Origin of the sequence: Moraxella canis (genome assembly GCF_002014965.1) — a bacterium.
Taxonomy (GTDB): Bacteria; Pseudomonadota; Gammaproteobacteria; order Pseudomonadales; family Moraxellaceae; genus Moraxella; species Moraxella canis.
In genome coordinates this window covers 87,018-202,360 of record NZ_MUXT01000008.1, presented here as the reverse complement: position 1 = coordinate 202,360, position 115,343 = coordinate 87,018, and the positions used below count along the sequence as shown (strand labels likewise).

The 115,343-nt window shown below is 43.9% G+C and carries 103 protein-coding genes and 1 other RNA gene (2 of these 104 cut by a window edge); 45 read left to right on the top strand and 59 right to left on the bottom strand.

Features of this window, described 5'->3' with window-relative positions:
• From B0180_RS07055 to B0180_RS06960, 20 genes are all read right to left on the bottom strand, one after another.
• On the bottom strand, positions 1-68 hold the 5' end (the start) of the coding sequence (locus B0180_RS07055) for an ABC transporter permease (protein ID WP_078256289.1). The gene continues 1,042 nt to the left of window position 1, outside the view; 68 of the gene's 1,110 nt are visible here — the first part of the coding sequence; its start codon is at positions 66-68; its stop codon lies beyond the left edge, outside the window.
• Entirely contained in the window at positions 68-1,249 is a 1,182-nt protein-coding gene (locus tag B0180_RS07050; RefSeq protein ID WP_078256288.1) for an ABC transporter permease, read from the bottom strand. The genes B0180_RS07055 and B0180_RS07050 overlap by 1 nt, the downstream gene beginning before the upstream one ends.
• Before the next feature lie 23 nt (positions 1,250-1,272).
• Positions 1,273-2,430 carry an HlyD family secretion protein gene (locus tag B0180_RS07045; RefSeq protein ID WP_078256287.1) on the bottom strand — a complete coding sequence of 386 codons (1,158 nt, stop codon included), beginning with the start codon at positions 2,428-2,430 and terminating at the stop codon, positions 1,273-1,275.
• A gap of 68 nt (positions 2,431-2,498) precedes the next feature.
• On the bottom strand, positions 2,499-3,908 hold the full coding sequence (locus B0180_RS07040; RefSeq protein WP_078256286.1) for a TolC family protein: 1,410 nt from the start codon (positions 3,906-3,908) through the stop codon (positions 2,499-2,501).
• Between the two features lie 401 nt (positions 3,909-4,309).
• Positions 4,310-4,705 (bottom strand): acetyl-CoA carboxylase biotin carboxyl carrier protein, encoded by a 396-nt coding sequence (locus B0180_RS07035; protein WP_078256285.1) that lies wholly within the window; start codon positions 4,703-4,705, stop codon positions 4,310-4,312.
• Positions 4,706-4,720: 15 nt separating this feature from the next.
• Positions 4,721-5,911 carry an NRAMP family divalent metal transporter gene (locus tag B0180_RS07030; RefSeq protein ID WP_078256284.1) on the bottom strand — a complete coding sequence of 397 codons (1,191 nt, stop codon included), beginning with the start codon at positions 5,909-5,911 and terminating at the stop codon, positions 4,721-4,723.
• Between the two features lie 66 nt (positions 5,912-5,977).
• Positions 5,978-6,709 (bottom strand): 5-oxoprolinase subunit PxpA, encoded by a 732-nt coding sequence (gene pxpA / locus B0180_RS07025; RefSeq protein ID WP_078256283.1) that lies wholly within the window; start codon positions 6,707-6,709, stop codon positions 5,978-5,980.
• Between the two features lie 33 nt (positions 6,710-6,742).
• The gene (locus B0180_RS07020) at positions 6,743-7,666 is read right to left on the bottom strand and encodes a 5-oxoprolinase subunit C family protein (RefSeq protein WP_078256282.1); all 924 of its coding nucleotides are present in this window, start codon (positions 7,664-7,666) and stop codon (positions 6,743-6,745) included.
• A gap of 10 nt (positions 7,667-7,676) precedes the next feature.
• Positions 7,677-8,366 (bottom strand): 5-oxoprolinase subunit PxpB, encoded by a 690-nt coding sequence (pxpB, locus tag B0180_RS07015; RefSeq protein WP_078256281.1) that lies wholly within the window; start codon positions 8,364-8,366, stop codon positions 7,677-7,679.
• An 8-nt stretch (positions 8,367-8,374) separates the two neighbouring features.
• Positions 8,375-9,748, bottom strand: a complete 1,374-nt coding sequence (accC, locus tag B0180_RS07010; RefSeq protein WP_078256280.1) for an acetyl-CoA carboxylase biotin carboxylase subunit — start codon at positions 9,746-9,748, stop codon at positions 8,375-8,377.
• Between the two features lie 166 nt (positions 9,749-9,914).
• A complete protein-coding gene (accB, locus tag B0180_RS07005; protein ID WP_078256279.1) occupies positions 9,915-10,406 on the bottom strand; it encodes an acetyl-CoA carboxylase biotin carboxyl carrier protein in 492 nt (163 codons plus the stop codon).
• Between the two features lie 1,284 nt (positions 10,407-11,690).
• The gene (locus B0180_RS07000) at positions 11,691-12,773 is read right to left on the bottom strand and encodes a 4-oxalomesaconate tautomerase (protein ID WP_078256278.1); all 1,083 of its coding nucleotides are present in this window, start codon (positions 12,771-12,773) and stop codon (positions 11,691-11,693) included.
• A 150-nt stretch (positions 12,774-12,923) separates the two neighbouring features.
• On the bottom strand, positions 12,924-13,874 hold the full coding sequence (locus tag B0180_RS06995; RefSeq protein WP_208609391.1) for a Gfo/Idh/MocA family oxidoreductase: 951 nt from the start codon (positions 13,872-13,874) through the stop codon (positions 12,924-12,926).
• 59 nt (positions 13,875-13,933) lie between these two features.
• Positions 13,934-14,797 carry a class III extradiol dioxygenase subunit beta gene (locus tag B0180_RS06990; protein ID WP_078256276.1) on the bottom strand — a complete coding sequence of 288 codons (864 nt, stop codon included), beginning with the start codon at positions 14,795-14,797 and terminating at the stop codon, positions 13,934-13,936.
• An 18-nt stretch (positions 14,798-14,815) separates the two neighbouring features.
• Positions 14,816-15,208, bottom strand: a complete 393-nt coding sequence (gene ligA / locus B0180_RS06985; RefSeq protein WP_078256275.1) for a protocatechuate 4,5-dioxygenase subunit alpha — start codon at positions 15,206-15,208, stop codon at positions 14,816-14,818.
• A 43-nt stretch (positions 15,209-15,251) separates the two neighbouring features.
• Positions 15,252-16,169: an amidohydrolase family protein gene (locus B0180_RS06980; protein WP_078256274.1), complete on the bottom strand. Its 918-nt coding sequence runs from the start codon at positions 16,167-16,169 to the stop codon at positions 15,252-15,254.
• 33 nt (positions 16,170-16,202) lie between these two features.
• On the bottom strand, positions 16,203-17,384 hold the full coding sequence (pobA, locus tag B0180_RS06975) for a 4-hydroxybenzoate 3-monooxygenase (protein ID WP_078256273.1): 1,182 nt from the start codon (positions 17,382-17,384) through the stop codon (positions 16,203-16,205).
• Between the two features lie 31 nt (positions 17,385-17,415).
• Positions 17,416-18,747 (bottom strand): MFS transporter, encoded by a 1,332-nt coding sequence (locus tag B0180_RS06970; protein WP_078256272.1) that lies wholly within the window; start codon positions 18,745-18,747, stop codon positions 17,416-17,418.
• A gap of 85 nt (positions 18,748-18,832) precedes the next feature.
• A complete protein-coding gene (ligK, locus tag B0180_RS06965; RefSeq protein ID WP_064609730.1) occupies positions 18,833-19,519 on the bottom strand; it encodes a 4-carboxy-4-hydroxy-2-oxoadipate aldolase/oxaloacetate decarboxylase in 687 nt (228 codons plus the stop codon).
• Between the two features lie 12 nt (positions 19,520-19,531).
• Complete coding sequence (locus B0180_RS06960; protein ID WP_078256271.1) at positions 19,532-20,557, bottom strand: amidohydrolase family protein; 1,026 nt, start codon at positions 20,555-20,557, stop codon at positions 19,532-19,534.
• Between the two features lie 141 nt (positions 20,558-20,698).
• On the opposite strand from B0180_RS06960, the gene B0180_RS06955 reads away from it, so the two are divergent.
• Together B0180_RS06955 and B0180_RS06950 are read left to right on the top strand one after the other, a co-directional pair.
• Positions 20,699-21,919: a LysR family transcriptional regulator gene (locus B0180_RS06955; RefSeq protein WP_167366933.1), complete on the top strand. Its 1,221-nt coding sequence runs from the start codon at positions 20,699-20,701 to the stop codon at positions 21,917-21,919.
• Between the two features lie 325 nt (positions 21,920-22,244).
• A protein-coding gene (locus B0180_RS06950; RefSeq protein WP_420866059.1) for an IS1 family transposase occupies positions 22,245-22,947 on the top strand; the annotation gives its coding sequence in 2 pieces (ribosomal slippage) (positions 22,245-22,358 and positions 22,360-22,947; 702 coding nt in all).
• A gap of 1,279 nt (positions 22,948-24,226) precedes the next feature.
• Here B0180_RS06950 and B0180_RS10080 read toward each other — a convergent pair.
• The gene (locus B0180_RS10080) at positions 24,227-24,424 is read right to left on the bottom strand and encodes a hypothetical protein (protein ID WP_143821293.1); all 198 of its coding nucleotides are present in this window, start codon (positions 24,422-24,424) and stop codon (positions 24,227-24,229) included.
• A 413-nt stretch (positions 24,425-24,837) separates the two neighbouring features.
• The gene (gene hrpA / locus B0180_RS06940) at positions 24,838-29,010 is read right to left on the bottom strand and encodes an ATP-dependent RNA helicase HrpA (RefSeq protein WP_078256268.1); all 4,173 of its coding nucleotides are present in this window, start codon (positions 29,008-29,010) and stop codon (positions 24,838-24,840) included.
• A 271-nt stretch (positions 29,011-29,281) separates the two neighbouring features.
• On the opposite strand from hrpA, the gene tolQ reads away from it, so the two are divergent.
• The 5 genes from tolQ to B0180_RS06915 are packed head-to-tail and all read left to right on the top strand — an operon-like array spanning position 29,282 to position 32,773.
• Entirely contained in the window at positions 29,282-29,965 is a 684-nt protein-coding gene (gene tolQ, locus B0180_RS06935; RefSeq protein ID WP_078256267.1) for a protein TolQ, read from the top strand.
• A gap of 8 nt (positions 29,966-29,973) precedes the next feature.
• The gene (gene tolR / locus B0180_RS06930) at positions 29,974-30,408 is read left to right on the top strand and encodes a protein TolR (protein WP_078256266.1); all 435 of its coding nucleotides are present in this window, start codon (positions 29,974-29,976) and stop codon (positions 30,406-30,408) included.
• Positions 30,409-30,438: 30 nt separating this feature from the next.
• A complete protein-coding gene (locus B0180_RS06925) occupies positions 30,439-31,221 on the top strand; it encodes a cell envelope integrity TolA family protein (protein ID WP_078256265.1) in 783 nt (260 codons plus the stop codon).
• 26 nt (positions 31,222-31,247) lie between these two features.
• Positions 31,248-32,504 carry a PD40 domain-containing protein gene (locus B0180_RS06920; protein ID WP_078256264.1) on the top strand — a complete coding sequence of 419 codons (1,257 nt, stop codon included), beginning with the start codon at positions 31,248-31,250 and terminating at the stop codon, positions 32,502-32,504.
• A gap of 23 nt (positions 32,505-32,527) precedes the next feature.
• Positions 32,528-32,773, top strand: a complete 246-nt coding sequence (locus tag B0180_RS06915) for a hypothetical protein (protein WP_233424950.1) — start codon at positions 32,528-32,530, stop codon at positions 32,771-32,773.
• On the opposite strand, the gene mfd is transcribed toward B0180_RS06915, so the two are convergent.
• From mfd to B0180_RS06880, 7 genes are all read right to left on the bottom strand, one after another.
• Positions 32,770-36,321 carry a transcription-repair coupling factor gene (mfd, locus tag B0180_RS06910; RefSeq protein WP_078256263.1) on the bottom strand — a complete coding sequence of 1,184 codons (3,552 nt, stop codon included), beginning with the start codon at positions 36,319-36,321 and terminating at the stop codon, positions 32,770-32,772. The two genes, B0180_RS06915 and mfd, sit on opposite strands and share 4 nt — an antisense overlap.
• A 4-nt stretch (positions 36,322-36,325) precedes the next feature.
• Entirely contained in the window at positions 36,326-36,988 is a 663-nt protein-coding gene (locus B0180_RS06905) for a thiamine phosphate synthase (RefSeq protein ID WP_078256262.1), read from the bottom strand.
• Positions 36,989-37,398: 410 nt separating this feature from the next.
• Complete coding sequence (locus B0180_RS06900) at positions 37,399-38,100, bottom strand: D-alanyl-D-alanine carboxypeptidase family protein (RefSeq protein ID WP_078256261.1); 702 nt, start codon at positions 38,098-38,100, stop codon at positions 37,399-37,401.
• A 104-nt stretch (positions 38,101-38,204) separates the two neighbouring features.
• The gene (locus tag B0180_RS06895; RefSeq protein WP_143821292.1) at positions 38,205-38,615 is read right to left on the bottom strand and encodes a hypothetical protein; all 411 of its coding nucleotides are present in this window, start codon (positions 38,613-38,615) and stop codon (positions 38,205-38,207) included.
• A 204-nt stretch (positions 38,616-38,819) separates the two neighbouring features.
• Positions 38,820-39,161: a 2Fe-2S iron-sulfur cluster-binding protein gene (locus tag B0180_RS06890; protein ID WP_233424949.1), complete on the bottom strand. Its 342-nt coding sequence runs from the start codon at positions 39,159-39,161 to the stop codon at positions 38,820-38,822.
• Between the two features lie 74 nt (positions 39,162-39,235).
• Positions 39,236-40,366 (bottom strand): class Ia ribonucleoside-diphosphate reductase subunit beta, encoded by a 1,131-nt coding sequence (nrdB, locus tag B0180_RS06885; RefSeq protein WP_078256259.1) that lies wholly within the window; start codon positions 40,364-40,366, stop codon positions 39,236-39,238.
• Positions 40,367-40,600: 234 nt separating this feature from the next.
• The gene (locus tag B0180_RS06880; protein ID WP_078256258.1) at positions 40,601-41,836 is read right to left on the bottom strand and encodes an O-succinylhomoserine sulfhydrylase; all 1,236 of its coding nucleotides are present in this window, start codon (positions 41,834-41,836) and stop codon (positions 40,601-40,603) included.
• 204 nt (positions 41,837-42,040) lie between these two features.
• Here B0180_RS06880 and B0180_RS06875 point away from each other — a divergent pair, with 204 nt between their 5' ends.
• Complete coding sequence (locus B0180_RS06875; protein WP_078256465.1) at positions 42,041-43,126, top strand: sulfate ABC transporter substrate-binding protein; 1,086 nt, start codon at positions 42,041-42,043, stop codon at positions 43,124-43,126.
• 190 nt (positions 43,127-43,316) lie between these two features.
• Positions 43,317-44,348, top strand: coding sequence for a sulfate ABC transporter substrate-binding protein (locus B0180_RS06870; RefSeq protein ID WP_078256257.1), 1,032 nt, complete (start codon positions 43,317-43,319; stop codon positions 44,346-44,348).
• Between the two features lie 36 nt (positions 44,349-44,384).
• Here B0180_RS06870 and B0180_RS06865 read toward each other — a convergent pair whose 3' ends face one another.
• The 9 genes from B0180_RS06865 to pheA form a co-directional block, all read right to left on the bottom strand.
• On the bottom strand, positions 44,385-48,494 hold the full coding sequence (locus B0180_RS06865) for an exodeoxyribonuclease V subunit gamma (RefSeq protein ID WP_078256256.1): 4,110 nt from the start codon (positions 48,492-48,494) through the stop codon (positions 44,385-44,387).
• Positions 48,495-48,512: 18 nt separating this feature from the next.
• On the bottom strand, positions 48,513-49,319 hold the full coding sequence (gene yghU, locus B0180_RS06860) for a glutathione-dependent disulfide-bond oxidoreductase (RefSeq protein ID WP_078256255.1): 807 nt from the start codon (positions 49,317-49,319) through the stop codon (positions 48,513-48,515).
• Positions 49,320-49,640: 321 nt separating this feature from the next.
• Positions 49,641-51,314 carry a 2-oxo acid dehydrogenase subunit E2 gene (locus B0180_RS06855; protein WP_078256254.1) on the bottom strand — a complete coding sequence of 558 codons (1,674 nt, stop codon included), beginning with the start codon at positions 51,312-51,314 and terminating at the stop codon, positions 49,641-49,643.
• Positions 51,315-51,341: 27 nt separating this feature from the next.
• Positions 51,342-54,089 carry a pyruvate dehydrogenase (acetyl-transferring), homodimeric type gene (gene aceE, locus B0180_RS06850; protein ID WP_078256253.1) on the bottom strand — a complete coding sequence of 916 codons (2,748 nt, stop codon included), beginning with the start codon at positions 54,087-54,089 and terminating at the stop codon, positions 51,342-51,344.
• 481 nt (positions 54,090-54,570) lie between these two features.
• Positions 54,571-55,002, bottom strand: coding sequence for a 2-amino-4-hydroxy-6-hydroxymethyldihydropteridine diphosphokinase (locus B0180_RS06845; protein WP_078256252.1), 432 nt, complete (start codon positions 55,000-55,002; stop codon positions 54,571-54,573).
• A complete protein-coding gene (folB, locus tag B0180_RS06840; protein WP_078256251.1) occupies positions 54,999-55,358 on the bottom strand; it encodes a dihydroneopterin aldolase in 360 nt (119 codons plus the stop codon). Before folB ends, B0180_RS06845 begins: the two co-directional genes overlap by 4 nt.
• A complete protein-coding gene (gene rarD, locus B0180_RS06835) occupies positions 55,359-56,246 on the bottom strand; it encodes an EamA family transporter RarD (protein WP_078256250.1) in 888 nt (295 codons plus the stop codon).
• Positions 56,247-56,280: 34 nt separating this feature from the next.
• Positions 56,281-58,584 carry a bifunctional prephenate dehydrogenase/3-phosphoshikimate 1-carboxyvinyltransferase gene (locus tag B0180_RS06830; protein ID WP_078256249.1) on the bottom strand — a complete coding sequence of 768 codons (2,304 nt, stop codon included), beginning with the start codon at positions 58,582-58,584 and terminating at the stop codon, positions 56,281-56,283.
• A 30-nt stretch (positions 58,585-58,614) separates the two neighbouring features.
• The gene (gene pheA / locus B0180_RS06825; protein ID WP_078256248.1) at positions 58,615-59,727 is read right to left on the bottom strand and encodes a prephenate dehydratase; all 1,113 of its coding nucleotides are present in this window, start codon (positions 59,725-59,727) and stop codon (positions 58,615-58,617) included.
• 203 nt (positions 59,728-59,930) lie between these two features.
• Between pheA and B0180_RS06820 the strand changes: the two genes are divergently transcribed.
• From B0180_RS06820 to B0180_RS06795, 6 genes are all read left to right on the top strand, one after another.
• Entirely contained in the window at positions 59,931-60,845 is a 915-nt protein-coding gene (locus B0180_RS06820; RefSeq protein WP_078256247.1) for a transaldolase, read from the top strand.
• 203 nt (positions 60,846-61,048) lie between these two features.
• Positions 61,049-61,213, top strand: coding sequence for a rubredoxin (gene rd, locus B0180_RS06815; RefSeq protein WP_003658257.1), 165 nt, complete (start codon positions 61,049-61,051; stop codon positions 61,211-61,213).
• Positions 61,214-61,219: 6 nt separating this feature from the next.
• Entirely contained in the window at positions 61,220-62,209 is a 990-nt protein-coding gene (locus tag B0180_RS06810) for an alpha/beta fold hydrolase (protein ID WP_078256246.1), read from the top strand.
• 107 nt (positions 62,210-62,316) lie between these two features.
• Entirely contained in the window at positions 62,317-62,949 is a 633-nt protein-coding gene (locus tag B0180_RS06805) for a fumarylacetoacetate hydrolase family protein (protein WP_078256245.1), read from the top strand.
• Positions 62,950-63,056: 107 nt separating this feature from the next.
• Entirely contained in the window at positions 63,057-64,328 is a 1,272-nt protein-coding gene (gene purD / locus B0180_RS06800; RefSeq protein WP_078256244.1) for a phosphoribosylamine--glycine ligase, read from the top strand.
• Positions 64,329-64,465: 137 nt separating this feature from the next.
• Positions 64,466-65,833 (top strand): ABC1 kinase family protein, encoded by a 1,368-nt coding sequence (locus B0180_RS06795; protein ID WP_078256243.1) that lies wholly within the window; start codon positions 64,466-64,468, stop codon positions 65,831-65,833.
• Positions 65,834-65,879: 46 nt separating this feature from the next.
• On the opposite strand, the gene B0180_RS06790 is transcribed toward B0180_RS06795, so the two are convergent.
• Together B0180_RS06790 and B0180_RS06785 are read right to left on the bottom strand one after the other, a co-directional pair.
• A complete protein-coding gene (locus B0180_RS06790; protein WP_078256242.1) occupies positions 65,880-67,085 on the bottom strand; it encodes a TIGR03862 family flavoprotein in 1,206 nt (401 codons plus the stop codon).
• Complete coding sequence (locus B0180_RS06785) at positions 67,082-67,762, bottom strand: class I SAM-dependent methyltransferase (protein WP_078256241.1); 681 nt, start codon at positions 67,760-67,762, stop codon at positions 67,082-67,084. The genes B0180_RS06790 and B0180_RS06785 overlap by 4 nt, the downstream gene beginning before the upstream one ends.
• 144 nt (positions 67,763-67,906) lie before the next feature.
• Here B0180_RS06785 and dnaQ point away from each other — a divergent pair, with 144 nt between their 5' ends.
• From dnaQ to mnmC2, 6 genes are read left to right on the top strand one after another with little or no spacing between them, the layout of a single operon-like run.
• Positions 67,907-69,934, top strand: a complete 2,028-nt coding sequence (gene dnaQ / locus B0180_RS10390) for a DNA polymerase III subunit epsilon (protein ID WP_233424948.1) — start codon at positions 67,907-67,909, stop codon at positions 69,932-69,934.
• Complete coding sequence (nudC, locus tag B0180_RS06770) at positions 69,931-70,782, top strand: NAD(+) diphosphatase (protein ID WP_078256240.1); 852 nt, start codon at positions 69,931-69,933, stop codon at positions 70,780-70,782. The genes dnaQ and nudC overlap by 4 nt, the downstream gene beginning before the upstream one ends.
• Positions 70,783-70,795: 13 nt before the next feature.
• Positions 70,796-71,650 (top strand): RnfABCDGE type electron transport complex subunit B, encoded by an 855-nt coding sequence (locus tag B0180_RS06765; RefSeq protein ID WP_078256239.1) that lies wholly within the window; start codon positions 70,796-70,798, stop codon positions 71,648-71,650.
• Entirely contained in the window at positions 71,647-72,915 is a 1,269-nt protein-coding gene (locus tag B0180_RS06760) for a DUF2868 domain-containing protein (protein ID WP_078256238.1), read from the top strand. Before B0180_RS06765 ends, B0180_RS06760 begins: the two co-directional genes overlap by 4 nt.
• Before the next feature lie 21 nt (positions 72,916-72,936).
• Positions 72,937-73,233 carry a YciI family protein gene (locus tag B0180_RS06755; RefSeq protein ID WP_078256237.1) on the top strand — a complete coding sequence of 99 codons (297 nt, stop codon included), beginning with the start codon at positions 72,937-72,939 and terminating at the stop codon, positions 73,231-73,233.
• A gap of 11 nt (positions 73,234-73,244) precedes the next feature.
• Positions 73,245-75,191, top strand: a complete 1,947-nt coding sequence (gene mnmC2, locus B0180_RS06750; RefSeq protein WP_078256236.1) for a tRNA (5-methylaminomethyl-2-thiouridine)(34)-methyltransferase MnmC2 — start codon at positions 73,245-73,247, stop codon at positions 75,189-75,191.
• Between the two features lie 30 nt (positions 75,192-75,221).
• Here mnmC2 and B0180_RS06745 read toward each other — a convergent pair whose 3' ends face one another.
• The gene (locus B0180_RS06745) at positions 75,222-75,869 is read right to left on the bottom strand and encodes a MarC family protein (protein ID WP_078256235.1); all 648 of its coding nucleotides are present in this window, start codon (positions 75,867-75,869) and stop codon (positions 75,222-75,224) included.
• 159 nt (positions 75,870-76,028) lie between these two features.
• Between B0180_RS06745 and queC the strand changes: the two genes are divergently transcribed.
• Positions 76,029-76,727, top strand: a complete 699-nt coding sequence (gene queC, locus B0180_RS06740; protein WP_078256234.1) for a 7-cyano-7-deazaguanine synthase QueC — start codon at positions 76,029-76,031, stop codon at positions 76,725-76,727.
• 73 nt (positions 76,728-76,800) lie between these two features.
• Here the strand turns inward: queC and pyrF are convergent, their stop codons facing one another.
• The 10 genes from pyrF to B0180_RS06690 form a co-directional block, all read right to left on the bottom strand.
• Complete coding sequence (pyrF, locus tag B0180_RS06735; RefSeq protein ID WP_078256233.1) at positions 76,801-77,493, bottom strand: orotidine-5'-phosphate decarboxylase; 693 nt, start codon at positions 77,491-77,493, stop codon at positions 76,801-76,803.
• A 127-nt stretch (positions 77,494-77,620) separates the two neighbouring features.
• Entirely contained in the window at positions 77,621-78,022 is a 402-nt protein-coding gene (locus B0180_RS06730; protein ID WP_078256232.1) for a lipopolysaccharide assembly protein LapA domain-containing protein, read from the bottom strand.
• A gap of 19 nt (positions 78,023-78,041) precedes the next feature.
• On the bottom strand, positions 78,042-78,341 hold the full coding sequence (locus B0180_RS06725; RefSeq protein ID WP_064609950.1) for an HU family DNA-binding protein: 300 nt from the start codon (positions 78,339-78,341) through the stop codon (positions 78,042-78,044).
• Positions 78,342-78,548: 207 nt separating this feature from the next.
• A complete protein-coding gene (rpsA, locus tag B0180_RS06720) occupies positions 78,549-80,225 on the bottom strand; it encodes a 30S ribosomal protein S1 (protein ID WP_049235946.1) in 1,677 nt (558 codons plus the stop codon).
• A gap of 214 nt (positions 80,226-80,439) precedes the next feature.
• On the bottom strand, positions 80,440-81,153 hold the full coding sequence (gene cmk / locus B0180_RS06715; protein WP_078256231.1) for a (d)CMP kinase: 714 nt from the start codon (positions 81,151-81,153) through the stop codon (positions 80,440-80,442).
• Entirely contained in the window at positions 81,125-81,673 is a 549-nt protein-coding gene (gene tadA / locus B0180_RS06710; protein ID WP_420866061.1) for a tRNA adenosine(34) deaminase TadA, read from the bottom strand. Before tadA ends, cmk begins: the two co-directional genes overlap by 29 nt.
• A 78-nt stretch (positions 81,674-81,751) precedes the next feature.
• Positions 81,752-82,459, bottom strand: a complete 708-nt coding sequence (ung, locus tag B0180_RS06705) for a uracil-DNA glycosylase (protein ID WP_078256229.1) — start codon at positions 82,457-82,459, stop codon at positions 81,752-81,754.
• Between the two features lie 7 nt (positions 82,460-82,466).
• A complete protein-coding gene (locus tag B0180_RS06700) occupies positions 82,467-83,420 on the bottom strand; it encodes an RDD family protein (RefSeq protein WP_078256228.1) in 954 nt (317 codons plus the stop codon).
• A 152-nt stretch (positions 83,421-83,572) separates the two neighbouring features.
• On the bottom strand, positions 83,573-84,139 hold the full coding sequence (locus tag B0180_RS06695; RefSeq protein WP_078256227.1) for a flavodoxin family protein: 567 nt from the start codon (positions 84,137-84,139) through the stop codon (positions 83,573-83,575).
• 204 nt (positions 84,140-84,343) lie between these two features.
• Complete coding sequence (locus tag B0180_RS06690) at positions 84,344-85,489, bottom strand: beta-ketoacyl-ACP synthase III (protein ID WP_078256226.1); 1,146 nt, start codon at positions 85,487-85,489, stop codon at positions 84,344-84,346.
• 309 nt (positions 85,490-85,798) lie between these two features.
• Between B0180_RS06690 and argF the strand changes: the two genes are divergently transcribed.
• From argF to B0180_RS06675, 3 genes are all read left to right on the top strand, one after another.
• Positions 85,799-86,722 (top strand): ornithine carbamoyltransferase, encoded by a 924-nt coding sequence (gene argF, locus B0180_RS06685; RefSeq protein ID WP_078256225.1) that lies wholly within the window; start codon positions 85,799-85,801, stop codon positions 86,720-86,722.
• Positions 86,723-86,946: 224 nt separating this feature from the next.
• Positions 86,947-87,648 (top strand): SIMPL domain-containing protein, encoded by a 702-nt coding sequence (locus tag B0180_RS06680; RefSeq protein WP_078256224.1) that lies wholly within the window; start codon positions 86,947-86,949, stop codon positions 87,646-87,648.
• 104 nt (positions 87,649-87,752) lie between these two features.
• The gene (locus tag B0180_RS06675) at positions 87,753-88,814 is read left to right on the top strand and encodes a L,D-transpeptidase family protein (protein ID WP_078256223.1); all 1,062 of its coding nucleotides are present in this window, start codon (positions 87,753-87,755) and stop codon (positions 88,812-88,814) included.
• Positions 88,815-88,919: 105 nt separating this feature from the next.
• Here B0180_RS06675 and B0180_RS06670 read toward each other — a convergent pair whose 3' ends face one another.
• Positions 88,920-90,401 (bottom strand): outer membrane protein transport protein, encoded by a 1,482-nt coding sequence (locus tag B0180_RS06670; protein ID WP_078256222.1) that lies wholly within the window; start codon positions 90,399-90,401, stop codon positions 88,920-88,922.
• A 199-nt stretch (positions 90,402-90,600) separates the two neighbouring features.
• Positions 90,601-90,822, bottom strand: coding sequence for a SlyX family protein (locus tag B0180_RS06665; RefSeq protein WP_078256221.1), 222 nt, complete (start codon positions 90,820-90,822; stop codon positions 90,601-90,603).
• Positions 90,823-90,942: 120 nt separating this feature from the next.
• Between B0180_RS06665 and B0180_RS06660 the strand changes: the two genes are divergently transcribed.
• The 19 genes from B0180_RS06660 to ybeY all read left to right on the top strand — a co-directional run bounded on the left by B0180_RS06660 (position 90,943) and on the right by ybeY (position 110,503).
• A complete protein-coding gene (locus B0180_RS06660; RefSeq protein WP_078256220.1) occupies positions 90,943-92,889 on the top strand; it encodes an ATP-binding cassette domain-containing protein in 1,947 nt (648 codons plus the stop codon).
• A gap of 26 nt (positions 92,890-92,915) precedes the next feature.
• Positions 92,916-93,920: an LpxL/LpxP family acyltransferase gene (locus B0180_RS06655; RefSeq protein WP_338065587.1), complete on the top strand. Its 1,005-nt coding sequence runs from the start codon at positions 92,916-92,918 to the stop codon at positions 93,918-93,920.
• A gap of 23 nt (positions 93,921-93,943) precedes the next feature.
• On the top strand, positions 93,944-94,327 hold the full coding sequence (gene panD / locus B0180_RS06650; RefSeq protein WP_049235926.1) for an aspartate 1-decarboxylase: 384 nt from the start codon (positions 93,944-93,946) through the stop codon (positions 94,325-94,327).
• Between the two features lie 357 nt (positions 94,328-94,684).
• The gene (locus B0180_RS06645) at positions 94,685-95,308 is read left to right on the top strand and encodes an anthranilate synthase component II (RefSeq protein WP_078256217.1); all 624 of its coding nucleotides are present in this window, start codon (positions 94,685-94,687) and stop codon (positions 95,306-95,308) included.
• A gap of 42 nt (positions 95,309-95,350) precedes the next feature.
• Positions 95,351-96,442: an anthranilate phosphoribosyltransferase gene (gene trpD / locus B0180_RS06640; RefSeq protein WP_078256216.1), complete on the top strand. Its 1,092-nt coding sequence runs from the start codon at positions 95,351-95,353 to the stop codon at positions 96,440-96,442.
• Between the two features lie 4 nt (positions 96,443-96,446).
• Positions 96,447-97,274 (top strand): indole-3-glycerol phosphate synthase TrpC, encoded by an 828-nt coding sequence (gene trpC, locus B0180_RS06635; protein WP_078256464.1) that lies wholly within the window; start codon positions 96,447-96,449, stop codon positions 97,272-97,274.
• Positions 97,275-97,324: 50 nt separating this feature from the next.
• A complete protein-coding gene (gene trpS / locus B0180_RS06630; RefSeq protein ID WP_078256215.1) occupies positions 97,325-98,383 on the top strand; it encodes a tryptophan--tRNA ligase in 1,059 nt (352 codons plus the stop codon).
• Positions 98,380-99,255, top strand: coding sequence for a segregation and condensation protein A (locus B0180_RS06625; protein ID WP_078256214.1), 876 nt, complete (start codon positions 98,380-98,382; stop codon positions 99,253-99,255). Before trpS ends, B0180_RS06625 begins: the two co-directional genes overlap by 4 nt.
• Before the next feature lie 26 nt (positions 99,256-99,281).
• A complete protein-coding gene (gene scpB / locus B0180_RS06620) occupies positions 99,282-99,848 on the top strand; it encodes an SMC-Scp complex subunit ScpB (protein WP_078256213.1) in 567 nt (188 codons plus the stop codon).
• Between the two features lie 178 nt (positions 99,849-100,026).
• The gene (gene rluB / locus B0180_RS06615; protein WP_078256212.1) at positions 100,027-100,980 is read left to right on the top strand and encodes a 23S rRNA pseudouridine(2605) synthase RluB; all 954 of its coding nucleotides are present in this window, start codon (positions 100,027-100,029) and stop codon (positions 100,978-100,980) included.
• A gap of 463 nt (positions 100,981-101,443) precedes the next feature.
• The gene (gene nrdA / locus B0180_RS06605; RefSeq protein ID WP_078256210.1) at positions 101,444-103,720 is read left to right on the top strand and encodes a class 1a ribonucleoside-diphosphate reductase subunit alpha; all 2,277 of its coding nucleotides are present in this window, start codon (positions 101,444-101,446) and stop codon (positions 103,718-103,720) included.
• 160 nt (positions 103,721-103,880) lie between these two features.
• The gene (locus tag B0180_RS06600) at positions 103,881-104,213 is read left to right on the top strand and encodes a YbaB/EbfC family nucleoid-associated protein (RefSeq protein WP_049235918.1); all 333 of its coding nucleotides are present in this window, start codon (positions 103,881-103,883) and stop codon (positions 104,211-104,213) included.
• On the top strand, positions 104,214-104,807 hold the full coding sequence (gene recR, locus B0180_RS06595) for a recombination mediator RecR (protein ID WP_078256209.1): 594 nt from the start codon (positions 104,214-104,216) through the stop codon (positions 104,805-104,807). It begins immediately after the preceding gene.
• A gap of 8 nt (positions 104,808-104,815) precedes the next feature.
• On the top strand, positions 104,816-106,039 hold the full coding sequence (locus B0180_RS06590; protein WP_078256208.1) for a ribonuclease D: 1,224 nt from the start codon (positions 104,816-104,818) through the stop codon (positions 106,037-106,039).
• A gap of 8 nt (positions 106,040-106,047) precedes the next feature.
• Positions 106,048-106,683: an LOG family protein gene (locus tag B0180_RS06585; protein WP_078256207.1), complete on the top strand. Its 636-nt coding sequence runs from the start codon at positions 106,048-106,050 to the stop codon at positions 106,681-106,683.
• 192 nt (positions 106,684-106,875) lie between these two features.
• Positions 106,876-107,301 carry an acetyl-CoA carboxylase biotin carboxyl carrier protein gene (gene accB / locus B0180_RS06580; RefSeq protein WP_078256205.1) on the top strand — a complete coding sequence of 142 codons (426 nt, stop codon included), beginning with the start codon at positions 106,876-106,878 and terminating at the stop codon, positions 107,299-107,301.
• A gap of 12 nt (positions 107,302-107,313) precedes the next feature.
• Positions 107,314-108,657, top strand: coding sequence for an acetyl-CoA carboxylase biotin carboxylase subunit (gene accC / locus B0180_RS06575; RefSeq protein WP_078256204.1), 1,344 nt, complete (start codon positions 107,314-107,316; stop codon positions 108,655-108,657).
• Between the two features lie 240 nt (positions 108,658-108,897).
• Positions 108,898-109,971: a PhoH family protein gene (locus B0180_RS06570; protein ID WP_078256463.1), complete on the top strand. Its 1,074-nt coding sequence runs from the start codon at positions 108,898-108,900 to the stop codon at positions 109,969-109,971.
• The gene (gene ybeY, locus B0180_RS06565; RefSeq protein WP_078256203.1) at positions 109,961-110,503 is read left to right on the top strand and encodes an rRNA maturation RNase YbeY; all 543 of its coding nucleotides are present in this window, start codon (positions 109,961-109,963) and stop codon (positions 110,501-110,503) included. The genes B0180_RS06570 and ybeY overlap by 11 nt, the downstream gene beginning before the upstream one ends.
• 89 nt (positions 110,504-110,592) lie before the next feature.
• Here the strand turns inward: ybeY and ffs are convergent.
• The 6 genes from ffs to B0180_RS06535 all read right to left on the bottom strand — a co-directional run bounded on the left by ffs (position 110,593) and on the right by B0180_RS06535 (position 115,041).
• Positions 110,593-110,689, bottom strand: an RNA gene (gene ffs / locus B0180_RS06560) — signal recognition particle sRNA small type.
• 66 nt (positions 110,690-110,755) lie between these two features.
• The gene (sixA, locus tag B0180_RS06555) at positions 110,756-111,253 is read right to left on the bottom strand and encodes a phosphohistidine phosphatase SixA (protein ID WP_078256202.1); all 498 of its coding nucleotides are present in this window, start codon (positions 111,251-111,253) and stop codon (positions 110,756-110,758) included.
• A gap of 33 nt (positions 111,254-111,286) precedes the next feature.
• Positions 111,287-112,615: an NAD(P)H-dependent glycerol-3-phosphate dehydrogenase gene (locus B0180_RS06550; RefSeq protein WP_078256201.1), complete on the bottom strand. Its 1,329-nt coding sequence runs from the start codon at positions 112,613-112,615 to the stop codon at positions 111,287-111,289.
• A gap of 38 nt (positions 112,616-112,653) precedes the next feature.
• Complete coding sequence (locus B0180_RS06545) at positions 112,654-113,229, bottom strand: nitroreductase family protein (protein ID WP_078256200.1); 576 nt, start codon at positions 113,227-113,229, stop codon at positions 112,654-112,656.
• Positions 113,230-113,270: 41 nt separating this feature from the next.
• Positions 113,271-114,371 (bottom strand): cell division protein ZapE, encoded by a 1,101-nt coding sequence (gene zapE, locus B0180_RS06540; protein WP_078256199.1) that lies wholly within the window; start codon positions 114,369-114,371, stop codon positions 113,271-113,273.
• 25 nt (positions 114,372-114,396) lie between these two features.
• Positions 114,397-115,041, bottom strand: a complete 645-nt coding sequence (locus B0180_RS06535) for an alpha/beta hydrolase (protein ID WP_078256198.1) — start codon at positions 115,039-115,041, stop codon at positions 114,397-114,399.
• 179 nt (positions 115,042-115,220) lie between these two features.
• Here B0180_RS06535 and B0180_RS06530 point away from each other — a divergent pair, with 179 nt between their 5' ends.
• Positions 115,221-115,343, top strand: the start of a protein-coding gene (locus B0180_RS06530) for a hypothetical protein (RefSeq protein ID WP_078256197.1). The gene runs 231 nt beyond the window's last position; 123 of the gene's 354 nt are visible here — the first part of the coding sequence; the start codon lies at positions 115,221-115,223; the stop codon falls past the right edge of the window.

The window sequence follows — 115,343 nt, the reverse complement described above, 5'->3', positions numbered from 1 at the left end:
AAAAAAATGGATCGGTCTTTGACAATGTCTAGCCAAATGCTGGCATACTTTTTGATAAAGCGCATCATCACTCCTTGTCCAAACCCAGTGGTCGGCTTGCTAATAAATGGTGGCGGTGCATAATAAAGACACTGATCGCACCAAAAATCAGCACAAATATCAGCAGGGATTTAAGGTTTGGTAGGCTGATGCCCACTGGACTGCCAATCACCCACTGCTCGACCTGCAAACGCGCAAAGGACGTAAAAGGGATGATTTCTGACCAAAACTGGGTAAATCCAGGGGCATTGTTCAATGGCAGCGTCACACCTGCAAAACTCATCGATGAACCGCCATAGACGGCTAAAACGCCATAGCTTTTATTGACATCTTGGGTTCTTAGCACGACCATCGCACCAAATAGGGCATAAGCAATATAAAACAGCAGCTGACCAATGATAAGCACAAATAGCGAACCTGCCACAAACCAACCGCGCACGCCCACCAGCCACGCCTGCCACAGCCAATGCCAAAGGCTGATAATCAGCACATAAACCCACAGCTTGCCAAACAAGGCGCCCACAGGTGATTTTTGTAGCCATTCGTGTGTTGTTCGCTCGCGAAATTCTTGACCAATGGCATTTGCCACCAAGCAGCACAGCAGCAAATGCAGCACCGCTGGCACCAAAAACGGCTCCAAGAAAAATTCATAACTTAAATTGGGATTAAATAGCACAGATACTTTGATGTGCGGCACATCGACAGGCGGGTGGGGTAATACGCCGTTCAGATGCTCGGTTTTGACAAATTCAGCGACAGCCCCTTTGGTGCTACTCGATAAAGCCGATGACACAGCACTGCCAATGCTAAAAAAAGACTGGTTATAAGCGATGTGGATGCCAGTGTTCTCACCGCGTACCAGTCGGCTCTGAGCACCGCTCGGAATATGAATATATCCCCCAACTTCCAAGCGATTGATGGCATGGTGCGCATCTTGTATTTCGGTTGAGTTAAGCGCAATATGCACAGCTTCATTATGGCTGATACGATGATGGATCAAACTGCTCAAGGTGCTATGATCTTCATCAATCAACGCCACAGGCAGATGATGCGCCTTCCCATGATAAAACATCGCCCCAAACAGCACAATGATCATCAAAGGCATTGCCATCACCATCACCAAATCAAATCGGCTGCGTGATAAGCGGTCAAGCTCACGCCCAAACGCATGACAAAAAGCATGGATAAAGCGAGTAGGATCGATTGCCATGACAAATACCCTGATCTGATAATTTAAGGTGTCACAGTAATGTCAAATACCACGCTCATACCCACTTTTAAGCCTTCAATGGGTGCGATTGGCTCAAGTTTGGCTTTAAAGCTATGTATATCATAGCCGCCGCTTTGTCTGGTATTTTTGATGGTGGCAAATTCGCCTTCGGCATCAGTATGCACGATTTTGAAATCGGCGCTTTTATTAAGCGCAGGGATAAAGCCAGTCAACTTGGGCAAGGCTTGCACATGGCTGTATTGATCTTCTTGGATATTGATGCTAATGGTAGGGTGATTGTCAAGCAGGCTCATCACAGGCACCGCCGGCATGATCAGCTCGGTGGTTTGGGCATAGATTTTTGAGACCGTACCATCAATGGGCGCATAAAGCATGGTTTCGGCCTCCAAAGCATTGGCTTCGGCAACCGCCGCTCGCGCGATTTGGACTTGGGCGTCGGCAGACGATTTTAATTCATCGGTGCGACCACGCTCAGCTTTTAAGTATTGCTGATGCGCTGCATGGGCGATTTGAGCAGATGACTGATGCGCAGCTTGCATTTCATCGCGGCGCTGACGCGAGATGACGCCTTCTTGATACAGATAATCGCTGCGACGGAAAGTATCGGCTGCCAGAGCCGCCTGAGCTTCTGCACTTTGCCAGTTGGCGTACAGCGTATCCACATTTTCTTGTCTTGTACCACGATCAGTTGAAGCCTGGAAGGCAAGGGCGGACTGTAGCATGGCGGCAGCTTGCTGTTTTTTGGCTTCGATTTCAGGGCTGCTTAGCTCAACCAAAGGATCGCCTGCTTTGACTGTTTGACCTTCTTTGACATAGATGGTATCGATGCGGCTTGGCAGTTTGGTGCTGATATTTACCGTTTCGCCCTCGACGCGTCCTTGGATGCTAAATGTGGTCGGCTTGGCAATTTTTTGTCTGACGCTGCCGATTAAGCCTGATTTTGAGTCATCGGTATTCAGCTGATTATTACCTGCAGGCGTACTATGCTTGGTATCATAGCTTTGCATCAGCCCAAAAATGATCACGCCCAATACCGCACCAATCAGCACTAATAGCAGCTTGGCAGCGATACGCTTGCGCTGATCTGCGGTCAGAGTAGATTTCTTTTTTGGGTAGCCAGTCTCAGCACTTTGCTTTTCGTCATCAGTGTTATCAGTCATAGATGTTGTCTGTGGTTAATGTGTTAAATTGTCTCATGATTTGGTTTATAAACTACTGATTTAATCAATCACAGTCGATGCGCATCAGGCAAATACAGATGGCTATAAAATTCATCAATCGATCCCGTATGGTGCAGCAGTGTCGCCAATGCCAAGATATATCGATACGCGTTGAGTGCCGTTTCACTTTCGATCTGCGATAAAGCAGTCTGCGCATCGACCACATTGGTCACTGTCCCAAATCCTTCTTGAAAAGACAAAGTTTGGATGCGCAAGTTTTCTTCGGCAGCTTGACGATTTTGCTGAAGTAGGGCGTGTGTGCTTTGTGCAAGTGCCATCTCACCATAGGCGGTATGCATGGTGGTTGTAATATGCTGATTCACACGATCGCGACCTGATTGAGCTGCTTGTTTTTGTAGATGCGCCGCTTGGACTTGTTTATCGCGATCGATCCCTGAGAACAAATTATACTGAACTGTCACCCCGGCAAACCAGTCCGGCTCATCATCCAAAGTATAACGAGCGACTGCAGCGACCTTGGGTTTTTTGGTGGATTGTCTGAGCGCGATATTAGCATCAGCAAGACGAATATCGGCTTCAAGTTTTTGATTTAATGGCGCATTTTGGGAAGCGCTGACTAAGGCTTGCCAATCAGGGCGCTCTTTGGTGTTGATAAATAGCGGCGTACTAAGCCTATCAAGCCGAGACAAGCCAAGCAATGACTCAAGCTCATAAATGCTGTTTTGATGCTGATTTTGGGCGGCTTGATGCAGCCTTTGAACTTGGTTACGCGCCACTTCAAACTGCATACGCTGCCCACGACTGATAAAGCCTTGTTGCTCTAGTTTATAAGCGTTATTCACATGCAGCTGCATGGCGTTGAGCATTTTTTGTTGGGAGGTGGTCAGCTGCTCTTGCAGCTTTACATTAAAATAGTGGCGGATTAAGTTAAGTTTCGCCAAAGAAGTTTGATCTTGTAGCCCAAATTCGCCGCGCTCTGCTTGTAGGTTGGCAATATTTTTGGCGCTGCTGATCAATCCGCCTGTATAAATTGGCATAATGGCAGAGATACTCGGCGTGACGCCATCATGGCGCAGCCTGACATCTTGATGACTGGGCAGGCGATCAAGGGCGCTTTGGGTGCCAGCATGCAAGGTGTCTAGTAAGCTTGATGGCGCATTATCAAAGCGATGGTCAAAATGCGCGTTGATGTGCTCGGCAGTCTGCTCTTTGATATTATCTAAAGGAATGCTGCTATTTTGGTGCAGCGTAAAGGCGTGTACATTGAGCGACACCCTAGGATAGTGTAATTTTTGTAGTGATTCTGCTTGCAAGACATCGGCTTGATACAAAGCATTGCTTGCTTGAATGGTGGGGCTATTGCTCATGAGCTGTTTTTGGGCGTCAAGCAAGCTATAGTCGGCATAAGCCTGCTGGCTCAATACTAAGCCCAAAAGTAGTAAATAAGGCATTTTCATAATAAAAGCAAACAAAGTAAAGCACGTGAAATATGATGAGCCGATGGTGTGTAGAATATTAATTTTTATTAAAAATTTGATTAATAATTCTTGACCAATGACAGGCAGTGAATATATCCATGCTGTATGATAACAAGCGATGATGGTATTTTCAATAGCGACTGGTCGGCATTTGATAACCCTAAGGTATTCATTTTAAGTTGATTTTTGGGATGAATTGTGGTTTATGTGGTTTGTGAGCTATGAGTTCAAATTGATTATAACAATGCTATATTCTCATGTATGAAAAATTCTAAATCCAAACAGCTCTTAGATTGTTTTCATCGTTGACTATCTCATCTTTTACCGCTTAGTTAGAAAAAATCGGACGCATCTCCGTCCGATTTTTATTTTATGCTACATTAAGACAGTGCTATAAGTGTCGTGCCATACTCCACTTTATCTCCATCACCTAAAAACACTTCGCTTACTACGCCTGCTTTGTCAGCAGTAATCGGTGATAGCACCCCAAGCGCTTCCACACTTGCTACCATATCGCCGACATTAATGGTATCGCCGAGTTTGGCAATAGGCACAAATCGCCCCACGCTTGTCGCGATAATGGTTTGACTGTCATCAGTGTGACTATTTGCCATATCGGCGGGCAGGGCAGGCGCTTGAGTATTGACATTTACTTGATTTGCCGAAGTGCCATTGACCACTTTGATGCGCTTGTCACCATCGGTGATTTCAATTTCATAAAGCCCGCTTTGGCTTGCCAGATCGACCACTTTTTGAATCTTTTCAAAATCAATCATTTTTCAACCTATCTTTTATCCCGCTAAGTATTTAGAAATGGTAATGATGCTCAAAATTGACATGGCAACCGCCACAATCCAGCCAAATACTGCCATCCATACAGGATGCTTATAATCGCCGATGATTTTTTTGCGATAAGCGGCAAGCAAGATAACCACAAGAGCAATGGGTAATACCAAGCCATTTAATGTTCCCACAAGTACAAGCACCTGAGCGGGTCTGCCAATGGTTGCAAAGACAAGTGTTGAGATGGCGATAAAACCAATGATAAAGTAACGGCTATATTTGGCAATGACAGGATGAAAATTGGTCATAAATGATACAGATGTATAAGCACAGCCAATCACAGATGTGATAGATGCTGCCCAAATGACCACACCAAAGATAATCCGACCTGTGTCACCAAGTCCGTGCATGAATGGCGTGAGAGCAGGGTTATCTGCCATCATTGCCACGCCGGACGAAACCACACCAAGACAAGCCAAGAATAAGAATACGCGAATGACGGACGCCGCCAAAATGCCTTGAATGGAGCTTTTGGAGACCTCAGGTAAGTTTTCTTTACCTGTTATGCCTGCGTCTAGTAGTCGGTGAGCTCCAGAAAATGTAATGTATCCGCCCACCGTACCACCCACCAGTGTAACAATTGCCATGGCATCAATTTTTTCAGGGGTGATGGTGCGTGCAATGGCTTCACCAAAGGGCGGATTGGTGCTAAATACCACATAGATAATCAGTGCAATCAGCACAAAACCCATCATCTGAGCAAATTTATCTACCAAAGACCCTGCTTCTTTACTCAAAAATATCCCAACGGCAATCACACCTGACACTAATGCTCCAATAACAGGATCGATGCCAAATACTGACTGCACGCCAAGCCCCGCGCCACCGATATTACCGATATTAAAGGCAAGCCCACCCATGATGATGAGGGCGGCAAGCACATAGCCCATCCCGGGTAACACAAGATTGGCAATCTCTTGGGCTTTCATTTTTGAAATGGCAATCACGCGCCAAACGTTCAATTGCACACCAATATCCATGATGATAGACATCAAGATAACAAAGCCAAAACTTGCCCCCAATTTTTCGGTGAACGTGGCAGTTTGGGTCAAAAATCCTGGTCCTACTGCGGATGTCGCCATTAAAAATGCCGCTCCCAAAATGGCGGAGCGGTTAACAGAGTTATTGGTATTTTTCATAAATTTCCTTATTACCAAAAGCAACAATGATGTTGATTAACATAATCCTGGTGGTTAAATCAAAACCTAACCAATTGTAATACCTCGAGCCAATAAATTTTCTTTGATTTTCTTGGCAAAACCAAGGGCATGTTCGCCATCGCCGTGCAAGCAAATACTGTCCACATCAAGAGCAATGACTGTACCGTCCTCAGCGACAACTTCGCCTTTTTCTACCATGCGGACAACTTGGCTGATCGCTTCATTTTCATCATGGATAAGAGCATTTGGCAGGGTGCGTGAAACAAGCGTGCCATCAGCATTATAATGCCTGTCAGCAAAAGCTTCAGAGATGGTTGTCAGCCCAAGCTTTTTGCCTGCACGAATTAGCTCGCTACCTGATAGCCCCATGAGTGCAAAGCTTGGGTTAAAGTCATGTACTGCCTGCGCGATGGCTTGAGCAAGATCAGGGTCTGTGCCGGCTTGATTGTACAGTGCGCCGTGTGGTTTGACATAGCTTGGTGTTAGTCCCATCGTGTTGCACACCGCACATACCGCACCCATTTGATAAAATAATAATGCACGCACGTCCTCATGTCCAAGGCGATGATTGGTACGCCCAAAATTTTCACGGTCATCATAGCTTGGGTGTATGCCGATTTTTACGCCGTTTTCTTTGGCATAGCTCAAAGTTTTGACCATATCCGCGACACCGCCTGCGTGCAGCCCAGCACAGATGTTAGCTGATCTAACAATAGTCATAAGCTCTTTATCAAAAGCAAAACCTTCGGCAACATCGGCATTTAAATCAATATTCATGTTTTATCCTTGTTTTAAAAGTTAAAAGGCGACCTAGAACCGCTTTGCCATATAAGCCACCTGGCGAATATGGGCATTTTGTTTGATAAGGCTATCAATGGCAAAGTCCATATCCACCCACTTAAATTGTACTTGCCCGCCAAATCGCAACTGGGCAAGTCGCCCCAAATCCGCCTCAATCACCGCTCCAATCTTAGGATAACCACCTGTAGTCTGTGCGTCCGCCATGAGTACAATGGGCTTGCCATCTGGCGGCACTTGTATCATACCAAAATCCACACCGTGCGATTTCATCTCAATGGCATCAAAGACAAGGGGCGCACCTTCTAGGCGATAGCCCATGCGGTTGGAATTGGGGGATAGGGTGTAGGTTTGTGCACTAAAGTTATCTTGCTCTTTGATAATTTTGTCATATTCACTGCTTTTAATGACGTGAATGGTGGTGAATTGATCAAAGTCATAATGACCTGGCGCACCCATTTCGCTCATCTGTGTGCCTGCTTGGTAAGGCAGCTCGTCGCCTGATTGCACCGCTCGCCCAACGCCCCCCAAGCCTGTTTTGACATCGGTACTTGCTGAGCCTAGCTCAGATGCGACATCAAATCCGCTTTGCACGCACAAATATGCGTGCATTCCCTTGATGATGCGTTTAATAGTGAGCGTTTGCCCAGCTTTGGCAAAATAACGGTAGCCTGTGATGACAACTGTATCGTCAAGTGTCGCCTCAACATATGCCCCCATCAGACAAAACGTTGTATCTTGGCTGAATGTCGCTGTCAAACCGCCAAGAGTCACTTCAAGGGCGGGTGCATTGTCATTGTTACCAAGTAGGGCATTACCAAGGCGTAAAGATAAGCTATCCATTGCTCCACATTTGCCAATGCCAAGTCCCAAATACCCCACACGCCCCAAATCTTGAATACTGGCAATGGCTGTTAAAGTGTTAATTTTCAACATATAATAACCCTTATTTCAAAATATCTTGTACGACAAATTGTAGCGTATCGCCTGCCTGCAAGAGAGTCGGAGGCGTATTTGCTTTGTCAAATAAGGGTAACTGTGTCCGCCCAAGCAGCTGCCAACCGCCAGGCGATGCAAAAGGATATATGCCTGTTTGAGCACCGCCAATGCCCACCGAACCTGCTGGTACATTGGTGCGTGGCTTGGTATGACGTGGCAGGTGCAGCTCATCAGGCAGACCGCCAAGGTAGGGAAAGCCTGCTTGAAAGCCAATAAAATATACGGTATAAATCGGTGCAGAGTGTCGCTCTACAAGCTCAATCACGCTCATACCAAGACGCTTGGCACTATCCGTCAAATCCATCCCAAACTCTCCGCCATAGATGACAGGGATTTTGACGTGCTTGCCACTACTTTGGGTATTGCTTACTGGATTAAAATTGGCAACAAATTCATCAGTCAAAGCTTGCAAAATCTCCCTTTGGGTATTCAGGCATTTGGCGGATTTTATCGTGCTTATGTCTAAATATAAGGTCAAAGCATTCATGCCCACGACCGTTTCAACGACAATGGGGTTTTCTTTTAAATACTCAGCAAGTGACCAACATAATTTTTGCTTATCAAGACTAATCTCGCCATCCAAAAACAGTACAAGAGTCCGCTCTGATGAAAACTGCCAAATGGCTTGGACTTCCATATTTTCCCTTACTTGTGATTCGGTTGATTGTTGGTATAATTTTCAAGCCAGTGGGTCAAATAATGAATACTTACGCCACCTTTGCTAAACGATTTGTCATCAAACATCGCTTGGTGTAGAGCCTTGTTGGTTTGAATACCTTGGATATCAAGTTCGCTTAATGCCGATTTCATCTTTTGCATGGCAAGCTTACGGGTCGGTGCATGAACGCAGATTTTGCCAATCAAGCTGTCATAATAAGCAGGGATTTTATAGCCTGTATAAATATGGCTATCCACTCGCATACCATAGCCTGCAGGCAAATGACAGTAGCTGATGACGCCGGCTGATGGCATGAGTGTGAAAGGGTGCTCGGCATTGATACGGCATTCAAAGGCATGCCCTGTCAGCGTAATGTTGTCTTGGGTGAACTGTAAGGGCGCACCTTCAGCGACACGGATTTGCTCGGATATTAGGTTTACGCCTGTTACAAGTTCGGTCACAGGGTGTTCGACTTGAATGCGAGTGTTCATCTCAATAAAGAAAAATTCGCCATTTTCATACAAAAATTCAAATGTGCCCACCCCACGATAACCCATATCACGACAGGCTTTGACACACGCATCACCGATTTTTTGGCGTGCAGTTTCATCAATAAATGGAGCCGGAGCTTCCTCAATGATTTTTTGATGTCTGCGCTGCATAGAGCAGTCTCTCTCACCGAGATGAATGGCGTTACCATGCGTGTCGGCGATAACTTGAATTTCAATGTGGCGTGGGTTTTTAAGATAGCGCTCCATATAGACCACAGGATTGCCAAAGGCACTCATGGCTTCTTTTTTGGTCATAGTAACAGCAGACAGCAGCTCATCCATCGTCTCAACGACTCGCATACCTCGCCCACCGCCACCACCTGCAGCTTTGATGATGACGGGCAAACCGACCTTTTCGGCAATCGCGATAATCTCATGATCATCATCAGGCAAAGCGCCGTCAGATCCTGGCACACATGGCACGCCTGACGCTATCATAGTGTCTTTGGCGGCCACTTTATCACCCATCATGCGAATATTTGTGGCGGTAGGACCAATAAAGGTAAAGCCTTGATTTTCAACAAATTCGGCAAAATCGGCATTTTCTGACAAAAAACCATAGCCAGGATGGATCGCATCCACACCCATCAGTTCGGCAGCAGCGATAATAGCACGTTGGTTCAGATAGCTGTCTTTTGGTAAATGACTGCCAATACACACCGTCTCATCAGCAAGACGGACAGGCAGGCTGTCTTTGTCAGCAGTAGAATAGACAAGTACTGATTTAATACCAAGTTCACGACACGCACGGATAATGCGTAGGGCAATCTCGCCACGATTGGCGATCAAAATTTTATTAAATTTAGCCATGTCATTTCCTTTTAATATTTATAGTATTAGAATTTCTGCAAAACTTTATTGTTAAGAAAACTGTTCGTGCCAAACCTGTCAGAGCATAACACTTCCCGCTGACCCTTAGAAGCAGCTTAGGATCAGCGGATAACTTAGTTTCATAGTGAATCCATGATAACTTAAATCATTCAATCACAAATAGCGGCGCATCATATTCCACCATATCGCCATCTTCCACAAGAATTTCACGCACCACGCCATCTTTTTCCGTTTTTACTTCGTGCATGATTTTCATGGCTTCTATAATGCACAGCTTGTCGCCTTGTTTGACTGCATCGCCCACATTGACAAAATTGGGCATCTCAGGGCTAGATTTACGATAAAACGTCCCAAGCATGGGCGATAAGATGGTATGGTGAGTTTGGTTGGGCTCTGCGTTTGTACTTGTGCTTGATTGTTGGCTTATTTGGCTGTTAGTTTGCTCAGTTTGTGTGGTTGGTGATTGTGATGATTGCAAATTAAGGTTAGTATGGTGGGTTGTTTGTGGGGCATGAGTGCTATCTGCGTATTTTTTGATATGAATTTTTTGCTGACCATCTTGCACTTCCAAGGCGTGAATGTTAGCAAGTTCGACGAGATTAATGATTTTTGCAAGTTGTTCAAAATTAATATCCATCAGCTTTCCTTTTGACCCTATGTTAAATATCAGCGAAGTATAAGATAGGCTTGGATAAAAATCAATGGGCAATCATTATAAAATCCGTAAGAAAAACTGGCAGCTTTACCTTGGTTAATCAAGAGATTAACTAAAATATTTCATGCTGACCGATCGTTATCAAACATGGCAATCAATCTAAATTGAAATAAAATTTAGTAAATTATAATTTTTACTTTATAATAAAAAGATCGGGTTTATGGTATTGTTTTAATAATCCAATCGCCAGGATATTATGATTATCCTAGAGTAGGGTAAAGTGTTTACTTCATTGTGGAATAAATTTTTTAATACAGACTTTATTTCTTATCAATTTTAAGTAGCATAAAATTTTAGAGGTTGTACTAGATAAACCCCTAAATCCTACACCATTTTCTTAACAATCTTAATTGATTCAAACAACCGCTCATCAAATCATTGCGTCATAGATACCACTATATGAATCTTACCGCCACAATTATCATTTAGCCATGTAGCCGGCAAGATGGGAATGGAGTTGTGAAATCGATAATTTAGTATTTAGAAGTTTTTACTGATAGCGAGTCAAAAGGTCGGACACCAAATCACTGGAATCTTTAAACCTGATGCTAAATACCATGCAGTTATTAATTTTTTTAAAAATTAAGGTACTGATGTAGTTTAACCCTGCTTGGTCAGTGATGGTAGCGTGGGTGATGGATGTTTTATAGATTGGGTTGATTGTACCATAACCCTTACGTATGTAGTGTCAAGATTGGCACCATCTAAGATGAGACTGTCACTACTCATATCATCATCGTAGTTTGTGACGCTAACAGCGATTTGGGTGTTGGTAAGAGTGGCGGTTTTTTATTGGGTGGTCAAACAAGAGTGGAATGAGCAATCATTTGGAGTGTGGAATATGCGCTTGGCCGCTTATTTTGGGAATTTACTCGAACTCAAACACAGCATTTTACCACCTGCAACAAGACCACGCTTACCTTGACGAGTGCTGTCAAAGTAGCTTTCATCAGTTTCAATTCACCACCTAGCATTTCTAGGTGTCGGTTACGTTGATAGACGGGTAAGCATAAATGGCAGAAATAATAAGCAGCGGTTGTTTTGCTTTACATTAACCAATTAAGCTGCTGTTCTTGCAGATATTACTTCAAGAACAGCAGCTTAATTAATTTATTTTGCTGATGCTGACTTAGGCTAATTTCTCTCGTTTGTTTTTGACCTAAATAGAGTTTTAGATCATTATCAGGACAGCCTCAAAAATATTTATTACAAAGCTACAAAAACAGTCCCACTGAACAATTTGCGCGCAGTAGAAATAATTCCTGATTGTAGAATACCACCCATTCCATCCTGCTTAATTGTTACAGAGGTTTCACCACTCGGATGTTCAATAGTGTATAAATCGCCAATGTTAGCTTTGGTATTCACAACGCCATCCGCAACCGAACCAGGTATCGTACATGCTGTAGCAACGGATACTGCGCCAAAAACTCCAATTGCCTGATGACATTTATGCGGAATGAAAGTACGAGTATGAATCAAGCCGCCGTTAATAGCTTTAGATATAAGGGTAATTTTTGGTACAGATTTTTCAGTAACATTGCCTAGGTTCATTATTTCACCCGCAACAAGACGAATTTTTTCCAATTTGTCTTTTAGTGCGGTATTATTATCCAAATCCTCACAAGACTCATATCCAGAAACCCCTAAATCTTGAGCATTAATCAAGACTACAGGCATCCCATTATCGACACAGCTCACTTTCACTTCATTAATGACATCAATAATATTGCCAGTTGGGAGTAAAGAACCGCAGCTTGACCCAGCAATATCCGAAAAATAAATAGGAATGGCGGAAGCAGGTTTTGGTACACCATCTAAGAAAATTTCACCTCGGTAGCTTACTTTATTATTTGGAGTATGAACAACTGATGTTGCAATTTGACCCGTATTTCTCATAAAAATGCGAACGCTTGTACTCTCGCCGCGAATTGGCATAAGCCCTTGCTCAAGTGCAAATGGTGCAACTCCAGCCAAGATATTACCGCAATTTTGTGCATCTGTAACTATCGCTTTATCTACAAATACCTGCAAAAATAAATAATCAATATCTGCATCTGCATGGTTAGATTTTGAGATAATGGCTACTTTCGAGGTGAGTGGATTTGCTCCACCGATACCATCTATTTGACGAATATCAGGTGAGCCCATAACTGAAAGCAACAACTCATTACGAGTCTGAAGATCATCCGGCAGATCATCTGCTAAAAAATATACACCTTTTGATGTTCCACCTCGCATCATTGTACATGGGATACTCAATAGATCAGATTTCAAATCAATAAACATGATTCCACTCCTTGGTGATTGACATATGCTGTTTAAATTATCAATTCAAAGATTGTATAAACCATTATTTAAGTATGTTTTATTATTGAATTGATATTGTGCAAGGCTTAGTCATTGGAGGACAAGCCTTGAACTTTCGTAGTCTAAAAATCAAAGGAGTTGTTTTTCTAGCTCACCTAATACTTTGTAGCAATTGATGACACTCTCAACGCTTGAATTAGGTTGGCGACCCTCACGAATGGCTGCAAAAAATTCACGATCTTGCAACTCAATACCGTTCATAGATACATCAACATTGCTGACATCCACCACTTCTTCTTTACCAGTTACTAGATCATCGTAACGGGCAATATAAGTACCGTTATCACAAATATAACGGAAGAATGTTCCTAGTGGCCCATCATTGTTAAATGACAATGAGAGAGTGCAGATTGCTCCATTGGCTGCTTGAAGCTGAATCGACATATCCATAGCAATGCCTAGTACTGGATGAATTGGACCTTGAATTATATTGGCTTTCACTATAGAGCTTGCAGTTTGGTACTGAAATAAATCTACTGTATGTGCCGCATGGTGCCAAAGAAGATGGTCGGTCCATGACCGTGGTTCACCCAATGCGTTGGTATTCGTTCTTCGGAAAAAGTACGTTTGAACATCCATTTGCTGAATACTCAGATCCCCAGCATCAATTTTATTACGAATCCATTGATGGCTGGGATTAAAGCGACGAGTATGCCCCACCATTGCGACAAGCCCTGTCTCTTTTTGAACCTGCAACACCTCTTCGGCGTCACGCCATGAATCAGCCAATGGAATTTCAACTTGAACATGTTTACCTGCTCGCAAACATTGCAAAGTCTGTGAAGCATGCATTTGCGTTGGTGTGCATAGGATAACAGCGTCGAGTTCAGGTAAAGCCAAAGCCTCTGACAGATCAGTGGTTACAAATTTGATGCCATATTTGTCGGCAACAGTCTGCGTTTTTGCAAGATCACGACCGATAAGTGCAACAACTTCCACATCCGGTATATTTCTAATTCCATCTAGATGTTTTACGCCAAATGCACCTGCACCTGCTAGCGCAACTTTAATGGTTTTCATGTTAATACTCCTGTGAAATTTTGATTAGATTACAAAGAATTATGTTTGATGATGCATAATTATGTGAGTCGAACATCTGGCGCTTCCAAAATTAGGTGGCCTACCGCAGTGTTGGAAGCGGGCACATGATAAAAACGATGTTTAACTACTGGTACCTTATCCTCTTCACAAATTGCGGCACGGGCGATAAGCCACATGACTAGCTCAATGCCTTCAGAACCAGCTTCGCGAACATATTCCACATGTGGTTTTTGTGCCAATTTTTTTGGATCGGCAATCAAATCATCTAGAAATTGATTATCCCACTCTTTATTGATTAAACCTGCTCGAGGTCCTTGCAATTGATGGCTCATGCCACCTGTACCCCAAATATGAACATTGATATCTTCATCATAGCTTTCCACAGCCTTGCGAATGGCACGACCCAAATCATAGCATCTTTGTCCACTAGGTACAGGGTACTGCACAACATTGACATGCAGAGGTATGACCTTAACTGGCCAAGGATCAACATCGCCAAATAGTAGAGTTAATGGAACGGTTAAACCATGATCAACGCCCAATTCATAGCATAGAGTTAAATCAAACCCTTGCTCAATTACTGCATGTGCTAAATGAGAGGCAAAAGCTTGATTACCTGGGATGTTTGGAATTGGTCGAGGTCCCCAACCTTCATCGCAAGGCATAAACTCTTGATTCATACCCAGAGCAAAAGTAGGGATAAGATCAAAACCAAAATTATTAGTGTGATCATTGTATACCAAGATAATAACATCAGGCTTATTTTCTTTTTGCCATTGTTTGCTATATTCATAACCTGCAAATACGGGTTTCCAATAGTCCTCTTTCGTCTTTTTAAGATCCCATGCAACACCAACAGCAGGAATGTGCGAGGTATAAACGCTCGCAGTAATTTTCGCCATGACTATTCTCCTTATTACTTATTTATTGTGCTCATTTAAATAACGATTACCTTCAATACTGCGTCCACCATTAACCATCATGTTTCGATAATCTTCTTCGCTCATACCGGTCATACTGCCAGCCATTTGTTGAAAAGTTAAGCCATCGGTAGCTCCAATTTTAGCAAGAACATAGATATTACCACCCAAAACCATACAGCGATTTAGATTGCGGCTCATTACAGCTTGCTTTTGATCTTCTGTCATTGGCCATTCATCAAGATATGCTCGCTCATCTTGTTTAAAGCGTTCACGATTTTCGGGCTTCATAAGAGACATGCAAAATTGGTTTAGGTGATAGCCTTTGCTTGCCTGCTCGGAGTCAAAGATAATCGTCCCTGGAATATCTTTGTAAGGTTTGTTAATTGCCATTTGTTACTCCTATTTTATGATTAAGTTGATTCTGCTTATTGCATCAAACTTCTTCTGGCCAATATAGCCTCATGGGATTATCAACCAAAATCTGTTTTAATTCCTCATCAGTGGTGGCAACTTGTGCAAGATAGTCCACCAAAAGTCCATCATCGGGCATGTGGTCTTTTAGATTTGGGTGTGGCCAGTCTGTACCAAATAGAACGCGATCTGGAAATTTCATCATTAGACGACGAGCAAAGGGAACTACATCAGTGTACGAGTTTTGCTCATTATTGATTGCCCTTGGGCCAGTGATACTAAGTCGCTCAGGACAAGACAATTTGCTCCAAATATTTGGATTCTCAGCCAGTAACTTAATAAATAATTCAAATTCTTCGCCATCAGTTGATTTACTCACATCAGGCCGGCCCATGTGATCAACCACTACAGTAGTTGGTAGGTTTGTGAAAAAATCCCACAGTTCAGGCAAGTCAACCGCTTCAAAATATACTACAATATGCCAGCCCAGCGGTGCAATCTTTTGCGCAATTTCTAGCAATTCTTCTTGTGGTGTAAAATCAACTAATCGCTTAACAAAATTAAATCTCACACCTCTTACACCAGCATTGTGTAGTTCCCGCAATTCATCTTGACTGATATCGCGTTTTACACTAGCTACGCCACGAGCAAGATTTCCAGCGCTTTGTAAAGCATCGACTAAAGCTCTATTGTCTGAACCGTGACAGGTGGCCTGCACGATTACATTGCGCGCAAACCCTAAGTGATCACGCAAAGCAAAAAGCTGTTCTTTGGAGGCGTCACAAGGCGTGTATTTTCGTTCAGGTGAATAAGGAAATTTTTCACCAGGACCAAACACATGACAGTGTGCATCTACTGATCCCACTGGTAAGGCTATTCGCGGCTTGGATGGATTGGGGTGAAAATCTAACCATCCAGGAGTTTTTTCAAAATTATTCATATTATGCTCCATTGCTAATTTGGATGTACCTCATTAATATGGCAATCCAACATAGTTTTCTGCCAGCGCCTTTGATGCATGGCTTGTTAGCTTAAGCTGATTAAATTCAGCTTGCTGCATTTTCTCATCAAAATCGTCATTTTCTGGGAATGTGTGTAGCAATCTAGTCATGTACCATGAAAATCTTTCTGCAGCCCAAACCCTCTTCATACAACGCTCAGAATAACTATCAATACCAAATTGACTGTTATTTTTGTAGTAATCAACAAATGCATCAGCGAGACATTGGACATCGCCGGCAGCCAAATTCAACCCTTTGGCACCAGTTGGCGGTACAATATGTGCCGCATCACCTGCAAGGAATAGAGTACTGTAACGCATTGGTTCACTGACAAAGCTACGCAATGGCGCAATACTTTTTTCTAGACTTGGTCCAGTAACCAATTTATTTGCCATTTCTGGTGGTAGCCGATTTTTGAGTTCTTGCCAAAAACGCTCATCAGACCAATCTTCCACTTTGTCACTAAGAGGGACTTGTAGATAATAGCGACTACGAGTAGTTGATCGCTGGCTGCACAGAGCAAAACCATTATCGTGTTTGACGTAGATTAGTTCTTCTGATATAGGCGGAGTGTCCGATAACAAACCTAGCCATCCAAAAGGATAGACCCGCTCATAGGTTTTTAGGATATCTGCTGGAATGCTTTTGCGAGAAACACCGTGATAACCGTCACAGCCTGCTATAAAGTCACAATCTAACCGGTGCTGCTCCCCATTTTTGATGTAAGTTACATATGGACATATAGTGTCAATATCATGTAATGCAACATCATTTGCTTCATATATGGTAGTACCACCCGTTGTAGTGCGAGCATCCATTAAATCTCGAGTGACTTCGGTTTGCCCATAAACAACAACATGTTTACCAATTTCTTTTTCGAAATCAATGCGTACATTCTGATGATCAAACACAAGTTCAACACCATGATGCACTAAGCCTTCCCGATGCATACGCTCTGCAACGCCCGCTTTTTCAAGACCCTTAACAGTCGTATGTTCTAGTACGCCTGCCCTAATACGGCTCAAAACGTACTCACTACTTTTACGCTCCAAAATTACATTGTCGATACCATTTTGATACAACAGTTGACCAAGTAAAAGTCCAGATGGACCCGCGCCAATAATAGCAACATTTGTTTTTGTAACATTTTTCATTGTTAATCTCCTTTAATAACTCAATAAACTATTAGCTGTCTTGATAGATTTTTTGTTTAAGTATTAAACATAGGCTTAGTATTAGAGATGGAATTGCTAGAATTATAAAAATGGTCACAAAATCCAAGTCCCAAGCTAATAACTGCCCTGTTAGGAAAGTGCCTGCAATAGCGCCAAATCGTCCAATGCCTAGCATCCAAGACACTCCTGTTGCACGACATTCAGTTGGGTAAAACTTCGCTGCAAGTGCTGGCAAGGAGCTTTGAGCAGTATTTTGAACTACGCCTGCGAATAGTACAACTACGATCAACATACCCAAACCTTGATCCAAAGCCCAGCCGATGCACGCAACAGAGATGGCGGTTAGGAAAGATAGCAGTGCAATTAGTTTATTGCCATTAAATCTGTCCATTAGATAGCCGCTAGCAATGGCGCCAAGGCCGCCAAGAGCAAACAAACCAGAGATTCTTGGACCCAACTCTGCAGGCATATTTACTTCTTTAAATAGCACTGGCATCCAGTTAATCATTGCATAAAAGATAATTAATCCACTAAAATATGACAGCCAAAGTAGTACAGAACCCGCTCGAAAGTGCTTGTTAAGCACCATTGCAATTGGATTGCTTGTTTGTCCTGCAATTTTGTTTTCAGGTATGATAAAAGTGGCGTTTTCTAGATTTTCGGTAGGGTTGATGCGTTTTAAGATTTTGCGAACCTCATTCTCAAGCGACTCTTTCGATACTAGAAATGATGCTGAGCGAGGCATAATAAAAATCATTAAAAAACCCAAAATTAGAGGCAAAAACCCGCACCAGAATAATGCTGTGCGCCAGCCATATTCTGGAATAATATACGATGCAAAGAAACCACCAGCCGCCGCACCTACGGGAAAGCCGCAATACATAGTGTTAAGAATCAATGATCTTTTATTTGTTGGGCAATACTCTGAAAGCATAGCAACCGCATTAGGAATGGCAGCTCCTAAGCCCAGTCCCGTAATGAAGCGTAGAACCGTTAGTTGAGTTAAATCTTGAGCAAAGGCTGAAGCAACACAAAGTCCTGAGAAGATGATTACTGAACTGGTCAATACTAATTTTCGACCAAATTTGTCAGCTAACGGTCCTGAAGTCATTGCACCAATTGCCAATCCGAATAGGGCGGCACTAAGAACGGGGGCTAGTTGGCTTTTTTCCATACCCCATTCTTCAAGCAGGCTTGGTGCAATATAACCAATTGCAGCCGTATCCATACCGTCAAAGAAGGCAACTAAAAGACAGATAATAAAAATCATCCATTGATATGCAGAAAATTTATTTTTATCTAAGAATTCTTGAACATTAACCACTTTATTTGCATTTTGCATTTTGCATTCTCCTTATTCCCTTTTGCAGTATGCAATATTTTAATTCCATGTATAACTAATAAGAGAGCTTGCCTCTTGGGGTATGTTAGTCGATATACTTAAGACCGGCTGCTGCAAGTTGCTCACGCATCTTATACATATCAAGCCCCAATATGCCTGAGGCGAGTTTTTCCCTTTTCTCACCCTCCAATGTTTCTCGCGCTAACCCTTTTTTTGCTACTTCGCTAGCGATTTGTCTAGGAACAACTACTACGCCGTCATCATCCGCAACGACGACATCCCCCGGGTTGACTATTGAGCTAGCACAGATGATGGGTACATTAACTGATCCAATAGTTGCCTTAATACAGCCTTTTGCGCTAATACACTTGCTCCAAACAGGGAAGTTCATTTCTGTAAGTGTTGCAACATCTCGGACGCCGGCATCAATCACAAGACCTTTTGCACCGCGAGCTTGAAAAGAGGTAGCTAGCAAATCACCAAAGTATCCGTCGGTACATGGCGCTGTAATGCCTGCCACAACAATATCACCTTGTTGAATCTGTTCAGCAGCTACATGCATCATCCAATTGTCGCCAGGGTGCAAAAGCACAGTTACAGCGCTACCAGCTATTTTTACACCGCTATAAATAGGTCGCATATAAGTCGCCATTAGACCCAGTCGTCCCATTGCTTCATGGGTAGTTGCTGAACCTAAATTTTGTAAAGTTTCAATTACTGAGGGTTCAACACGTTCTATGTTTTGATAAACTACACCTAATTGAGTTTGCATATATTCTTTCCTTTATCGTCCTTGGGATTTGAGTAGTGCATCTAGTCGGGGATAGACGCGTCTTGCATTATCTTCGTAAATTTGCTTGCGCTCATTATTGGTTAAATTCGCTTTTTCAATATAACGCTTGGTATCATCAAAGTAATATCCAGTTTCAGGATCGATTCCACGCACAGCACCGATCATCTCAGAGGCAAAAAGCACATTCTTAACCGGAATTACCTCGGTGAGTAGGTCGATACCAGGCTGATGATAGACGCAGGTATCAAAGAAAATATTATTTAGCAGATGTTCATCGAGTAATGGCTTACCTAGTGCCTGCGCTAGTCCACGATAACGACCCCAGTGGTAAGGCACCGCACCACCGCCATGTGGAATAACAAATTTTAAGCCTGGAAAGTCCTTAAATAAATCTGACTCTAAGCACTGCATGAAGGCAGTTGTATCAGCATTGATGTAATGCGAGCCTGTTGTATGAAAGCAGTTGTTACAGCTTGTACTAACATGGATCATAGCTGGGATATCAAGCTCAATCATTTTCTCGTAAAGTGGGTACCAATATTTATCAGCCAAGGATGGCGATGTCCAGTGACCGCCAGAAGGGTCTGGATTAAGATTAATGCCCACAAAACCATACTCATTCACGCATTTTTCCATTTCTGCAATAGAGGTTTCAATGGGAGTATTTGGAGATTGTGGCAGCATAGCTGCACCAACAAAGTTTTCAGGAAATAGTTGGCTTACTCTATAGCAAAGCTCATTGCATACTGAGGCCCAAGTTGATGAAACTTGATAATCACCAATATGATGGGCCATAAAACTAGCGCGTGGTGAGAAAATTGTTAAATCCAAACCACGTTCGTGCATTTTGGCCAGCTGATTAGTTTCAATACTCTCCCTTAGCTGGTCATCGCTAATTTTAAGCTCACTAACTTTTGGAGCTGCTTGACCTGCACTGAAAGCATTGATCTGACGATTGCGCCAGTCCTCTAAAGCCTTGGGGGCTGTGGTGTAATGTCCATGGATGTCAATAATCATAGCCAAACCTTCCTATTTTGTTATGGATTTCGGTAGGAAAATAGTATCACAGAGCTAGCGTTTAAATTATTAAAAGAATGTGATTTATTATTAGATTTTGATATAATTACTGAAATTATGCTTCTTTTTTTATCTTCGTTTATGCATATCCCTAATCTAAAGCATCTACATTTACTATGTGCTGTTGCTGATTTTCAAAGTATCAGCAAAGCATCTGAAGCTGTGTTTTTATCCCAATCGGCAGTGACTCAGGCTATCGCTAAATTATCACAAGAGCTTGGAACCCCTCTTATTATTCGAAAAAGTAGAGGGGTTGCTTTGACTCGTCAGGCTGAAACTTATGTCAATCGTGTAAAGAGGTCGCTTGCTATACTTAAATATGGATTGATTGAAGTCTTAAGGATGCAGGATTTCGGCATTCAAAAAAATGATTATTTATTTCATCACCTAACTAATACTCAACTTAAAGCATTTATTACTGTTGCGGAAACCAGCAATTATACTCATGCAGCTAAAAAGATTGGTACCTCTCAATCTTCTGTATATAGAAGCATTCAGGAATTGCAACATTTGCTGAATTTGAAGTTATTTGAAAAAACCAGTCTTGGATTAAAATTAAGTAAGATAGGATTAGTATTTTATCAAAGCTGCAAACTAGCAACTGCGGAGCTAGCCCAAGGAGAGATGGAAATTCGCATGGAGCAAAACCTAGAGGTTGGAAGAATTGTTATCGGTTCGATGCCACTGGTTCGTTACGAAGTTTTACCGAAGGCGATCAATCTTTTTAGTGATAGCCATCCTAAGGTTAATATTAAAATAGTTGAGTCTTCTTATGAAAGCATGCTTGAACAATTACAGCTAGGCGAAATTGATTTTTTAGTAGGTGCTTTACGAGAAATAGAGGAATCAACAGGCATTACACAAGAAAGATTGTTTGACGCCACACTATGTATTGTAGCTGACAAAAACCACCCTTTATCCTATCAAGACGATGTTAGAATTGATGAACTGATGCGATATACATGGGTATTGCCCGCGCGTGAAACGCCAACAAGAAAGCGATTTGAGTCAATGGTGTCAAGCAATGGTGAATTTAGCAATGAGCCAACTGTGATTGAGTGTAGCTCAATGGCGCTGGTGCGTGGCCTATTGATGGAAAGTAGTCGTTTGGCGTTAATTTCTCGTCAACAAGCGGGTTTGGAATTTGATTTTAATTTATTTGCAAAAATCAATTATGATTTTAACGACACTCCAAGGGCTATTGGATTGACATTTCGACATGATTGGATTGGCCTTAGCATTCATAACAATTTTCTTGACTGTCTAAGAAAAGTATCCCAAAATCAATCATTAAATGATTAGTAGTCTACCACCTCAACACATCTTACAAATACTCAAAATGATAAAATTGCTCATAACAATCATGGCGCAGCTTTCTGAAGATCACCTTATCTTGCAAATCATGGCGGTGTAGATATTTGTTCGATAAACATCTAGGTAGGTGTGTAATGATTCGATGAAGTCTTTAGCATCATTTACCTGAATAACAGACAGCTGATACAAAAGCTCAATATTTTCCAGTATTAAGAAATATTACAATTAGCTGATATATTTTTTTTGGCATTGTTAAACAAAAATACATCAGTTAAAATACCACACACTCAACCACATGTAAAACAACCACCCAATGAACCAAACATTTACCCATTGTCCTAAATGTCAAAATACACACTTTGTTAAAGCAGGGTTTAACAATGGCAAACAACGCTACAAGTGCAAAAACTGTCATTATTATTTTTTAAGTACACAAACACAGCTCTCATAAGAGCGATGCTATTAAGAAAATGGCAATAGATATGTATTTAGAAGGTCTAGGGTTTCGCTCCATTGGTAGAGTATTAAACATTAGTTACGGTACGGTCTATCAATGGGTTAAACATCTTGGGGAGCAACATCAAATCAAACCCAATGACAGTCAAGAAATTGACATTGTAGAGCTTGATGAAATCCACAGTTATACCAAACACAAAAAAAACTACTGCTGGACTTGGATTGCCATTGACCGACAAACAAAACACGTTTTAGGTTTTGTTTGTGGCAAACGAGACAGTAAAACCTTTGCAAGGCTATACAACACCCTAAACTCAAACAATATTAAGCTGTTTTGTTCTGATTATTGGAAATCTTATGATGAAATTATTCCAAAACACAAGCACCTAAAAAGCAAAGCTCAAACTTTTACCATTGAGAGTTATAACAGCCTTATTAGACATTTTACTGCAAGATTTAGGAGAAAGACCAAATGTTATTCTAAATGCAAGAAAATGATAGAAAATACGCTCAATTTACTGTTTGCTAAATGGAATGGGGGTTTGAGTTATGTATTTTAAATTAACAATGCCAGTTTTTTAAATATAAAACTTAGAGAATAACTACTATCTGCTTGATCGGAGAGAAATGTTTGCAATCATGTACATCATAAAATGCTAATAAATAGATTCTTATATATCAGAAAATCATAATAAATTAAGTTGAAGCAATAACTAGCTCAATCGCTTTTTTCTTTTAGCGAGATATCTAGTTCAATAACTTCTATGGTTATGGTGGTTTGCTCCATGTGATTTTCCTTTGATAATATGGTAATTTTAGTACAATTTGAAATGGGTTTGCATGGGTTGCCTTGCAACTTCTTTGCCAAGGCTATTTCTTGACAAGTTGTAATTCATAAGTATTTTGCAACTCCAACTAAAATACAGCGCCATACATAAAGCGGTGTCTGCACCGATACCACACTACTCACTTACAATATTATTAATATAGTCAGATATTAGACCAAAGCTTTTGACAAAGTCGCTTCTTGAGTAAATATCCGACTGATGATGTTGGATTTTAGACATAGTCCCAAAGACCAAACAAAATCACATCCTAACAGTCAGCATTTGACTTTACCACCACATTTACCTAATACTTAATTTCTGTATAAAACTTTGTATTGCCTCTTAATGTATTGATAATTACTCTATACCAGTTCCTTTGTATTGATAATACAAATCTCTCAGGGTGTTGTTAGCCCATTTATGCCGCGCCATATGGGGTTTAAATATCACTGCTTGTCTTGTTATATTTTGTATATATTGAATACATTTCTTGCAATTTTTTATTAACAATCGAGTAAATAGTATATAACCAAATGTGAAATAGGGTAGGGCTTACACCTCTGTTCGGTTAAAAATAAAAAGTCCGACAAGGCATTCTGTGATCGAATATTATGTATATAAATTTTAATGTTTTTGTAATCAGTTGCAGATAGCCTCATAGAATGGATAGCGTTGACATTTTTAATTGAAGGATTTTTCTTTCTAGGGTCTTCATCTGTTAATTGACCAATAAACATTAAATAACCTTGGATGGTATCCTTAAAGCCAGCTAATTTAAGTATTAATAATTCTCTGACACACAGTCTATAGTTGAGCATAATGCGATTCAATAAATAATTACACATTTGCAGTGACTGTTTACCAAATGGATTGTCCGGTTAGGCTTATCATTACCGCCAGTCGAATAATACTTTCAATCATTAGTTAACTATCACCATTCAAACACTAGTACTTGATTCACGCGAATTGGATATGCAAACAAATTCAGACTTTATTTCTTTAATTTGCTCAATTAAAAAACTTTATTTTTAGCAAAATGCGCAACCGCTAAATATTCAAAAAACTTACACACATGCACAAAGTGGTGCGCCAGGGTGCTTCCTAAAGCATCTCGCTTAGTACTATTGCCAAGCAAATAATCATAGAAGACATAACTACCATACAAAGGTACCATCGTTATTATGTCTACTGTAACAAAAAGTAGTGCCATATTTTGCAAGCCAAAATTAATAAAATAGATTAATAGAGCGTAAATTGCTTTATTGTGTTGAAATACTTCTTTTATGCATTCTGTTTGAGCAATATGCCATCGGATAAATGAGGGGTAAGTTTTTTCTCATCGGTTAGAATAGCAAGCCGATCAGTTTCTTTAACTTAAAGTTATTAAGTTAAACATAAAAAGAAAGGTATTTGTAAACCAAACTACAATAAAAATTCCTACACAATTTTTTAAAAACCAAATGTTTTTTATTGTATCAATTAAATCAATAGGTTGGATTAAATCTGTGAAGTCAAATTTACACCAAATATTATTTAACATAATATATATTATACGAAGTATAAGCAATCAATCCAAGAAAGCGTAATTTGCTTTCTTGGATTGATTGTGGGATTATTAGCGGCTCATTGAGTGGTCAGGTTTGCCCAGAGCTTTTCAAGGCGCTTAGCAGACACTGGCTGTGCCGTTTTCATCGGCTGTGCAAATAAATTAATGCGATACTCTTCAACAAGCCAACGATATTCTGCAAACTTAGGATTTTTGACACACGTCGCCAACCGCTCCATGTGCGCATCTAATAGATAAACAGCATCCAAATCCGCCTCCAAATTATGCTGCAGCCTATCCAGACGAATATTTAGCGCCTGTAGATAACGCGGATACTGACGCCAATGCTGATAATCGGTCTGATACACAAAATTAGCCAACTGCAAGTCGTCAAGCTGATCTTCAATGTCTTCAATATTCTCACCGAAGATTTCTTGATCTAGCATCAAAAGCTTGCCGCGGGCTGTTTGCCATGCGGTATAAATCTCTTTTAAATTTCTTAAGATTTCTTGACCGACCAATAAAAAATTCTTTAAAATTAAATCCTGACAATATTCAAACTCACGCTCATCAAGTGGCAAATGCGCGATGAGCCATTGATTATGCGCCGTTATTAGACCTGCAATTGCTGCTCTGGCATGGTCGCCATGTTTGCTGACAGGCTGACGATCAAAATCTTGACCATGTTCATACAGGCAAGCCTCCAAAGTCGCATGTATGACAATATTTTTTAGTTTTTCTAAATCACCAAGCGGCGCAAAAGCCAGTTTAAACGCTTTATCAATTTGGCTTGTCAGCTGCTTTTGTTTGGCACCCAAACGACCCTGAATGAGCGCTAGAATGCCCTTTTTATGCTCAGCCAAAGCAGCATTAATCTCTGTGAATGTCGCAATAAAAACCGCACTTTGGGTAGCGTCTGCTTTGAGCGCGGAAAACTCTTGCATGACAATGCCTGATGTGTGCTTATTTTTGACAAAATTAAAATGTTCGGGGAAATGATGGTGCAGCCCCTGCTCAACAGCGATGCTTTGAACACTGGTTTTGCGGTGGCGCGCCTGTAATCTAACCAGGTCGCGGCTTTTTTCAATCACACGGTTTTTATCATCCACCACACAAATCAATGGGCGCAGGTAATCTTCAACCTTATCAGGCGCAAAATCTTGAACTTGTGTGTGCACACCGAGCGTCTTTAGTGCCGCCACAAGCTGATCTAATAAGCCCATCTTTGAGCTTGCATCTAATTGGTGAAAAATCTTTTGGCATGTATCAGGAATGGGCACAATTTGTCGGCGAATTTCTTTAGGCAGTGTTTTTAATAATTGCAATACCAATTCATAGCGCCATCCTGAGATGCCCCAAAGCAGCGCCACAGGATCAAGCTGCGCCAATGCTTTGATGGGCACTCGCACAGTCACGCCATCGTCATCAGCAGCTGGATCAAACACATACGACAGCGGCAGGCGCACGCCGCCCAAATGCCAGCTTTCAGGAAATTCTCGATCATCATCGACAGATTCATTAAGCACATCTTCATCGCTAAAGTGCAAGAAGTTGGGCGTTTTGTTTTCAGCGTCATGATAAAATTCTTCAAAACTTTTGCGACTGGCGACATGATCAGGGATTTTGGCGTCATAAAATTGATATAAGCGTTCTTCATCGACCAATAAATCTCGGCGTCTAAGCTTGTCTTCAATACGCTCAATATCTTTGATTTTATTGGCATTATCTGCCAAAAATTTCATATGCGTCCCATATTGATTGGCAACCAAAGCATCACGAATAAAGATCTCTCTGGCTTGCACCAAATCAATTTGTTCAAAATTCACAAGCTCTTTGGCGATGACGATCAGTCCAAACAAGCTGATCTGAGCATAAGCACGCACACGCCCCGCTTTTTTTGACCAATGCGGCTCAAAATAATGATATTTTAATAAATTAGGAGCAGCTTTGATGATCCATTCAGGTTCAATCTTAGCCAGTGTGCGCATATAAACTTGAGAAGTTTCCACCACTTCAAACGCCATCACCCACTCGGCACCCTTTTTGTGAAGCGTGCTGGCAGGAAAAATGCGGGCTTTTTGGCTGCGTGCCATCAAATATTCGCCCACCGTATCGGTTTTGTGTGCCACAAATGACAAAAGCGCACTCAAAAGCGCACGATGAATATTGGCATAATGAATGCTTGTCTTATCATCAATGTCATGTTTTAAGGCTTTGGCGCCCACGAGCGCTTGCTTGATGGATTTTTGACGAGAAGTGCCAGACTTAAGCGATAATCGAACGCCCTTTTTGGTATCGACTTGCGCACCATTTTGGATATTTTTTCGTTTATTGATCTCAAAACCCATCTCCGCCATCATCTCGCTGAGCTGCCTGTGGGTTTTTTGCCATTCGCGGATGCGTGCATAGCTAAGATAATGTTTTTTGGCAAAATTGCGGCGAGCATTACTGCCAAGCACTTGATTGTCATTGGCTGCATGCTTATCAAACAGCGCTGCAAACAATTCTAAATAAAATAAAAAATCTGAATCATCTTTTCGAAATAATGCGTGCTTTTGATCAGCTTGGGCTTGTTTATTGATTGGGCGTTCACGCACATCTTGAACTGCCAACGCCGATACGATGATCAAAATGTCTGCCAAACAATCAAATGTATCGCCCGCCACAAGCATTCGAGCCAATCGCGGATCGATGGGCATTTTTGCCATTTGTTGTCCGATTTTGGTCAGACTGCCAAGCTGCGCGCGACCTTTTTTGGCACGCGTTTTGGTAAAGCTTTTATCATCGAGCGCCCCTAATTCTATCAAAAGCTTGCGACCATCATTCACCAATCGCAAGTCAGGCGGCGTGATGAAGTCAAACGAGCTGACATCACCAAGCTGAAGCCGCTCCATCTGCAAGATGACCGACGCTAAGTTGGTGCGCAGGATTTCAGGTTCGGTAAACTCCGGACGACTGTTAAAATCTTCTTCAGAATACAATCGGATGCACACCCCAGGCGCCACCCTGCCGCATCGCCCTTTTCTTTGATTGGCGGCGGCTTGACTGATCGCTTCGATGGGCAGTCTTTGGATGCGCGAGCGGTAGTTATAGCGAGACACTCTGGCAAAACCTAAGTCAATCACATAGCGAATATTCGGCACCGTCAGCGCAGTTTCTGCGACGTTTGTCGCGATAACGATACGCCGCCCTTTGCCTGAAGGCGCAAATATCCTTTGCTGCTCGCCATAGCTTTGGCGCGCAAATAACGGCAAAATCTCAGTATGGGCAGGTGCGTATAACGTCAGAACTTCTTGCAGCTCACGGATTTCAGCTTCTGTTGCCGCAAAAATGAGAATATCTGCCTGATCTGGATGCCCTTTGGCGCGCGCATCTTCAAAGCATTCATTGACCGCCGCTGTCAAAGCACGCGGCAAATTATCCTCAATGTCATCAAACGCATCATCATCTTGGCTCGATACGATGGTATCAGTCAAGGGGCGATAGCGCACCTCAACAGGATAGCTACGACCCTCAACGACATACACAGGTGCAGGCTTGCCACGCACCGCAAAATATTCAGAAAACCTTTGAGTATCTAAAGTGGCGGAAGTGATGATGACTTTCAGATCAGGGCGCTTGGGCAGGAGACGCTTTAGATATCCCATGATAAAATCAATATTTAGGCTGCGCTCGTGCGCTTCATCAATGATGATGGTGTCATAATTTGCTAAAAATTTATCAGAGCCTAACTCAGCCAGTAAAATGCCGTCTGTCATCAGCTTGACGATCGCGTTCTTGCCGCCTTCTTCGGTGAAGCGGATCTTAAAGCTCACCGTCTGACCAAGCTCTTCGCCAAGCTCTTCGGCGATACGCGTCGCTACTGAGCGTGCAGCCAAGCGGCGCGGCTGCGTGTGACCGATTTGACCAGTGGCACCGCGACCTGCCATCATGGCAAGCTTGGGGAGCTGCGTGGTTTTGCCAGAGCCTGTCTCGCCTGCGATGATGACCACTTGATGCTCACGGATCGCTTGGATGAGCGTCTCAGCTTCAGCAGTGACAGGCAAATCATGATTAAGTTTTTCTGACAGATTTTTTGGGATGCTCTCCATGCGCTTAGCGACCTGTTCAGCGGAGCGCTCATAGACGGCGTCATAGCGTATTTTACACTTGGCTTTCAGATCGCCTGTGGTAGAATCCACTTTTTGTTTTAGTTTATATAAATAATGTCTGTCTTTGGCAAGAACGGGTAAATGATCGGTAGAATACATATTTTTAAGTTATTTTTGTCTTATTAAAGGCATTAAAAGAATTAGTTGTGCTTTGATGCATGGGCTTTTGGTTCATTCATGGGTCTATATGAGGGCTTGAATGTATTAATAAACCGTGTATTGTAAATAAAATCATCAAAACCTGCAATTTTCTGTTTGGGCGGCGACTTTATGGCGCTATACTGGCGGCGGCTCGTACTCGTATCTTTAGTAAATCCATTAACTTATGCTATAATGCTAAGTATCTTTTTTGCCCAGTTGATTATCAATTATGAACGAATCCATTAGCCTGATTTCACTGATCATTGAAGCAAGTGTTGTTGTTAAATTGGTCATGGCACTGCTACTTTTACTGTCTATGATCAGTTGGGTGCTGATTTTCCACTTGAGCGCTAAAATTGGTGGCGCTGCTAGGTTTGATGAGCGATTTGAGCGGTGGTTTTGGACTGACGACATCGACCGTCAGCTGTCTGTTGTGCAATCAGAATCTAAGCGCACAGGGCTTGAGGCGATTTTTTATACAGGTTTTCATGACCCAAATCATCAAGATGCCCAGCTTAGCGATGATAAAAAAGTACAACTCGTTGAGCGCCGCTTACGCATGGCATTAGGTGGTGAGCAAGTCCGTCTTGAAAAAGGATTATCAACGCTTGCAACGATAGGTTCTGTATCGCCTTATATCGGACTGTTTGGCACGGTATGGGGGATTATGAATGCGTTTATCGGTCTGGGTCAAGCTGAATCGGTTAGCCTTGCGACTGTTGCGCCGAGTATTGCTGAAGCATTAATTGCAACAGCGCTTGGTCTATTTGCCGCCATTCCTGCGACGATGGCATACAACCATTTTACCGCCAAATCGAATGTACTTTATGAAAATCGTAGCTTGTTTTGTGAAGGCTTAATGAGTGCATTGGTTTTTAATTTGGCAAAAAAGAACACCACATTAACCCCATAGAGCGTATTATGGCAACTTCCAATCGATTCGCCCGCCGTCAAAGACCGCTGAACAGCGAAATGAATGTTGTTCCTTACATTGATGTGATGTTGGTGCTCTTGGTGATATTTATGGTAACTGCGCCGATGCTTGCCACAGGCGTTGAGGTATCACTGCCAAAAGAAGACACCAAGCCCATCACACAAGCTGATGATCTGCCCGTCATTGTCAGCCTTCAGTCAGATGGCAGCTTATATGTCAGCCATAAAAATGCCATTGATGAGCCGATCACATCCGACAGGCTAGATGCGCTGCTACGCCAGATGCATCAAGAAAATGCCAATCTTCAAGTGATGGTCAATGCCGATGCAGATAATCCTTACAGCCAAATCATGCGTATTATGGCATTGATTCAAAATGCTGGCGTCACCCAAGTCAGCTTGCTCAGTGAATCCGCTCAGTGATGCATGACAATGAATAAGGCAAACCAATCAATGCACTCTGATCACAATCAAACAGCAAATTTTGATAAATCTGCGCTAACTTTACCGATTTTAGCCAGTATCTTAGTGCACGCCGTGATCATCATCGCGGTAGCGGCGCCACTGATCACGCCGCCTAAGTCTGATACCGCCATCCAGACCGCTTTGGTCAATCAAGAGGCGTTTAATAGCGCTAAGACAGCCTTGATGACTCATCACGCCAATCAAAATACCAAGACTGCCAACGCTTCAAGCGCCATCACACCTGGCGACAAAGCGCTCATGCAAGCCCAAACTCAGCGCCGCTATCAGCCTCAGGTCTCAACTTCAGCCTCCACCGTCCAAGCTTATCACCCGCTGCCTGAAGCAGCACCGCCTGAATCAATTCGACAAAGCGCACAAGTTCAGCAGGCAAGCCCCCAACCCGCTGGACAGGCAGAATATTCTCATAATGCATCAAGCTCTGAGCAGGCGACTGGTGGCGATCCTGCACCAAGCCGAGCACAAATCAATGCTGCCATCAGCTCGGTCAAGCAGCGCATTGAGTCCATTTGGAAACGCTATCCCAAGCAGCCTAATCAAACCATCACCTTTCAGGTGAATATCGATCAACAAGGTAATGTCACCTCGATACAATTCGGCGGCGGTCATCCTGATTTGCGTGAATCCGTGGAAGCGGCAGTGTATGCTGCTGCGCCATTTTATGAGCTTGGTGGTATTCGTGATAGTATTCGCTTGCAGTTCACCACAGAGCAGCTTATTATGGATCATAGCCAAACACCCAATGAGCCTTAATCATCGATAATCATCATGGAATTTTTATGAAATCACCTATTACCAAAGCCTGCCTTGCTCTGACAATTAGCCTTGCTGCCGCTGATGCGCACGCTGATGATGAGCTGATTGTCATTACCGAGCAAGTCGCCCAAAGCCGATACCCTGTGGCAGTCATGCCTTTTTCAGACGCTCATCAAGTCAGTCATCATCTAAGTTTGGCAGGTCTTGGCGCCACCCACCAAAACTTACCGCAGCATACCCAAGCCAGTAGCGAGATTCTGCGCAATCTGACAACATGGCGCAACCAAGGCTTTGAATATGTCATTTTGGCACAGTCACATAGCATTCCAGGGAATAAGCTTGCAATCAGCTACGAAATCGTCGATACTAAGACTGGTTCGGTGAGCGTCAAGCACACCCAAATCAGCGATAATCATCCTGCCGCTGTACAAGCTGCCTATCGCCAAATCAGCGATAAAATCTATCAAGCCATCACAGGACAGCCATCGGATTTGATGGGTAAAATCGCTTATGTGGAAGAAAGTGGGTCACCGCACAATAAAGTCTCAACTCTTAAATTGATTGATCCAAGCGGTCAACTCATCCGCACGCTAGATACGGTCAATGGATCGATCATGACGCCTGCGTTTTCTCCCGATGGCTTAAGCATTGCTTATAGTGTACAAACAAAAAATAGCCTGCCCGTGATTTATATCGTCCCTGTCTCAGGCGGCACGCCAAAGCTTGTTACGCCATTTTGGGGTCATAATTTGGCGCCAAGTTTTTCGCCAGACGGTGGTAGTATCTTATTTTCAGGTAGCCATGAGAATAATAATCCGAACATTTATCGGCTCAATTTGCACGCCAATCACTTAGACACCCTCACCACATTAGCTGGCGCTGAGAATTCGCCAAATTATTTGGCAGATGGGTCAGGCTTTATTTATACCGCCGATAAAGGCACGCGTCGCCAAAGCTTGTATCGCTATGAGTTTGGTAACGCGCGCAGCACCCAAATCGCCTCTCACGCCACCAACCCACGCTTAAGCTTGGATACCTCAAAGCTTGTGTATGTATCAGGGGGGCGGATCATCATCGCCAATGCTCAAGGCCGCGCTCAGCAAAGTTTTGGTGTCTTAGGCACCGATGTGTCTGCCAGTTTTTCGCCCTCAGGCACACGGATCATCTACACATCCAATCAAGGCAGCAAAAACCAGCTCATGATCCGCTCGCTATCAAGTAATGCCACACGCGCCATTCCAACCTCGGGCGCGGCGCGTGATCCAATTTGGTCAAAATAATGCCAATGGGTGTGCCAACCAAAATGCCGAAATACCGCGCTCGAGCAAGATTTTTCGTGGTGGGCGTGACGGCAGGCTTGATCAGCTTGAGCGGCTGTCAGCACATTCAAGTGACAAAAAGCCCAATGCCTGTCGTCGTCCATACGCGCGAAAAATTGCCGCCCAAACCTGAGGCTGCATCAGCTGACGCTCTACCCACCAAATACCGCCCAACCCCTACAACCATACAACAGCCTAGTACGATATTTATTTTGGAAGATTGGTTTTAGGTGGTCTTGGCAGATTCAAAATATAATAACAGTTCATTGACCTTATCAATTCTATCTTGGACATCCATCGGCTGCTGACTGGTGTAGCGAATGGCAGTTGCGCCATTCATGCGATAGCCATCATTGGACTGAATCAGCTTAATAATCGCCAGCCCATCGACAGGCGTGTCAGGACGAAACTCGATACTGATGGTGCTTTGGGAGGCGTCAATCTTGGTGATCCCTAGCGCTTTGGCGCGTATGCGAATGCGATGCACCGCAAATAAATTTTGTGTTTGGGTGGGTAGCGTGCCAAATCTATCAATCATCTCGGTACGAATGTCTATCAGCTGATTGACATCGTCTAAGCTACTGATTCTTTTATAAAATACCAAACGCTCATGCACATCGCCCAAATACTCATCAGGTATCAGCGCGGATGCATGAATATCAATATCACTGACCAAATCCAGTGGCGTGGCAAGGCTTGGCGTCTTGCCTTGTTTGATGGCATTGGTGGCACGCTCAAGCATATCCATATATAAGCCAAAGCCGATGGTTTGCATATTGCCAGACTGCTCTTTACCCAAAATCTCACCAGCACCACGAATCTCCAAATCTTCACTGGCAAGCATAAATCCTGCGCCCAAAGTATTGGCTCTGGTGATGGCATTCAGGCGTTTTTTGGCATCGCTTGACAAGCCTTTCAAGGACGGCACCATCAGATAGCAATAAGCCTGATGATGGCTTCGTCCCACACGGCCGCGCAGCTGATGCAGCTGAGCGATACCAAATTTATCCGCTCGGTGAATGATAATGGTGTTGGCATTGGGTACATCGATGCCTGTCTCAATGATGGTGCTGGCAACCAGCACATTGAATTTTTTATGATAAAAATCATTCATCACCGCGGACAGCTCGCGTTCATTCATCTGCCCATGTGCGACCGCCACCCGCGCTTCACCGACCAACTCACGAAGCGACTCAGCCGCCGTCTCGATACTGGCAACATCATTATGCAGATAATACACCTGACCACCCCTGAGTATCTCCCGCAAAATCGCCTCTTTAATCGTCTCATCAGATTTGGGTAATAAAAAAGTCTTAATCGCTAAGCGTCTGGCAGGCGGTGTGGCGATGATAGAGATATCTTGCATGCCTGATAGCGCCATGTTCAGTGTGCGTGGGATGGGCGTGGCAGTCATAGACAGACTGTCGATATCGGTTTGTAGTGCCTTGATGCGCTCTTTGTGGCGCACGCCAAAACGATGCTCTTCATCAATGATCATCAAACCAAGCCGCTTGAACTTGACATCGTCTTGGATGAGCTTATGTGTGCCGATCACTATATCCACCGTGCCATCAGCCAGCCCTGCAAGGATGTTGTCTTGATGCTTTTTATTGCCAAATCTGGATAAACTCTCGATTTTAATCGGCCAATCGGCAAAGCGATTCAAGAAACTGTCTTCGTGCTGACCTGCCAAAAGCGTCGTCGGAACAAGCACGGCGACTTGATAGCCTGCCTGCACCGCGATGAATGCTGCACGCATTGCCACTTCAGTCTTTCCAAAGCCAACATCCCCACAGATCAGTCGATCCATCGGTTTATTTTGTTTCATATCATGCATCACCGCATGGATGGCTTCAGCTTGATCGAGGGTTTCTTCAAAAGCGAATTGGCTAGCAAACAGCTCATATTGAGCCATATCGATATCAAAGCTGATGCCTGATTTGGCATTTCTGCGCGCCTGCACATTCAAAAGCTCAGCGGCGACATCATGGATTTGCTCAAGCGCTTTTAGCTTGGCTTTTTCCCATTTGCCTGAGCCGATTTTAGATAGGCTGACCGCTTCAGAATCCGTGCCGCTGTATCGCCCAATCAGCGCCAAATTGGTAATAGGCACATAGATACTGGCATCATCAGCATATTTTAGATGAATGAATTCTTGCTCACCTTCACCCACATCCAGCACCACCAAGCCGTGATAGCGCCCAATCCCATGCTCAAGATGAACCACCAGCGCCCCTTCGGTCAGCTCGGTTACCGATTTGACCAAAAAAGCTTGCGAAATGCTTGATTGACGGCGGCGGCGTGTTTGCAGGACTTGCCTACCAAAAATTTGTGTCTCTGAAATAATGCATAAGCCGCCCGCTTCGTAACGCAACCAAAGCCCACGCTCAATCGGCGCGACACTCAAGGCGATACGATCGGCATGAAACTGGTCCAAATTATCAATAAATTCTTGATAATCTTTAACTATTTGTACGGCGATCTTACCTTTGAGAAGCTCAAGAATGATCTCACGGCGACCAGCGCTTTCGGCAACCAATAAAATCGGCACTTGTTCTGATTTGATGAATGATAGCAGCTCAGATAAAGGTTCAGCGGCTTGGTGATTGATAGCCAAAGTCGGTGGGTCTAAGCTCTGCATAGCGCCAATCTTAGCATCAGCGCTGTTTGTGCTAACGATGACTCTGGGATAAGCCTTCAATGCTTGATGAAATTCATTATTTGCTAAAAATAAATAATCAGGCGGCATGACAGGTAGCGATTTATCATGCGCACGCGAATGGTGGCGCGCTTGGATTTGCTGATAATACTCATCATGACGAGTAGCAAGATCATCGTGACTGACCATCAGTGCATCATCGGGCAAATAGCTAAATAAACTACCCGTCTTCATCCAATCTTCAAGATCAAAAAATAAAGGCGAATAAAATTCAATCCCTTGGGGCGCGATGGCTGCCATGACATCATTATAAAATTCTATCTTGCGAGCGCTGGCATCGGGAAACAGACTGGCAAAATTTTGGCGAAAATTCTCACGCCCTTCTTCTAAAGGAAATTCTTTGGCAGGTAGCAGGCGAAACTCAGTAAGTTTGGCATAAGATGGCAGCTTTTGGGCATGATGCGTATTCAGACCTGCTTGGGCATCTTTTTTTAGCTGAAATAAATCATCATCAGATAAAGTGCGCTGGCTATCAGGATCAAAAAATTTGATCGTTTCAATGTCTTCATCAAACAAATCAATGCGAAACGGCAGGCTTTGACCAACCGCAAAAATATCCACAATGCTGCCACGAACCGCAAATTCGCCCGGCTCAAACACATTGTCCGTCTGCACATAACCTGCTTTGGTGAGCCGAAGTCGCTGCTCATTAATATCAAGTCGATCGCCGACGGTCAAATCAAAATGCTGTCCTATCAGCCAACTTGGCGGCGCGATACGCTGCATCAGCGTCTGAGCGCTCACCAATAAAATCCCAGTCGTAGGCATCCGTGTCAGTAAGGCGATGCGTTCTGAAATGATATCTTGATGGACGGACAGCTGATCATAAGCCAAAATCTCCCAGTCTGGGAAAACGTGCGCATCAACGCCAAAAAAAGATAACTCAGTCTCCAACTGGTTGAGCTCATTTTGATTGTTGGCGATCATCACGATCAGCCGCTCTTCACTTTTGGCTGCCAGCGCAAGCCAAAAACTCACATCCGCGCCACCTAGTAAGGGTAAAGGTTTCTTAAAATTTGCTTTGGTTGGTAAATTTAATTTATTCAGTGTCTCAATCATCGTATTACCAAGTATTAAGTTTTTGTTGCCACGCCAAGCATTTATCCGCGATGGTATCCACCGAATGCCCCATGATGTCGGCTGTGACAGCGATATAATCAACGGGCGCGCCGTTTAGATCATCCCGAAGCTGGTGGATATTTTCAAGGGCAATACCACCAATCACGCATAAAGGAAAATCAAATTCAGTGGCTTTTTTTAAAATGTCTCTTGAGATGATATTTGCGCGCGGCTTGGTGATAGAGGCAAATGCTGTGCCCATGGCACCATAAGTAGCACCTTCACGCTTAGCTTCTTTAAATAGGGCAATGTCTGTATGGCAGGTACGACCAATAACCACATCATCCCCCAAAATCTCTCTGGCAACCCGCACGCTGCCATCACGCTGACCCAAGTGCAGCCCCGTCCCAAAATGCGATGCAAGCTCTAAATCATCATTCATCACCACATCGATATCATAATCGCTAGCAAGGCTTACGATCATTTCAGCTTCTCGATATACCGTCGCCAAATCATACAGCTTCAAGGTGGACTTGCGGCGCACTTGCAGCAATGACACCGTGCCTGTATCAAACACCCGCTCAAGCTTATCTAACAAAGTTGATATCTCATCATCATTGGTGAGTAAGTACAATTTAGGTGCTTTATCATTACCTTGTGAAGTCATTTATCATCATCCTAATTGATTATTTTGTTCTAAAACCGCTAAATTAAAATCAAAAAGGTATTATAGCGTAGATCAGCGACCCGTGCATAATAATCATATAACAATGAAAGGGAGTTTTTAGGATATTTAATAAAAATCATATGTGTGAGTATTATGTAAGTGACTACTCTACCTGGTAGTTCATTCGCCTTATAGAATAACAAGGAGCTAACCACTCCTTGTTATTTGCTCTATCTTTGATCACACTCATCAGTTTTTAGCGTCAAATTAAATTCTAATAATTTTACTAGAATTGGGATAGATATAATGCTTTTTTACATTATTAACAATGCTTTGCATATCCACATCTCTTTGTTCAATACTAGGAGACTTAAGAATAACAACAATACCTGTATAGCCTGATTTTAGTGTCACATGGCACAATCTTTAAAACTGCCAGATTTACCACCTAAGCACCACGGATTTTGTTTTACCTTCAAGAAAGAGGATTCAACCTTAATGGTTCGAGCATTAAGACCTGTTACTGTTAGTGATGCTGTTTTCAATCCCCAGAGTTGAGAAAAGTCAGGATGTTTTGAGGCGGCAACACCCAATCTCATCATATCTTTAACTGTAGACAGTTGCTGAGAATCTGGCAGTCCTGTCGGATTTTTAAATACAGTTGATGTCATATCCAACTGCCTCGCCTTACTATTCATCATAGCAACAAAATCTAAGCCAGCTACTAGGGAGGTTGCTCGAGCAATCGCTTTAGCAGCAATATTGCTTGATGGTAGCATCATATTAATTATTAAGTCTTGGATACTAATCACATCTCCTGCTTTTAAGTTGTATCCAGAGCCAGTCACTATGTCATCTTCAATAATCGTGATTTTTTGATCCAAGCTAAGATACTCTAAAGCAACTAATGCGGTCATTACTTTTGTGATAGAGGCCGGATAGGTTTGATGGTTTAACCGTTTATAATGCAGTATATTATCATAAACAGGCTTACCTTCTGGATCAATAGGCAATATCCCAAAGCATTGAGCTTTTAACTTAGCATAGACTGTTTCAGAAGTTGCTTTCATATTTTCAATAGACCTCTCTAGTGTTCTGTCTAACTCATCCATACGCTGAGTTATGCTATTAATGGCTTCATTAAAGTTTATGTTTGTAGGAATATAGCAACTTTCATGAATAATATGATCATATCCTGATACATCTGGGGATAGTTTTAGATAATTACTTTTTTAGGCAAAAATGAACCATCCAGTGTCACAGAAATCAGCTCTGGTTGACCGTCTATTGCATGAAAAACATGACTAATGATACCGCCGTTTAGCTGCACCCGAAGTTTCGCTGAATCTAGGCTTGGCTGGGTTAAATAAGTGATGTTATCTACTCCCGCCTCATAGTCTGATTTTAAAATTGAGACAAACTCCCAACCATTCAATGCTTTAGGATTATCAATCGCATCGCAATCCAAAGCGACAAATCTAAGGTAATAGCACCGATTAGGATCGGCATGAATAATTTTAATATCCAAAACAGCTTTTTCAATATCATTAATATGCTCTGGGCGAGTTATACCCCCTCTACTTTTTTGAGTAAAAGGAAATAGTTTTCCTGCATTAATTAAAAGCATATTTATTTTACTTTGCGACATTGTTAAAATAGTATCTTGACTTAATTAAATGCATTAAAAACACTTTGTCGATTTTTTGACCCGCTCAAGGCTTTATATCGATATCCACCCGAGTTAATAATGGTCAAAGCAAGTAGGAGCTATATCATTATTTAATAATTAAAAATGGATCGATAACCGAGCTCAATGATGGGCATGTTTCATTTATCCACTTTTAAGTGTAGTCCTAGTAATATCAGTGATAGGATTGAGCTTTAGTTTTTGTAGCATTAACTGATTATCATTTTTAGGATAATAGCTGACTTTGGCTGTCCCATTTAAAGTACAGCAGCACGCCAATATTTCGTCGTCTGCTAAAGTCGCCAACGGTTTTTTTACCAAAGTGATCGATCCTGTGGTTGCAATCACTTTCATGCGGCAAGTGCCACAGTAGCCTTGTCGGCATTCATAGCGCACCTTTTTATGCTCTGTACGGATCATGCCATCGAGCAGTGTTTCGTTGTCGTGTAAATAAAATCGTGTCTCGTCAGTAAATATCCAACCCATATCGCAATCTTTATTTTTCTTGTTATGACTGATTTATGAATTAGGGCTTGTGTGATCACAAGCCCTTTTGATAATTATAGCTCAAAATCATCCAGATCCACATCATCCAAATCAGAATCAATCTGACCAACCAAATAAGTTGTAATTTCCGTTTCTTGAGGGGCAACCTGGACATTGTCCGAAGACAGCCAAGCATTAATCCAAGGAATGGGATTACTTTTAGTTTCAAAAATGGCTGGCAATCCAATGGCTGACATGCGAGTATTGGTGATAAACTCAATATATTGGCATAAAATATCTCGGTTCAGACCAATCATTGAACCATCTTTGAACAAATAGTCTGCCCAAGCTTTTTCCTGCTCGGCGGCACTTTTAAAGATCTCAATCGCTTCTTGCTGACACGCTTCGGCAATGGCGACCATTTCAGGATCATCTCTGCCTTGGCGCATAAGATTAATCATATGCTGAGTACCATTTAAATGCAAAGCTTCATCACGCGCAATCATTTTGATAATTTTGGCATTACCTTCCATGACTTTACGTTCAGCAAAGGCAAAAGAGCAAGCAAAGGACACATAAAACCGAATGGCTTCAAGCACATTTACAGCGACAATGCATAAATACAGCTGTTTTTTTAGTTTTGGCAGAGTCACTTCAACCGACTGACCGTCAATTTGATAAAAGCCCTCACCATGTAAGTCATACAATTTGGCACATAAATGTAGGTCGTCATAATATTTGGCGATATCACTTGCACGCTCAAGGATATACTCATTATCCACAATATCTTCAAAAATCTTACTTGGATCGTTGACAACATTACGGATAATATGTGTGTAGCTGCGCGAATGAATCGTCTCACTAAATGACCATGTCTCAATCCAAGTCTCAAGCTCAGGAATAGAAACCAAAGGTAATAAAACCACATTTGGGCTACGACCTTGGATGCTGTCAAGCAAGGTCTGATATTTAAGATTACTTAAAAAAATGTGCTGCTCGTGCGTAGAAAGCTCGGCAAAATCAATACGATCTTTTGAGACATCTATCTCTTCGGGACGCCAAAAAAACGACAGCTGCTTTTCGATAAGCTGCTCAAAAATCGGGTGCTTTTGTTGGTCATAGCGAGAGACATTCACCGGCTGACCAAAAAACATCGGCTCTAACAAAGCATTATTTTTAGTTTGGCAAAAAATAGAATAACTCATGCGATGACTCAAATTGTAGTTAAAATAAGGTGACTAAACAGATTTGGTTTGACTGATAGTGGTTATCATTTTGTGTGTTTTGGTCATTTTAACATAAACACATCAGACTGAAAACCCATTTATCATCTTAGTAATTTTTATCATGTTATTTAAAATTATTTTAAATAATTGATTATTAAAAAATTAACCATAGATTATCTCAAATTAAGCTATGGTTAATTATGTAAGCTCTGTCTAAAGCGCATCTAAACCGTGTGCCAAATCCTTGATAATATCCCGAGCATCTTCAATCCCAACCGATAACCGAATTAAGCCATCATTGACGCCCGCTTCAATGCGCTGTTCGGGCGTCATGCGAAAATGGGTGGTGGTAGCAGGATGGGTAATGGTGGTTTTGGCATCGCCTAAATTATTAGTAATACTAATCATACAAGTGCTGTCAATCACTTGCCACGCTGAAGCTTGATCAGCCACTTCAAATCCGATGATCGCCCCAAATGCTCCCCCATCCACTTCCAGTGCGGTATGCTGAGATTTGGCGAGCTCATGCGATGGGTGGTCTGACAGCCCTGAAAAATGAACTTTTTTGACATTGGGATGACTTGCTAAAAATTGAGCGACTTGATTGGCATTATCACAATGCGCCTTCATGCGTAAGGACAGGGTTTCAAGTCCCTTTAAGAGCACCCAGGCATTGAAGGGTGACAGACTGATGCCGCCCGTGCGCACCACGCCAAATGCCTTCTCCATCAACTCATCACGCCCAACAAGCGCTCCGCCCAAGATACGCCCTTGTCCATCAATATATTTGGTGGCTGAATGAATGACCACGTCAGCTCCTAGATCCAGTGGCTTTTGGATGGCTGGTGTGGCAAAACAATTATCAACAATTAATAAAGCTTCGTGTGCATGGGCAAGACTGGACAAGTAGCGCAAATCGGCAATTTGCGCTAAAGGGTTACTTGGACTTTCGCAATAAAGCACACGGGTATTTGGACGGATTGCCGCTGCCCATGCTTCATTATCAAAGCAGTCCACATAACTGACCTCTACCCCAAATCCTTGAAAATACCCATCAAAAAGCGCGACTGATGACCCAAACAACTGCTTGGCGCAAAGCAAATGATCGCCTGCTTTTAGATACGCCAAACACATGGTTAGTATGGCGCCCATGCCTGAAGCAGTCGCCACAGCTCGCTCACCATTTTCAAGCAAAGCTAAACGACGCTCAAACGCTCTGACCGTCGGATTGGTATGACGCGAATAAACATTGCCCTTGAGATTGCCATTAAAATGATCGGCGGCATCGGCGGCGCTGGCGTACACATAGCTACTGGTTGTAAAGATCGCTTCGTTATGCTCACCTTCATCCGTGCGATGATACCCGCCTCGAACTGCCAAAGTCTGCTCAAAATAGCCAAGGCTTGGATCAAGTGCATCTGTCTGCCAATTTGGGTCAAGCTGAGTCATAAAAATTCCTTAAATTGGGATATAAAACACGGTAAGCATAGCATAATTTTTTTGGATTTTCATCAGTCATTTGCCACACTCGGACTGATTTATGGGTGTTTACTAATTCCAAAATAGAAAATAAAAAGTCTGATTTGTCGTTGGTTTTTTATGACAAATTTGCGTAAAGTATGCACCATCTATTCATTTGGTTTGGAATTTATCATGACAACATTGATGACACTGAAAAAGACAACATTAATGGCAACAGCATTTGGTGCCGCTTTTGGCTTAGCTGCCTGCTCTAATAATACCGAAACGCCGGCCCAAAGTGCTGACACTGCGAGCAGCAGCACAGCACCTGCTCAAGGTTCAATTGAGCTTTTGAATGTCTCGTACGATGTATCTCGAGATTTTTATAAAGAATATAATGAAGTTTTTAAAAACCATTATCTGACCAATCATCCAGATGCCAAAATTGAGATCAAACAGTCTCATGGCGGCTCAAGCAAGCAAGCGCTTTCGGTGAAAAACGGACTGCAAGCAGATGTTGCTACTATGAATCAAGGCTCTGACATTGAGCTGCTGGCTGATGCTAAGCTAGTGGATAGCAATTGGCGCCAAGCATTCCCAAATAATGCCATTCCTTTTACCAGCACCATCGTATTTTTGGTGCGAGAAGGCAACCCTAAAGGCGTCAAAGACTGGAATGATTTGGCGACAAGCGGCACAGAGATCGTCATCGCCAACCCAAAAACCACTGGTAACGGTCGCTATGCATTCTTGAGCGCTTACGGCTATGGCTTGAATGCTTATAATAATAACGAGGCACAAACTCAAGCGTTCGCCAAATCACTTTTAAGCAATGTTAAAGTATTTGAAAACGGTGGGCGTGCAGCAACGACGACATTTGCTCAGCGTGGTATTGGTGATGTTCTGATCACTTTTGAAAATGAAGCCAATGTCATCAAAGGCAAATTTGGCAATGTGGATATTATTTATCCAAGCTATACTGTCAATGCAGAAAATCCGATTGCAGTCGTGAAATCTGTGACCGATAGCAAAGGCACAACCGAAGCTGCAACAGAGTATCTGAATTATCTGTACAGCGACGAAGCTCAAGAGCTTGCGACGAAGTTTTTCTTAAGACCAAGCAATCCTGATATTCTAGCCAAACATACCGATAAATTCCCCGTCATGACGACCTTTTTCCCAAATGATGTATTTGGAGATTGGGCAAGCATCATGAAAACTTATTTTAGCGATGGCGGCTTGTACGATCAGCTCGCCGTTGAAGCCCAAAACCAGTAATTCACTTTTGTATAAAAGCAGCCAAGCGATGAGTTTGGCTGCTTTTTTATTGAACTTAAATAAAATCAATCTTAAACATTTTCATCATTCCAAAATGGAAAAACAAAAGCCTTTTTTATTATTATGAATATTTTATTGATTATTATAAATTATTCACAAGATCAATGATCCATAAAAGGAGTGTCTGAAAATGAACAAAATCCAATTTTTAACTGCTGTCTCAATTACTTGTCTTGGCATAAATGGCTGTACAAATTCAGCCAATAGCAACGCCAAAAATGAAGGGCAGAAAGTTGAGCTTTTGAATGTGTCTTATGATGTTTCCCGAGATTTTTATAAAGAATACAATGAGTTATTTATAGATCATTATCGTAAGTCTCACCCAAATATCACTTTAAGCATTAAGCAATCTCATGGCGGCTCAAGTAAACAAGCCATGTCCGTCGCCAATGGGCTTCAGGCAGATGTTGTCACCATGAACCAAAATTCCGATATCGATCTATTGGTCAATAAAAATTTGGTCGATCAAAATTGGAAAGAAAAACTACCAAATCAGTCTGTGCCTTATACCAGTGCAACTGTGTTGTTGGTTCGCGCTGGGAATCCAAAAAACATTCGAGATTGGTTGGATTTGACTCGTGAAGGGATTGAAATTGTCATCCCAAATCCTAAAACTTCAGGCAATGGTCGCTATGCCTTTTTGGGCGCGTATGGTTATGGGCTACACACTTTTGGTAATGATGAGCCAAAAACTGACGCATTCATGCAGCAGCTACTTGCCAATGTCAGCGTGTTTGATCACGGCGCGCGTGCTGCAACCACCACATTTACCCAACGCGGCATCGGCGATGTCCTCATCACCCCTGAAAATGAAGCCAGCCATATCATTCATGCGCTAAGACCTGGCGAGTTTGAAGTTGTTTATCCCAGCTATACAGTTGCGACCGAAAACCCTGTCGCGGTTGTCGATGCTGTGGTCGATAAAAAACAAACACAAGAAGTAGCAAAAAGCTATTTAGCACAGCTATATCACGATGATGCTCAGCGCCTAGCAGCCAAGTTTTATTTGCGTCCAAGCAGCCCACAAATTTTAGCAGAGTATCAAGACAGATTTCCTGCGCTGACCACCTTTATTGTCTCAGATGTCTTTGGTAACTGGGATGAAGTGATGAGCCAATTTTTTGCAGATGGTGCAAAATTTGACACACTAGCCAAACAGTAGGTTTGTCAATTAAGCAGTCAGTGATTTGGCTGCTTTTTAGTCAATTTTTAGAGCATCTAATAAGCCACCATATAAAACCAAAGCAAGCTGTTTGCCCTTTTCAATCTCAGGTAGTGGCTCCAAACCGTCTAATATCTTTTGCCAAGACTGCCCTTGGCAGTGATCGTCATACTTACCCGATAACCAATCACCAAACTGACTTGCGCTAAATTCAAGCTCATTTTTGGCATACAAAGCGACTATGGTCAGCGAAGTCATCAAAGGTAGAACTAAAGGAACCTGCTTCGTTAATAAACTGACTGCCATGAAGTTTTGTAGCTGCCGCTTAGCCAACTCTTTATGGACGGGCTTTAGCGTTAATAAAGACGCGTCACCGAGATTAAAGTCTTTTAAGTCGTTGCTAGCTCGCCCAAACTGCCATAAGCTGCAGCCAAGATTTTGTTCGATGTCGTTTTGGTCGGTCTGTCTGCACACTTGCCACGCCAAATGATGCAAATAAAAGCGTAAAAAATGCCCTGCGCGCGCTGCATTTGGCAGCACTCGCAGCCAATGATCGCCGCTTAAAGGTACTTTTGCGACGATATCCAGTGGCATATTGTTTAGATCAATTGCAATATATTGCTCTTTGGTAGGGCTGATCATGGATGAATATAATAATTGCTCTTTTTTGGGGTACAGATCCGTTAGATTTTGTGCAAAATCATCAGTCAGATCTGCCAATTGACCAACCAAAATATCCAAACTGGTCAATCGATTGGCGCCAGCAGGCAGCAAGCTGTCATAATAGACGCGTACAATTTGAGTGAGCGCTGCCTGATCCTCCTTGATATGAATGGCGTCCATGAGCTTATGATGATTAAACTCATCCATAGGCATCCCATCAAACACCCCTTGCGCCATGGCATCAATCAAGGCTTCTTTGAGCTGATATTGACCCAAACCATCCAAAGACAGCGGCTCTTCTGCAAAGCTGTCGTCTGCTTCATACAACAGCGGTAGTTTGTGCTTTAGATAAGCTATGGCAGGGTTTTTAAGCGCGCGATGAATCTGATCAAGTGGCAGGCTATTTGGCAATTGAATACCAAAACTGGTTAAAATCTCCTCTAATGGCGCACTTTCGCCTTGTAGATTTTTTTGTAGCGCTTGGGCAAGCGTTTCATAAACGCTTGCCTCAGGTAGGCTTACGATGGATAATTGATCAAAATCTTGATCCAGTAAGCTGCGCAGTTTCACCATCATGGGTGATGGCGGTAGGTAATATGTTTGGGATGTTTTGGCGTGTAAAATTTTTTGGGTCAAAAAATCAGTGAGATCATCTTCATCAGACATCATCTCATCTGTCTGATAAAATACAGAAGCATCAAACGCATTGGCTGCGTGCTCATAAATCAAAAGCTTCTGAACCAGCTTAGGTGCGATGGCAGCGATTTTGGCGTGCATTTGATCGGCTTGATCGCGATCTGCTTGAAAGTCAGCCATCCAGTCGACATTGGATTTAAAAAATTCAATCAACTCACTGACTGGCGCTGCTGGCAACAACTGGGTGCCATCCTCCGCCACACTGGTATAAAAAATCGCACAGGCATCACGGCTGCATAACATGGCATCCAAAAACGCGCCATTATCGTCATCTTCCAAAAACCGATCGCCGCGACGCTTAAGTCCAGCTTTCATCAAATCTAGGCGAGCTTGGCGATCCTGCCTCGGAAATGCCGATAAATTCATATCCAGCATCAGCGTCAAGCCAAAAGGCACACTTCTTAAGGTTCCAAAACGCGCAAAAGTGATCGTGCCCGCTGGCTCAGCACTCACGGCTTGAGAAGAAAGCAGGCTTGTCATACTCTCAAGCACAAACTCAAGCGTAAGCTCTATATTTTGAGCAGTCTGTGCAGGCGTAGCGGCATGGCGGTGATAATGGTGGTTGGCGCGAATACTCGCTGCAATACTGTTCATCGCCTTGAAAATGACGCGCATCTGACTGGTTTCGCGATATTTGGCGAAGTAGCGATTAATCACGCGATGCTCGATATGCTCAAGCCAATCAATCACAGGCGCAAGTCGTTGATATTCATTACGAAGCTCTCTTAGCCCTGCATGGATCAGACACAGCGCCTCAACGATCGGCTGATCGGCTAATGTGACACCCGCCAAAGGTAGGCTTGCTTCTTGAAACGACTCATCCCGCCATTTAAACGGATGCATCAATGGGCTTGGCAGTGGCGTATCTTGGGGCATTAAAAAGCCTGCCACAATACGATCCAAAGCATAGCTAAAGCTATAACGATAATCCAAATCAGCTTCGTCAAGCGTCATTGCCAAATGCTCGGCGTCAAACCCTCGACGAAAGCCAGCTGCATCCAATAACTGACAGGCTCGATTGACTGACTCAAAATCCAGATCAAGGCTTTCGTAGAGCGCTGGCGTCATCAGCCATTCATACACATCTTCACGATAAAACCGTGCATTTTTGGCACCAAGCAGCCGATAAAATCCACTGATGGCACTCATCAGCGAGTCCACCTCACGACTGGCAGTACCCGTAATTTTGGCAGGTAAGCTTAGTCCATCCATACCAACATCATCATTAAAAACCAATCGGATAAGGTCCTCGGCTGCCTCAACTTCGGGCAAATAAACCACAATGTCAGACAATTTTCGGTGGCTGCCGTCAGAATTTGGCTCATTAAGGTAGCGAGCTATGATCATGCGAGCTACTTCAAGCTGCCGTTTTAGGCTGTGGCAAGCATGAATGCTAAGACTGGGCAGGCGCGGCTGTTGATCGGTTTCGCCCAATTCAAGAGGGAGTATCAACTGGCTTTTGGTTTTGATTTTTTGTTCCCAAAACGCGCTGTCTTTGAACGCTGACACAAGCTGTTGTTGCCACCACTGTTTGGTCGCCTCGCCATCTTCAAGCATCAAAATGTCAGATTTGAGTTGATTTAACAAACTGTCAGAGGCTTGAGCTGTTGATACGAAATCATCTTGCCAGTCAACTTGCCAGTCTTTGGGCGTGCGGTAAGTGTCATAAAATCTGTGATTCACTCCCTCTTTTTCATAATAATAATCGCCGCCAGACATATCCGCCAACATCGCAAAAGTTTCGCGAGACTCTTTACCCAGTCTTGACAATAAAGCATGACCATAATCTTTAAGATACACTGAGCTTGGATTGATGATGCGCTGCGTCGCCAGCCAGTTTTTATCAACGATATCTGCCCAAAACATCTTTGATGGATTAAAATGCAATAAATGCACATCCAAATGCACCGATAAGCGCTTTAAAAATTGCAGCTCCAGCAAAGGAATCTGCTGAACGGTAAATAGATAAAGGTTATCAGGCAGGCTTTGATGCGCTTCAGTCGCTACACTTTCACCGCGCAGACCATCAAGCACCGCCCAAAATCGCACCTCAAGCGCCTCACGATAGGCATAGACCTCAGCAAATAATTGTCGCCACAGATATCGCAGTAGTTTTTCAAGATTATGATACTGCTCGATGAGCCACTCGGGCGTTGGATCACTATCGCCGTACTCATTGGTAAAGCGATCCTTAGTCTTGATCATCTCATCGATCGGCTCAGGCAGTGGCAATCCATGGGTCCATGCGTGCAGCCATTCGGGTCGGTGGGTCAAATACCGAACAAAGACCGATGACACCTCCTCACAGCTTCGCCACAGTCGATGCTCTGGAATGCTTTGGTGCTGAGCGTCATAGATTGCCGTCAAAAAATCATACAAAGGATGCTCATTCTCTTGCATGATTTTTATGATCTGCTCACTGGATAGCGTTTTGATAAATCCAAAAATCCGCCAACGCATGACCGAGCCCGACAATACCGCCACTTCTGGTACTTGTAAGGCGTCCGAAGGATGATGATTGGCGTCAATCCGAAGCACCTGCTGAATGAGCTGCCACTGATATTGACCCCAAAATTGTGTCACAAAAAGCGTGCTGATACCAAGCTTTTCTGCGACGCTGCGATTGAGCCAATCTCCCAGCACCATCGACGGGACGATCACCGTAAATGGTGAAAAAACAGCAGCACCTAGCCCCGCCCCTTGACCTTCCGCTTGAGTTCTTTGATAGTAAGTAATCAGGTGGTCTAACAAGATTTGGGTGTCATTTGACTGAGTAATTTTAAACATATCACTATGGATCGGACATCAAATTGCTTTAAGCTCAAGAGATTGAGCATATTGTACCGCTTCACGAGCTGCGATGGCTTTTGCCCAGCGGATGACATTTTGATAAGTTTCCACTTCCAAAAACTTAGCGGCGTCATAGCTATCAGAAACATAAAGCTCTCCTAAGCACAAACGCCCATACCAAGGATAAATCGCCATATCAGCGATGGTATAGTCAGCTCCAATCATAAAGGTGTGGTTCGCCAAATGCCGATCTAAGACATCGAGTTGTCGCTTGGTCTCCATAGCGTAACGGTTGATTGGGTATTCCATAGGCTCTGGCGCATAAGCATAAAAATGCCCAAAACCACCACCCACAAATGGCGCCGACCCCATCTGCCACATCAGCCATGAATACAGCTCTGATAACTGATTGAGATCGGTTGGGATAAAGGCTTTATGTTTTTGAGCCAAATACAATAAAATCGCGCCACTTTCAAAGATGCGAATGGCAGGCGTGACACTCTGATCAAGCAAGGCTGGAATTTTAGAATTTGGGTTAATTTTGACAAAATCTGAGCCAAACTGATCTCCTGCCATGATATCAATCTTATAGGCATCGTAGCCTGCGATCGCGCCAAGCAATTTGAGCTCCTGCAGTAAGATATTCACCTTAATGCCATTGGGCGTATTCAAAGAATACAGCTGATAAGGTGCATCACCAACAGGCAAGCTCTGCTCATGCGTCGCGCCTGCTGTCGGCCGATTTGTACCGCCAAACTTGCCGCCGTTTTTAGATTTGATGCTTTGGTAATCCCAAACTGCCGGTGGTGTATAACTGTTCATATCATATCCTTTTGCTTAAGTATTCTTTGTACTGATGGCCATAAAAATACCATCATTTTGAATCATCTGTATATCACTATACATCAAAAAACCGCCAATTGCATCCGCTTTTTGAGCTTTAAAAGCTTAGATTTTTGTGAGCACTGGTTTAAAAAATGGTTAAAATAAAAGCCAGTTTATAATTATCTTTTATTGTAATTAGTCGTCATATTAAACTTAGAATTTTTAAAATTATTTTAATAAAAATAACCAAATTATTAAGTCAGTCAATTAAAAAACGCACCGATTTTGATCGATGCGTTTTTGGTCTTAGCGATTAAATCATAACAAAATGCGGCGCGGATCTGCCAACAATTTGGCAATATGGCGCGTAAAGACCGCAGCATCTGCGCCATTAATCACGCGGTGGTCATAAGACAGTGACAGCGGCAACATGAGACGCGGCTCAAACTCTTTACCATTCCATCTTGGTTGATATGACGCTTCAGACACGCCCAAAATGCCGACCTGCGGCCAATTTACAAGCGGTGTAAAGGCTGTACCGCCAAGATTACCTTGGCTTGAGATGGTAAAACTTGCGCCTTGTAGGTCTTTGGCGGTGAGTTTCTTATCACGCGCCTTTTTGGCAAGCTCACCAATCTCAATGGCAATTTGCTTAATACCTTTATCTTGAGCATCCTTGATCACAGGCACAATCAAGCCATCATCGGTTGCCACCGCAATACCCACATTCACCGACTTACGGATAATGATTTGAGTATTATCATCCGATAAATGGCTGTTAAATTTCGGCGTTTGGGTGAGTGCGTATGCCACCGCCTTGACAATAAATGCCAAAATGGTCAGACCAATACCCTGCGCCTTAAAGTCGCCCTTAAGCTCATTACGCAGACTTTCAGTATCTGTGATATCAGCCACATCAAACTGCGTCACTTGAGGCAGGTAGGTATTGTAATTTAGCTGAGGAATTGAGACTTTTTGTAGGCGAGTGAGATCCTGAATTTCAATCTCACCCCAAATCTCTTTATTGCTCATATCTGGCAGGCTTGGCAAGCCAGAGCGCACCTCAGTCGTGCTAGCCTTGGTTTGATTAGCAGAACCACTCATGACTGATTTGACATAACCAAATAAGTCTTCTTTTAAGATGCGTCCATGAGCCGCTGTGCCTGTCACAGCGCTGATATCCACACCTAGCTCACGCGCCAGTTTACGCACTGCAGGACCGGCATAGACATGACGAGCTTTTTCGTTCACCACAGCTTCTGGCAGCTTGGTTTGCGAGCTTTGAGCTGCAGATTCACTCTTAGATTCAGATGCCGCCGATTGAGTGGTTTTTACCTCTTTTTCTTTGGCGTCTTTGACAGGCTGCTCTTTATTTGATGACTGTTTGGCTGGAGCGCCCTTGCCCTTAATGGTAATAAACGCTTGACCATTTGAGATGCTATCGCCTGCTTTGATCAAGATTTCTTCGATCACACCATCGACTGGCGCAGGCACTTCAACCGAGGCTTTATCAGACTCAACCAAAATCAGCGGCTGATCTTTGGTCACTTCATCGCCAACCGCCACCATGATATCAGCAACTTCAGCACTATCCACACCAAGATCTGGCAGATGATGAGTTTGGCTGCCACCTACTTCATTCGTCTCAGCCTGATCGTCTTTTGACTCATCATCGCTGACAGGGGCATCCTCTTTGGATTCATCCGCTTGCTTGGTTTGAGATTCATCACCGGCTTTTGAATCAATGTTTTTAGCATCGCTGCTTTGATCACTGTCAAGGGTGAATAATAAATCCCCTTCAGAGATGTGATCACCTGCCGAGATGTGAATTTCTTTGATAACGCCTGCGCCAGGTGAAGGCACTTCGACCGAGGCTTTATCAGACTCAACCAAAATCAGATTGTCATTTTCGCTGACGCTATCGCCAACTTTTACCATAATTTCAGCAACTTCAGCTGATTCAACACCCAAATCGGGGGCTTTGATTTCCATCATATTCTCCTATAAATTGGGTGATTATCAGTGATTATCGTCTTCGACCAGTTCAGGCACAGGGTTTGGCTCACGAGTTGCCTTGGGCGCCGGCGCATCTGGGAAGAAATCGTATTGAGGCTGCGGTTGCCATGCTGGCGCCTGATCAGCATCAATATCAAAGCTATTGATCGCATCTTGGACCAAGCGAACATCAATTTCGCCTTCATCTGCCAATTTTTTTAAAGTCGCTACAACTATATGCTCAGCATTGACATTAAAGAAGCTGCGTAATTTAGCTCGGCTATCAGAACGCCCAAAGCCATCGGTGCCCAAAGTCACATATGGACGCGAGTCAGGCAGCCATCCACGGATTTGTTCTGAATAATTACGCATATAATCTGTCGCAGCCACCACGATGCCTTTGTGCGGCGCCAGCTGACTGGTCACCCATGGGGTTTTTTGATCAGCGGTTGGATGCAGGCGATTGTAGTCGTCACACGCCATGCCGTCACGAGTCAGTTCATTAAAGCTGGTCACACTCCAAACGTTAGCAGTGATGCCAAATTCATCTTGAAGGATTTGCGCCGCTTTTTCAACTTCACGTAAAATCACGCCAGAACCCAGTAGCTGAACTTGGGTTGAGCCATTATCTTTTAATAGATACATACCGCGCTTAATGCCCTCTTCAACACCTTCAGGCATGGCAGGATGTTCGTAGTTTTCATTCATCAAAGTAATGTAATAATAAACGCGCTCACCCTGGGCATACATACGACGTAACCCATCATGCATGACAACAGCCAGCTCATAACCATAGCATGGATCATAGGTCACGCAGTTTGGCACGGTGCCAAATAAGATGTGGCTATGACCATCTTGGTGCTGCAAGCCTTCGCCATTCAGCGTGGTACGCCCTGCTGTGGCACCAAATAAAAATCCTTGAGCCTGACAGTCCCCCGCCGCCCATGCCAAATCGCCGACGCGCTGAAAACCGAACATTGAGTAATAAATATACATCGGAATCATCGGTAGCGCATTGACCGAATAGCTGGTTGATAAGGCGATCCATGCGCTCATGGCACCTGCTTCATTGATGCCTTCTTCTAGCATGTGACCATCTTTGGCTTCACGATAGCCCATCAAAGCATCAGCATCTTCGGCAACATAGTTTTGACCTACTGACGAATAGATACCCAACTGACGGAACATCCCTTCTAGACCGAAGGTGCGCGCCTCATCAGGGACAATCGGTACAACATGCTTATTTAAGCCTTTGTCTTTTAGTAGAGCTGACAATAAACGCACAAACACCATGGTGGTTGATTGCTCTTTGCCTTTTGAGCCTTGTAGGACTTGGTCAAATACCGAAAGCTCAGGAATCTCAAGTGGAATATGGCCGCTACGACGAGATGGCAGATGACCACCCAAAGCCTCTCGGCGACCCATCAGATATTTATATTCGGCTGAGTCTTCGCTTGGACGATAAAAAGGTAATTCTTTAAGCTGTTCGTCGGTCAATGGCAAATCGAAACGATCGCGGAAATATTTTAAGCCGCTTTCGTCAATTTTTTTGATTTGGTGGGCTTTATTGACCGCTTGAATCTGGGTAGACAGACCATAGCCTTTGACTGTCTTCACCAAAATCACCGTCGGCTGACCTTTGGCTTTCATGGCTTCAGCATAGGCGGCATAGACTTTTTTGGGGTCGTGGCCACCGCGATTTAAGCGCATGATCTCTTCATCGCTGAAATCTTTTGCCATCTCTTCAAGCTCAGGATACTTGCCAAAAAATTCTTTACGAACAAAGGCGCCATCGCGTGCTTCGTACAGCTGATACTCCCCATCAACCACTTCTTCCATGCGTTTTTTGAGCGCGCCTGATGTATCTTTGGCAAGTAGTGAATCCCAATGATCACCCCAAATAACTTTAATCACTCGCCAGCCTGCACCGCGGAATACCGACTCAAGCTCTTGGATAATTTTACCATTACCACGCACAGGACCATCTAAGCGTTGCAAATTACAGTTGATAACCCAGATGAGATTGTCCAGTTTTTCACGCCCTGCCATGGAGATTGCCCCCAAGCTTTCAGGCTCATCAGTCTCGCCATCACCCAAGAACGCCCAGACTTTACGATCTTCGTCCTTGATCAGACCACGATTGGTCAGATATTTTTGGTTGCGAGCTTGATAAATTGACATCAAAGGACCCAAGCCCATAGATACCGTTGGGAACTGCCAATAATCTGGCATCAAATAAGGGTGTGGGTAGCTTGATAAGCCCTTACCATCAACTTCGCGGCGAAAATTAATCAGCTGCTCTTCAGACAGGCGACCTTCCAGGAATGAGCGCGCGTACATCCCCGGTGCACCATGACCTTGATAATAAATCACATCACCACCGTGGTTTTCGCTAGGCGCACGCCAAAAATGGTTAAAGCCCGTCTCATACAGTGTCGCTGATGAGGCAAAAGTCGCCAAATGTCCGCCAAGCTCATCGCTATTTTGATTGGCGCGCATGACCATGGCTAAGGCGTTATAACGGATCAGCGCACGAATTTTACGCTCCATGTGCAAATCGCCAGGATAAGTCGGCTCATCTTCAACAGGAATGGTATTGATATACGCGGTGTCCAGGCGGTTGAATGGCAAGCCTTCTTGAACAGCCATGTTATACAGTGCTTTTAATAAAAACTGTGCACGATCTTTGTCCGCATTTTTGATGACCGATTCAAAAGCATCAAGCCACTCTTGGGTTTCGATGTGATCGGGATCGTTATAATATTTTGTCATTGAAATTACCCTGATAAAATTGCCCATCCATTACTCATGGTGGAATATGACACACAAGCAGCTGCCTGCCCATGCAACCTATTGAAACAAGTTCAATATACAAATATTCTTGGTTTATTATAAAAGGATTTTTACCAAAAGTTTATTCAAAAAAATAAATATCGATGCCAGTTTCATTTATTAAAAAAATAGTGGGATTAATCAAAAATTAATACCCATTGCAGAGCTTGTCAATATGATTAGGACGGATCAAGCATATCTTTTAAAAGCCATTAACCAAACCCACCTTCGCTTGAGCGGCTGTACAGCTTATCGCCGCCAGACCCATCACTAAGCCATCGCAGTTTTATATGGATTTTATTGAATAAGCTTAAAAGATGGATGACAGCGATGATTATCAATGGTTCACTTTAATGGATCAGTGATCGCTGATGATTTAGCTGTTGAAATGATTTTGATGAGCAGAATGGATCTGTATCAGCTATATTTGGTCTAATAAAAATATTGCCACTTGTTCTACACCTGACAAATCATGGCTTTTTAGCGGTAGTCGTGCCAAATTCATCTGCCACTCTTCATCAAAACGCACCGCTAAAATATCCAAATCCATCACCACCTCATAATCATATTCGGCACATTTTTTGGCAGGATTGCGTCCACAGCGACGTTCAATTTGTTTCAGCTTTTGTTCGATGTCTGCATATTGCATGGCTTTTGTCAGCACAATATAAGCACAAGCATTATGATAAATGCGCTGACTGCGCCCAGTGAAATCTTTTCCGCAGATGACTTCTGACAGCATCACTTGTCCAAGCTCTTCAAGCGCTTTGATGGCGCAAGTAAATGCGGCTTGGGCGTTATGATTACTACCCAAAGCGATGACAAGCTCATTGACACTTGCTTGACTACTCATGCGCCTGCCCTGCGGATGATTTTAACGCCCACACTATCGGCTTGTTTAATGGCATTGGGTTTATGTATGGTCAGCGTGATCTCGCGGCATGGATAATGGGTCAAAACATGGTGTGCAATTCTATCCGCCAAAGTCTCCAAAAGCTCGGCCTGCATCTCATGGCACAGCTTTTCGATATCCTCACAGACTGTTTTGTAGTTAATCACATGCGCCACATCATCATCGGCGATGGCGCGCGTCATATCACAAACCATCTGTGCATCGATAATGAGCCTTTGTTTGATGGCACGCTCCCAAGCATAGACGCCAATGACAGTATCAATTTTAAGCCCTTGGATAAATACAATATCACTCATTCACACTCCTTTTTTATTTTTAAACATATCCACGCTAAAGATCAAAAGCCCCACCCAAATCAATGCAAAAACCAGCAATCGCTTGGCATCAAAAGGCTCATGATAATAAAAAACAGCAAATAAAAATATCAAGCTTGGCGTTAGGTAATTTAAAAAAGACAAGGTATTAAACTGTACCAGTTTGGTCGATATATTATATAAAAGCAGCGGCACCAATGTCACAGGACCTGCTAACATCAAAAGCCAAATCTCAGATGATACCCAAAACGCCATGGATGAGCTGGCAACATGGGCAAACTGCAGCCAAATCAGCGAGACAGGCACAAGCAGCGCCGTCTCAAGAAATAGCCCATCAAGCGCATCAAAAGGCGTTTGTCTTTGAATGACGCCATAAAATCCCCACGACAGCGGTAGCAGCATGCTCACCCATGGCAGCCCGCCCATCCATACGATCTGAATACCAACGGCAATAAAAGCCAGTAGCACGGCGATTGTTTGCATCGGACGCAGCTTTTCTTTGAAAATCAGCATCGAAAACAGGACGCCCACCAAAGGATGGATAAAGTAGCCCAAGCTTGCTTCAAGCACCTGATCGTGCGTCACTGCCCACACATAAACCAGCCAGTTGGTTGCGATTAAAACAGAAGCAACAAAGGTTAAAAGCAGCCATTTCGGCTGCTCTTTGATTTGACTGATCCAACTAAAGCGCCTTGTGATCACGATGATCCCAAGCAGTACAACAAAAGTCCAAACCACGCGATGAACGATGATTTCGATGGCATCGTATTCTGTCAGCTCTTTAAAATACAGCGGAAAACAGCCCCAAATCAAAAAGGCTGACAGCGCTGTAAGCAAACCTTTCGGTGTGGTCGTGACAGTTTTTGCCATAGAGATTACCGTTATCGATCAATCAGCGAATGGATTATTTTACTTCAATCGCAAGACCGACGCGATTGGCAAGTTCGGCAAAATTTGGGAAACTGGTATTGACCGTTTCGGTGCCCTGAATGATGATGTCATCTGTGGCGCGGCTACTTGCCACAGCAAAGCTCATCGCGATTCGATGATCATGATGGCTTTCGATCACGCCGCCGCCAAAGATGGCGTTTTTCTCGCCTTTGATACCCTTGCCTTGGATGATGATCCCGTCTTCTAGCACTTCCGAATCAACGCCAAGCGTCGCCAAGCCATCTGCCATCACTTGAATGCGATCTGACTCTTTGACTCTCAGCTCTTTTGCACCAGTCAGCTTGGTCATGCCATGGGCGCAGCTTGCTGCGATGAATAATACAGGAAATTCATCAATCGCAAGCGGCACCAGATGCTCTGGTATGTCAATGCCATACAAATCAGAAGGTCGTACCGTAATATCAGCAATCGGCTCGCCGCCCACCACAGTTTCGTTCGCCACTGTGATATCGGCGCCCATCAATTTTAAAATATCAATGACGCCTGTGCGCGTTGGGTTCATGCCCACTTTTTCGATAGTTAGCCCTTCACCGCCACCAATGGCACCCAGCACCATAAAGAACGCTGCACTGGAGATGTCCGCTGGCACAATAATATCTGTAGCAGTCAGCCTACCGCCGCCCATCACGCTGATTTTACGCCCATCAACTTGCACAGGATAGCCAAAAGCATTCAGCATACGCTCGGTATGATCTCGGCTCACTTCTGGCTCGGTGATGGTGGTTGTCCCCTCAGCCCACAGACTTGCCAAAATTAGACAAGATTTAATTTGGGCAGAAGCGACAGGTAGCTGATAATCGATGCTATGTAGCGTTTGTGAGCCTGTAATGGATAATGGCGCCGTGCCTTTTTCGCCTGTTGATTGGATTTTGGCACCCATATCGCGCAGTGGTGCAGCCACTCGCTCCATTGGACGCTTGGACAAACTGACATCGCCTGTCATCACGCTGTCAAAGGCTTGAGCGGATAAAATCCCTGCCAGCAAGCGCATACTGGTGCCTGAGTTACCCATATACAGCGGGGCTTTTGGCGCTTTTAGACCATCGATACCGACGCCATAAATGGTGACTTTATCGCCATCTCGCTCAATCTTAACACCCATATCAGCAAATGCTTGTAGCGTCGCTAGCGCATCTTCGCCCTGCAAAAATCCTGTCACATGAGTGACGCCATCAGCCAGTGAGCCAAACATGATTGAGCGGTGCGAAATCGACTTATCCCCTGGTACGCTAATCACGCCTGAGATGGCGTTTTGTGGTCGAATGTGATAGCTTTGACTCATAATAGTATCCTTGATGGCATCTGGAGTAATAATAACGTTAGGTTTATGCATTGGTTTTTTGGCGAGCATATGCCCAAAATGACGACGAGCATGGCGCGCGGTGGCGAGCCAATCGAGTAATTTTTCAGAGTCTTCTTGATCGATGATTTGGCGAAACTCTTGTAAATGACTCACAAATTCATCCAATGAATTTAAAAGCGCAGGCTTATTGGCGATAAAAATATCATGCCACATCACCGGATGGCTGGCGGCAATACGGCTAAAATCCCTAAATCCGCCCGCTGCATAACGAAAAATATCCAAATTATCGTCATGACTGGCTAGCTGATGCGTCAAACTAAAAGCAAGCAAATGCGGCAAATGACTGGTATAAGCCAGAATCTCATCATGGCGTGACGCGCTCATTTGCATGACCTCAGCACCGATCGCCTGCCATATTTTGGTAATCTTGGCAAGATCACTTGCCTGACTGTCAGCGCTTGGGCATAAAATCATTTTATGCTGCACAAAAAGCTCGCCGTTTCGTGCATCAAACCCTGATCTCTCTGCACCCGCAATCGGATGCCCGCCAATAAAATGATGGTGCGCACCAAAAATCTCATCAGCAGCTTGAGCGACTGATACTTTGGTACTGCCCACATCTGTGATGATGGCATGGCTTGGTAAAGCACCCAAATCTATCGCGTGCTTTAGCAGTTTCATGATTGGGTAGATGCTTTTGACAGGCGTGGCAATCAATACCAAATCACAGCCGACAACTGCACTCAAAACATCCGTACTGCCACTTGAAATCACGCCTGCTGCCAGCGCATCATCGATGCTTTTTTGGTTGGTATCTGCGGCTGTGATTTGACCGACCAAAGGGGTATCAAGCCGATGATTGGCATTATGCACCGCTTGCACAAACGATGCGCCAATCAGCCCCAGACCGATCACGCACAATCGCTCAAACATCGGCTTTGCTGTATTATCCATTGGATTTTCCATGCGCTGCTATTTTAAAATTTATAAAACAGCCTTTGGATAAGAGCCTAGCACTCGCAGATCTTTCACCAAGGGTCTGATATCTTCGATCGCAGCAGCTACATGCTCATCCTCGATATGACCATTCATGTCAATGAAAAATACATAAGCCCATTTATTTGGGCGCTCAGGGCGCGTCTCGATACTCGTCATCGATACCCCATGACGGCGCAAAGGTTCCAAAATCTCAATCAGCGCACCAGCTTTATCTGGGCTTGAGACCATGATTGAGGTCTTATCTTGACCTGAAGGTGCGATGTCTTCTCGACCAATAATCAAAAATCTGGTGGTATTGCCTGGATTGTCTTCGATATTTTCATACAGCTTATGCAGCCCATATTCTGCTACTGCCACATCCCCTGCGATGGCTGCTGAGTGCCACTCATTTTGAAGGCGGCGAGCTGCCTCACCATTAGATGAAACTGCGACACGCTCAACATTTGGGAAATTAACATCTAACCAATGACGGCACTGCGCCAAAGCCTGCTGATGACTATAAATGCGGCTAAGGCTCTCAACGCGCGTATGCTCGGCCACCAAGAAATTATGATGGATCGGCAGCTCCACCTCGCCAATGATTTTTAGACTGGAGCTAAGAAAAGCATCCAGCGTATGATTCACCACACCTTCTGATGAGTTCTCAACTGGCACCACGCCATACATTGCACTACCTGCTTCGACTTCACGGAACACATCAGTAATGGTCGTCAAAGACACTGTGGTTGCTGCTTTACCAAAGTGCTTTAATGCAGCTGCATGGGTGAATGTCCCAACAGGTCCCAAAAAAGCTACTTTTTGTGGGGCTTCAAGCTCAAGACACACCGACATAATTTCACGAAACAGGCGTGCCATCTTTTCGCCAGACAGCGGACCTTCATTGCGCGCCATCACTGATTTTAATACTTGAGCTTCACGCTCAGGACGATAAAAAATCGGATGATTTTCGTGATTTTTTTTGGCGACCGCCACCTGCTGAGCGACTTTGGCACGCTCATTGATGAGCTTTTGAATTTGTTCATCAATGGCATCAATTTGGGCACGATAGCTTTTGATTTCATCAGTATTAACAGGCAAAGCCTGGGTGGTTTCGCTCATGATGGCATTCCTTATACGCATTAAAATATGGCTAATGATACACGATTTTAAAGCTTAGTTGTAGTGATTTTATCAAACTTTATTTTATATCTGATATCGAATAATTTTTAGATGAAATTTAGATGACACCACCAAAAATTTCTAGCCAAATATCGTCAAGTGTGCTAATTTGTGGCAAACTTGACAACAAATCAGAGACCAAAATGAACAGCTTAGAACAATTAGCACAATACACCACCATCGTCGCCGATACAGGCGATTTGGGCGCCATCGCACGGCTAAAGCCTGTCGATGCTACCACCAATCCCAGTTTAATTACCGCCGCTTTTAGTGGTGGCGAAAATGCTGAGCTGCTACAGCAAATTCAAGGGATGGATGTGGACGCTGCCATTGATACACTCACCGTACTGCTTGGCGCGCAAATCAGTGAGCGCATTTCAGGGCGCGTCTCAACAGAAGTGGATGCGCGTTTGTCGTTTGACACTCAAGGCACGGTCGATAAGGCGCTTGACTATATCGATCGCTATGCCGCTGCTGGGGTAGATCCTAATCGTGTACTGATCAAAATTGCAGCTACTTATGAAGGCATTCAGGCTGCCCAACTCCTTGAAAAACAAGGCATTCATTGCAATTTGACTTTATTATTTACCGATATCCAAGCGCGCGCTTGTGCCGACGCTGGCGTGACTTTGATCTCTCCTTTTGTTGGGCGCATCACCGATTGGCAAAAAGCGCACGAAAGCCGCGAATCCATCCCTGTCAGCGAAGATATGGGTGTCAATTCTGTGAAACATATTTATCAATTTTATAAATCACATGGCTATGCCACACAAGTGATGGGCGCCAGTTTTCGCAGCATTGATCAAATCATCGCACTGGCAGGATGTGATCTTTTAACCATTTCCCCTGCTTTATTAGATGAGCTCTCTCAAAGCAGTCAAAAGGTCTCACGCATGCTAACACCAAGCGATTCAATCATCGAAAAGCCTGAGCCTTTAAGCCAAAGCAGCTTTATGGCTAAGCAAGATGATCATCCGCTTAATGCACTCCTACTCAAAGGCATTGAAGGGTTTATTGGTGCAAGACAAACGCTTGCCAAGCAGCTTTTGGATCGCTGATTTTGGCACGCTTTTAGTTATTTAAGCTAAATGATCCGCTTGGCTTTTTTGTGCAAAAATTTGTGATTTGATCAAATTATTTTCATAAATCACAAATTTTACTTGCAAAAATTCGATACATCTGTAAACTAATTGGATATTTTATTTACCCAATGACCAAATCTTTATGGGATTTGGTGGACTTTTCAAGGTCAAAGGTGATTATGAAAAAATATCAATGTATCGTATGCGGCTGGATTTATGACGAAGCGCTGGGCTGCCCTGAAGAAGGGCTTGCGCCGGGTACGCGTTGGGAAGATGTGCCTGATGACTGGCTTTGCCCTGAGTGCGGGGTTGGCAAAGAAGACTTTGAAATGGTAGAAATCTAAGCCATCATGAGCACCAATCGCCCTATGACACCGCCTGATAGCTGGCAAAGATTTGGGGATATTCACTGGTATCCTTCTGATCTGTCAGAACATCTGCTTCAAGCCATCATTGATATCGGTGAAGGCATTGAGCTTTGTGTGGAAGCGGGTGGCAACCCCATGCACCCACCGATGATCTTTATTACAGGTCTTGGCTCACAGATGATGTTTTGGTCTGACCAATTTTTAAAACTGTTTATGGATGCTGGATTTTTTGTCATACGCTTTGATAATCGTGATACAGGCTTATCAAGCAAAATCCAAATTGATGGGCTGCCCAGACTGAACACCTTCAAAATGATGCTAAAAATGCAGGCAGGTCTGTCCAATCGCTCAGAGCAAGTCGCCTATACGCTGACGGATATGGCAGAAGATGTGGCACGGCTGATCAAGACCATGCAGCTTAGCGATGTCAATCTTGTTGGGGCTTCGATGGGTGGCATGATCGCACAAATCGTCGCAGCGCGTTATCCCAAATATATCAAAAATTTATCACTGCTATTTTCTACATCCAATCGGGCATTTTTAAGACCACCAAATCCCAAGCAGTTTATGACATTTGTCCGTCGCCCCGAAAGTCATTCTGAAAGAGATATGGTGCGTCATAGCGTATGGTTTATGACGGCGGTCGGATCGCCTGGGCATTTAGACATCAAAGGTACGCGCGCCATCGCTGAAAAGCGCTATCAAAGAAATTTTCATCCATTGGGCGTCTCGCAGCAGCTGACCGCCATTTTGGCATCAGGTTCGATATTGCGCTTCACCAAGCAGATCCGCGCGAATACGCTGGTCATTCATGGCGACAAAGACGGTTTGGTCGCGCCAAGCCATGGCAGATTTCTTGCTAAAGTCATCCCAAACGCTCGCTTTGTGCTGGTCAGCGGCATGGGGCATGATTTACCAGCCTATTACCACCCTTATTTGGCGGGACTGATCAGTGATCACTGCCGCTCATAGTTTTGATGATCTTGATGACTCATCTGGGTAATTGAAGATTGATTTGATGGATGAATGTTGCTACTATAATTTGGTAAAAACTGCCGACAAAACCGTTGAGGATTTTTATGAAGCACGTCATATTTAAAGATGGTAGCACCGCCCCTGTCAATAACATTTACTGCATTGGTCGTAGCTATGCTGAGCATATCAGCGAGCTTGGCAATGTGCCTACTGGTGAGCCTTTGGTCTTTTTAAAGCCGACCACAGCTTTGAGTACAGATGACACTTTAAGACTGCCAAATTATTCAGAGGATATCCATCACGAAGTTGAACTGGTAATATATATCGGTGAAGATGTGGCGGACGACCAAACGCCCGACCTAAGCTGTATTTTAGGATATGGCATTGGGCTTGATTTGACAGCGCGCGATGTCCAAAGTCATCTAAAAGCCAAAGGCATGCCATGGACGACCGCCAAAGGCTTTCGTGATGGTGCGTGGTTATCCATTTTAACCAAAGGCATACCAACGACGCATCAGATATCGCTGACGGTCAATGGTGATATCCGTCAAGATGATAGTACCGATAAGCTTTTATTTGATATCGCTTATCAATTAAATTTTTTGCATGAAAAGTTTGGCTTGCGTCAAGGCGACATCGTTTATACCGGCACGCCCAAAGGTGTTGGCAGGCTCGTCAGTGGTGATACGCTCATCGCTCGGCTTGATGCAGAGTCATATACCATCCATATCGCCTAACCATCGCGCGCCAAAACAACTGGCGCTTTTTTTCATAACTTCATTGGCGATCTGTCAAATTTTTGTTACAATAAGCGCCAATTTCTTAACAAATCACTGGGGGAATGATGAATATTTTGGTACTTGGCACAGGGGGTCGTGAGCACGCTTTGGCTTGGGCTTGTGCAAAAGATGATGAAGTCAAAACCGTCTATGTTGCGCGCGGTAATGCTGGCACTGATCTTGAGCCAAAACTACAAAATATTGATCTGGATGTTGCCGATCATGATGCGCTGATTGAATTTTGTCAAACGCATGAGATTAAGTTTGTGGTTGTCGGACCTGAGGCGCCACTGGTCGCTGGCGTGGTAGATGATTTGCGCAAGGCAGACATTGCCGTTTGGGGTCCGACCAAATACTGCGCTCAGCTTGAAGGCTCAAAAGCATTTGCCAAAGAATTCATGCAAAAACATGGCATTCCCACAGCGTATTATCAAGTCTTTACAGAAGTTGAAGCCGCCAAGAACTATGTGCGTGAAAAAGGCGCGCCCATCGTCATTAAAGCAGATGGCTTAGCAGCTGGTAAAGGCGTGATCGTCGCCATGGATGAAGCTGAGGCTTTCGATGCGATTGATGATATGCTTGATGGCAATAAATTTGGCGATGCAGGCAGCCGCGTGGTCATTGAGCAGTTTTTATCAGGTGAAGAAGCATCATTCATTTGTATGATTGATGGCGAAAACATCCTACCGATGGCGACCAGTCAAGATCATAAGCGTATTTTTGAGGGCGACACTGGCGCTAACACAGGTGGTATGGGCGCATACTCGCCAGCGCCTGTGGTTACTCAAGCGGTGCACGATAAGGTGATTGAAGGTGTCATTCGCCCTGTCGTTGAGGCGATGAAAGCCAATGGCACGCCTTATACAGGGTTTTTGTATGCAGGGCTGATGATTGATGAGCAAAGCGACCCTTATGTGATTGAGTTTAATTGCCGATTTGGCGATCCAGAGACTCAGCCGATTATGATGCGCCTTGAAAGCTCCTTGACCCGTCTGATCGAAGCTGGTCTTATGGGGAATTTACCAAGCGAAGCCAAGTGGTCAGGTCAAGTGGCATTGGGCGTGGTTTTGGCAAGTCGCGGCTATCCTGAATCTAGCTCTAAAGGCGATGTCATTACAGGGCTTGACACCCAAACAAACCACCTAAAAGTCTTCCATGCTGGCACCAAAAAATCAGGCAATGACATCGTTACCGACGGTGGACGAGTTTTATGTGTGACAGCACTGGCAGATGATATTCAAACCGCCCAAAAAGACGCCTTAGCAGCGATTGAGAGCATCCAATTTGATGGAATGCAGTACCGCCGCGACATCGGCTGGCGCGCCATTAAGCGATGATCTGATAGAAAAAGGATGGTTTGACCATCCTTTTTTTTAATTTTGCAAAATCATCTTATCAGATTTGACAGATGTCAAATGAATAGAAATTTGCTATAATACAGCCATTTACAACTATTATTTATTCAATCGAAGCAATGAGCCAACCACTTAATAAACTTAAAACTTCACCATTTTCACGTCGTCTATCGATTGCAAAAACTTCTTTAAATATCGGTAAAAATTGGGCAAAGTCTAGCATGAGCGGTCTTTTGATGACTAAAGAAGAAAGGCAGATCGCTAAGCACACCTTAATGCAAGAGCAAGCAGACTACTTGGTGAGTGAACTTGGTAAATTAAAAGGCTCAGTGGTCAAAGTCGGTCAAATGCTTGCGCTATATGGCGAGCATTTTCTACCCAAAGAAGTCCTAAATGCCCTGCACACATTGGATGCTCAAACTGCTCCGCTGTCTTGGCATGTCATCTATGAAACACTCAAAGCAGAGCTTGGCGAACAAGTCGCCGACTTTGAGATTGATCGCACTCCCATAGGTACAGCAAGCTTGGCACAGGTTCATAAGGCTGTGCATAAGTTCAGTGGACGAGATGTGGTGCTCAAAGTGCAGTATCCAGGGGTGGCTGATTCGATTGATTCTGATCTATCTATTTTTAAGCATTTATTAAAGATTACCAATGCTGTGCCACAGACCAAAGCTTTGGATGCTTGGTTTGAGGAGATCGGTGAGCTTTTGCACCGCGAAGTGGATTATCAGCTTGAGGCAGAGACCACCAAGCGTTTTGCTCGTTATTTGGCGGATGATGAGCGTTATGTTGTACCGACGATTTATGATAACTATAGCACCAATCGATTGATCTGCATGAGCTTTGAGGCGGGTGTCTCGCTGAATGATCCTGTCATCACCACCCTGCCCCAAGACCGCAAAAATGCGCTTGGACAAGCTGCCATTGAGATTGTTATCCGCGAGCTGTTTGAGTGGGGCGAGATGCAAACCGATCCTAACTTTGGTAATTATTTGGTGCGCTATGAAGATGGCATTGATAAACTGATTTTATTAGACTTTGGGGCAATCAAGCAATTTGACGATCATCTTTTGAGTATCGCGCGCGGACTAATCAGCGCAGGCTATCATCAAGACAAGCAAAAGATGATGGCTGCCATGACAGGCTATGATTTTTTTGATCAGCTAAACGGTAATCCGAAGTCTGATATGGCAGAAGTGTTTTTGATGGCTTGTGAGCCGTTTGCTCATGCACAAGCACTTAATGAACGGCATGGCGGTCATTCTACACATCTTGATGAGCAAGGCTTATATATTTGGTCAGGCAGCGATTTATATGCTAGAGTGATGAATACCGCCAAAAATGGCATGCAGTCGCGCGAATTTAGCCTACCGCCCAAAGAAATGATGTTTATCAGTCGTAAGTTCATTGGTGCTTATGCTTTGCTTGTGGCGCTCGATGCGCGCACCGACAGCGAAGCATTGGTCGCCAAATTCATTGATTAGCTCGTTTATGATCATAAGCTACAAGCCAATGAGCGTGATGATTTTATTAATCAGTATTTAAAAATCGTAAGACGCCATAAGCTGCCGCACGCCCTGTAGCCAAGCAAGCGGTTAATAAATAACCGCCCGTCGGCGCATCCCAATCAAGCATCTCGCCGGCACAAAATACGCCCGGTTCATAGATGAGCTGCAGATCGTCATCTAAAGCCATGCGCTTGATGCCGCCGCCAGTACTAATCGCCTCATCCATCGGTCGAAAGTCTGTGGCTTGTATCGTTAGGTTCTTGATATGCTTTGCCATTTTCACAGCATCTGACCAGTCCGACTTAGGCGTGCATTCTCTTAAGACAGCGATTTTGACAGCATCTAGACCCGCTTTTTTAAGTAAGGTATTCAGCGACTTTCTTTTAGCTTGGCTTAAAGTTTGATAAATGGCATCGACAGACTTATCAGGCATAAGATCGACAGATAACCCAAAGCCGTTTTCTTGTTGGCTTTGGCGCATTGCTTGATTGAGACGATATATGAGCCCGCTTTCAAGCCCATAATGGCTGACGATGACATCGCCTTGATGCGACTCACCTCCCACACTGATCCGAACACGCTTTAATGGCTGACCGAATAACGGCGCCATAAAAGACGACCATTCAACCAACACGCCGACATTGCTGGCATATAGCGGCGTTAAACAATCTTTATCGAACCACTGCTGCCAAGCGCCATCACTGCCAAGCGCTCGATACGATCCGCCACCACAAGCCAAGATGACCGCGTCATAATCAGCATAAAAAGAATCGATAATTTCAGCTTTAGTATCAAGTTTATCAAAGCTTAATACCCTGCCTGATATCTGAGTACAGCGATGACGATAATAAAACTGAACGCCCTGACCATCCAGCCGAGATAGCCACGCGCGAATGAGTTTTGAGGCTTTCATCTCCACTGGGAAGATTCTGCCAGATGAGCCAATGTAGCTTTTGATACCTAAAGAATCCATCCACGCAACGATCTGATCGGCATGAAATGACTCAAGATACCCAGTTAGCCAATCATTTGGTGTGTAGCGATTCACAAAAGTCTCAAAAGGCTCACTGTGCGAGATGTTTAAGCCAGTCTTACCTGCCATGAGTATTTTGCGCGCGGCGGTTGGTTTGTGATCATAGACATGCACCGAGACAGGATATGAAGACAGCACTTCAGCCGCCATGAGTCCAGCGGCACCGGCACCGATCACAGCGATTTTTGGCTTCATACAGCCTGCTCTTTTACAAGTACATGATCAAATCTGGTCTGATAACCAGCAGGCTTGGTGACGATAATTTCTTGACAATTTTCACCACGGGCCAGATATTTGATCTCAAAATGCGTGCGTGCCGAGGCAGGATCAATGGCACGCTTGGTATAAGGTAGCCGCCAAACTTCGTCCAAACGCTGACACGCCTCATCCATATAAGACTCAATGTTACTGGCAATCGTGATCAATCCCCCAACTTTCAGACGCGATAATAAAAATTCAAAAAACGGCATATTTAGCCAGCGCTGATTTTTATTATGCGGTTCAGGATTTGGGTAAAGAATAAACACGCCATCAAGCGAATTGGGCGCAATAAAATGTGCACAAAAGGCAATGGCATCAGCATGAATGACAGTGAGATTTTTAAATTCGCCAAGATCTGCTTGTTTTTGAAATGCGTTAAATTTTTCACGAGTTCTTTCAATGGCGATCAAATGCTTGTCCGTATTAGAGCTGGCAAATAGCATGGCGTGCTTGCCTTTGCCTGCACCGATTTCCAAAAAAAGCGGCGTTTTTGAATCTAAGGCTTGAGAGATGCTTTGAATGTCTTGGTTTTGGACAGTTTTGGGCGCATATAAAAATTTGGTCTCAAATAAACGGTCAAAACGATGGCTTGGCATGGGCTGATGAGTCATAAACGGTAATAATTTGCGGTAAATAAGGCATTATATCATACTCAAAGCCGCTCTCCATAGACCAAACCCAGACCAAAAAATTCGCACAAAGCCCTGCAATGATTTATAATATTCTGATTACTATCAATCATATGAGCAAGCATCATGAGCCAACTTAATATCGCTTATACCGACGGCGCCTGTAAAGGCAATGGCAAACAAGGCGCATCTGCAGGCGGCTGGGGCGTGTATTTGCAGTATTTCAATGGCGATGAACGGCGTCTGTGGGGCGGTGAGCCTGACACCACCAATAATCGCATGGAATTGATGGCTGCCATCACGGCGTTGGAGGTATCACCTGCACAGATGCCTTTACAGCTTTGGACGGATTCAGGCTATGTCAAAGATGGCATTACTCAGTGGATCAGCGGTTGGAAGTCGCGCGGCTGGAAAAAAGCAGATGGTAAACCTGTCTTAAATCAAGATCTGTGGCAAAGATTGGATCAGCTGACCCAAAATCGCATCATCGATTGGCAGTGGATCAAAGGTCATGCCGGTCATGCTGGCAACGAAATGGCAGATCAGTTAGCCAATAAAGGCGTGGATAGTTTTGGAGATGAACTCTCCCCCAATCCCACAGCCCAAAATGACGAAAATTTCATGGTGGATACGCCCAAACCGGAGCGCCATTACACGCACAATACCATCCAAAATCCCAATTATACGGGCGATACACAAAGTGCAGACAGTGAATTTTGGCCAATCCTACCAAAGCCCATCAATCGCGGTAATCCAAAGCGTCAATTAATTTTTGACACCGAAACGACAGGCATGTATGAGCTTGACGGCGATCGCATTGTCGAGATCGGTGTTGTTGAGCTGATTGATCGCAAATACACAGGTAACGTGCTACACGTGTATCTCAACCCCCAAAGACCGATGGGCGATAAAGTCATGAGCATTCATGACATCAGTAATGAATTTGCCGCACAGCAGCCTACATTTGCCGAAGTGGCGCAGTTTATTTATGAATTTATGGTAGATAGCCAAGTTATCGCACATAATGCAGAGTTTGATATGCGATTTTTGAAAGCGGAATTTGACCGTGTTGGCTTGACTGACTTTTCAAATCGCGTTCAGGTGATTGACACATATGTCATCGCCAAGCAAAACTTCCCCAATCAAAAAAACAGCTTGGATGCTTTGGTCAAGCGGCTTGGCGTCGGTCAAAGGGATCGTACCTTTCATGGGGCATTACTTGACTCAGAGATCTTAGCTGAAGTGTATTTGGCGATGACAGGTGGTCAGATGGATTTGGCAGAACCGCCTTATGATCAAGGTCTTTCAGGTGCGCCATATGCGCCCCACGACGAGATGGCATCAGTAGAGCCGGCTGAGCGCACTCAAGCGCCTAAAATTGGTGAATATAACACCATTCAAAACCCTGCTTATGATGGTGATACCAGCCGCGCTAATCCTGATTTTTGGCCAATTTTACCCAAGCCTGATAATCGAGGCGCGCCCGAAAGGCAGCTGATCATGGATACTGAGACCACAGGTTTTGATGAAGTTGGTGGCGATCGCATCGTTGAGGTCGGGATTGTTGAATTGGTTGGGCGTAAATTTACAGGCAATATTTTACATGTGTACATCAATCCTGAAAAGCACATGGATGATGAGGTCATACAAGTTCATGGCATCAGTAATGAGTTTGTGTCGGATAAGCCCAAATTTGCTGAAGTCGCGCAGCAGATTTATGACTTTATGGCGGGCAGTGAGATTATCGCGCACAACGCCACGTTTGATATGAAATTTTTGAACATGGAATTTAACCGTGCAGGCTTAAGTAATTTTGCAGCCAGTGTTCAAGTTACCGACACACTGGCGCTCGCCAAGCAGATGTATCCTGGTCAAAAAAACAGCTTGGATGCTTTGGTCAAGCGACTTGGCGTCGGTCAAAAGGATCGCACCTTTCACGGGGCATTACTTGACTCAGAGATTTTGGCTGAGGTGTATTTGGCGATGACAGGTGGTCAGATTGCGATGGCGATTGATGATGACGACACTGCAGGTAGCGACACCCACGCCGGCGGATCCAAATTTCATGATCTATCGCAGTATGCAGATCTACTCACGCTGTCTAAGTCTGATATCGAAGCTGATGCGACATGGCGCGCTAAGGTGCTATCATGACGGCTAAAATTTGGCTCATTCAAGGCGATGGTATTTTGTGTACAAGCGATGGGCTACCATTTGTGCTAAAACTGCCCAACGCGCCAAGCGATGCCATCCATCTGGGTTTTGCAGAAACGCATGACGAGCAATCCTTATTATTATGTTCATCAGATCAGCTACCGATCAGTCATGCCATGACTGTAGATGATGCCATCAAGCTTGGGTGTGTTTTTGCTTATGGTCAAGGCTATGACACCAAAACCGTCAGAAACCTAAAAGCCATCAGTTTTCGTGAATTTTTGACCGTGATAGATGATGAGACGCTAAACTTGATGGCTCGCGCGATCATGCTGATTGGTTGGCACAATGATCATCAGTTTTGTAGTCGCTGCGGCGCTAAGACCGCTGCGCATCCCCAAGGTGAACATGCTAAAATTTGCCCAAAATGCCGTCACCGCGCCTATCCCAGAGTACAGCCTTGCGTCATTGTTGCCATTACTCGCACGCATCCTACGACCCACAAAAAACAGATTCTTTTGGCGCGTCATCATCGCCATAAAAGTGGCATTTATGGCTTGATTGCAGGCTTTGTGGAGGTTGGTGAAACGCTGCCCATGGCGGCTCACCGCGAAGTCTTCGAAGAAGTGGGACTGCATATTGACAATGTTCAATATTTTGACAGTCAGCCTTGGCCTTATCCAAGCAATTTGATGGTTGGATTTATCGCCAATTATAAACATGGTCAAATCAAAATTCAGCGCAATGAGCTTGCCGACGCTCAATTTTTTGATATCGATCAGCTGCCACCCATTCCAAACCAAGGCACCATCGCTCACTCACTGATTCAAGCGGTGGTGAATACCTAATCAACAAGATACCATGATTACATACACGACAGAGCGCTTGGATAATTTACCCATCTTATTTAAGCCGTTAAATTTACAAAGCTTAGACGACACTGATCGTCAAACCATTGCCGCCATTGATGCAATTTTACCGCAAACTCAATGTGGCTTATGCGGTCATCATGATGGCTGTCTGCCTTATGCGCATGGCATCGTGATGAACGGTGAAGCGATTAATTTGTGCGTCCCAGGTGGACAAGCGGTGACTGATGCCATTGCAAACACACTTAACAGACCCACAAAGCCTGCTACCCCAAGCCAGTGGCAAATCGATCCGCTGACCAATCGACCCAAAGAAGTGCGAGCCATCATCCAAGAAGCCGACTGTATCGGCTGCACCAAATGCATACCCGCCTGCCCTGTTGATGCCATCATCGGCACCGCCAAACACATGCACAGCATCATTACCGATCTGTGTACAGGCTGCGAGCTGTGCTTGGCACCTTGCCCTGTGGACTGCATAGATGTCGTACCACACTTTCGTACATTAAGTGATGATCACAGAATCACAGAACAAAACCATCTGCGCCGCCGTTACCATCAGCATCTTGATCGAGTCGCTACGACCATTGAACAGGGCGCAAAGCCAGTTGTAAGCACCATCGAGTCTGCCATGGTGAATGTACTGAGCCAACGTCAACATACCGAAATTGACGAAACCCATGCCAAAAATACGATCGCTGCAGCTAAGCTACGCACTCAAATTAAAAAAATCAATAAACAATTAGCGCTCAAGACCGATCCAGACTTACAAAATAAACTGATCAAGCTCAATGCCGAGCTCAGCGCCCTACAGCCTACGCCAGCGACCAGTGAGAATGCGACATGATAACAGACGATCCCATAAAAGCGCATCAGCACTTAGAAGTGATCAGACGGCTTGAAGATCAAAATTATATTTTCGCTCAAGACCCAAAAGTCATCACCCAAGTTGTCAAGTCAGAAAACGGCACGGCATTTGACAAACTGTTTATTCGCGCCCAAAAAATTGACAGCGATGGGCGCATCATGGAGACCTTATCAGAGGCACAGCATAGCATCTTAAGTGTCATTAAATTGATTTATTTGCTTTATTTTATCTTGGCACTGATTGGTGTGGCGGGTCTGCTTGGCTCTCAAGCGATTAACTTTTTTTATTTGATGGTGGCTTTATTAGGTTGGCATACGCTTTCTTTGGTTTGGTGGCTGACATCACTTGCATTACCCCACCGCCCTTCGATGCTGGGCAGCGTGGTGGAGCATATCACCCTTAAAAACAAGCTATTTGATAAGCTAAGTGATGGCGATACCAGCATTCGCAAAGTTTGTTTTGGCGTATTACATGATACGATCAAGCCTACTAAGCGGTGGCAGATTGCCAGTATCTTGCACGGAGCTTGGCTATTTGGGTTGATGGGCAGTATCTTAGGCATGCTCGGTTTGTTTTTATTCAAAAGCTATAGCTTTCACTGGGAATCGACGCTACTGGCTGATCATCACTTTTATCGTTTGATAAATATTATCGGCTATCTCCCCAGTCAGCTGGGACTAACATTGCCCAATGAATCAAATCACACGCCTGCACAATTTGCCCTATTGGCAATGATAAGCCTGATGATTTATGGCGTTCTGCCTCGCTTGGCGGCATATTTATACAGTCGCATAAGAGCTCGCCAACAATTTAGTATTGATATCAAAGCGCCCTATTACGCCAATTTGATGAATTTTTATAGCCAGACCATCATTGATGCGGATGATTATCAAGCGCCTACGCCCACGACTGCTGCGCCTGTTGTATTGAGCGATCGACTGGTCATCGCCACACTTGAAAAACCTTATCACGATCACATTCCCATCAGTGCAATCAAAGATTTTGGGGTGATTGATACGCGCGCGCAAATAGATGCGCTGCTTTCAGACGCTCATCACTTATCAGCGCAAATTTATTTAGTGATCAATACCGATACCGCCCCTGATCGCGGAATCTTGCGTAAAGTGGAGCGATTGGCTCACCATCAATTTGGTATCATTGCCATGCTTGTTGGTGGGCAAGCGCACGATGACGCTTGGAGATCAGCGCTGAATGAACGCCGCATCCCCATATTTAATCACTGATTTTAAGTCAAAGGAGACAATATGCCGTTATTTGCCATTATTGGTCACGATGTCGCTGACAGTCTAGATAAGCGCACCGAAGCCAGACCTGCTCATCTTGACCGCTTGAACGCGCTGATGGCGCAAAATCGACTCATCATTGCTGGTCCCACGCCCATCGCACATGGAGAGCCTGCCATGAGTGGCAGCTTGGTGGTGGCTGAGTTTGAGGATATTCATGCCGCCAAAGCTTGGGCAGCACAAGATCCTTATATCATCGCAGGCGTGTACAGTCATGTCGATGTCAAGCCCTTTATCCAAGTCCTTCCTAAGTCATAACGAGGCAGATGATGACAGATACGCTTCAAACCGCTGATATCATCTGGAAAGAAGATCATAATGGCTGTTTTGTGCCCGCGTCACGGCATTTTGATGATATATATTTTTCACGAGCCGGCGGTTTGAGCGAGACTCATCATGTGTTTATTAATGGTAATCAGTTGATCGACCGATTTGGTCGTTTAAGTGATGGTCAGCGCTTTATTATCGCTGAAACTGGATTTGGGACAGGGTTAAACTTTTTAGCAGTTTGTCAGCTTTGGCAAAAACTAGCCCCAAAATCCGCTCGATTACACTTTATCAGCACCGAAAAATATCCGCTCAGTCGTGATGATTTTGCACAGGCATTGTCTGTATGGCGTACTGACGATGACTTAAGTGATTGGGTGGATGCGCTGATTGAAAGTTACCCCCTACCTTTAGCAGGCTGCCACCGCTTACATCTGAGCGAGTGGATTACTTTGGATTTATGGTTTGGCGAGGCTTTAGATAGCCTGAATGAAATTGCCAATAATCAACACGAACATAGTGCGCGGATTGATGCATGGTTTTTAGATGGCTTCGCTCCTGCTAAGAACTCAGACATGTGGAGCGATGATTTATTTAAGGCGATGGCACGGATTTCTCATAGCCAAACCACAGTCGCAACTTTTACTGCGGCAGGATTTGTACGCCGCGGCTTGATTGATGCAGGGTTTGATATGATTAAGTCGGCAGGCTTTGGACGAAAAAGGCAGATGCTGTGTACAGCGCCAGTGCCAAATCAGCCCACCCTAAGTCATGATCAAGCAGATTTTAAGCCCAAAAAAATCGCAATCATCGGCGGTGGCATCAGTGGCGTTAGTGCTGCTAATGCCCTTAGCTGCCGCGGGCATGAGGTGCATTTGTTTGAACCTGATGCCATCATGACGGGCGCTTCGGGCAATCCATGTGCATTGTTCGCACCCAAATTAACACTGCTAGATCATGCTGCCACTCATCTGCCTACAGTCAGTTTTTTGTATTCATATCGCCATTACAAGGCAATGAATTTGCACTTACAAATATTTGATCATATTGGCGTTCTTGATTTTTTATTACCCAGTCAAAAAACGGTCAAAAAAAGACAGGCGCTGATCGATGATTATCCAAAATCACTAATCAGCACCTATCATCCACATAAAGACAGCTCTGCACTCAGCCAAGACCTACTGCAAACAGAGATTGTTGCGCACATCCCCATGGGCGGTATTTTATATCCAGCCAATATCGCTGCTTCGCTCAAAGATCATTTTATACACCACCCTTATAGGGTCACGCAGATCCATGAGCAAGACAATGGGGTGGATCTGACAGCATTTAATGGTGAGAATGATCAAAAATTCAGCTTTGATCAAGTCGTGATCGCTGCAGGATTTGCCAGTCATTTCATTGATGATCGGCTTTTTAATTGCCGAAAAATTCGTGGTCAAGTCACTTGGCTTGCCCTTACCAACAATGACGATCCACATCAGCCAACTCAAGCTGCTAACGCCATCAAATATGATGGTTATAGCACTGAATTTTTTGATCCTAAGACCCAATCAAGATCCCTGTTGTTTGGCGCAAGCTTTATACGCAATAGCACAGATACGACGGTCAATGACGATGAGCATTTTAGCAACTTCCAAAAATTCAGCCAAGCTCTGCCCAACTATTGCCATGCTTTAAATATTTCTAAAGATGCCAATTTTAAAGGTCGGGTTGGTATCCGTGCCCAAACGCCGGATTATCACCCTTTGGTCGGTAAGCTTGCCAATAGCAGCCATATATTTTGTCTATATGGGATGGGATCTAAGGGCTTTAGCTTTGCGCCGTTTTGTGCTGAGGTATTGGCTGATATGATGGACGGGGGCATTTTACCCGCATCATCTGAGCTATCGGCAAAACTGTCGCCGAATCGTGACCGATTAAAAACTCCCATCCAAGAAAAAGACTAAAGCTATCTTTAGTCTAAATTGTTTGGCTGATTATAATAAATTTGGGAAAATGGTTCTTAAGCCTGCCACAATGATTTCTATCGCTAAAGCTGCCAAAATAATCCCCATAATACGGTTGATGATATTTAAGCCAGTCTCCCCAAGCAGTTTGCTAATCCGCCCTGCCGCCATCAAAGACAAATAACACAAGATACTGATACAAAGCCCTGCAACGATGATCAGTGACATCCCAACAACACCCGTCACTTGAGACGAATAGATAATGACGGTAGAGATGCCACCAGGTCCAACCATCATCGGAATCGCTAGCGGTACCACTGCAATGCCGGTCAAAGCGCTTGGGTTTTTTGTCTTAGGCTGAGATAGTTCTAGCTCGTCTTCGTTGGGCTTGACGGGATTATTTCCATCATTCATCATACCAAGCGCGATCAAAAATAGCAAAATACCGCCTGCAACTCGAAACGATCCCAACGAGATGCCCAAACCGCGCAACATGGTCTCACCAAATAATGAAAAAAATGCAATCGTGATAAACACCGTCGCACTGGCAATCCGCGCAACACGGCGCTTATCTTCATAGCTGTATCCATGCGTAAAATTAACGAACATCGCCAAGGCTGCCGATGGGTTAATCAGCACAATAAAAGCTAGAATAATTTTAATAATTTCGACTTCCATTCATCCCTCAGAACAGCAAATTTAGATCAATTATGGCTGCTCATTCTATCATGCTTTGATGGCATTTGTATTGATGAAAGAATCTTGGCTAAAAAAAATAGTTGAAATATGCAACAATTTGGAGTATCTTTCTTAAAACTTTATCCAATGAAATATCATATGAATAACAATCAAAACGCCGTCGTATTATTTTCAGGGGGGCTGGACTCAACCACCTGCTTATACTGGGCAAAATCACAATTTAATACTGTCACTGCCGTCAGTTTTCGCTATGGTCAGCGCCATTCAAGCGAGCTTGACGCCGCTCAAAATATCGCCAAAAAACTTGGCATCAGGCATCATGTGATTGATATTGATATCGCAAAACTTGGCGGTTCGGCATTGACCGATATGACTCTATCAGTACCAGATCACGATGAATCCATCATCTATAACGATGATGATCAAGTTGCACCGATCACTTATGTGCCAGCGCGCAATACGATCTTTTTGTCCTATGCGCTCGCAGTCGCTGAAGTAACACAAGCTTCCGCCATCATCATCGGCGTAAGTTCGGTGGATTATTCAGGATATCCTGACTGCCGCCCTGACTATATCGCTGCCTTTGAAACCATGGCAAACCTTGCCACTGTTGCAGGCAGACAAGGCAACCACCTATCCATCATTGCACCATTACAACATTTATCAAAAGCTGAGACCTTAAAGCTTGGTGTCTCATTAGGCGTGGACTATTCACTGACGGTTTCTTGCTATCAAGCCGATGAGTCTGGACGCGCTTGTGGTCACTGTGACAGCTGCCACTTGCGCAAGCAAGGCTTTATGGATGCCCAGATCGCCGATCCAACGCGCTATCAATAACGCAGACTTACCGATTATCATAAACTAAGCCCTGTTTGATCACAGGGCTTAGTTTTAGTGGATGCTGAATTAATTAAATACCAGCTAAGATTGTCCGAAGCTTATCGTTCGGGTTAGGCGCATTTGTGATTGAGCGCCCTATGACCAAATAATCCGAGCCGTTTTGCAGTGCTTGATTTGGAGTGCAAATACGCGCTTGATCATCTTTGGCATCTTCTAACAAGCGAATGCCAGGAGTAACCAATTTAAACTGCTGACCAAATTTTTGTTTCAAAAGCTGCGCCTCTTGAGCTGAGCAGACAACGCCATCCAATCCTGAATCATGCGTCAATCCCGCCAAATGCAAGACCTGCTCGCTCAACGGACGCTGAATACCAAGCTCAGATAAGTTAGCCTCCGTCATAGAAGTTAGGACAGTTACCGCAATCAGTAGCGTATCATAGCCACCATCTTGTAAGCGGGTCTTACATAAGCGCATTGCGTCGGTGCCGACCATGGCATGAATATTGGTCATCCATACGCCCATATCAGCCGCCGAAAGCACCGCTTGTGCGGTGGTATTTGGGATATCGTGGAATTTTAGGTCCAAAAACACCTCGAATTTACGTTCATAAAATGCCTTGACCACTTGGGTACCGCATGCAGTAAATAGCTCTTTACCCACTTTTAGACGACATAGTGCCGGATCTAAGCTGTCCGCTAAAGCTAATGCGTCGTTTAAGTTATGCTTATCAACCGCTACAATAATGGGTGAATTAATCGCCATAAGATATCCTTATTATCAATATAAAAAGCCGCAAATAACGGCTTTTTATTAAAATTATGACGGCAATCATAGCATAATTCACTTACTTTCGCAATTTACTAAAAGCTGCCATTGATAAGAAATTAATTTATAAATTCGGATTATGATAGTTATCATTGGTCACTTTTGGTGACATGGATTCAGCTAAGGTTGATACATTTGGCTGGTGTTCAAGCTCCAATCTGCGAACCTCTTCGGCTCGCTGAACTAACTTAAGATTGGCTTCACTAAGTTCGGCTTGAATGGCAGCTTTTTCTTTTTTAAGACGGCTGATTTCCCACTTGTTTTGAAAGACGCGAAACAATAAAAGCGCAAGCAAAATTCCAATCAGAACGCCTAGAAAAATTGTTGCAACCAAAACCAAGCCTAAGCTCATATTTGCAACGCTTGAAAATAATAAATTGACAGCGATTGCTTGATTATTCAGAACGACAAGTGCCAAGGAATAAGCGAATGCCAATACCAAAAGGATGATTAAAATAATATGCATAATTAACTCTTATATTTAGTCAGTCATTAACCGAATTCACTGCTTCACGCAGCGCTTTACCGGGCTTAAAATGGGGAACCGCTTTGGCTTTGACAGAAACACTCTCGCCTGTACGCGGATTGCGGGCGATGCGTGCAGAGCGGTGATGTAAACAAAAACTACCAAAGCCTCTGACCTCGATACGCCCATCATGCACCAACTCATTTACCATCATTGCAATCATTAGGCGCACCGCTTCATCAACGACACGCTCTTCTAAATCTTCGCAGACTGATGCCAAATTTGAAATCAAATTAGATTTATTTATTACCGCCTGCATACTACCTACCTCAATCACAAGTCAAGCTTTTATAAAATAACCTTAAAATAAAATAATAACTTAAAACACAAAAAAAGAAAATGACTTTTTTGTTAAAACCTAACACATTCAAACATTTGCAACTACTATTTGAGTAGTTTACTGCAATAAAAAAGAGCGATGATTAACATCGCTCTTTTTTAATAGGCTTAATAATACTTAGGGTAATTAACCTTTAAGCTGCTCACCGAAAATATCGCCAAGCGTTTTTGGCTGTGCTTCAGCTGCTGTATTAGAAAGCTCTTTGATCGCTTGTCGCTCATCCGCTTCATCTTTTGCCTTGATTGATAGGCTGATGTTACGAGATTTACGATCAACGCCAACGATCTTAGCTTCTACTTCATCGCCAACGCTCAAGACTTTAGAAGCATCTTCGGTACGCTCACGAGCAATGTCCGCAACGCGCAAATAACCTTCAACTTCATCAGCCAAAGTAATAACTGCGCCTTTAGCGTCTACTTCTTTTACCGTACCTTTAACGATAGCGCCACGATCATTTGATAGTAGGTATTCGTTAAATGGATCAGAATTTAGCTGCTTAATACCTAGGCTGATACGGTTTGCTTCTGCATCAACAGACAATACGACCGCTTCAACGGTATCACCTTTTGAGTAATTGCGGATGGCTTCTTCGCCAGACTCGGTCCATGAAATATCAGACAGATGTACCAAACCATCAATACCGCCTTCTAGGCCAATAAATAGACCGAAGTCAGTGATTGACTTGATTGTGCCGCTGATTTTTTGACCTTTTTCATGGTTCTTATCAAACTCAGCCCATGGGTTTGGCATAGTTTGTTTGATACCAAGGCTGATGCGACGACGCTCGCCATCAATCTCAAGAACCATCACATTGACTTCATCGCCAACTTGAACAACTTTTGACGGATGGATGTTCTTGTTGGTGTGGTCCATTTCAGACACGTGTACCAAACCTTCGATACCTTCAGCGATTTCAGCAAAGCAGCCATAATCTGTTAGGTTGGTTACGCGTGCTTTGGTGATGGTACCTACCGGATAAGTTTGCTCAACTTCAGTCCAAGGATCAGCACCAAGTTGTTTTAGACCTAAGCTAACACGGTTACGTTCACGGTCAAATTTAAGAACTTTTACTTTAAGGTCTTGACCAACTTCTACCGCTTCTGATGGATGCTTAATACGCTTCCAAGCCATATCGGTGATGTGCAATAGACCATCGATACCGCCCAAGTCAACGAATGCGCCATAGTCGGTTAGGTTCTTAACGATACCTTCTACTTCCATGCCTTCTTCTAGCTTGGCTAGTAGTTCATCACGCTCTGCTGAGTTTTCAGCTTCCATAACGGCACGACGTGATACAACGATATTGTTGCGTTGTTTGTCAATTTTAATGACTTTGAATTCAAGCTCTTTGCCTTCTAGGTGAGTTGTTTCGCGAACTGGGCGAACATCTACCAATGAACCTGGAAGGAAGGCACGAACCGAACCAATCTCAACAGTGAAACCGCCTTTAACTTTAGATGAAATAACACCTTTAACGATTTCATCGTTTTCGTGAAGCTGTTCAAGCGCACGCCAGCTTTCTTCACGCTTCGCTTTTTCACGCGAAAGCACAGTTTGACCCATGCCGTTGTCCACAGCTTCAACCACAACGTCGATGCTGTCGCCTACTGCTACTTCAAGCTCGCCAGCTTCGTTTAGGAACTCTTCACGAGCAACGATACCTTCAGACTTAAGACCTGTATCAACTGTGATCCAATCGCTATCGATTGCAACCACAGTACCTGAGATCACTGAGCCACGCTCAATGTTAAGACCTTGTTCTGATTGGCTTGCTTCAAACAGTTCAGCAAATGATAAACTCATTAGTAATACCTTAAAATTAGCCGTATCCTGTCCAGCACAGTACGGTTCAAGTGATGTGCGCCATTAAGGAATGCTGGTTTTAAACTTAATGACGGCACAAAAATACAGTAAACCTGTTAATTATATCAGATTAAAATCGCAATGAGTAGTATTTTTTATGTTTTATTGCTTAACTAACACTGCTTAATCAGATTTATCCCATGCCAAACTTGCATTAGTGGGATAACTTTTGATTGATGAATTGCAAGACTTCTTCAAAAACCAAATCAGCCGATTTATCTGAACTGTCAATGAATAGCGCATCATCTGCAGGGCGACTTGGGGCAACCGATCGATTTTCGTCTCGTTCATCTCGCGCGATGATGTCTGCTAAGATGTCATCAAAATTCGCCTCCTTACCCGCTTGAGTTAGTTGAATAACACGCCTTTTGGCACGAGCTTGAGCGCTTGCACTGAGGTAAATTTTTGCATGTGCATCGGGAAAAATTACTGTACCCATATCTCGCCCATCCGCCACCAAGCCAGGCTTTTGATCAGCGATATTTCTTTGTAAATCAAGTAGCGCCGAACGCACTTTTGGGAATGCTGCGACAATAGAAGCATAACCGCCTACAGTTTCATTACGGATATCATCAAGCAGTGGCTTTTTATCGATATAGATATCAATGGCGCGGGTTTTTGAATTTGGACGAAAACTCAAATCAAGTGACTGTGTCAAATCAGACAAAGCCAGCTCATCTGGGGCGTCATCAAGCAGTCCTGCCTGATGTGCCATCAGCCCAACAATGCGATATAACGCACCGCTATCTAATAGCTCAAAACCAAAATGCTCTGCCAGTCGATAAGCGAGCGTGCCTTTACCTGCACCACTTGGACCGTCAACAGTGATGATGACTGGTTTATTTAGGTTTGCATGTGAATAAGTCATAATAATTTGGCCATGAATTAATAGATGATGAATTGTCATTTTTAAGCTTGGGCTTTGCTGCTCTTTTTTCTTGGCGGCGCTGCTTAAAAAAACCGCTTAATAAGGCACTACTTTTCCCTGCCAAAAGTCCGCCTTGTATGTCCAAGCTATGATTATAAAAGGCTTGGTTTGGCAATGTTAGCTGACTGACCACAGCGCCCGCCTTTGGTTCAAATGCACCAAACACAACACGGCTCACCCGAGCATGAATCAGGGCGCCAAAGCACATCGTACAAGGCTCCAGCGTCACATAAAGTACAGAGCCTTTTGGTAGGCGATAATTATTGAGACGCTCACAAGCGCGCCGAACTGCCACAATTTCAGCATGAGCCGTCGGATCTTGGGTGGTGATCGGGCAGTTATAGCCCTCACCCAAAATCCTACCCTCATGCACAACCACCGCACCCACGGGAATCTCGCCAAGCTGAGCACCCTGTTTGGCGATTTCCAAAGCACGATCCATCATTTGCACATCACCCATCGACCAAAAGTGATACTGATCATAACTGATCTTGGAATGATGAACCCAATTAAATGGTGCTATCATATGTTGTGGCAACTATTGAGGCAGAGCCCAATTGATCGGCGTTTTGCCATGGCGCTGCAGATATTCATTCGTGCGTGAAAATGGCTGAGTGCCAAAAAAACCCCCACGATTTGCAGCCAAAGGCGATGGATGGCTTGCGGTCAGCACCAAATGTTTTGAAGTATCGATAAATCGACCTTTATGTTTAGCATAACTGCCCCATAAAATAAAAACTGTGCGGTCGGTATGATTATTAATGGCTTCAATCACGGCGTCTGTGAACTCTTCCCAGCCTTGTTTTTGATGACTACCAGCAATCCCTGCCTCGACGGTCAAAGTGGCGTTAAGTAGCAACACGCCTTGCTGCGCCCAAAAGCTAAGATCGCCATGATGACTGACGGGTACGCCCAGATCATTTGATAGCTCTTTTAAGATATTTTGAAGACTGGGCGGCTTTGGGATAACTTTGGGTACAGAAAAAGACAACCCCATGGCTTGACCCATACCATGATAGGGATCTTGACCCAAAATAACCACTTTAACTTCAGATAAAGGCGTTAGCTGAAATGCGTTAAATATTTGATTTTTTGGCGGATAAATGTTTTTTTGCTGATTGTATTGCGCCTTTAAAAAATCGCGCAGTTTATCCATATTTTCGCTAAGCAAAGCAGGCGCAAGTGCTTGCTTCCAATCATTAGGCAGCTGCACTCGATCAAGAATCGCTTGTTGTTCTGGCGTCATTATTCCCTCACTGATCTGATTTTTTCTTAAATTTTACTTCAGATGTCTTTACAACTACGGTACCTGCCAATTTATCATGCCAGCCTTGCTTGATCGGACTGCGCGCTGCCATAATATAATTAATCATTAATAAAATCAGCGCCATATTAATCGCGATCGGCAAGGCACTCGCTAATTGATAGATAAAAAATAGCACCACAACACGCAACACAACTCGTTTGAAAAAATTTGGTTTTTCTAGTGTTTGTGCGTCCACAGTGCGAATACCTGCAACCAATTTACCAAACGACTGTGCACGAGAGACAATTAATACAAACTGGATGAGAAGATAGGCGATAATCAAAATACTTGATAGCGTCATCGTCTGTGCAGGCATCTGAGCTGCCAGCTCTTGGGCATAAGCCATACGGGCTTCAAAATCACCTGTATTCAATAAAACTGGGTCGGGATTTAGCGCCATAAATTGCTGCAAAAAAGGCATCAGTGCCAACATAAACAGCACAAAGTTAATCATCACCGCCATAAATCTAGAACCAATGCTTGCCAAGACTGCCTGCGTATCTTTGCTGACGACGACATCAGATGGCTGACCAAGCTGCTGATGAGCCGGATTGGTAGCGGGCTGAACGGGTTTTTTACCATAGAGTTCTTCGACGCTCACTCGCTTAGGTTTATCGGCTGATTGAGCGTGATTTGGGTTAAAATCCACATTATCACCAAACCCTCTAGGCTCAGTTTTTTCTTTGATCTCAGCCAAGGTTGCCGGCTCAGGCGGCAGCGTATTATTAGGCTGATAGTAGGATTGATTTTGGGTCAAGTCACCCAAGCGTTGCCAAGTGGTCATTGGCGAGTGCCAAATCAAATCATCAAGCACTACCTCGCCAGACGCCAACATGGTATTAAGCTCTTCAAGCGTATACGGTCCTGCTTGCACTTGATTTCTTGCCAAATAAATTTTCATAAATCACTCAATTAAAATAAATTCTTATCATCTGGCTATTGTAAACCAAAAGCCTAAAATAAAAAAGACATGATCGCCATGCCTTTTGTCTGTACAAATGCTTATTTGAGTGCTTGCCTGCCAAGCAAAAGCCTCTTTTAAGAATAGATGGATTAGCCTAACTTAAGTATCGTTTTCGCCAAGTGATTACCAAACCACTCGGCTGTCTTAATATCGCCATCACAAGGCGTCACCTCTGGGGGCGCATCAATAGACTGAGTCATCAGCCCCAAGAAACTGCTGAGGCGGTTTAAATCCTGCTCACTGCTACCCGTCGGCATCAGTGGCAGACCAACCCAATTCATGCCATGCTGCATGGCATAAAGACACAGCTGCTGTAGCACTGCTAACTTGTCCCCACTAAGCCCACCTGAATTAGCAAATCCTGCCGCAAATTTACCTTGCCACCGACGATCCACCCAGCGCTTTGAGGTGCTATCCATAAAAATCTTAAATTCGGCGGTCACACTGCCCATATAAACAGCACTACCAAATACAATTAATGAAGCCTCATCAATTCGCTGCCAGTCCGCTTCGCCAAAGTTGGCAATATCCACCAAATACACAGGTAAAAGCATTTCAGCGCCGCGAGCGATGGCTTGAGCGACACGGCGAGTATGTCCATAATTTGAATGATAAACAATCGCCATTGATGGATTGTGAGGTTTAAGCTGATTCATATTGTGTTAAAATTTTAAATAAACCAACAATCATAGCATAAGCATAATCATCTGGCAAATAAAGGCACTAACTAAATTTATTGATCCTATTTTTAATTAATAATAATTTATATGCAAAATATCTAAAGCATCCCAACCGATAGAGGGGATCCTTTAGATTTGGTCGTATTAATTGATCTATTAAATTAAAAATTAATAAATAATTTATAATTTTTTAAGCAGTACCGAGCCGATTGAATAACCAGCACCAAAAGAACACATCACGCACAGATCTCCGCTTTCAACGCCCTCTTGAGTTTCGTGGAATGCCACCACCGGGCTTGCCGAACTGGTATTACCATATTCTGCAATAACCACAGGCGCGATGGATTTATCAGCATCTTTACCCACGACTGTGCGCAAAATCAGGTCAATCATATTGATATTGGCTTGATGTAGCCACATGCGTTTAATTTGATCGGCTGATAAATTATTTTCGCTCAAATGCGTGGTAATGATTTCTGAAACTTTTGGGCAGACTTCACGGAATACCTTACGCCCTTCTTGTAAGAATAGCTTATCAGTGACCGGCTCTTCGATGTCGCCATACATTTGGGTGCCCGCCGCCAAAAACTCGCTGCGATCCATAAAACCGTATTCGTTTTTGATATTGGCGGAAAACTGTGTGTAGAGCTTACTATCAAGAATTTCATAGCCTTTTGGCGTTTGTAATTCCTCAACAATCGTCGCAGCTGCCACATCACCAAAAATAAAGTGGCTGTCACGGTTACGCCAATTTAGGTGTGCTGAGGTGATCTCCACATTTAGCACAGCGATTTTTTTGCCAAGTCCTGCTTTGATGCTACCCACTGCTTGAGCAATGCCAAAAGTCGCCGCACTACAAGCCACATTCATATCATAAGCAAAGCCATGCTCCATACCAATGGCATGCTGAATTTCGATAGCAATGGCAGGATAGCAGCGCTGAAAATTCGATGAAGCACAAATGATACCATCTAAGTCATCAGCCGTCAGATCAGCACTTGCCAAAGCATCTTTGAGTGCTGCCAGCCCCATTTCAGCCATCACAGACAGCTCCTCACCAAGCTTTCGAGCAGGAAAAATAGGCGCCATGATCTTTGGATCCAAAATCCCTTTTTTATCAATGACATAGCGAGATTTGATGCCGGATGCCTTTTCGATGAATTCACTGGAGGAATGCTGAAGCGCAGCTCTATCGCCTGCTATAATTGCATCGGCATTTTCGGCATTATAATTATCGACATAAGTATTAAATGCAGCCACCAACTCATCATTGCTGATTTGATAAGCAGGCTTATAAAGACCGGTTGCTGTTAAATAAATTCCCATGAATTACTCCTAGTCATCATCGGCTTAGCATGGGCAAAACCCATGACATATCCTTTTGGTAAATTTTGAATCTAAATAATTTTATCACAAATAAATGTAACGAGTTGTAAAAATATACGCTTGTTTACATAAAATATTGATCAAATCCAAATAACTGCTTTATTTTCATTGAGTTATGCTAAATAAAGAAGCGTCTAAATAATCGCAATTCCTATTAATCGCAAAACAAATTATCGCCAAATGATAGCCAAGCCCCAAATCCAATGCTATACTACAAATTTGCCCTGATCGTTAAAGGAACACTTCATCATGAGCGTACGCCATTTTCGCAATCTCCTAGATATGACGCCTGCCGAGCTTGAGGCTATCATCAGCCGTGCAAGCGAGCTGCGTCAAATGCAGCACCGCGGTGAGATTTATCGTCCGTTTGTGGGGCGTACGCTTGGCATGATTTTTGAAAAGTCTTCAACTCGTACACGCATCTCATTTGAGGCTGGTATGGGTCAATTTGGCGGTCATGCCATCTTTTTATCGCCCAAAGACACGCAGCTTGGTCGTGGAGAACCTATCGAAGACTCCGCTAAGGTGATTTCAAGCATGGTTGATATCATCATGATTCGCACCTTTGAGCATGACAAGCTGGATTTATTTTGCAAGCATTCGTCTGTGCCTGTGATCAATGCACTCACCGATGATTTTCATCCCTGCCAACTGCTTGCTGATATGCAGACCTTTCATGAGCATCGCGGCAGCATCAAAGGCAAAACTGTCACTTGGGTCGGCGATGGCAATAATATGTGTGCCTCTTACATTTTGGCAGCTCATCAATTCGGCTTTCAGCTGCGTGTGACAGCGCCATATGGATTTGAACCCAACCCTGAACTCATCGAAGAATACAGCCACTGCGTGACCTATGTTGAAGACCCTCAAGAGGCTGCCAAAGGTGCACATCTGATTGCTACCGATGTGTGGGCAAGTATGGGTCAAGAATCTGAGCAAATGACGCGTGCGCGCCGATTCGCCCCTTATCAGGTCAGCCCTGCCATGCTTGATAAAGCCGATCCTGATGTCCTATTTATGCACTGCTTACCTGCCCATCGTGGCGAGGAAATCAGCTTTGATCTATTAAATGATCCACGTTCTGTGGTTTGGGATGAAGCCGAAAATCGACTGCATGCCCAAAAAGCACTCATGGAATTTCTTCTTAAAGACAAAATCAATCTAAATTCATAAATTAAAGATGATTCTTAGGTAAAGTCCAATCAGCTAGCTAATGCCTATGCTGTTTTAAATAACCCTGCTGAATAAGCTAGGTATTAGCATAATTTTACAAATTTTATTATTGTCAGTTACAAATTATAATAAAATAAGTTTTATAATGATGGCTATACTTTATATAAGTATCAGTTAGTAGTTTTATAACTGATTAGTACAATTGTTTGGTGAGATTTGAGATAATGAAAAAAGTCCCCTTTGCTTTATTTGGCTCTGCTTTAATCGCGAGCGCCTTTGCCATGCCAGCGCAAGCGGAAGGATACAACCGTATTAGCTTTAACACCGAAGTCAGAAGCGAAATTGCTAATGACGAAATGCACGCAGTCATGACCAAAACCGCTCAAGCTTCGACAGCTGCTGCGATCGCCAAGGAATTGAACAATAGCATCAATGCGGCAATGCAAATCGCCAAGCGTTATCCAGAAGTTGTCGTCACAACCGGTAGACAAAGCACTTACCCAAGATACGCCAACAATAGCTCAAAAATTATTGGCTTTACAGGTACGGCATCTTTGAATATCAAAAGCAATGATTTTGAAAAAGCAAGTCAGCTCATAGCCGACTTACAGTCCATTTTAGTGATTCAAAATATTGGCTTTGGCGTTTCTGATGAGCTGCGCGATTCTGAAGAAAAGCGCTTGAAGCTACAAGCCATTGCTCGCTTTACTAGTGATGCACAAATCATTAGTCAAGCTTTTGGTGCTAATAGTTATAAGATTGTCAATGTTAATTTGGGTGGTAATAATTATTATCGCCCCACGCCTGTGATGGCAACGGCAAAACTTGCGGATGCCTCTGCAGAAGGTATTGCTGCCCAAAATTTGGAAGCAGGTACGACGACGCTGAATTATTCTGCCAATGGCACCATTGAAGTTGATAAATAATTTGACCCAAAACCTTAGCCACTAAAAAATCCACCAATAATGTTTAAAATTGTGGTGGGTTTTTGGTCGTGATATAATGGTGAAAATATTTTTTAGGATTTACTATGACATTCATTAAGCCCTTAAGTTTGGCTATGGCAAGTTTATTGATTATCGTCACAGCGCATGCAAATACTGATGGTGATATCGTATCGGGCGAGGTGGTTATCCCAGCTCAAACCGATAACAGCACAATTAACAGCATCGAACAAGGTGGCAAGCGCACAACTATCCATGGTTTGGATGAATATGCTCGCCGTGTCAATGAGTCGGTTTGGACAGAAAATATGAAAGTCAATACCGCCATGACCGTAAAAATGCAAGTGCTGCTTGATTGGAATCATGCGTCGCCCGGTCCTATTGATGGTGGCTGGGGTATGAATTCCAAAAAGGCATTGACAAACTTCCAAAAAATCAAAGGCTTGGAACCGACTGGTAAGATGAATCAAGCAACGTGGGATGCACTAATTGATGACATTCCCGCCGATCAGCCAGTTTTGGTCAGTTATACCATCACTGAAGCAGATGCAAAAGGGCCATATAGAAAATTACCAAGCGACGCAGAATCTCGCTCTAAACTCAAGGCTTTGAGTTATGAAAGCATTCAAGAGATGCTTGGCGAAAGGTTTCATATGGATGTAGCATATCTAAGAAAACTGAATCCAAATAAACGCTTTGTCGCTGGCGAAACTATCACCGTTATCAATACAGGTAAGCCTTTTGAAGGTGTGGTGGATCGCGTCGTTGCGGATCGTAAGGATAAGATTTTATACGCCTTTCATGGCAATCAACTTGTCGCCACGTATCCAACGACAGTCGGCGGTGAAGCCAGTACTACGCCAGGCGGTAAGTATAAAATTATCAATAAAGTCAAAATGCCAACTTATAAGGCGACGGTAAATCGCGATAGCGAAGACAAAAAAGTCTATTATTTGCCACCAGGACCCAATAGTCCTGTCGGTGTGGTGTGGATGGGTTTGAATAAACCAAGCTATGGTATCCACGGTTCGCCGGTACCAGAAGGCATCAGTCGCCAATCATCCCTTGGCTGTATCCGCCTGACCAATTGGGATGTGCTTGAATTGGTCGCTGTGATCGAAAACGGCGCCACTGTTGAAATCCGCTAATTGACTGAGCTTAACACTTTTTAGACTTTAAAAAGACTTTAAAATAAAAATAGCTTGAAAATATTCAAGCTATTTTTATTGAAGTATCTAATGGGATTGCTTAAATTATTTGGCGTGATAAGCCAATTTAACACCCACAGCATAGCCGTCATTGTCATCAAAACGACCTGATGTACCAGCATTATCAGCCACCTGCGAAGGAATGCGAGCGTCTGCATCACCAAATTTAAAGTACTTACCGCCTAAGGACAGTGACCATTCAGGCGTGAAGTTATAACGCGCACCTAGCCCCAGTGAATAGTATCCTTTAATTGGACCTAATGTGCTTGTAGGATTGCCTGCACCACTATCCCAGCCTACCGCACCCGAAACTGCCAATCGGTCAGTCACACGCTTACCCAAACCAACTTCAGCTGACCACTGGTCTTTATCATAGCTAACAATTGGCAATCCCTGCGGATATAGACGTTTTGTGGTTTCTGTATACTGTGTCGGGCGAATGTCAAAATCAGACCATGGCACATAGCGTACTTTGGCTGTTAATAGCGTCGTTGGATTTACGCCAGTTTGGAAGTCTAAGTTCCATGATTCAGGTAAGGTAACTTTAAAATCTTGTGTACCCTGATAACCAGTTACTGGAATCACTTCAGCAATCTCAGTTTCGTGCTCAATTTCAGAGCGGTAGGTCAAAGCAGCCTTTAAGGCAATTTCAGGCTTATAAAATGCCATACCGGCGACCCAGCCCACTTCAGTGTCGGTGGCAATTTTGGCATCATAGCCTGTCATCGTCTGATAAGCAGGTCCGCGTAAATGAACTTGACCTGTCACTCTTTGTGCTGCTGGACCACCATAAATTTGGAAATTTTTGTTGGCGCCCAGTTTAGCGCCCACAAGCATGGTTAAATTATTGGTGCGAATCTCTACGTTGGTACCTTGACCTTCGTGAGTTTCAGCAGTTTTTGCAATATTGCCGACAGCGACGATTTTGGTCAATGCATCTGCAACAACTTCGTCAGTAACCGCTTGTCTAGCCAATTCATTGACTTGATTAGCAGGTAAGTTCGGATGTTGGGCACGGATTTGTAGTTTGGCAGCTTCGGTTAATTCTCTTTTGACAATACTGGCAATTTGTCGCTTGACCAGACTACCAGCATTTTGGTATTGTTGAGCAGTCTGAACGATTTCAGCTCTGGGCTTAAGTGCCAAAGGTGTGCCTGCAACCAAGGCAGCATAAGCAGAATCAGCGCTTTCAGTGACAAAATTACTGTTACCGCCATACTGAACCGCTGCACCAAATGGCTCGTCGTATAACACACCGATACTAATGGTGTCGTTTAGGTCAGCTTTAACGCCATAGCGGAAAAAATCATAAGCTTCAGCGGCATCACCAGTATCTCTGCCCAAAGTGTCCTTACCTGACACATCAGCGTCAATATAGGTATAGACAGTTTCTGCATAGGTGCCTTCTTGTAAGAATGCGGTGATATCCTGACCTGAACGGTCTAGACCTGCAGCATGAGCTGCTGTAGCGGTTAATGTTGAGATGACAGCTAAGCTGAGCGCTTTATATCCAAATTTTAAGCTCATTATTTTCTCCAAAAGATCAGTCCTTAGAAATATGTAAAACTGTCTATACTTCCTTATTATAGAACAGTACAAAAAGTCTTACACGTTTGTATCTTAAATGAAATTTAATCACAAAACAAGCGAAATATGCCTATTTTTTTACAATTTTTAATTTATTTTTTACCAAGACCGATGTTTTTTTTAGACAAATCCCTACGACTTAATAATGTGGCGGTCTGTCCGCCATCACATCAAATGGTGCGATGCCGACATCGTCAGTTTTAGTCTGGATTTGCTGATAAATTATTTTTAGCTGATCTTGTAGATCGATCAATTCACGGTCTTGGCGAGCGATGATTTCGCTCAATCGATCACAGGCATCTTCCAAAAAACTGATCCGAGTTTGAAGCTCGACCAAAGCTGAGTTGTTAATTTTTGACATAAATCCACCTAATGATTAAATTACACAATCAAATGGCTTATTTTACGACATAACACACCATTTATGCTTAAAAATTTGATATGATAGTCAATTCATTTATTATAGTATCAATACACTTTTATGGCTTTGATTCAATTAAAAAATATACATTTGGCGTTTGGTGTTGCCCCGATTTTAGATGGCGTTAATTTCAGTCTTGAACCGGGTGAACGCGTTTGCTTAATTGGACGAAACGGAGAAGGCAAATCGACCTTATTTAAGCTCATTATGCGTCAAATACAAGCCGACGACGGCGAAGTTTTGATCAAAGATGGTACAAAGATCGCCATGCTGGCTCAAGATGTGCCAAATGAGTCAGCCAGCGTGCTCGATGTAGTGATGAGCGGTGATGATAAGGTCGCTCAGGCGCTCAAATCTTATCAACTTGCCAGCATCGATTGTGCCTCAGGTAATACCGACGCTTGCCAAGCCATGAGCCAACTTCAGCAGACCCTAGATGCGCTACACGGTTGGGATTTTGAGCGCAGAGCGCGCGCTCTGATTGATAGCATGGGGCTTGAAGCAGATGCCTGCCTTTCTGAATTATCAGGTGGGCGTAAGCGCCGTGTGCTACTAGCTCGCGCACTGGTAACAAATCCAGATGTGCTACTGCTGGATGAACCGACCAACCATTTGGATATTGAAAGCATCGACTGGCTTGAAAAATTTTTATTAAATGAGCGATTGACCGTCTTATTCATTACTCACGACAGAAGATTTGTCGATGCGCTAGCCACTCGCATCGTTGAGCTTGATCGCGGTCAGCTGTCTAGTTATGATGTTAATCAAGGTGTTGGCGGCTACGCTCGCTATCAAGAATTAAAAGCCCTTGAGCTTGCTAGCGAAGAAAAATCTTTTGCCGAATTTGATAAAAAACTTGCCCAAGAAGAAGCTTGGATTCGCCAAGGCATCAAAGCACGTCGCACTCGCAATGAAGGTCGCGTCCGCGCTCTAAAAGCCATGCGCGAAGAGAGAAAAGCGCGTCGTGATGTCGTAGGCAATGTTCAAATTAGCCAAAGTAGTAGTGAAAAATCTGGAAAAATTGTTTGTGAAGTCAATCACTTAACTTTAGAATACGAAAGTAAAACCTTGGTTAAGGCGTTTTCGACCGTACTGCTGCGCGGTGATAAGGTTGGCATCATCGGCAAAAATGGCGTTGGCAAAACCACATTGATCAAAAGCATCTTGGGACTAGATAATTCAGCGATTCAAGCAGGTTCGGTTAAGCTTGGTACCAATCTTAATATCGCTTTTTTTGATCAGCTAAAAGATGATTTGGATCCTGAAAAATCCGTCGCAGACAATGTTTCAGAAGGCTCCGATCATGTTGAAGCAGGTGGACGAAAGACGCATATTTTGGGGTATTTGCAAGATTTTTTATTCACGCCAAATCGTGCTCGAACTCCCGTTAAGGCGCTGTCAGGGGGCGAAAAAGCACGCGTTTTATTAGCCAAATTATTATTAAAACCTGCCAATGTGTTAGTCCTTGACGAGCCGACCAATGATCTGGACATGGCAACGCTTGAGCTTTTGGAAGATTTTGTGGTGAATTTTGAAGGGACAGTATTGCTCATCAGCCATGACCGCGCATTTATGGATAATGTCGTCACCCAAACTTGGGTATTTGACACCGACCAACATGGCGATGGTGTAGTTTTGGAATATGTTGGCGGTTATCAAGATTATCTTGAGCAGCACCAAAGATGGCTTGCCAGTCAGCCCGCAAGTCCGTCTAATTCTCCAAAAGATGATAAAGCCGAGCCTGCTACTCAACCCAAGCCAAGCACAAATACTGCACCAAAACGCAAGCTCAGCTACAAAGAGCAGCGCGAATTAGACAGCTTGCCTGATGAGATTGCCATGCTGGAACATGAACAGTCAACACTGGCTGCCAAGCTTGAAGACGGTTCATGGTTTAACACCGATTTGGCAGCCGCAACCAAAGCCAGTGAGCGCTTGGTACAGATCGATGAGCTTTTGATGACAAAGCTTGAAAGATGGGATGAGCTTGAGAGTATTATCAAATGAGCTACCCTAACAAAAGCAAGTCCACAATGCCCTCAATCAAAGATATGCCAAGTCTGACAGACACTCATAAGCAGACAAGCCAAGCCAAGCCTAAATCATTTGAGTGGCAATTTTTACACCCCAAATATTGGGGGTTTTGGTTGGGTTTTGTCTTAATTTTACCCTTAATCTATTTGCCGCTTCGTTGGCAATTTTGGATCGGTAAGCGTATTGGGATTTTAGCCTTTAAATTATCCAAAAGCCGTGTCCAAGATACGCTCACGAATCTAAAACTTGCTTTTCCCAATCAGTCAGATTTGGAGCGCTTATCAGTCGCAAGGCAGGTATTTATTAACCAAGGCATTGGTATTTTTGAAAGTTTATGCGCATGGTTTCGGCCGAATGTCTTTAAGCGCACTTTTAGCATTTCAGGCCTACACCATCTAATTAGCGCACAGCAGCAAGGCAAAGCGGTGATTTTACTTGGCGGGCACTATACCACACTTGATTTGGGAGGTCGGCTATGTACACAATTTTTTGCGGCGGACTGTGTGTATCGCCCACAAAATAATCCTGTGCTTGAATGGTTTATTTATAACGCGCGTCGTCGAATCTTTGATGAACAAATCTCAAACCGCGATATGAAAAAGCTTATCACGCGCATCAAACAAGGTCGTGTGATTTGGTACTCGCCAGATCAAGATTTTGGTCTTGAGCATGGTGTGATGGCAACTTTTTTTGGTGTGCCCGCGGCGACAATTACCGCTCAGCGCCGCCTTGCAAAACTGGGGGATAAAACCAATCCTCCTGCAGTCATCATGATGGATATGCTCAGACAAACCCCTGATCATATCCCAAGCGGTCGTCGCCCGCATTATCATATCAGTCTAAGCGCCGCTTTAGAAAATTATCCAAGTGCTGACGAAGTGGCAGACGCTGAGCGCATCAATCGCTTGATTGAGTCTAGTATCAAAAAAGACATCAGTCAGTGGATGTGGTTTCATCGCCGCTTTAAAAACCAAGCCGATGACACCAACTACTATCAATATTAATCTTTGATTTGGAAACTAAAGCTATGATTCGCACTCTTTTGGGCGGTAAAATTCACCGCGCCACCGTTACCCAAGCCAATCTAAACTATGTTGGCAGCATCACCGTTGATGTTGATTTGTTGGATGCTGCAGGTATTTTGGTGAATGAAAAAGTCAGTATCGTTAACAATAACAACGGTGAGCGATTTGAAACTTATACCATCGCAGGTGAGCGTGGTAGCGGTGTGGTGTGTCTCAATGGTGCTGCCGCGCGTAAGGTGCAGCCAGGCGATGTCATTATTATTATGAATTATCTGATGATGAATGACAGCGAAGCTCAGACACATCAGCCCAATGTGGTACTTGTCGATGCAAACAATCACATCACCGATGTGCTGCATTATGAGCCTGCCAATACGGTATGGTAATTAAAAATCACTCATAGAAGGCGGCCATCATCACCGCCTTGCTGTTTGTAAATAGGTTGCTTTGCTGGCTTATAAATTAGTGCTTATTTAATCACCTTTAAAGCCGATAGACAGGTCAGCATTTGTCTGACTTAGCTTAATTATTGGTTGTTTTGATTAAGATTAATTTTTAAAATATTTAACCAAATCAGCTCGCTTAATAAAAGGCTTAGTGGCAGCAAGTCTGAATGAATTTATCAGCGATATCTGGCGCGTGCAGTTTTGGGATATTTGACTTTTAACCGTCGCCTCATCGTGCTAAAATAGCCAACTTATTCGATGAGATACTCATAATATCAAGCACCAAGGAATGCAAGCATGATGCTAATGATCGATAACTACTGTAGCTTTACTTATAATATTGTTCAGTACTTTGGAGAGCTTCAACAAGAGATTACCGTTTGGCGGAACGATGAAACCACTTTAGATCAAATCACTGAGCTTGCACCCCAAGCGATTGTTTTGGGTCCTGGTCCATGCAGTCCAAGTGAAGCGGGCGTCACGCTTGAAATTTTAGAAAAATTATCAGGAAAAATTCCAATTTTGGGCGTTTGCTTAGGTCATCAAGCCATTGGACAAGCTTTTGGCGGTCAAGTTGTGCGTGCTGGCGAAGTGATGCATGGGCGCCTGTCAGCTGTCCACCATACCAATCAAGGCGTTTTTGCTGATATTCCAAATCCTTTTAATGCCACGCGCTATCATTCATTGGTGATTGATAAAGCCACACTGCCCGACTGCTTAGAAGTCACCGCTTGGACAAATAATCCTGACGGCTCACTACAAGAAATCATGGGCGTGCGCCACAAGTCGCTTGATATTGAAGGCGTGCAGTTTCACCCTGAATCCATTTTGAGCGAACACGGCTATCAGATATTTAATAATTTTTTAAAACGCTGTGGTCTGGCAAAGCTTGATAATGACGCCCTGCCTGAAGTCGCTTAAAAATATTGACTTAGTTTTATAATTAAATGATTGCAAAGTACCATGACCCATACTTCCATAACGCCTGAAGACATCACCTCAATGAGCGATGATGAGATTTTAGCCATACTTACCAAAGCTTTGGCGCGCTTACTGAAACATATCGAGCTTACCGCTCATGAAATGCGCCAAGTCATGCTCATTATCATGCAAGGTCGCTGCCCTGATGCCTTGATGGGAGCGATTTTAATTGCGCTGCGCCAAAAAGGCGAATCGATTGATGAAATCAGCGCCTGCGCCAAGACCATGATTGAGCTTGCAGACACCATTAAGATTGAAGATGATCATGCAGTCGATATCGTCGGTACAGGTGGTGATGGCTCAAATTTATTTAATGTATCCACAGCATCTGCTTTTGTGGCGGCAGCAGCAGGCGTGACCATTGCCAAGCATGGTAACCGCGGCGTGTCGACCTCGTCAGGCTCATCGGATGTGCTAAGTCTTGCAGGTGTGCGCTTAGATATAGATAAACCGAGGACTATTGATGCCATCAACACGCTTGGCATCGGCTTTTTATTTGCACCTAATCATCACCCTGCCATGCGCCATGCCATCAGTGTCCGACGACAGCTCAAAGTGCGCACTATTTTTAATATTTTAGGTCCACTGACCAATCCTGCCAATGTTAAGCGTGCTGTGGTTGGGGTATTTAGCCCTGAGCTGTGCGAGCCTTTGGCGTATGTTTTTGATAAACTTGGTCTTACCCATGTGATGGTGGTACACTCCCAAGATGGCTTGGATGAATTTAGCCTTGCGGCAGGTACGCATGTCGCTGAGCTTAAAGATGGTGTGGTGCGTACTTATCTCTGTCAGCCCGAAGATGTTGGAATTGCCTCAAAGACTTTACATGGACTGAACGTTACCGACTCCGCCCAAAGCCTTGATATCATCCAAAATGCACTTGGCGGCAAAGCCTCTGATGACATCACCTTAAAGGCTCGCGATCTTATCGCCATTAACGCAGGCGCTGCCATTTATGTAGCAGGTCGTGCCAAGACACATGCCGAAGGCGTCGCCATTGCCAAGCAAGTTATGACCACCTCAGATGCTTTAGATAAACTAAATGCACTGGCTAAATTTACTCAATCAACCTAATATTATGACCACAAATACACCAAGCATTTTACAAAAAATAGTTGCAACCAAACATCAAGAAATCGCAACTGCCACAGCCCGCCGATCTGCAGATGAGCTATTACACCTCGCCAAAGCGCATAAGCCGCGCGGATTTGCCAAAGCACTGCAGGCAGTGGATATCCAGGCAGGTCATATTGGCGTGATCGCTGAAATCAAAAAAGCCTCACCCTCAAAAGGTATTATTTGCCATAATTTTGATCCTATCTTAGCAGCGCAAGGCTACCAAAAAGCCCAAGCCACCTGCCTATCTGTTCTGACAGATCGCGACTATTTTCAAGGTCATGATGACTACCTGATCAAAGCCCGTAATGCTGTTAGCCTGCCTGTACTTCGTAAAGATTTTATGGTTGATGAATATCAAATTATTGAATCGGCTGCAATGGGCGCGGATTGCATTTTGTTGATTATGGCTTGCTTGGACGATGCTACCGTTTTACATCTGCATCAAACAGCGATAGATTTGGGTTTGGATGTGCTGATTGAGATTCACACCGATGAAGAATTGACTCGCGCGCTCAAGCTACCCAAATCATCGCATAACATTTATGGCATCAATAATCGTGACTTAAATACTTTTGAAGTCGATCTGGCACATAGCATTGGCCTCTGTCAGCGACTGTTTGATGAACTTGGACAAGACGCACTTGTTGTCAGCGAAAGTGGCATCAATGACGCCGCCGACATTCATTTGATGCAAAAAAATCACATTCACCATTTTTTGATCGGTGAGCAGTTTATGAAGACAGGCGACGCAGGCGACGCCTTAGCTAATCTATTAAAGACAATCTGACATATTTTAATTAGTTTTATTAATTTTAAGCATCAAATAAGAGTAAAATTATGAGCGAAACCAAAAAACGTATTTTGACAGGCATCACGACGACAGGTATTCCGCATTTGGGAAATTATGTTGGCTCTATTCGTCCTGCGATCGCATCAGCCGCTACAGCTTTTGAAAATCATGAGGGTGATGCGTTTTTCTTTTTGGCAGATTATCATGGTATCATCAAATGCTTTGATCCTGATGAGATTCATCGATCGACACGAGCCATTGCTGCGACTTGGATTGCGTGTGGACTTGATCCTGAAAAAGTCACCTTTTATCGCCAATCGGATATTCCTGAGATTCCTGAATTAGCATGGGTGCTCAACTGCTCATGCGCCAAGGGTTTGATGAACCGCGCTCATGCTTATAAAGCTGCAGTTGATATCAATTTAAGTAAAGAAGATACCGATCCTGACTACGGGATCAGCATGGGTCTGTTTGGCTACCCTGTGTTAATGGCGGCTGATATTTTGATGTTTAATGCCACGCATGTTCCTGTGGGCAAGGATCAGATTCAGCATATCGAGATGGCAAGGGATATCGCTGGGACATTTAATTTTAAATATAAGCCATTATTTACCGAGCCTTTGGCGGTTGTTGATGACAATACGCCGCTACTGACTGGTTTGGATGGACGAAAAATGTCAAAAAGCTACGGTAATACCATTCCGCTGTTTGGCGATGGTAATCCACAAGTCGATCCTGAAAAGGCACTAAAAAAGGCCGTCATGCAAATTGTTACCAATTCACAGCCGCCCGAAGAGCCGAAAGACCCAAATGACTGCACCATTTTTGAAATTTACAAAGCCTTTGGGACACCTGAAGAGATCGACGCACTGGCAGCGCATTATCGCCGTGGGATAGGTTGGGGTGAAGCCAAAGAAATTTTATTTAATAAAATCAATGACGAAATCGCCCCGTATCGCGCTCGCTATTTAGAGCTTATGAACAATCCAAAAGAGCTTGAAGAGATTTTGCAGATGGGTGCCGCTAAGGCTCGTCGTCAGGCACAAAAGCAGCTGGACAAAACTCGCCGCGCCATTGGCATCAAGCCCCTTGCTAAGCTAAAATGAGCGATACTCTTAAGGCAAATCCTGTCAATTCACCAAGCCTGTCAAGCGTTAGAATTTTTGATACGCAAGTCTTGAGCTTGCCTGAGGATTTATACATCCCACCGCAAGCGTTCGCCATTTGGCTTGAGCAGTTTGCAGGACCATTGGACTTTTTATTATATTTGGTTAAGAAAAATAACTTTGACTTGACCGAGACAGCGATTTTGCCCATCACAGAGCAGTATTTGAGCTATATCAATGACTTGGATGAAGCATATTTTGAGCTGGCAGGCGACTATTTATTGATGGCAAGTACGCTGATTGCCATCAAATCTGAGCTATTACTGCCCCAGCCTGAGATTAGCGATGAAGAAGCCAGCCCAAAAGCCAGACTGATTCAAAGGCTTGAGGAATATGCACAAATCAAAGAAGCCGCTCAGCGCATTGATCGCCTACTTCGACTTGAAAGAGATGTTTTTTTGGCATTTGCCAGCATGCCAAGTCCTGAAGCCATGCAAAAACAGCTACCCAATTATTCGCCTGAAATTTTGGTAAACAGCTTGGTCAATATGCAAATCCGTCCCGAAACCGCCGCTCATACCGTTCAAGCAGACAGCGTGCCATTGCCTCAGCGTATCGCGAGCATCACACGACTGATGAGCGAAAAAGGCGTGAGCACGTTTGCCGAACTGATTGACAAATCTCAAGGTAAAATTGGCATTGTGGTGAGTTTTGTCGCTGTGCTTGAGCTGATTAAGCGCGGCTTAATTGGGTTTGATGAATCTGAGTTAAATGATCATACCAAAGCTTCGACCACCAATCCAAAATCTACACCCGAAATATTCAATCACGGACAGAATTTGGCTGAGCAAAAGCTGCATTGGCTACACTAACTGTCACCACCATCATATGACTCTTTATGACCCAAAATACTTCTTCAGAATTTTTGCAAACACATAAGCAAGCCGAAACATTCAGCCGCTATATTGAGGTGCTTTTGCATGCCAGTGAGACACCACTGACTGATAATGACCTAAAAAAGCATCTTATGATTGATAGTAGTGAGCTCAAAGATGCTCTGGCTATCCTTCAAGAGCGGCTGTCTCATGGCGTGCTGACACTCAATCAGACCGCCAGCGGCTATCGCTTGCAAATTAAAGACAGCTATAGCAGCCTGATCCAGCAGGTTTTCCCTGAGCGGCTAGAAAACTTAAGTCAAGCCCTGCTTGAAACCTTGAGCGTGATTGCTTATAGGCAACCGGTCACTCGTTCAGACATCGAACAGGTGCGGGGCGTCACAGTCTCTAGCAATATTTTGCGTCAATTATTTGATAAAGGCTGGATTATTGAAAATGGGCATAAGGACACTTTGGGGCGCCCTGCACTATTGCATACCACGCAGGCATTTTTAGATGCGTTTGGGCTTAATAGCTTAGATGAGCTGCCGCCGCTGCCTGACCTTGAGCGCCTAAAAGTCAGACAATAAATTGATAATTAACTTGTCAAAATGAGATAAATCACGTATGATGGTATGTTTGCTAGCCGATTTATCGAGCTGGTAATCAAATCGTCTTAAATGGGCAACTTTACTTAGGTTCATCGATCATTGAACCGATTATATTTCACATTGAGATAATGTTATAACCAATTTTCTGGAATTTTTTATGAATAACCCAACCATACAAACCGAAGCTAAGCTTGAAAAGCCTGTGGGTGAAAAACTACAAAAATTACTCGCCAGAATGGGTCTGGGCTCACGCCGAGGACTTGAAGAAGTCATCAAAGCTGGCCGTATCTCAATCAATGGCAAAGTTGCCACATTGGGCGATAGAGCTGTCCTAACTGATGAGATACGCATCGATGGCCGCCTGATACGCCTAAAAGCCGAGCGTGAAAAACGCCGCCGCGTCATTGCCTATTATAAGCCTGAAGGCGAGATTTGTTCAGCGTCTGATCCTGAAGGTCGCCCTACTGTATTTGATCGTCTGCCTAAGCTTACCGGTGATCGCTGGGTGATGGTGGGTCGCTTAGATATCAATTCATCAGGCCTGCTGCTATTCACCAATGATGGAGAGCTTGCGCATCGCTTGATGCATCCTTCAAATGAAGTGGTCAGAGAATATGCGGTACGAGTGCTGGGCGAAGTCACACCACAAATTGCCAGTCAGCTAACTCAAGGCGTGGCGCTTGAAGATGGCATGGCTAAATTTGACGACATCAAAGAAGGCGGCGGTACCGGCGTCAATAAATGGTATCATGTCACCATCAAAGAAGGTCGTAAGCGCGAAGTTCGCCGGATGTTTGAAAGCCAAGAGCTAAAAGTATCTCGCCTGATTCGCACCAGATACAGTACGGTCATCTTGCCTAAAGAGCTGCGCACAGGTCGTTTTATTGAGCTTGACGCCAAAGATATTGGCAAACTTGTTGAGTCTGTAGGTCTGCGTCAGCGCCAAGGCACTGGCTTAAATACTGCCGCCAAAGAAAAGCAGGCGCGTATTCATAAAAAACCTTTAAAATCTCGCGAAGTCCGCCGCCAAAAGCATGAAGCTAATGAGCGCCGTGAAGAGCGTAAAAAACGCACCCCAAATCTAAAAACTGCTAAATTTACGCAAATTTAATTAGTTATTCTAAATGATCGATAAAACATAAAGCTGCCATTGGGCGGCTTTTTTGTGTTTTAATTTTTTCATTAGCACACATTTATGATGATTTTATGACAAAGCCATTTGAATAAACTGATTTATAAACATTGTTATTTTTATAAAATTTATCATAAAAATTATTCATGATTCGTTTACAAAAAAGTTGACAGCGCTTTTATGAAGCAACGCTTTGATTTGCCTAGTATTATACAAGAACAGCCATTTTGGATCACAAATTTTTTAAATAATCAATCTTTTATTTTAACAAAAAATAGGCTATATTGTTGCCTCACAACCATCCACACACTAGATATAGTGTATAACCTGCCAAAACAGCTGATAAGCTTTATTGGACTATACTCACTCATTTTCTCACGACATTGAGTGTATATGCCAAAAATCCACTTGGCAAAACTGCATAAAGAACTTTGGAGCAATAATGACACATATTGATCAAATTAAAGTCACCAAGAGAGATGGTCGCCTTGAGCCCATTGATCTTGATAAGATTCACCGAGTCATTACTTGGGCATCTGAAGGCTTGGACAATGTGTCAGTTTCTCAAGTTGAGCTAAAGTCTCATATTCAGTTTTATGACGGGATTCGTACGCGTGATATTCACGAAACCATCATCAAAGCGGCTGCCGATTTGATCTCGGTGGAGACACCAGATTATCAATATTTGGCAGCGCGTCTTGCGATTTTCCATCTGCGCAAGATTGCTTATGGGGAGTTTGAGCCACCACATCTTTATGCTCATGTTAAGCATCTCACCGAACAAGGTAAATATGATAAGCACATTTTGGCAGATTATAGCATTGATGAGTTTAACGAGCTGCACGATTACATTGACCATAGCCGTGACATGAACCTAGCCTATGCTGCCGTTGAGCAGATGATGGGTAAATATTTGGTGCAAGATCGTGTCACCAAACGCGTTTACGAAAGCCCTCAATTTTTATATATGTTGGTTGGTATGTGTTTATTTGCGGGCTACGATCAGGCTGAGCGTCTTGACTATGTTAAGCGGTTTTATGATGCCACATCAAATTTTTATATCTCGCTACCCACACCGATCATGTCTGGCGTGCGTACGCCGACACGTCAGTTTAGTTCATGCGTTTTGATTGAATGCGGTGATAATCTTGATAGCATCAATGCCACCACGTCTGCCATCGTGCGCTATGTCTCACAGCGTGCTGGCATTGGGATCAATGCTGGCGCCATCCGTGCGCTTGGTAGCCCAATTCGTGGCGGCGAAGCTCAGCACACCGGCTGCATTCCATTTTTCAAAATGTTCCAAGCCGCTGTTAAATCATGCTCTCAAGGCGGCGTTCGTGGCGGTGCAGCGACTTTATTTTATCCAATTTGGCATCTGGAAGTTGAAAGCCTATTGGTGCTAAAAAACAACCGTGGTGTCGAAGACAACCGAGTACGCCACATGGATTATGGGGTACAGATTAATAAGACAATGTATGCCAGATTAATTAAAGGCACTGACATTACTTTATTTTCACCTTCAGATGTACCAGGGCTTTATGAAGCATTCTTTGCTGATCAAGAAACTTTTGAGCGTTTATATACGCAATATGAAGCCGATGAGAGCATTCGCAAGCGTAAAGTGCCTGCCCGTGATTTGTTCAGCCTAATGCTGCAAGAAAGAGCAAGCACGGGTCGTATTTATATCCAAAATGTCGATCACTGTAACACACACAGCCCCTTTGATCCGACGGTCGCACCGATTCGCCAATCTAATTTATGTATGGAAATTGCCCTACCGACAGCGCCTTTGGATAACATCAATGATGAAAAAGGCGAGATCGCCCTGTGTACTTTATCAGCGATTAATTTGGGTAAGATCGAAGAATTATCTGATATCGAAGAGCCTGCTGAGCTGATCGTGCGTGCGCTTGATGCGCTGCTTGATTATCAAGACTACCCTGTCATCGCCGCCAAAAAAGGCAGTATGAATCGTCGCACTTTGGGTGTGGGTGTGATTAATTATGCTTATTATTTGGCAAAAAATGGAACGCGTTACTCCGATGCGGCGGCGCTTGGTTTGACCCACCGCACTTTTGAAGCACTTCAATATTATTTGCTCAAAGCATCAAATAAGCTTGCCAAAGAGCAAGGTGCTTGCCCTTGGTTTGATCAAACCACCTACAGCCAAGGCATTTTGCCCATTGATACCTATAAAAAGGATTTGGACAGCATCTGCACCGAGCCGCTACATCTGGATTGGGAGAGTCTGCGCGCGGACATCCAAGCCCACGGTTTGCGCAACTCCACCTTGTCCGCCTTGATGCCATCAGAGACAAGCTCTCAGATTGCCAATGCCACCAATGGCATTGAGCCGCCGCGTGGTTTGGTATCAGTCAAAGCTTCTAAAGACGGTATTTTAAAGCAGGTGGTTCCTGAGATTGAGCGTTTGGCAAGTCAATATGAACTGCTTTGGAACATCCCTGATAATAATGGCTATCTGCGCTTGGTTGGGATTATGCAAAAATTCATTGATCAGTCCATCTCTGCCAATACCAATTATGATCCGACCAAGTTTGAAGGTGGCAAAGTACCGATGAAAGTATTGATCCAAGACCTGCTAACTGCCTATAAATTTGGTGTCAAAACCTTGTATTATCATAATACTCGTGATGGCGCCGACGATGCCCAAGGTGACTTGGATGATGGTTGTGCAGGTGGTGCGTGTAAGCTTTGAGAGTTAGCCCAATTTGTTTGACAAGTTGGGCTAAGTTTATTGTGTGTAGCATGACATATCACCCAGTCATTGATCAGCGAGTTTGGATTTTCTTGCATTTTTATCGCTCAGATTATATGCTATAATGTGTCAATTATTTATATCATTAGGAAGATTGCCCATGAATATTCAAGCATTAATGCAGCAAGCCCAAGCCATGCAAAAACAAGTTGAGAAAAATGTCGAAGCTGCCAAAGCAAGCCTTGCAACCAAAGAAGTACAAGGCGAAGCAGGCAATGGCTTGGTCAAAGTTACCATGACAGGTCGCCATGTGGTTAAGCGCTTATCCATTGATCCAAGTCTTATGGATGATGAGCCTGATATGATAGAAGATTTGGTAGCTGCAGCGATCAATGATGCTGTGCGTCAAGCAGACGAGCTGTATGAAGAAGTGATGGCTGGCGCCACAACTGGCATGGGTCTACCACCTAGCATGAAAGGCTTGTTTGGCTAAATGCTGACCCCAAAGCTAGACAAGCTCATCAAAGAGCTGCAAGTGCTGCCCAGCGTGGGACAAAAATCCGCGCAGCGTATGGCGCTACAGCTTTTGACAAAAAAACGCACTCAAGGGCTATCTTTGGCGGCGGCACTTGAGACTGCCATGCACGACATCAAAGAATGTTCCCATTGCCACTCCTTTAGTGACGATGAGATTTGTCCCATCTGTACAGATGCCCGTCGTGATGATGGGCTGCTATGTGTCGTTGAGAGTGCCTCAGATGTGATGGCAATTGAGCAAAGCGGCGCTTATCGTGGTAAATATTTTGTATTAGGCGGGCATTTATCGCCCATCGATGGCATCAATGCCAGTGATTTGCACATTGATCAATTGGTTCATCGCATCAGACATGAGCCGATTCATGAAGTCATCTTAGCCACTGGCGCCACAGTTGAAGGTCAAACGACCGCTTTTTTTATTCATGATGCCATCCGTACCCATGCGCCCAAGATCACCCGTCTTGCTCAGGGCATCCCTATGGGCGGTGAACTTGAATATGTGGATAGCATCACCCTTCATCAAGCGCTACAAAATCGCGGCAATATATAATTACAATTATGACGACACCAACTTTTGAGTTCCCAAAATTTACAATCGATCAAAAGGCTTGTGATGATTTACCCACGCTATGGGTGCGCACTGATGATGAATTATACGCTTTGATCGATGAGATTGATGATAGCGATGTGGTGGCGCTCGATACCGAATTTATCAAACGAACCACCTACTATCCAATTTTGGCACTGATACAAATCAATACTGGTAGCGCAATTTATTTGATTGATGCGCCTAAGCTTGATTTGACTGAATTTTGGCAAGCGCTTGCTGAAGTGCCGACAATGGTGTGGTACGCCTGTGGTGAAGATTTGGGGATTTTTTATTTACTTGCTAAATGTCCGCCACTGACCAATGTGTTTGATGTGCAAATTGGTGTGGCGTATTTATCAGGTAAATTGCAAGCCGGCTATAGTCAAGCCATCAATGAGATATTGGGCATTGAGATTGACAAAGGCGAAAGTCAATCAAATTGGTTGGCTCGCCCCTTGTCTCATGAACAAGAAACTTATGCTGCCAATGACGTGCGCTACCTGCTTAAACTGTATGAAGCCGTCAAGGCAGAGCTAAGCAATCGTAAAATCCTAGAGTGCGTCATCGAAGACAGTCGCCACTATGCTCGTGAATTACACGCCATTCAAAATCAGCCTGATGAGACATTGTATTTAGACTTATTAGCGCCGATTTATAATCGCCGTCAATTGGGTGTGCTTCAGCAGCTGACCATCTGGCGCGAAGCTTTGGCACGAGCAACCAATGAGCCTAGAAGCTTTATTATCGGTAAACAAGCACTCAGAGAAATTGTTCAAGAGATGCCTGATAGTATCAAGCTTTTGGCTCGCACGACCATTAACCGAGCTGTATTAAGGCGCTATGGCGATGAAATCGTGCGTATTATCAGCCAAGTCAAAAGCGCCAATGAAGACGCACTGCCACCGTTGCCACCGCCGACTTATCACAGTAAAGCCAAGCCTTTTAAGAACGACTTAAATGATGTGATTAATACTTACAGTCAAAGCCATCACATTCCCTCCAATTTATTATTAAAAAATCGTTGGATGAATGACTTATTGCTCTTGATTGCTTATGATGGCTCGGTCGAAGAGTTACCGCCAGAATTACTAGGTTATCGTAAGGATTTGATCGTAAACGACATTTTACCGACGCTAAGACCTTATAAAGCACATATTTTAGAAGTTTTAAATACACCTGAATATAATTACTGATCATAAACATGAATTATCAAGACAAATTTGCACACGTGGTCGTGTATTGCGGTTCAAACTTTGGCGATACCCCCGCTTATTATCATGCCGCCCAAAGCTTGGGTAAAGCCTTGGCGGAGCATGGTATCACGTTGGTGTATGGTGGTGGTAATGTCGGCTTGATGGGCACGATTGCAGACAGCATCATCGCACATGGCGGCAAAAGCATCGGTGTCATTCCCAGATTTTTGAAGGATAAAGAAGTGGCGCACCATGGCTTGAGCGAGCTGATCATCACAGAAGATATGGCAAGTCGTAAGCTTAAAATGATTGCTTTAGGCGATGCGTTCATCGCTTTGCCTGGTGGCATTGGCACTTATGAAGAGCTTTTTGAGGTGATCTCACTTGCGCAGCTGCGTCAGCACACCAAACCGATCGGCGTTCTTAACATTGACGGGTTTTTTAATCCTTTTCTTAAGCTTCTTGAGCAGACGGCAGAGGCAGGATTTATGCCCATTTCAAACATTGACTTGATTTGTGTGGCTGATAACATCCCTGCACTGCTGACAAAAATGGCAAATTATCAGTTTACCGAATCTCAAAAATGGGTCAAGCCCAGTTGGATGGATGATACATCGGCTTATACTGCGCCCAAATTTACTTAAGCACGCATCAGTTTGCCAAATTGTACCAAAATATTACAAAAAACACTTGCAATAAAATAAAACGAATGTACACTATATAAAGATAATTTTAGCAATCGCGCAAGCTGATTTACTGAGTGTATTTCTTTGCTCGCTTTAGCATATCAGCTGGTGGTTGGTTTTGTATTAACATTCATATTAAAGGTGATGCTGATGGACATCAAAAAAATTCGTGAACTGGTAGATCTGATGGAAGAAAAAGATCTGTTAAATTTGGAATACGGTCATGATGACAAATACATCAGCCTCACGCGTAACACAGCATTCCAAACTGTCGCCGTACCTCAAGTTGCCCCTGTCGCTTCCCCAGCGCCGTCTCCTGCCTCAGCCGCTACGCCAAGTGGTAAGCTTGAAACCTCACCAATGGTTGGCGTATTTTATTCGGCACCAAGCCCTAACGATCCTCCTTTTGTGAAGGTCGGTCAAAAAGTCGAAGCCGGTGATACGCTTGGTATCATCGAAGCCATGAAAATTATGAATCCCTTAGAAGCCACCCAAAGCGGTATTATTGAAGAAATCTTGGTCAATAATGCCGAAGTGGTCGAATTTGGTCAGCCTGTCATTCGCTACAAAGCCTAACAGGAAGACATCATGATTAAAAAACTTCTCATTGCAAACCGCGGCGAGATTGCTTTACGCATCGTGCGCGCATGCAAGCAATTAGGCATCGCGACGGTGGGCGTATATTCCACTGCCGATAAGGATTTGATGCATTTACGCTTTGTTGATGAAGCGGTGTGTATCGGTAATGCCCCTTCTGCTCAAAGCTATTTGGATATTAACGCTCTTTTAGCAGCCGCTGAAGTCACTGCTGCAGACGCCATACATCCAGGCTATGGCTTTTTATCAGAAAATGCCGAGTTTGCTGAGCGCGTTGAAGAAGCTGGCTTGACTTTTGTCGGTCCACATCCAGAGCACATCCGCCTAATGGGTAACAAAGTCTCAGCCATCAATGCCATGAAAGAAGCAGGCGTGCCGACTGTGCCAGGCTCTGTGGGTGCGATCACTCTAAGCAATGCCGAAGAACAAGCTCGCAAGATTGGCTTTCCTTTAATTGTCAAAGCCGCAGCCGGTGGCGGTGGTCGTGGTATGCGTGTTGTTGAGCGTTTTGAAGAGCTATTAAACCAGGTACAAGCCGCTAAAACAGAAGCGCAAAGTGCTTTTGGTGACGATACGGTGTATATGGAGCGCTTTTTGAAAAACCCTCGCCATGTGGAAGTTCAAGTGCTCGGTGATGGCAATGGTAATGCACTCCATCTTTTTGATCGCGATTGCTCGCTTCAGCGCAGACACCAGAAAGTCCTCGAAGAAGCGCCTGCACCTGACATTCCTGACGAAGTTCGTACACCGATTTTGGAAGCGTGCGTTCGTGCTTGTAAAAAAATTGGCTACCGCGGCGCAGGGACATTTGAATTTTTATACGAAGACGGGGAGTTTTTCTTTATTGAGATGAATACTCGTGTTCAAGTTGAACATCCCGTAACCGAGATGATTACAGGCATAGACATTGTGGTTGAACAATTAAAAATCGCTGCAGGCTATGGACTGTCTTATCATCAAGATGAGATTACCATTCGAGGTCATGCCATTGAGTGCCGTATTAATGCTGAAGACCCACAGACCTTTATGCCATCGCCTGGTCAGATTCAGCAGCTATTTACACCGAGTGGCTCCGGGATTCGTTTTGATTCTCACCTTTATCAGGGGTATACCATTCCAAGCTATTACGACTCTTTGATCGGTAAGCTGATATGCCATGCCCAGACCCGCCGTCAAGCCATTGCCAAGACCCTGCATGCGCTTGATGAATTGGTCATTGAGGGCGTCAAAACCAATATCCCTTTGCACCGAGATGTGATCTTACAAGACGAAGCATTCTGTGAGGAAGCACAAAATATTCACTATCTTGAAGGTCATATGCTAAAAGCGCAGTGATATTTTGTTTTTAATGTGTTAAAAAGCAGTCGAATTTTGACTGCTTTTCATCATTTTGGCACAATCATTTGCTATACTAAAAAGACGATAGGTAAAATCTGCTCAAAAGATTGAATTTATCGTTTATGAACCCAATGTAGAAATTGTTCATTTCGATAACATGGCGCTTGGTTGATGATTCATCCCATCATGATCTGTCACCGTCAGCCAAGTCATTTGCCGCAACAAAAGGAATACTCTTTGAGCATCACTCGCACCATTCAAACCAATTTAAACACGCATGAATTACGCACCTTGCTTGGCGAATATAACAAGCACATCAAATACATCCAAGACCGACTTGAAGTCCAAATCGCTCAGCGACAAGATAAGTTTATTGTCACAGGCGAGCTTACTCCTGTTGAGCGCACCGAAATCATCATAGATAAATTGGCGGAGCTTGCTGGCGAACAAAATGACATCACCGGAGAAGAGCTTCATTTGATTGTTCAATCCAGCTTATCGCGTGATAGTGATCATGATGAAACTCCGGGCAAAAAAAATGGCAGCAACTCAAAAGACAAAAGCTATGCCGATATCTCTTTGCGCACACGCAAAGGCAAGATCACGCCAAGAGGCTACAATCAGCAAGAGTACGTCAAAAAAATATTAGTTTCGGATGTGTCTTTTGGCGTTGGTCCAGCGGGTACGGGCAAGACTTATCTGGCAGTAGCCTGTGCAGTGGATATGCTTGAGCGCGGAGAGATCGAACGGATTTTGCTGGTCAGACCAGCGGTTGAGGCGGGTGAGAAATTGGGATTTTTGCCGGGTGATTTGACTCAAAAAATTGACCCTTATCTGCGCCCTTTGTATGATGCATTGTATGAAATGCTAGGCTTTGAAAAAGTTGGCAAATTACTTGAGCGCCAAGTCATTGAAGTTGCGCCGCTTGCTTATATGCGCGGACGGACGCTGAATAATTCATTTGTGATCCTTGATGAAGCGCAGAACACCACCCCAGAGCAAATGAAAATGTTCTTGACGCGTTTGGGTTTTGGTTCTCGAGCGGTAATTACAGGTGATATGACGCAAGTTGATTTACCTCGTGGTCACAAATCTGGCTTGGCTCAAGCCTTGCAGATTTTATCCAAGATTGATGAAATTCACATCACTCGCTTTGATAGCAAAGATGTGGTGCGCCATCATTTGGTTCAAAAAATCGTTCAAGCTTATGATCAATTTGACGAAGAACAAGAGATGGCAGCTGCGGAAAGAAAAGCGGCGCGTATCGCTGAAAAACTTGCCGCCAAAGCAGGTGATATTGATGCCAAATGAGATTGATTTGGGATTTTCCGATGAGTTGGAACCCGCTGTTCGATCAGTATATTCAAGTCCAGATTGGACAGCGGTCTTGGACACAGCATTATCGGTCATGACCCAAAAGCTTCATCAAGGCACCCAATTCCCCTACTTTCCCGATGTGCAGATGATCTGGGATAAGCCCAAATCATTAAGCCTGTACATCGTTGATACCGCTGAGGGTCAAGCTTTAAATCTTGAAGCGCGCGGTAAGGATTATGCCACCAATGTGCTGTCATATCCAAGCGCCCTGCCATCAGAGATTTTAAACATGATGGAAGTGATTGAGCTTGGAGAATTGGTGCTGTGCCACCAAGTCATTGAGGATGAAGCACGCGCACAAGGCAAAACGTTAAAAGCGCATCTGACCCATTTGATCATCCATGGCGTACTCCACTTATTGGGCTTTGATCATGAGATCAGTGATGCTGATGCTGATGAGATGGAAGGCTTTGAGATCCAAATCCTAGAAAAGCTTGGGATACAAAATCCTTATCTTGAATCTTGATTGAGTATTTGCTTTACTAAAAAAGTCTCGCTGAATGTGGCGAGACTTTATCTTTATTGGTCTTACGAATTAATAAGCAAAAAAAATGACTTCATCAGCACATCTCCGGCACACTGTGTATCTACTACCGTTGCTACCTTCCGGTCCTGGCGGGGTTCATAGTACATAGTTGCGAAGCTACCGATGAAGCCAAGTCAGTATTATAATTAATCTATTGCTAATTTGCAAGTAAAATTTGATCATTTACAACGGCTATTGGGGCTGATCAGGAATAAATGTATCTTGGGTCGTTGCCAAGCCTTGAGCCAAAACTGACATCTGCAAAATCCGCGCTTCTGCTAACTCAAATGACGCAGGACTTAAATTTTCAAGCTTGGCAACGATAGATGCCACAATCGGCATATGGCAGACCACCGCAACACATTTACCCGTCAAGTCTTCACCCAACTTGGTGCGCACTGCATACTCAAGATCATCGATGGCAATCACAGGATCATCGTCAGGCGTAATGCTGCTTAGGCTAAGAAAGCTTGGATTTTGACCTAAGGCAAGCGCCTGTGATAATAAAATCTTGGCAGTCTGGTCGGCACGGTTGTAGGGACTGGCGATGATAAGATCAAGCTGATAATGCTCGGTAAGATACTCAGCTGTCTGCTGTGCTTGCAGACGCCCAAATTCGGTAAGATCACGCCCTGCATCATCTTCACAATATGGCGCAGCTTTTCCATGTCGTACAAAAATAACTTTCATAAATTTATCCTTGATACAGTTAATGCCCAAAGTCTAAGGCGTATGACTGGTTTCAACTTCATCTTTAGGGCTGGCATCGGCACTGGTCTTGAGCACTTCGCTAAACTCATGGCTCAGGCGTACATTGCTTTCATCATGCGGCAAGACAAATTCCACATCACTTCTAAAACCTGTCTCCATCAAATTGAGCGCCACACCAAGCGCAGATTTATCCTCATATAATACCGCGTGCAGAGCATGAGTAATGGGCATATAAATACCCAGCTCTTTGGCGCGAGAATGCACCTGAAGAATGGTATTGACGCCTTCGGCAGTCTGACCCAGCTTTTTGATGGCATGATCAAGACTGACACCCTGACCAAGCATATAACCAATGCGATAGTTTCGGCTGAGCACCGAGCTACACGTGGCATATAAATCCCCCACGCCAGATAGCCCTAAAAACGTTAAAGGGTCGGCGCCAACCGCCACACCAAAGCGGCTCATCTCTGCCAGAGCACGAGTGAGTAGCATGGCTTTGGTATTCTCACCCACATCATACGCTGCCGCCATACCCATGGCAATGGCATAGATGTTTTTTAGCGCCCCACCAAGCTCCACTCCCTTAATATCATTGCTGGCAAAAACACGAAAAAACGCGCTATGTAAAGCAGTTTGAACTGCTTTTCTGAGTGGTTCTGATTCTGAGGCGATGACTGTCGCGGTGGGCATATTATCCATAATTTCTACCGCTAAGTTTGGTCCGCTCATGACGCCAAAATTCACCTCAGGCAATACCTCTTGGATGATATCACTCATCATCGCAAACGTCTCTTTTTCCATGCCTTTGGTCAATGAAACTACCGCTTGGTGCGTTATAAATGGCTTAATATTGGTCAGCATCTCGCGAAACGCTGAACTGGGCACAGCAACGAAAATCACGTCCACGCCTGCCACTGCTGATTGAAGATCATGGCTGAATTTCAAACGCTCATCAAGCTTATGATTTGGCAGGTATTTTTTATTGATTCGAGTTTTATGCAATGACTTTACGGTGCGCTTATCTCGTACCCACAATGTGGCATCGCAACCATTTTTAGCTGCCAAATTTGCCATGGCAGTCCCAAAACTACCACCACCCAAAAAGGCAAAGCTCATCTGATTAATATCCGACACTGCCTGCTCTGCCGCTTGCATCGATTCAGCAAGCTGGGCGGATTTTTTCTTTTTTAGACCGGCAAGCTCAGCTATGCTCGAAATCAATGGTTTGTTGGGCAAGCCCGATTCTTTGATAGCGCTGACCGCATCATCAATACCAGTGCTGGCAGCATCGACAATTTTTTGTACTTTTTGGTTTTTGACATTCGGTTTGCGCAGCTTCATACGGCATGCATCCTTTAAATATTAATAAAAACAATCGGTTACTGACGATATTCTACATAGTCAGACAAATCTACAGTCTCACGATCTGGCATCTGAACGCTGCTTGAACCAGTATAAATCAAGCCACAAATGGTATTGTCTTTTGTAATGCCAAAATGAGCTTTAACTTCAGGGGTGTTACACAAAGGACCTGTGCGCCAGACACTTCGATAACCCAAAGACTCAAGCGTGAGTAGCATATTTTGGGCAGCCGCCCCTGCGCTCAGCAACTGCTCAAATGGTGGCACTTTTTCGTGATACTGATATTGCGTTGCAATAACAATGATCATGGGCGCTCTGAGTGGCATATTCAGTGTTTTTTTGATGGCAACTTCATCCAAAACCTCACCGCGTGATGCTGCTTCATGCTCCGCTGCTGATAGCAGTACTTGACCAAATTCGGTCAGCGCCTCACCTGTCAATACCCAAAAACGCCATGGCTTAAGCTGCTTATGATCTGGTGCCACCATCGCCGCACCCAATACCGCTTGTAGTTCAGCCTCATTTGGCATGGGCGAGGATAAGTTGCCGATGCTACGGCGCTGGTGAATGATAGTCAAAATTTCATTTGTCATTATTTTATCCTTAATTTTTATTAAAAATCAATATCGTCCTATTAATCCAAGCGATGCTCTTCTGCCAAGTATTCTTCTGACTGCATCTCCAATAAGCGTGAACGCGTCCGCTCAATTTCAAACGCCAATTTCTCGCCCTGATAAAGCTCTAAAATAGACTGCTCAGCTCGTATCAAAAGTTTTACCCTGCGATCATAAAATTCATCAACCAAATAAATAAAGCGGCGCGTCGGATCCATGAGAGTATCGTTCAGAGCAGGCACATTATCCACCATGACGGTATCAAAATCATTGGCAATCTCAATAAAATCTGCTGCCGAACGCGGCTGCATACACAGCGCTCGAAAATCAGCCAGTAGCATCGTTTCTGTGCGCTTAATAATATCAATATTACGACCGCCAATCTCAATGGGTGATGTGCTGATGGTCTGACCCCCTGCCAAAGTATCAAATCGCTCCGACAGCCACTTTTTTGTGTCATCAGTCAAAGGTGAGCTGTAAAGCTTAGCTTGCTTTAACAGTCTTAGGCGATAATCAATACCAGCATCAATATTCATGACGGTTGTATGTTTTTCAACTTGAGCGATCGCAGGTAGGAATCTGTCACGATGAATGCCGTTTTTGTATAGTCCTGATGGCTCAATGTTAGAAGTCGCCACCAATGTAATACCGCGATCAAACAACATGCTAAATAAATCGCCCAAAATCATCGCATCTGATACATTTGAGACAAAAAATTCATCAAAGCAAATAACTACAGCTTCTTGATGAATGATATCGGCAACTTTTTGCAAGGGGTCGGATTGACCTTGGAGCGCCACCAATTCGCGCTGAACACGCTGCATAAAGTGGTGAAAATGCATTCGCATCTTACGCTTTATCGGCAGACTTTCATAAAACATATCCATCATCCAAGTCTTACCGCGTCCCACGCCGCCCCACATATATAGCCCTTTCGGCGTTGCTGGCTTAGATTTAAATAGGCTTGAAAACCATCCGCCGCCTGCATTATCTTCTGCTTTGATAATTTCGTGATATAAATTATCCATATAAGTCACTGCCGCCAGCTGAACGGCATCTTCACTAAAATCGCCAGTAGCCAAAGCAGCCTGATAGCGCTCTAACGGAGTTTGATTTGACATGATGAATCCTTGTTATATTTTTAATTTAAATTTGGGTTTGTTCTTGTAAAATCTGCCCAAGCTCAACCAGTTTACCATGAAAAAAATGACCTGTTGAAAGCACGGTAGTGGGAATATCCCTTTCTTCAGCAAACTGCGCCAAATGCTCAGGACTGACCAGTTTATCTTGATTGCCATAAATCATAAATGTATGATCAGCCTGCCAACGCAAAGACGCCATGCCAACACGCATCACTGAAGGTGCGATGAGCGCTAAATTATGCAAATTCACGTCGGCAAATTCTTCATTATCCGTCATCAGACTTGCCAAGCGTGCGGCAGTATATCCACCAAAACTAAAGCCCCCTAGCCAAAGCTTACGGGCTTTGGTTTTATCCAAAGCATATCGCAGTACCCTCAGCGCATCTTCAAGCTCGCCATCGCCGGTACCCGTGACTCCAGTTGACTGACCGACACCACGAAAGTTAAACCTGAGCACATCCATGCCAGCATCACGACAAAATCGATACATGGTGCTAACCACTTTATTATTCATCGTGCCACCTTGGGCAGGATTGGGATGACAAAGAATCGCCAAGCCATCTTCAGCCGCTCGCTCGCCTGACTGCCAAATGGCATCAACTTCTAACACACCTGCAGGCGCATCGATCAGTAATATCTCTTGTTTCATAATTAAAATCAGCTTGGTAAATGAATCGCATTATATCATAATTTATTGCTGTGCAAAACTTAGCATGGTATGCAGCATGATCTACAAAAAGCCCACAGTTGCGCAAAATACCTTACTTGAAATGCCGTAATTTCTTGTTATACTGACAAAATCAATTGGTCTATCATTAGGAAGTTATGATGAAAAAACTGCTAGCGATCGCTACTGCTGCTACCTTACTATCAGCCTGTGCCAGCACATCTACCACTGCACCTGTCATCACACGCGCTGACGGCGTTCACGAAACCACAGGCTTGGGTGCA

What these genes read in the sequence shown, in the direction of transcription:
- B0180_RS06915 (WP_233424950.1), top strand. Translation starts at nt 32,528, where the DNA reads ATGCCGAAATACCGCGCTCGAGCAAGATTTTTCGTGGTGGGCGTGACG.
- B0180_RS06970 (WP_078256272.1), bottom strand. Translation starts at nt 18,747, where the DNA reads ATGCAAAATGCAAATAAAGTGGTTAATGTTCAAGAATTCTTAGATAAA.
- B0180_RS07000 (WP_078256278.1), bottom strand. Translation starts at nt 12,773, where the DNA reads ATGTTTATTGATTTGAAATCTGATCTATTGAGTATCCCATGTACAATG.
- B0180_RS06725 (WP_064609950.1), bottom strand. Translation starts at nt 78,341, where the DNA reads ATGCAGGCGGTAATAAATAAATCTAATTTGATTTCAAATTTGGCATCA.
- nudC (WP_078256240.1), top strand. Translation starts at nt 69,931, where the DNA reads ATGACGGCTAAAATTTGGCTCATTCAAGGCGATGGTATTTTGTGTACA.
- mfd (WP_078256263.1), bottom strand. Translation starts at nt 36,321, where the DNA reads ATGATTGAGACACTGAATAAATTAAATTTACCAACCAAAGCAAATTTT.
- ung (WP_078256229.1), bottom strand. Translation starts at nt 82,459, where the DNA reads ATGACGCCAGAACAACAAGCGATTCTTGATCGAGTGCAGCTGCCTAAT.
- B0180_RS06870 (WP_078256257.1), top strand. Translation starts at nt 43,317, where the DNA reads ATGAACAAAATCCAATTTTTAACTGCTGTCTCAATTACTTGTCTTGGC.
- pxpA (WP_078256283.1), bottom strand. Translation starts at nt 6,709, where the DNA reads ATGAATATTGATTTAAATGCCGATGTTGCCGAAGGTTTTGCTTTTGAT.
- B0180_RS06900 (WP_078256261.1), bottom strand. Translation starts at nt 38,100, where the DNA reads ATGGATGAGTTAGACAGAACACTAGAGAGGTCTATTGAAAATATGAAA.
- B0180_RS06925 (WP_078256265.1), top strand. Translation starts at nt 30,439, where the DNA reads ATGCACTCTGATCACAATCAAACAGCAAATTTTGATAAATCTGCGCTA.
- rluB (WP_078256212.1), top strand. Translation starts at nt 100,027, where the DNA reads ATGAATAACCCAACCATACAAACCGAAGCTAAGCTTGAAAAGCCTGTG.
- B0180_RS06645 (WP_078256217.1), top strand. Translation starts at nt 94,685, where the DNA reads ATGATGCTAATGATCGATAACTACTGTAGCTTTACTTATAATATTGTT.
- panD (WP_049235926.1), top strand. Translation starts at nt 93,944, where the DNA reads ATGATTCGCACTCTTTTGGGCGGTAAAATTCACCGCGCCACCGTTACC.
- queC (WP_078256234.1), top strand. Translation starts at nt 76,029, where the DNA reads ATGAATAACAATCAAAACGCCGTCGTATTATTTTCAGGGGGGCTGGAC.
- B0180_RS07045 (WP_078256287.1), bottom strand. Translation starts at nt 2,430, where the DNA reads ATGACTGATAACACTGATGACGAAAAGCAAAGTGCTGAGACTGGCTAC.
- sixA (WP_078256202.1), bottom strand. Translation starts at nt 111,253, where the DNA reads ATGAAAGTTATTTTTGTACGACATGGAAAAGCTGCGCCATATTGTGAA.
- B0180_RS06625 (WP_078256214.1), top strand. Translation starts at nt 98,380, where the DNA reads ATGAGCGATACTCTTAAGGCAAATCCTGTCAATTCACCAAGCCTGTCA.
- B0180_RS06995 (WP_208609391.1), bottom strand. Translation starts at nt 13,874, where the DNA reads ATGAAAACCATTAAAGTTGCGCTAGCAGGTGCAGGTGCATTTGGCGTA.
- mnmC2 (WP_078256236.1), top strand. Translation starts at nt 73,245, where the DNA reads ATGACAGATACGCTTCAAACCGCTGATATCATCTGGAAAGAAGATCAT.
- B0180_RS06960 (WP_078256271.1), bottom strand. Translation starts at nt 20,557, where the DNA reads ATGATTATTGACATCCATGGACATTACACCACAGCCCCCAAGGCTTTA.
- nrdA (WP_078256210.1), top strand. Translation starts at nt 101,444, where the DNA reads ATGACACATATTGATCAAATTAAAGTCACCAAGAGAGATGGTCGCCTT.
- trpD (WP_078256216.1), top strand. Translation starts at nt 95,351, where the DNA reads ATGACCCATACTTCCATAACGCCTGAAGACATCACCTCAATGAGCGAT.
- B0180_RS06905 (WP_078256262.1), bottom strand. Translation starts at nt 36,988, where the DNA reads ATGACTTCACAAGGTAATGATAAAGCACCTAAATTGTACTTACTCACC.
- B0180_RS06760 (WP_078256238.1), top strand. Translation starts at nt 71,647, where the DNA reads ATGATAACAGACGATCCCATAAAAGCGCATCAGCACTTAGAAGTGATC.
- ybeY (WP_078256203.1), top strand. Translation starts at nt 109,961, where the DNA reads ATGCCAAATGAGATTGATTTGGGATTTTCCGATGAGTTGGAACCCGCT.
- B0180_RS06675 (WP_078256223.1), top strand. Translation starts at nt 87,753, where the DNA reads ATGACATTCATTAAGCCCTTAAGTTTGGCTATGGCAAGTTTATTGATT.
- dnaQ (WP_233424948.1), top strand. Translation starts at nt 67,907, where the DNA reads ATGAGCCAACTTAATATCGCTTATACCGACGGCGCCTGTAAAGGCAAT.
- B0180_RS06535 (WP_078256198.1), bottom strand. Translation starts at nt 115,041, where the DNA reads ATGAAACAAGAGATATTACTGATCGATGCGCCTGCAGGTGTGTTAGAA.
- B0180_RS10080 (WP_143821293.1), bottom strand. Translation starts at nt 24,424, where the DNA reads ATGGCACTACTTTTTGTTACAGTAGACATAATAACGATGGTACCTTTG.
- B0180_RS06700 (WP_078256228.1), bottom strand. Translation starts at nt 83,420, where the DNA reads ATGAAAATTTATTTGGCAAGAAATCAAGTGCAAGCAGGACCGTATACG.
- B0180_RS06585 (WP_078256207.1), top strand. Translation starts at nt 106,048, where the DNA reads ATGAATTATCAAGACAAATTTGCACACGTGGTCGTGTATTGCGGTTCA.
- B0180_RS06795 (WP_078256243.1), top strand. Translation starts at nt 64,466, where the DNA reads ATGAGCCAACCACTTAATAAACTTAAAACTTCACCATTTTCACGTCGT.
- scpB (WP_078256213.1), top strand. Translation starts at nt 99,282, where the DNA reads ATGACCCAAAATACTTCTTCAGAATTTTTGCAAACACATAAGCAAGCC.
- hrpA (WP_078256268.1), bottom strand. Translation starts at nt 29,010, where the DNA reads ATGTATTCTACCGATCATTTACCCGTTCTTGCCAAAGACAGACATTAT.
- B0180_RS07035 (WP_078256285.1), bottom strand. Translation starts at nt 4,705, where the DNA reads ATGATTGATTTTGAAAAGATTCAAAAAGTGGTCGATCTGGCAAGCCAA.
- B0180_RS06805 (WP_078256245.1), top strand. Translation starts at nt 62,317, where the DNA reads ATGAAGCACGTCATATTTAAAGATGGTAGCACCGCCCCTGTCAATAAC.
- ligA (WP_078256275.1), bottom strand. Translation starts at nt 15,208, where the DNA reads ATGGCAATTAACAAACCTTACAAAGATATTCCAGGGACGATTATCTTT.
- tadA (WP_420866061.1), bottom strand. Translation starts at nt 81,673, where the DNA reads ATGGGTGATGTGCAAATGATGGATCGTGCTTTGGAAATCGCCAAACAG.
- B0180_RS06730 (WP_078256232.1), bottom strand. Translation starts at nt 78,022, where the DNA reads ATGCATATTATTTTAATCATCCTTTTGGTATTGGCATTCGCTTATTCC.
- pxpB (WP_078256281.1), bottom strand. Translation starts at nt 8,366, where the DNA reads ATGGAAGTCCAAGCCATTTGGCAGTTTTCATCAGAGCGGACTCTTGTA.
- pheA (WP_078256248.1), bottom strand. Translation starts at nt 59,727, where the DNA reads ATGAGCGAAACCACCCAGGCTTTGCCTGTTAATACTGATGAAATCAAA.
- accC (WP_078256280.1), bottom strand. Translation starts at nt 9,748, where the DNA reads ATGGCTAAATTTAATAAAATTTTGATCGCCAATCGTGGCGAGATTGCC.
- B0180_RS06755 (WP_078256237.1), top strand. Translation starts at nt 72,937, where the DNA reads ATGCCGTTATTTGCCATTATTGGTCACGATGTCGCTGACAGTCTAGAT.
- B0180_RS06890 (WP_233424949.1), bottom strand. Translation starts at nt 39,161, where the DNA reads ATGGGTTGGATATTTACTGACGAGACACGATTTTATTTACACGACAAC.
- rd (WP_003658257.1), top strand. Translation starts at nt 61,049, where the DNA reads ATGAAAAAATATCAATGTATCGTATGCGGCTGGATTTATGACGAAGCG.
- B0180_RS06745 (WP_078256235.1), bottom strand. Translation starts at nt 75,869, where the DNA reads ATGGAAGTCGAAATTATTAAAATTATTCTAGCTTTTATTGTGCTGATT.
- B0180_RS06810 (WP_078256246.1), top strand. Translation starts at nt 61,220, where the DNA reads ATGAGCACCAATCGCCCTATGACACCGCCTGATAGCTGGCAAAGATTT.
- zapE (WP_078256199.1), bottom strand. Translation starts at nt 114,371, where the DNA reads ATGTCAAATCAAACTCCGTTAGAGCGCTATCAGGCTGCTTTGGCTACT.
- B0180_RS06980 (WP_078256274.1), bottom strand. Translation starts at nt 16,169, where the DNA reads ATGAATAATTTTGAAAAAACTCCTGGATGGTTAGATTTTCACCCCAAT.
- accB (WP_078256279.1), bottom strand. Translation starts at nt 10,406, where the DNA reads ATGGATATTAATTTTGAACAACTTGCAAAAATCATTAATCTCGTCGAA.
- B0180_RS06865 (WP_078256256.1), bottom strand. Translation starts at nt 48,494, where the DNA reads ATGTTTAAAATTACTCAGTCAAATGACACCCAAATCTTGTTAGACCAC.
- B0180_RS06785 (WP_078256241.1), bottom strand. Translation starts at nt 67,762, where the DNA reads ATGACTCATCAGCCCATGCCAAGCCATCGTTTTGACCGTTTATTTGAG.
- pobA (WP_078256273.1), bottom strand. Translation starts at nt 17,384, where the DNA reads ATGAAAAATGTTACAAAAACAAATGTTGCTATTATTGGCGCGGGTCCA.
- cmk (WP_078256231.1), bottom strand. Translation starts at nt 81,153, where the DNA reads ATGACTTATTCACATGCAAACCTAAATAAACCAGTCATCATCACTGTT.
- pyrF (WP_078256233.1), bottom strand. Translation starts at nt 77,493, where the DNA reads ATGGCGATTAATTCACCCATTATTGTAGCGGTTGATAAGCATAACTTA.
- B0180_RS06545 (WP_078256200.1), bottom strand. Translation starts at nt 113,229, where the DNA reads ATGACAAATGAAATTTTGACTATCATTCACCAGCGCCGTAGCATCGGC.
- B0180_RS06955 (WP_167366933.1), top strand. Translation starts at nt 20,699, where the DNA reads ATGCATATCCCTAATCTAAAGCATCTACATTTACTATGTGCTGTTGCT.
- B0180_RS07050 (WP_078256288.1), bottom strand. Translation starts at nt 1,249, where the DNA reads ATGGCAATCGATCCTACTCGCTTTATCCATGCTTTTTGTCATGCGTTT.
- B0180_RS06695 (WP_078256227.1), bottom strand. Translation starts at nt 84,139, where the DNA reads ATGAATCAGCTTAAACCTCACAATCCATCAATGGCGATTGTTTATCAT.
- folB (WP_078256251.1), bottom strand. Translation starts at nt 55,358, where the DNA reads ATGAGTGATATTGTATTTATCCAAGGGCTTAAAATTGATACTGTCATT.
- B0180_RS06660 (WP_078256220.1), top strand. Translation starts at nt 90,943, where the DNA reads ATGGCTTTGATTCAATTAAAAAATATACATTTGGCGTTTGGTGTTGCC.
- B0180_RS06895 (WP_143821292.1), bottom strand. Translation starts at nt 38,615, where the DNA reads ATGCTTTTAATTAATGCAGGAAAACTATTTCCTTTTACTCAAAAAAGT.
- accB (WP_078256205.1), top strand. Translation starts at nt 106,876, where the DNA reads ATGGACATCAAAAAAATTCGTGAACTGGTAGATCTGATGGAAGAAAAA.
- B0180_RS06920 (WP_078256264.1), top strand. Translation starts at nt 31,248, where the DNA reads ATGAAATCACCTATTACCAAAGCCTGCCTTGCTCTGACAATTAGCCTT.
- rpsA (WP_049235946.1), bottom strand. Translation starts at nt 80,225, where the DNA reads ATGAGTTTATCATTTGCTGAACTGTTTGAAGCAAGCCAATCAGAACAA.
- tolQ (WP_078256267.1), top strand. Translation starts at nt 29,282, where the DNA reads ATGAACGAATCCATTAGCCTGATTTCACTGATCATTGAAGCAAGTGTT.
- rarD (WP_078256250.1), bottom strand. Translation starts at nt 56,246, where the DNA reads ATGGCAAAAACTGTCACGACCACACCGAAAGGTTTGCTTACAGCGCTG.
- B0180_RS06880 (WP_078256258.1), bottom strand. Translation starts at nt 41,836, where the DNA reads ATGACTCAGCTTGACCCAAATTGGCAGACAGATGCACTTGATCCAAGC.
- B0180_RS06765 (WP_078256239.1), top strand. Translation starts at nt 70,796, where the DNA reads ATGATTACATACACGACAGAGCGCTTGGATAATTTACCCATCTTATTT.
- trpS (WP_078256215.1), top strand. Translation starts at nt 97,325, where the DNA reads ATGAGCGAAACCAAAAAACGTATTTTGACAGGCATCACGACGACAGGT.
- yghU (WP_078256255.1), bottom strand. Translation starts at nt 49,319, where the DNA reads ATGAACAGTTATACACCACCGGCAGTTTGGGATTACCAAAGCATCAAA.
- B0180_RS06855 (WP_078256254.1), bottom strand. Translation starts at nt 51,314, where the DNA reads ATGGAAATCAAAGCCCCCGATTTGGGTGTTGAATCAGCTGAAGTTGCT.
- B0180_RS07030 (WP_078256284.1), bottom strand. Translation starts at nt 5,911, where the DNA reads ATGAAAAATACCAATAACTCTGTTAACCGCTCCGCCATTTTGGGAGCG.
- B0180_RS06790 (WP_078256242.1), bottom strand. Translation starts at nt 67,085, where the DNA reads ATGAAGCCAAAAATCGCTGTGATCGGTGCCGGTGCCGCTGGACTCATG.
- B0180_RS06670 (WP_078256222.1), bottom strand. Translation starts at nt 90,401, where the DNA reads ATGAGCTTAAAATTTGGATATAAAGCGCTCAGCTTAGCTGTCATCTCA.
- argF (WP_078256225.1), top strand. Translation starts at nt 85,799, where the DNA reads ATGAGCGTACGCCATTTTCGCAATCTCCTAGATATGACGCCTGCCGAG.
- trpC (WP_078256464.1), top strand. Translation starts at nt 96,447, where the DNA reads ATGACCACAAATACACCAAGCATTTTACAAAAAATAGTTGCAACCAAA.
- B0180_RS06690 (WP_078256226.1), bottom strand. Translation starts at nt 85,489, where the DNA reads ATGGGAATTTATTTAACAGCAACCGGTCTTTATAAGCCTGCTTATCAA.
- B0180_RS07020 (WP_078256282.1), bottom strand. Translation starts at nt 7,666, where the DNA reads ATGTTGAAAATTAACACTTTAACAGCCATTGCCAGTATTCAAGATTTG.
- B0180_RS06655 (WP_338065587.1), top strand. Translation starts at nt 92,916, where the DNA reads ATGCCCTCAATCAAAGATATGCCAAGTCTGACAGACACTCATAAGCAG.
- aceE (WP_078256253.1), bottom strand. Translation starts at nt 54,089, where the DNA reads ATGACAAAATATTATAACGATCCCGATCACATCGAAACCCAAGAGTGG.
- ligK (WP_064609730.1), bottom strand. Translation starts at nt 19,519, where the DNA reads ATGCAAACTCAATTAGGTGTAGTTTATCAAAACATAGAACGTGTTGAA.
- B0180_RS07040 (WP_078256286.1), bottom strand. Translation starts at nt 3,908, where the DNA reads ATGAAAATGCCTTATTTACTACTTTTGGGCTTAGTATTGAGCCAGCAG.
- B0180_RS06680 (WP_078256224.1), top strand. Translation starts at nt 86,947, where the DNA reads ATGAAAAAAGTCCCCTTTGCTTTATTTGGCTCTGCTTTAATCGCGAGC.
- purD (WP_078256244.1), top strand. Translation starts at nt 63,057, where the DNA reads ATGAATATTTTGGTACTTGGCACAGGGGGTCGTGAGCACGCTTTGGCT.
- nrdB (WP_078256259.1), bottom strand. Translation starts at nt 40,366, where the DNA reads ATGAGTTATTCTATTTTTTGCCAAACTAAAAATAATGCTTTGTTAGAG.
- tolR (WP_078256266.1), top strand. Translation starts at nt 29,974, where the DNA reads ATGGCAACTTCCAATCGATTCGCCCGCCGTCAAAGACCGCTGAACAGC.
- B0180_RS06830 (WP_078256249.1), bottom strand. Translation starts at nt 58,584, where the DNA reads ATGGATAATACAGCAAAGCCGATGTTTGAGCGATTGTGCGTGATCGGT.
- B0180_RS06665 (WP_078256221.1), bottom strand. Translation starts at nt 90,822, where the DNA reads ATGTCAAAAATTAACAACTCAGCTTTGGTCGAGCTTCAAACTCGGATC.
- B0180_RS06550 (WP_078256201.1), bottom strand. Translation starts at nt 112,615, where the DNA reads ATGAAGCTGCGCAAACCGAATGTCAAAAACCAAAAAGTACAAAAAATT.
- B0180_RS06990 (WP_078256276.1), bottom strand. Translation starts at nt 14,797, where the DNA reads ATGGCGAAAATTACTGCGAGCGTTTATACCTCGCACATTCCTGCTGTT.
- B0180_RS06590 (WP_078256208.1), top strand. Translation starts at nt 104,816, where the DNA reads ATGACGACACCAACTTTTGAGTTCCCAAAATTTACAATCGATCAAAAG.
- B0180_RS06875 (WP_078256465.1), top strand. Translation starts at nt 42,041, where the DNA reads ATGACAACATTGATGACACTGAAAAAGACAACATTAATGGCAACAGCA.
- recR (WP_078256209.1), top strand. Translation starts at nt 104,214, where the DNA reads ATGCTGACCCCAAAGCTAGACAAGCTCATCAAAGAGCTGCAAGTGCTG.
- B0180_RS06820 (WP_078256247.1), top strand. Translation starts at nt 59,931, where the DNA reads ATGAACAGCTTAGAACAATTAGCACAATACACCACCATCGTCGCCGAT.
- B0180_RS06600 (WP_049235918.1), top strand. Translation starts at nt 103,881, where the DNA reads ATGAATATTCAAGCATTAATGCAGCAAGCCCAAGCCATGCAAAAACAA.
- B0180_RS06845 (WP_078256252.1), bottom strand. Translation starts at nt 55,002, where the DNA reads ATGAGTAGTCAAGCAAGTGTCAATGAGCTTGTCATCGCTTTGGGTAGT.
- accC (WP_078256204.1), top strand. Translation starts at nt 107,314, where the DNA reads ATGATTAAAAAACTTCTCATTGCAAACCGCGGCGAGATTGCTTTACGC.